This window comes from Tranquillimonas rosea (assembly GCF_900111315.1).
Classification (GTDB): Bacteria; Pseudomonadota; Alphaproteobacteria; order Rhodobacterales; family Rhodobacteraceae; genus Tranquillimonas; species Tranquillimonas rosea.
This window is the reverse complement of sequence record NZ_FOGU01000010.1, coordinates 1-111,610: the sequence shown is the minus strand read 5'-3', so window position 1 is coordinate 111,610 and position 111,610 is coordinate 1. Positions and strand designations below refer to the sequence as shown.

At 68.3% G+C, this 111,610-nt stretch carries 108 protein-coding genes (1 of these 108 cut by a window edge); 60 read left to right on the top strand and 48 right to left on the bottom strand.

Going from position 1 to position 111,610, the window contains the following annotated elements; genetic code table 11:
* Together BMZ25_RS16085 and BMZ25_RS16080 are read right to left on the bottom strand one after the other, a co-directional pair.
* Positions 1 to 357: the 5' portion of an FG-GAP repeat domain-containing protein gene (locus BMZ25_RS16085; RefSeq protein ID WP_092695452.1), read on the bottom strand. It extends 351 nt beyond the left edge of the window; 357 of the gene's 708 nt are visible here — the first part of the coding sequence; the start codon lies at positions 355 to 357; the stop codon falls past the left edge of the window.
* Positions 357 to 680: a 2Fe-2S iron-sulfur cluster-binding protein gene (locus tag BMZ25_RS16080; RefSeq protein ID WP_092695450.1), complete on the bottom strand. Its 324-nt coding sequence runs from the start codon at positions 678 to 680 to the stop codon at positions 357 to 359. The genes BMZ25_RS16085 and BMZ25_RS16080 overlap by 1 nt, the downstream gene beginning before the upstream one ends.
* A gap of 130 nt (positions 681 to 810) precedes the next feature.
* On the opposite strand from BMZ25_RS16080, the gene BMZ25_RS16075 reads away from it, so the two are divergent.
* On the top strand, positions 811 to 1,233 hold the full coding sequence (locus BMZ25_RS16075) for an OB-fold nucleic acid binding domain-containing protein (RefSeq protein ID WP_092695448.1): 423 nt from the start codon (positions 811 to 813) through the stop codon (positions 1,231 to 1,233).
* A 69-nt stretch (positions 1,234 to 1,302) separates the two neighbouring features.
* Positions 1,303 to 1,824: a peptidoglycan-binding domain-containing protein gene (locus BMZ25_RS16070; protein WP_092695446.1), complete on the top strand. Its 522-nt coding sequence runs from the start codon at positions 1,303 to 1,305 to the stop codon at positions 1,822 to 1,824.
* Between the two features lie 75 nt (positions 1,825 to 1,899).
* Here BMZ25_RS16070 and BMZ25_RS16065 read toward each other — a convergent pair whose 3' ends face one another.
* From BMZ25_RS16065 to rpiA, 6 genes are all read right to left on the bottom strand, one after another.
* Positions 1,900 to 3,333: a DegQ family serine endoprotease gene (locus tag BMZ25_RS16065; protein WP_092695443.1), complete on the bottom strand. Its 1,434-nt coding sequence runs from the start codon at positions 3,331 to 3,333 to the stop codon at positions 1,900 to 1,902.
* 223 nt (positions 3,334 to 3,556) lie between these two features.
* Complete coding sequence (locus tag BMZ25_RS16060; RefSeq protein ID WP_235859903.1) at positions 3,557 to 3,754, bottom strand: DUF2065 domain-containing protein; 198 nt, start codon at positions 3,752 to 3,754, stop codon at positions 3,557 to 3,559.
* Positions 3,751 to 4,860: an SPFH domain-containing protein gene (locus BMZ25_RS16055; RefSeq protein ID WP_092695441.1), complete on the bottom strand. Its 1,110-nt coding sequence runs from the start codon at positions 4,858 to 4,860 to the stop codon at positions 3,751 to 3,753. Before BMZ25_RS16055 ends, BMZ25_RS16060 begins: the two co-directional genes overlap by 4 nt.
* The gene (gene hflK, locus BMZ25_RS16050) at positions 4,860 to 6,065 is read right to left on the bottom strand and encodes an FtsH protease activity modulator HflK (protein WP_092695439.1); all 1,206 of its coding nucleotides are present in this window, start codon (positions 6,063 to 6,065) and stop codon (positions 4,860 to 4,862) included. The genes BMZ25_RS16055 and hflK overlap by 1 nt, the downstream gene beginning before the upstream one ends.
* 80 nt (positions 6,066 to 6,145) lie before the next feature.
* A complete protein-coding gene (locus BMZ25_RS16045; RefSeq protein WP_092695437.1) occupies positions 6,146 to 7,639 on the bottom strand; it encodes an FAD-dependent oxidoreductase in 1,494 nt (497 codons plus the stop codon).
* Positions 7,632 to 8,423: a ribose-5-phosphate isomerase RpiA gene (gene rpiA / locus BMZ25_RS16040; protein ID WP_092695435.1), complete on the bottom strand. Its 792-nt coding sequence runs from the start codon at positions 8,421 to 8,423 to the stop codon at positions 7,632 to 7,634. Before rpiA ends, BMZ25_RS16045 begins: the two co-directional genes overlap by 8 nt.
* A gap of 265 nt (positions 8,424 to 8,688) precedes the next feature.
* Between rpiA and BMZ25_RS16035 the strand changes: the two genes are divergently transcribed.
* Complete coding sequence (locus tag BMZ25_RS16035) at positions 8,689 to 10,062, top strand: L-serine ammonia-lyase (RefSeq protein ID WP_092695433.1); 1,374 nt, start codon at positions 8,689 to 8,691, stop codon at positions 10,060 to 10,062.
* Here the strand turns inward: BMZ25_RS16035 and BMZ25_RS16030 are convergent.
* Complete coding sequence (locus BMZ25_RS16030; protein WP_092695431.1) at positions 10,043 to 10,705, bottom strand: thiamine diphosphokinase; 663 nt, start codon at positions 10,703 to 10,705, stop codon at positions 10,043 to 10,045. The two genes, BMZ25_RS16035 and BMZ25_RS16030, sit on opposite strands and share 20 nt — an antisense overlap.
* Positions 10,706 to 10,855: 150 nt before the next feature.
* Between BMZ25_RS16030 and BMZ25_RS16025 the strand changes: the two genes are divergently transcribed.
* Entirely contained in the window at positions 10,856 to 12,982 is a 2,127-nt protein-coding gene (locus BMZ25_RS16025) for a hypothetical protein (RefSeq protein WP_092695430.1), read from the top strand.
* Positions 12,983 to 13,067: 85 nt separating this feature from the next.
* Here BMZ25_RS16025 and BMZ25_RS16020 read toward each other — a convergent pair whose 3' ends face one another.
* From BMZ25_RS16020 to BMZ25_RS20535, 3 genes are all read right to left on the bottom strand, one after another.
* Positions 13,068 to 13,292, bottom strand: coding sequence for a DUF2842 domain-containing protein (locus BMZ25_RS16020; RefSeq protein ID WP_092695428.1), 225 nt, complete (start codon positions 13,290 to 13,292; stop codon positions 13,068 to 13,070).
* Positions 13,289 to 14,584: an adenylosuccinate synthase gene (locus tag BMZ25_RS16015; RefSeq protein ID WP_092695426.1), complete on the bottom strand. Its 1,296-nt coding sequence runs from the start codon at positions 14,582 to 14,584 to the stop codon at positions 13,289 to 13,291. The genes BMZ25_RS16020 and BMZ25_RS16015 overlap by 4 nt, the downstream gene beginning before the upstream one ends.
* A 104-nt stretch (positions 14,585 to 14,688) precedes the next feature.
* The gene (locus BMZ25_RS20535) at positions 14,689 to 15,132 is read right to left on the bottom strand and encodes a hypothetical protein (protein ID WP_143071549.1); all 444 of its coding nucleotides are present in this window, start codon (positions 15,130 to 15,132) and stop codon (positions 14,689 to 14,691) included.
* Here BMZ25_RS20535 and secG point away from each other — a divergent pair.
* The 5 genes from secG (at position 15,106) to ppk2 (ending at position 19,881) form a co-directional block, all read left to right on the top strand.
* Positions 15,106 to 15,498 (top strand): preprotein translocase subunit SecG, encoded by a 393-nt coding sequence (gene secG, locus BMZ25_RS16005; RefSeq protein ID WP_092695422.1) that lies wholly within the window; start codon positions 15,106 to 15,108, stop codon positions 15,496 to 15,498. The two genes, BMZ25_RS20535 and secG, sit on opposite strands and share 27 nt — an antisense overlap.
* Before the next feature lie 286 nt (positions 15,499 to 15,784).
* A complete protein-coding gene (locus tag BMZ25_RS16000; RefSeq protein WP_092695420.1) occupies positions 15,785 to 17,428 on the top strand; it encodes a CTP synthase in 1,644 nt (547 codons plus the stop codon).
* 119 nt (positions 17,429 to 17,547) lie between these two features.
* Positions 17,548 to 18,228, top strand: coding sequence for a hypothetical protein (locus BMZ25_RS15995; RefSeq protein WP_092695418.1), 681 nt, complete (start codon positions 17,548 to 17,550; stop codon positions 18,226 to 18,228).
* A gap of 3 nt (positions 18,229 to 18,231) precedes the next feature.
* On the top strand, positions 18,232 to 18,879 hold the full coding sequence (locus BMZ25_RS15990) for a hypothetical protein (RefSeq protein ID WP_092695416.1): 648 nt from the start codon (positions 18,232 to 18,234) through the stop codon (positions 18,877 to 18,879).
* Between the two features lie 87 nt (positions 18,880 to 18,966).
* Positions 18,967 to 19,881: a polyphosphate kinase 2 gene (gene ppk2 / locus BMZ25_RS15985; RefSeq protein ID WP_092695414.1), complete on the top strand. Its 915-nt coding sequence runs from the start codon at positions 18,967 to 18,969 to the stop codon at positions 19,879 to 19,881.
* A gap of 42 nt (positions 19,882 to 19,923) precedes the next feature.
* Here the strand turns inward: ppk2 and BMZ25_RS15980 are convergent, their stop codons facing one another.
* On the bottom strand, positions 19,924 to 20,691 hold the full coding sequence (locus BMZ25_RS15980) for a MipA/OmpV family protein (protein WP_092695412.1): 768 nt from the start codon (positions 20,689 to 20,691) through the stop codon (positions 19,924 to 19,926).
* A gap of 101 nt (positions 20,692 to 20,792) precedes the next feature.
* Between BMZ25_RS15980 and BMZ25_RS15975 the strand changes: the two genes are divergently transcribed.
* From BMZ25_RS15975 to BMZ25_RS15925, 12 genes are all read left to right on the top strand, one after another.
* The gene (locus tag BMZ25_RS15975) at positions 20,793 to 21,233 is read left to right on the top strand and encodes a tellurite resistance TerB family protein (protein WP_092695410.1); all 441 of its coding nucleotides are present in this window, start codon (positions 20,793 to 20,795) and stop codon (positions 21,231 to 21,233) included.
* Between the two features lie 134 nt (positions 21,234 to 21,367).
* A complete protein-coding gene (locus BMZ25_RS15970; RefSeq protein ID WP_092695408.1) occupies positions 21,368 to 22,141 on the top strand; it encodes an ABC transporter ATP-binding protein in 774 nt (257 codons plus the stop codon).
* Between the two features lie 28 nt (positions 22,142 to 22,169).
* Positions 22,170 to 22,898: a transporter substrate-binding domain-containing protein gene (locus tag BMZ25_RS15965; RefSeq protein WP_092695406.1), complete on the top strand. Its 729-nt coding sequence runs from the start codon at positions 22,170 to 22,172 to the stop codon at positions 22,896 to 22,898.
* Positions 22,899 to 23,036: 138 nt separating this feature from the next.
* On the top strand, positions 23,037 to 23,921 hold the full coding sequence (locus tag BMZ25_RS15960) for an ABC transporter permease (RefSeq protein ID WP_092695404.1): 885 nt from the start codon (positions 23,037 to 23,039) through the stop codon (positions 23,919 to 23,921).
* The gene (locus BMZ25_RS21185; protein ID WP_235859902.1) at positions 23,918 to 24,745 is read left to right on the top strand and encodes an ABC transporter permease; all 828 of its coding nucleotides are present in this window, start codon (positions 23,918 to 23,920) and stop codon (positions 24,743 to 24,745) included. The genes BMZ25_RS15960 and BMZ25_RS21185 overlap by 4 nt, the downstream gene beginning before the upstream one ends.
* Positions 24,742 to 26,073 (top strand): glutamine synthetase family protein, encoded by a 1,332-nt coding sequence (locus BMZ25_RS15955; RefSeq protein ID WP_235859901.1) that lies wholly within the window; start codon positions 24,742 to 24,744, stop codon positions 26,071 to 26,073. The genes BMZ25_RS21185 and BMZ25_RS15955 overlap by 4 nt, the downstream gene beginning before the upstream one ends.
* 76 nt (positions 26,074 to 26,149) lie before the next feature.
* Positions 26,150 to 26,830, top strand: coding sequence for a type 1 glutamine amidotransferase (locus BMZ25_RS15950; RefSeq protein WP_092695400.1), 681 nt, complete (start codon positions 26,150 to 26,152; stop codon positions 26,828 to 26,830).
* On the top strand, positions 26,827 to 28,185 hold the full coding sequence (locus tag BMZ25_RS15945; RefSeq protein WP_092695398.1) for a glutamine synthetase family protein: 1,359 nt from the start codon (positions 26,827 to 26,829) through the stop codon (positions 28,183 to 28,185). Before BMZ25_RS15950 ends, BMZ25_RS15945 begins: the two co-directional genes overlap by 4 nt.
* 9 nt (positions 28,186 to 28,194) lie before the next feature.
* On the top strand, positions 28,195 to 29,499 hold the full coding sequence (locus tag BMZ25_RS15940) for an NAD(P)/FAD-dependent oxidoreductase (protein WP_092695396.1): 1,305 nt from the start codon (positions 28,195 to 28,197) through the stop codon (positions 29,497 to 29,499).
* 125 nt (positions 29,500 to 29,624) lie between these two features.
* Entirely contained in the window at positions 29,625 to 30,830 is a 1,206-nt protein-coding gene (locus BMZ25_RS15935; RefSeq protein ID WP_092695394.1) for a DegT/DnrJ/EryC1/StrS family aminotransferase, read from the top strand.
* A 55-nt stretch (positions 30,831 to 30,885) separates the two neighbouring features.
* Positions 30,886 to 31,290, top strand: a complete 405-nt coding sequence (locus tag BMZ25_RS15930; protein ID WP_092695392.1) for a GFA family protein — start codon at positions 30,886 to 30,888, stop codon at positions 31,288 to 31,290.
* Between the two features lie 47 nt (positions 31,291 to 31,337).
* The gene (locus BMZ25_RS15925; RefSeq protein WP_092695390.1) at positions 31,338 to 32,705 is read left to right on the top strand and encodes an aminotransferase; all 1,368 of its coding nucleotides are present in this window, start codon (positions 31,338 to 31,340) and stop codon (positions 32,703 to 32,705) included.
* Positions 32,706 to 32,799: 94 nt separating this feature from the next.
* On the opposite strand, the gene phaR is transcribed toward BMZ25_RS15925, so the two are convergent.
* The 3 genes from phaR to BMZ25_RS15910 form a co-directional block, all read right to left on the bottom strand.
* Positions 32,800 to 33,354: a polyhydroxyalkanoate synthesis repressor PhaR gene (gene phaR / locus BMZ25_RS15920; RefSeq protein ID WP_092695388.1), complete on the bottom strand. Its 555-nt coding sequence runs from the start codon at positions 33,352 to 33,354 to the stop codon at positions 32,800 to 32,802.
* 116 nt (positions 33,355 to 33,470) lie between these two features.
* Entirely contained in the window at positions 33,471 to 33,935 is a 465-nt protein-coding gene (locus BMZ25_RS15915) for a phasin, PhaP (protein ID WP_092695386.1), read from the bottom strand.
* 153 nt (positions 33,936 to 34,088) lie between these two features.
* Positions 34,089 to 35,894: a PHA/PHB synthase family protein gene (locus BMZ25_RS15910; protein ID WP_092695384.1), complete on the bottom strand. Its 1,806-nt coding sequence runs from the start codon at positions 35,892 to 35,894 to the stop codon at positions 34,089 to 34,091.
* A 124-nt stretch (positions 35,895 to 36,018) separates the two neighbouring features.
* Here BMZ25_RS15910 and phaZ point away from each other — a divergent pair, with 124 nt between their 5' ends.
* Positions 36,019 to 37,311 (top strand): polyhydroxyalkanoate depolymerase, encoded by a 1,293-nt coding sequence (gene phaZ, locus BMZ25_RS15905; protein WP_092695382.1) that lies wholly within the window; start codon positions 36,019 to 36,021, stop codon positions 37,309 to 37,311.
* Between the two features lie 19 nt (positions 37,312 to 37,330).
* Here the strand turns inward: phaZ and BMZ25_RS15900 are convergent, their stop codons facing one another.
* The 4 genes from BMZ25_RS15900 to BMZ25_RS15885 form a co-directional block, all read right to left on the bottom strand.
* Positions 37,331 to 38,098, bottom strand: a complete 768-nt coding sequence (locus BMZ25_RS15900; protein WP_235859900.1) for an alpha/beta fold hydrolase — start codon at positions 38,096 to 38,098, stop codon at positions 37,331 to 37,333.
* 143 nt (positions 38,099 to 38,241) lie between these two features.
* Positions 38,242 to 39,231 (bottom strand): alpha/beta hydrolase, encoded by a 990-nt coding sequence (locus BMZ25_RS15895; protein WP_092695380.1) that lies wholly within the window; start codon positions 39,229 to 39,231, stop codon positions 38,242 to 38,244.
* Entirely contained in the window at positions 39,228 to 39,989 is a 762-nt protein-coding gene (locus BMZ25_RS15890) for an alpha/beta hydrolase (protein WP_092695378.1), read from the bottom strand. Before BMZ25_RS15890 ends, BMZ25_RS15895 begins: the two co-directional genes overlap by 4 nt.
* 65 nt (positions 39,990 to 40,054) lie before the next feature.
* The gene (locus tag BMZ25_RS15885) at positions 40,055 to 41,344 is read right to left on the bottom strand and encodes an MFS transporter (protein ID WP_092695376.1); all 1,290 of its coding nucleotides are present in this window, start codon (positions 41,342 to 41,344) and stop codon (positions 40,055 to 40,057) included.
* Between the two features lie 179 nt (positions 41,345 to 41,523).
* On the opposite strand from BMZ25_RS15885, the gene thrS reads away from it, so the two are divergent.
* Together thrS and BMZ25_RS15875 are read left to right on the top strand one after the other, a co-directional pair.
* Entirely contained in the window at positions 41,524 to 43,470 is a 1,947-nt protein-coding gene (gene thrS / locus BMZ25_RS15880; RefSeq protein WP_092695374.1) for a threonine--tRNA ligase, read from the top strand.
* Between the two features lie 225 nt (positions 43,471 to 43,695).
* Positions 43,696 to 43,902 (top strand): cold-shock protein, encoded by a 207-nt coding sequence (locus tag BMZ25_RS15875; protein WP_177190492.1) that lies wholly within the window; start codon positions 43,696 to 43,698, stop codon positions 43,900 to 43,902.
* Between the two features lie 79 nt (positions 43,903 to 43,981).
* Here BMZ25_RS15875 and BMZ25_RS15870 read toward each other — a convergent pair whose 3' ends face one another.
* The 5 genes from BMZ25_RS15870 to thyX form a co-directional block, all read right to left on the bottom strand.
* Positions 43,982 to 44,380: a DUF2177 family protein gene (locus tag BMZ25_RS15870; protein ID WP_092695370.1), complete on the bottom strand. Its 399-nt coding sequence runs from the start codon at positions 44,378 to 44,380 to the stop codon at positions 43,982 to 43,984.
* 137 nt (positions 44,381 to 44,517) lie between these two features.
* Positions 44,518 to 44,847, bottom strand: a complete 330-nt coding sequence (locus BMZ25_RS15865; protein ID WP_092695368.1) for an arsenate reductase family protein — start codon at positions 44,845 to 44,847, stop codon at positions 44,518 to 44,520.
* 138 nt (positions 44,848 to 44,985) lie between these two features.
* Positions 44,986 to 45,609, bottom strand: coding sequence for a HEPN domain-containing protein (locus BMZ25_RS20530; RefSeq protein WP_143071548.1), 624 nt, complete (start codon positions 45,607 to 45,609; stop codon positions 44,986 to 44,988).
* Between the two features lie 7 nt (positions 45,610 to 45,616).
* Positions 45,617 to 46,648, bottom strand: coding sequence for a ParA family protein (locus BMZ25_RS15860; RefSeq protein ID WP_092695547.1), 1,032 nt, complete (start codon positions 46,646 to 46,648; stop codon positions 45,617 to 45,619).
* The gene (gene thyX / locus BMZ25_RS15855; RefSeq protein ID WP_092695366.1) at positions 46,641 to 47,558 is read right to left on the bottom strand and encodes an FAD-dependent thymidylate synthase; all 918 of its coding nucleotides are present in this window, start codon (positions 47,556 to 47,558) and stop codon (positions 46,641 to 46,643) included. Before thyX ends, BMZ25_RS15860 begins: the two co-directional genes overlap by 8 nt.
* A 199-nt stretch (positions 47,559 to 47,757) precedes the next feature.
* On the opposite strand from thyX, the gene BMZ25_RS15850 reads away from it, so the two are divergent.
* From BMZ25_RS15850 to BMZ25_RS15830, 5 genes are all read left to right on the top strand, one after another.
* On the top strand, positions 47,758 to 48,843 hold the full coding sequence (locus BMZ25_RS15850) for a hypothetical protein (RefSeq protein ID WP_092695364.1): 1,086 nt from the start codon (positions 47,758 to 47,760) through the stop codon (positions 48,841 to 48,843).
* Positions 48,844 to 48,875: 32 nt separating this feature from the next.
* Positions 48,876 to 50,273, top strand: coding sequence for a hypothetical protein (locus BMZ25_RS15845; RefSeq protein ID WP_092695362.1), 1,398 nt, complete (start codon positions 48,876 to 48,878; stop codon positions 50,271 to 50,273).
* Positions 50,274 to 50,334: 61 nt separating this feature from the next.
* On the top strand, positions 50,335 to 50,769 hold the full coding sequence (locus BMZ25_RS15840; RefSeq protein ID WP_092695360.1) for a VOC family protein: 435 nt from the start codon (positions 50,335 to 50,337) through the stop codon (positions 50,767 to 50,769).
* Entirely contained in the window at positions 50,736 to 51,440 is a 705-nt protein-coding gene (locus tag BMZ25_RS15835; protein ID WP_092695358.1) for a DUF1194 domain-containing protein, read from the top strand. The genes BMZ25_RS15840 and BMZ25_RS15835 overlap by 34 nt, the downstream gene beginning before the upstream one ends.
* The gene (locus tag BMZ25_RS15830) at positions 51,437 to 52,144 is read left to right on the top strand and encodes a DUF1194 domain-containing protein (RefSeq protein WP_092695356.1); all 708 of its coding nucleotides are present in this window, start codon (positions 51,437 to 51,439) and stop codon (positions 52,142 to 52,144) included. Before BMZ25_RS15835 ends, BMZ25_RS15830 begins: the two co-directional genes overlap by 4 nt.
* Here BMZ25_RS15830 and BMZ25_RS15825 read toward each other — a convergent pair.
* From BMZ25_RS15825 to BMZ25_RS15815, 3 genes are all read right to left on the bottom strand, one after another.
* Positions 52,138 to 52,638, bottom strand: a complete 501-nt coding sequence (locus BMZ25_RS15825; RefSeq protein WP_092695354.1) for a MarR family winged helix-turn-helix transcriptional regulator — start codon at positions 52,636 to 52,638, stop codon at positions 52,138 to 52,140. The two genes, BMZ25_RS15830 and BMZ25_RS15825, sit on opposite strands and share 7 nt — an antisense overlap.
* Positions 52,639 to 52,722: 84 nt before the next feature.
* Positions 52,723 to 52,995, bottom strand: coding sequence for a succinate dehydrogenase assembly factor 2 (locus tag BMZ25_RS15820; RefSeq protein ID WP_092695352.1), 273 nt, complete (start codon positions 52,993 to 52,995; stop codon positions 52,723 to 52,725).
* A complete protein-coding gene (locus BMZ25_RS15815; RefSeq protein WP_092695351.1) occupies positions 52,992 to 53,390 on the bottom strand; it encodes a helix-turn-helix domain-containing protein in 399 nt (132 codons plus the stop codon). The genes BMZ25_RS15820 and BMZ25_RS15815 overlap by 4 nt, the downstream gene beginning before the upstream one ends.
* An 87-nt stretch (positions 53,391 to 53,477) precedes the next feature.
* On the opposite strand from BMZ25_RS15815, the gene BMZ25_RS15810 reads away from it, so the two are divergent.
* The 6 genes from BMZ25_RS15810 to ggpS all read left to right on the top strand — a co-directional run bounded on the left by BMZ25_RS15810 (position 53,478) and on the right by ggpS (position 58,989).
* A complete protein-coding gene (locus BMZ25_RS15810) occupies positions 53,478 to 54,680 on the top strand; it encodes a pyridoxal phosphate-dependent aminotransferase (RefSeq protein ID WP_092695349.1) in 1,203 nt (400 codons plus the stop codon).
* 22 nt (positions 54,681 to 54,702) lie between these two features.
* Positions 54,703 to 55,113, top strand: coding sequence for a hypothetical protein (locus tag BMZ25_RS15805; RefSeq protein WP_092695347.1), 411 nt, complete (start codon positions 54,703 to 54,705; stop codon positions 55,111 to 55,113).
* Between the two features lie 101 nt (positions 55,114 to 55,214).
* Entirely contained in the window at positions 55,215 to 55,358 is a 144-nt protein-coding gene (locus tag BMZ25_RS20935; RefSeq protein WP_177190491.1) for a hypothetical protein, read from the top strand.
* A gap of 232 nt (positions 55,359 to 55,590) precedes the next feature.
* Positions 55,591 to 56,718: an NAD(P)H-dependent glycerol-3-phosphate dehydrogenase gene (locus BMZ25_RS15800; RefSeq protein WP_092695345.1), complete on the top strand. Its 1,128-nt coding sequence runs from the start codon at positions 55,591 to 55,593 to the stop codon at positions 56,716 to 56,718.
* Positions 56,715 to 57,479, top strand: a complete 765-nt coding sequence (locus tag BMZ25_RS15795) for an HAD-IIB family hydrolase (protein ID WP_092695343.1) — start codon at positions 56,715 to 56,717, stop codon at positions 57,477 to 57,479. The genes BMZ25_RS15800 and BMZ25_RS15795 overlap by 4 nt, the downstream gene beginning before the upstream one ends.
* Positions 57,480 to 57,489: 10 nt before the next feature.
* On the top strand, positions 57,490 to 58,989 hold the full coding sequence (ggpS, locus tag BMZ25_RS15790) for a glucosylglycerol-phosphate synthase (RefSeq protein ID WP_092695341.1): 1,500 nt from the start codon (positions 57,490 to 57,492) through the stop codon (positions 58,987 to 58,989).
* Between the two features lie 20 nt (positions 58,990 to 59,009).
* On the opposite strand, the gene BMZ25_RS15785 is transcribed toward ggpS, so the two are convergent.
* Positions 59,010 to 60,128 (bottom strand): polysaccharide biosynthesis/export family protein, encoded by a 1,119-nt coding sequence (locus tag BMZ25_RS15785; protein WP_092695339.1) that lies wholly within the window; start codon positions 60,126 to 60,128, stop codon positions 59,010 to 59,012.
* A gap of 160 nt (positions 60,129 to 60,288) precedes the next feature.
* On the opposite strand from BMZ25_RS15785, the gene BMZ25_RS15780 reads away from it, so the two are divergent.
* Positions 60,289 to 61,086, top strand: a complete 798-nt coding sequence (locus BMZ25_RS15780) for an NAD-dependent epimerase/dehydratase family protein (protein WP_177190490.1) — start codon at positions 60,289 to 60,291, stop codon at positions 61,084 to 61,086.
* Complete coding sequence (locus BMZ25_RS15775; RefSeq protein ID WP_092695335.1) at positions 61,083 to 61,733, top strand: sugar transferase; 651 nt, start codon at positions 61,083 to 61,085, stop codon at positions 61,731 to 61,733. Before BMZ25_RS15780 ends, BMZ25_RS15775 begins: the two co-directional genes overlap by 4 nt.
* Here the strand turns inward: BMZ25_RS15775 and BMZ25_RS15770 are convergent.
* The 3 genes from BMZ25_RS15770 to BMZ25_RS15760 all read right to left on the bottom strand — a co-directional run bounded on the left by BMZ25_RS15770 (position 61,687) and on the right by BMZ25_RS15760 (position 66,502).
* Positions 61,687 to 62,340 (bottom strand): YjbF family lipoprotein, encoded by a 654-nt coding sequence (locus BMZ25_RS15770; protein ID WP_177190489.1) that lies wholly within the window; start codon positions 62,338 to 62,340, stop codon positions 61,687 to 61,689. The two genes, BMZ25_RS15775 and BMZ25_RS15770, sit on opposite strands and share 47 nt — an antisense overlap.
* On the bottom strand, positions 62,331 to 64,460 hold the full coding sequence (locus tag BMZ25_RS15765) for a YjbH domain-containing protein (protein ID WP_092695331.1): 2,130 nt from the start codon (positions 64,458 to 64,460) through the stop codon (positions 62,331 to 62,333). The genes BMZ25_RS15770 and BMZ25_RS15765 overlap by 10 nt, the downstream gene beginning before the upstream one ends.
* Before the next feature lie 155 nt (positions 64,461 to 64,615).
* On the bottom strand, positions 64,616 to 66,502 hold the full coding sequence (locus BMZ25_RS15760) for a polysaccharide biosynthesis protein (RefSeq protein ID WP_092695329.1): 1,887 nt from the start codon (positions 66,500 to 66,502) through the stop codon (positions 64,616 to 64,618).
* A gap of 669 nt (positions 66,503 to 67,171) precedes the next feature.
* Here BMZ25_RS15760 and BMZ25_RS15755 point away from each other — a divergent pair.
* The 3 genes from BMZ25_RS15755 (at position 67,172) to BMZ25_RS15745 (ending at position 69,487) form a co-directional block, all read left to right on the top strand.
* Positions 67,172 to 67,468 carry a hypothetical protein gene (locus tag BMZ25_RS15755; protein ID WP_235859899.1) on the top strand — a complete coding sequence of 99 codons (297 nt, stop codon included), beginning with the start codon at positions 67,172 to 67,174 and terminating at the stop codon, positions 67,466 to 67,468.
* Positions 67,469 to 67,518: 50 nt separating this feature from the next.
* Positions 67,519 to 68,109, top strand: a complete 591-nt coding sequence (locus BMZ25_RS15750; protein WP_092695325.1) for a hypothetical protein — start codon at positions 67,519 to 67,521, stop codon at positions 68,107 to 68,109.
* 61 nt (positions 68,110 to 68,170) lie between these two features.
* A complete protein-coding gene (locus tag BMZ25_RS15745) occupies positions 68,171 to 69,487 on the top strand; it encodes a cytochrome-c peroxidase (RefSeq protein ID WP_092695323.1) in 1,317 nt (438 codons plus the stop codon).
* On the opposite strand, the gene BMZ25_RS15740 is transcribed toward BMZ25_RS15745, so the two are convergent.
* Entirely contained in the window at positions 69,484 to 71,016 is a 1,533-nt protein-coding gene (locus tag BMZ25_RS15740) for a CRTAC1 family protein (protein WP_092695321.1), read from the bottom strand. The genes BMZ25_RS15745 and BMZ25_RS15740 overlap by 4 nt on opposite strands.
* Positions 71,016 to 72,323 (bottom strand): ROK family protein, encoded by a 1,308-nt coding sequence (locus BMZ25_RS15735; protein WP_092695319.1) that lies wholly within the window; start codon positions 72,321 to 72,323, stop codon positions 71,016 to 71,018. The genes BMZ25_RS15740 and BMZ25_RS15735 overlap by 1 nt, the downstream gene beginning before the upstream one ends.
* Before the next feature lie 193 nt (positions 72,324 to 72,516).
* On the opposite strand from BMZ25_RS15735, the gene xylF reads away from it, so the two are divergent.
* From xylF to xylB, 4 genes are all read left to right on the top strand, one after another.
* Positions 72,517 to 73,545: a D-xylose ABC transporter substrate-binding protein gene (gene xylF, locus BMZ25_RS15730; RefSeq protein WP_092695317.1), complete on the top strand. Its 1,029-nt coding sequence runs from the start codon at positions 72,517 to 72,519 to the stop codon at positions 73,543 to 73,545.
* Between the two features lie 102 nt (positions 73,546 to 73,647).
* Positions 73,648 to 74,946: a sugar ABC transporter permease gene (locus BMZ25_RS15725; RefSeq protein ID WP_092695315.1), complete on the top strand. Its 1,299-nt coding sequence runs from the start codon at positions 73,648 to 73,650 to the stop codon at positions 74,944 to 74,946.
* A complete protein-coding gene (locus BMZ25_RS15720; RefSeq protein WP_218142553.1) occupies positions 74,946 to 75,743 on the top strand; it encodes an ATP-binding cassette domain-containing protein in 798 nt (265 codons plus the stop codon). Before BMZ25_RS15725 ends, BMZ25_RS15720 begins: the two co-directional genes overlap by 1 nt.
* Positions 75,744 to 75,858: 115 nt before the next feature.
* Positions 75,859 to 77,295 (top strand): xylulokinase, encoded by a 1,437-nt coding sequence (xylB, locus tag BMZ25_RS15715; RefSeq protein WP_092695313.1) that lies wholly within the window; start codon positions 75,859 to 75,861, stop codon positions 77,293 to 77,295.
* A gap of 107 nt (positions 77,296 to 77,402) precedes the next feature.
* On the opposite strand, the gene BMZ25_RS15710 is transcribed toward xylB, so the two are convergent.
* The 8 genes from BMZ25_RS15710 to BMZ25_RS15680 form a co-directional block, all read right to left on the bottom strand.
* Complete coding sequence (locus BMZ25_RS15710) at positions 77,403 to 78,281, bottom strand: transglutaminase family protein (protein WP_092695311.1); 879 nt, start codon at positions 78,279 to 78,281, stop codon at positions 77,403 to 77,405.
* An 11-nt stretch (positions 78,282 to 78,292) separates the two neighbouring features.
* Entirely contained in the window at positions 78,293 to 80,677 is a 2,385-nt protein-coding gene (locus tag BMZ25_RS15705) for a circularly permuted type 2 ATP-grasp protein (RefSeq protein ID WP_092695309.1), read from the bottom strand.
* 1 nt (position 80,678) lies between these two features.
* On the bottom strand, positions 80,679 to 84,020 hold the full coding sequence (locus BMZ25_RS15700; protein WP_092695307.1) for a transglutaminase family protein: 3,342 nt from the start codon (positions 84,018 to 84,020) through the stop codon (positions 80,679 to 80,681).
* Positions 84,021 to 84,148: 128 nt separating this feature from the next.
* Positions 84,149 to 84,631, bottom strand: coding sequence for a DUF6505 family protein (locus BMZ25_RS20930; RefSeq protein WP_177190488.1), 483 nt, complete (start codon positions 84,629 to 84,631; stop codon positions 84,149 to 84,151).
* A 3-nt stretch (positions 84,632 to 84,634) separates the two neighbouring features.
* Positions 84,635 to 85,330: a biotin/lipoate--protein ligase family protein gene (locus BMZ25_RS20925; protein WP_177190487.1), complete on the bottom strand. Its 696-nt coding sequence runs from the start codon at positions 85,328 to 85,330 to the stop codon at positions 84,635 to 84,637.
* On the bottom strand, positions 85,330 to 86,394 hold the full coding sequence (locus tag BMZ25_RS15690) for an Mrp/NBP35 family ATP-binding protein (protein ID WP_092695305.1): 1,065 nt from the start codon (positions 86,392 to 86,394) through the stop codon (positions 85,330 to 85,332). Before BMZ25_RS15690 ends, BMZ25_RS20925 begins: the two co-directional genes overlap by 1 nt.
* A 1-nt stretch (position 86,395) precedes the next feature.
* Positions 86,396 to 86,587, bottom strand: coding sequence for a DUF6494 family protein (locus tag BMZ25_RS15685; protein ID WP_092695303.1), 192 nt, complete (start codon positions 86,585 to 86,587; stop codon positions 86,396 to 86,398).
* A gap of 121 nt (positions 86,588 to 86,708) precedes the next feature.
* Positions 86,709 to 88,667 carry a 4Fe-4S binding protein gene (locus tag BMZ25_RS15680; RefSeq protein ID WP_092695301.1) on the bottom strand — a complete coding sequence of 653 codons (1,959 nt, stop codon included), beginning with the start codon at positions 88,665 to 88,667 and terminating at the stop codon, positions 86,709 to 86,711.
* 236 nt (positions 88,668 to 88,903) lie between these two features.
* Here BMZ25_RS15680 and BMZ25_RS15675 point away from each other — a divergent pair, with 236 nt between their 5' ends.
* The 10 genes from BMZ25_RS15675 to BMZ25_RS15635 all read left to right on the top strand — a co-directional run bounded on the left by BMZ25_RS15675 (position 88,904) and on the right by BMZ25_RS15635 (position 98,533).
* Complete coding sequence (locus BMZ25_RS15675) at positions 88,904 to 89,464, top strand: DUF3305 domain-containing protein (protein ID WP_092695299.1); 561 nt, start codon at positions 88,904 to 88,906, stop codon at positions 89,462 to 89,464.
* Positions 89,461 to 90,036 (top strand): DUF3306 domain-containing protein, encoded by a 576-nt coding sequence (locus BMZ25_RS15670; RefSeq protein WP_092695297.1) that lies wholly within the window; start codon positions 89,461 to 89,463, stop codon positions 90,034 to 90,036. Before BMZ25_RS15675 ends, BMZ25_RS15670 begins: the two co-directional genes overlap by 4 nt.
* Positions 90,033 to 90,641, top strand: coding sequence for a TorD/DmsD family molecular chaperone (locus BMZ25_RS15665; RefSeq protein WP_092695295.1), 609 nt, complete (start codon positions 90,033 to 90,035; stop codon positions 90,639 to 90,641). The genes BMZ25_RS15670 and BMZ25_RS15665 overlap by 4 nt, the downstream gene beginning before the upstream one ends.
* Positions 90,642 to 90,709: 68 nt before the next feature.
* Positions 90,710 to 90,898: a ubiquinol-cytochrome c reductase iron-sulfur subunit N-terminal domain-containing protein gene (locus BMZ25_RS15660; protein ID WP_092695293.1), complete on the top strand. Its 189-nt coding sequence runs from the start codon at positions 90,710 to 90,712 to the stop codon at positions 90,896 to 90,898.
* Between the two features lie 93 nt (positions 90,899 to 90,991).
* Complete coding sequence (locus BMZ25_RS15655; protein ID WP_092695291.1) at positions 90,992 to 93,973, top strand: formate dehydrogenase subunit alpha; 2,982 nt, start codon at positions 90,992 to 90,994, stop codon at positions 93,971 to 93,973.
* Positions 93,974 to 93,989: 16 nt separating this feature from the next.
* Entirely contained in the window at positions 93,990 to 94,583 is a 594-nt protein-coding gene (fdh3B, locus tag BMZ25_RS15650; RefSeq protein ID WP_092695289.1) for a formate dehydrogenase FDH3 subunit beta, read from the top strand.
* Between the two features lie 114 nt (positions 94,584 to 94,697).
* Positions 94,698 to 96,002, top strand: a complete 1,305-nt coding sequence (locus BMZ25_RS15645; RefSeq protein WP_235859898.1) for a formate dehydrogenase subunit gamma — start codon at positions 94,698 to 94,700, stop codon at positions 96,000 to 96,002.
* Between the two features lie 3 nt (positions 96,003 to 96,005).
* Positions 96,006 to 97,301 carry a c-type cytochrome gene (locus BMZ25_RS15640; RefSeq protein ID WP_092695287.1) on the top strand — a complete coding sequence of 432 codons (1,296 nt, stop codon included), beginning with the start codon at positions 96,006 to 96,008 and terminating at the stop codon, positions 97,299 to 97,301.
* Entirely contained in the window at positions 97,298 to 97,459 is a 162-nt protein-coding gene (locus tag BMZ25_RS20920) for a hypothetical protein (protein WP_177190486.1), read from the top strand. The genes BMZ25_RS15640 and BMZ25_RS20920 overlap by 4 nt, the downstream gene beginning before the upstream one ends.
* 93 nt (positions 97,460 to 97,552) lie before the next feature.
* Positions 97,553 to 98,533 (top strand): aldo/keto reductase, encoded by a 981-nt coding sequence (locus BMZ25_RS15635; RefSeq protein WP_092695285.1) that lies wholly within the window; start codon positions 97,553 to 97,555, stop codon positions 98,531 to 98,533.
* A gap of 73 nt (positions 98,534 to 98,606) precedes the next feature.
* Here the strand turns inward: BMZ25_RS15635 and BMZ25_RS15630 are convergent, their stop codons facing one another.
* The 6 genes from BMZ25_RS15630 to BMZ25_RS15605 all read right to left on the bottom strand — a co-directional run bounded on the left by BMZ25_RS15630 (position 98,607) and on the right by BMZ25_RS15605 (position 104,414).
* Positions 98,607 to 99,944, bottom strand: coding sequence for a TRAP transporter large permease (locus BMZ25_RS15630; protein ID WP_092695283.1), 1,338 nt, complete (start codon positions 99,942 to 99,944; stop codon positions 98,607 to 98,609).
* Positions 99,941 to 100,531, bottom strand: a complete 591-nt coding sequence (locus BMZ25_RS15625; protein WP_092695281.1) for a TRAP transporter small permease subunit — start codon at positions 100,529 to 100,531, stop codon at positions 99,941 to 99,943. The genes BMZ25_RS15630 and BMZ25_RS15625 overlap by 4 nt, the downstream gene beginning before the upstream one ends.
* Complete coding sequence (locus BMZ25_RS15620) at positions 100,528 to 101,613, bottom strand: C4-dicarboxylate TRAP transporter substrate-binding protein (RefSeq protein WP_143071547.1); 1,086 nt, start codon at positions 101,611 to 101,613, stop codon at positions 100,528 to 100,530. Before BMZ25_RS15620 ends, BMZ25_RS15625 begins: the two co-directional genes overlap by 4 nt.
* A gap of 34 nt (positions 101,614 to 101,647) precedes the next feature.
* Positions 101,648 to 102,148 carry an OsmC family protein gene (locus tag BMZ25_RS15615; protein WP_092695277.1) on the bottom strand — a complete coding sequence of 167 codons (501 nt, stop codon included), beginning with the start codon at positions 102,146 to 102,148 and terminating at the stop codon, positions 101,648 to 101,650.
* Between the two features lie 56 nt (positions 102,149 to 102,204).
* Entirely contained in the window at positions 102,205 to 103,215 is a 1,011-nt protein-coding gene (locus tag BMZ25_RS15610) for a Gfo/Idh/MocA family protein (protein ID WP_092695275.1), read from the bottom strand.
* Positions 103,216 to 103,382: 167 nt separating this feature from the next.
* Positions 103,383 to 104,414 carry a LacI family DNA-binding transcriptional regulator gene (locus BMZ25_RS15605; protein WP_177190485.1) on the bottom strand — a complete coding sequence of 344 codons (1,032 nt, stop codon included), beginning with the start codon at positions 104,412 to 104,414 and terminating at the stop codon, positions 103,383 to 103,385.
* A gap of 163 nt (positions 104,415 to 104,577) precedes the next feature.
* On the opposite strand from BMZ25_RS15605, the gene BMZ25_RS15595 reads away from it, so the two are divergent.
* From BMZ25_RS15595 to BMZ25_RS15570, 6 genes are all read left to right on the top strand, one after another.
* Positions 104,578 to 105,876 (top strand): M24 family metallopeptidase, encoded by a 1,299-nt coding sequence (locus tag BMZ25_RS15595; RefSeq protein WP_092688093.1) that lies wholly within the window; start codon positions 104,578 to 104,580, stop codon positions 105,874 to 105,876.
* 191 nt (positions 105,877 to 106,067) lie between these two features.
* Positions 106,068 to 107,072, top strand: coding sequence for a thiamine pyrophosphate-dependent dehydrogenase E1 component subunit alpha (locus BMZ25_RS15590; protein ID WP_092688096.1), 1,005 nt, complete (start codon positions 106,068 to 106,070; stop codon positions 107,070 to 107,072).
* Positions 107,073 to 107,082: 10 nt separating this feature from the next.
* Entirely contained in the window at positions 107,083 to 108,081 is a 999-nt protein-coding gene (locus tag BMZ25_RS15585) for an alpha-ketoacid dehydrogenase subunit beta (RefSeq protein WP_092688099.1), read from the top strand.
* On the top strand, positions 108,071 to 109,456 hold the full coding sequence (locus BMZ25_RS15580; RefSeq protein ID WP_092688102.1) for a biotin/lipoyl-containing protein: 1,386 nt from the start codon (positions 108,071 to 108,073) through the stop codon (positions 109,454 to 109,456). The genes BMZ25_RS15585 and BMZ25_RS15580 overlap by 11 nt, the downstream gene beginning before the upstream one ends.
* 17 nt (positions 109,457 to 109,473) lie before the next feature.
* Positions 109,474 to 110,925: an NAD-dependent succinate-semialdehyde dehydrogenase gene (locus BMZ25_RS15575; protein ID WP_092688105.1), complete on the top strand. Its 1,452-nt coding sequence runs from the start codon at positions 109,474 to 109,476 to the stop codon at positions 110,923 to 110,925.
* Between the two features lie 2 nt (positions 110,926 to 110,927).
* A partial coding sequence (locus BMZ25_RS15570) for a 2-oxo acid dehydrogenase subunit E2 (RefSeq protein WP_092688108.1) occupies positions 110,928 to 111,610 on the top strand: 683 nt, incomplete at its 3' end.

The window sequence follows — 111,610 nt, the reverse complement described above, 5'->3', positions numbered from 1 at the left end:
GCCGATGAAGGGCGTGGCGGCGACGAGACCGGCGGCATCGTAGACCGACAGGCGCGCGCCCCGGTCGAGATCGGTCTCGACCACGAACACCTCGTCGTCCCCGTCTCCGTCGATGTCCGCGCGGCGGGGCGCGAGATCCTCGAACACGCGGGTCCGCGGCAGGGTGAGCGTGAGACGGCGACCGGTTTCGGTGACGATTTCGAGCGCGCCCCACTCGATCGCGTCGCCGAGGACGGCGTGATCGTAACGGTCGGTGGGCGCGGCGAAGCGGGCGGCGGCCACGCCCTCGGCCGCGGCCGGCGGGGCGGCGAGGAGGACGAGCGCCGCAGCGGCGCCCCGTACCGCCCCCCCGCGCATCAGATCTGCTTTTCGGGCATCTGCACCACGAGCCCGTCCAGCGCGTCGGAGACCTTGAGCTGGCAGGTCAGGCGCGAGCGGGTCTCGTCCGGCTCGTAGGCGAAGTCGAGCATGTCCTCTTCCATCGCCTCGCGCTCGGGCAGCTTGTCGATCCAGTCGGGGTGGACGTAGACGTGGCAGGTGGAGCAGGCGCAGGCGCCGCCGCAATCGGCCTCGATCCCCGGGATGCCGTTGTCGCGCGCGCCCTCCATCACCGTGAGTCCGGTCGGAACCTCCACCACGTGTTCGGTCCCGTCATGTTCGACATAGGTGATCTTGGCCATGGATGTCCCCGAATTGCCTGAGCCTGGCCGCGCGAGCGTCTCGTCGGCCTTTGCCCCCTTTTAGGGGAAGGCGGGCGGCAAGTGAAAGCCGTCTCTTGCCGGTGTACCCCATATGTTCTAACTCTGTTCCATGACCGATTTCGGCACACCGCCCGCGGAATGGCCGCGTCCGCCCGCCTGCCTGCCCCATGCCCGGCTGGACGAGCCGCCGAAGGGGGCGCGGGTGGCCGTCGCGGGGCTGGTGCTGGTGCGCCAGCGGCCGGGCACGGCGAAGGGCGTGATCTTCATCACGCTCGAGGACGAGACTGGCATCTGCAACGTGATCGTCTGGCGGTCGCTGTACGAACGCTACCGCCGGGCGGTGATCGCCGGGCGCTGCCTGCGGGTAACCGGGCGGCTGCAGCGCGAGGGCGCCGTGGTGCACGTGGTGGCGGACGTGATCGAGGACATCTCGTGGATGCTCGACGACCTCCTGCGCCCCGACGCCGCGCCGCAGGAGGCCGACCCGGCCACCGCCGTGCATCTGCCCGCCCGCGCCGCAGACCAGCCCTGAGCGGGCTTTCCCGACGCGGAGCGGGCGGCTAGGATGCCGGGCAGACGCCCAGCAAGAGGCCCGAGCAGCATGATCCGATCCCTGGCGCTGGTCGCGCCCCTGGTTCTCGTCGCATGTGCCGATGGCGGTCCGCGCGTGTCGCGCTTCCTCGAAGCGGACCTGTCGGCGCGGGACGCCCCGCCCGACGCGGCGCCGGGCACCTGCTGGGCGCGGGAGACGACGCCGGCGCTGATCGAGACAGTGACCGAGCAGGTGCAGGTGGCCCCGGCGGGGCGTGCCGCGCCCGCGACCTATCGCACCGAGACACGGCAGGCGATCCTGCGCGACCGCGACGACATCTGGTTCGAGACCCCCTGCCCCGAGATGGTGACGCCGGCCTTCGTGGCCTCTCTGCAGCGGGCGCTCAGGGCGCGGGGGTATCACCGGGGCCCGGTGACCGGCGAAGTCGACGACGCCACGCGACGGGCCATCCGCCGCTATCAGGCGGCGCAATCGCTGCACAGCGACGCGCTGAGTCTCGCCGCGGCCAAGCGGCTGGGCCTTGTGGCCTACGAGCGGGACGAGGCCCTCGCGGCCCCCTCCGGCGACTGACCAAGCCCCATTGGCGCACGAAAAAGGGCGCCCCGCGGGGGGCGCCCTACCATCTGTCGTGCGGTGGCGCCGGTGTCAGCCCTGGTCGATCGACAGGGCCACGAAGCGCGGCTCACCTTCGCGGCGCACGAGGAGGAGCAGCGACTTGCGGCCCGCCTCGCGGGCGCTGTCGATCCGCTCCTGCAGATCGCCGGGGCTCTCCACCTGCTGCTGGCCGGCCTCGGCGATCAGGTCGCCCGCGCGCAGGCCCTTCTCGTAGGCCTCGCTCTCGACGGCGACGTCGGTGACGACCACGCCCTCGGCATTGTCCGGCAGGGCGAGCTCCTCGCGAAGCTCGGCGGTCATGTCCGACAGGGTCAGGCCGAGAACCTCTTCCTCGGACGGCGTCTCCTGGTCGGCAGGGGCCGAGGCGGGCACGGCGTCCTGCGCGTCCTCGCGGCGGCCCAACGTCACGCGGAGCGTCTCGGTCGCGCCCTCACGGAAGACGGTGACGCGCACGGTCTTGCCGACGGCGGTGTTGCCCACGGTGCGGACAAGGCCACGCGTGTCCTCGACCTCGTTCCCGTCGAACGACAGGATCACGTCGCCCGATTCCATGCCCGCCTCCTGCGCGGGGCCCTCGGGCACGTCGGTGACCAGCGCGCCGCGGACCTCTTCGAGGCCGATGCTTTCGGCGATGTCGTCGGTCACGTCCTGGATGCGGACGCCCAGCCAGCCGCGGCGCGTCTCGCCGAATTCCTGGAGCTGGTCGACGACATTGGTGACGACGTTGGAGGACATGGCGAAGCCGATGCCGATCGACCCGCCGGTCGGCGAGAGGATGGCGGTGTTCACGCCGATCACGTCGCCGTCCATGTTGAACAGCGGCCCGCCCGAGTTGCCGCGGTTGATGGCCGCGTCGGTCTGGATGTAGTCGTCATAGCTGCCGCTGAGCGCCCGGCCGCGGGCCGACACGATGCCGGCCGAGACGGAAAAGCCCTGGCCCAGCGGGTTGCCCATCGCCATGACCCAGTCGCCGACATTGGCCTCGTCGCTGTTGCCGAACTCGACATAGGACAGGGCCTCGTCGGGCTCGACTTTGAGCAGGGCGATGTCGGTGTTGGGGTCGGTGCCCACGACCTCGGCCTGCAATTCGTTACCCGAGAAGAACTCGACGATGATCTCGTCGGCGCCCTCGATCACGTGGTTGTTGGTGACGACGAAGCCGTCCTCGGAGATCACGAAGCCCGAGCCGAGCGCCTGGCTGCGGCGCGGACGCTGGGGCTGCTGACCGTTCGGGCCGTTGCGGTCCATGAAGTCACGGAAGAAATCCTCGAAGGGCGAGCCCTCGGGAACCATCGGCTGACCTTCACCAGACCGCGACGCAACGGTGGTCGACGTGGTGATGTTGACGACGGACGGGCTGACCTCGTCGGCAAGCTCGGAGAAGCTCGTCGGCCGTGTCTGGGCGTTGGCCACTTGGCCGACCGTCAGGGCGAGGCCGACGAGGAGGACCCAGAACAGGCGCATCACCTGCGTCTGTGGGGTCGCGGTTAGGGTCTTGGCCTGGGATGTCACTCCAAACTCCTTGGATCATAGATTGGGGACGCGACGCCCGCACCGTCTCCGGCCCGGGCTGATGCCGTCACCTTGCAGATAGGTCCCGAACCCTGCAACCGAAAGGCCACACTCGCTGAATAAAACGCGCGTGAAAGCGCCGTGACATCTTGCGAAGGGAACGAACGGGCCGTGCTCAGGCCCCGAGCGCCCGTCCCAGCGCCACCAGCGCGACACCGGCAGCCAGCACCGCGAGCCCGATGATGCGCCGTGCCTCGGGGCCCAGGTCGCGCAGGGCCTCGAGCGCCTGTTCGATACGAAAAGGGGCCAGTGCAAAGACCAGCCCCTCGAAGCAGAATGCAAGGCCGATGGCCATGACCACGATGGCGGTCACTGCGTCTCGACCTCGTCCGCGCTGTCAGCCTCGGCCACCGGAAGCGAGCTGTTGTCGCTGCCGCTGTCCTCGTCCGCCGACGCCTCGGATTGCTCCGGCTCACCCTGAGCCTCGGCCTCGGGGGCGGAGGCCTCGGTCTGCGCGGCGCCGTCGCCCTCTTCCGTGTTCGCGCCGGACTGGTCGGCGCCCTCGGCGCCGTCCTGCGGGACCGGCGTCAGGGCGCGGTTCACCTCCCGCGGCTGGTCCGTCTTGAGATAGTCGAAGAACTCGCTGTCGGGCGTCAGGACGAGGGTCGAGTTCTCGCCACGGAGCGACCGGGTGTAGGCCGTGAGCGAGCGGTAGAACTCGAAGAACTCGGGATTCGCACCGAAAGCCTCGGCAAAGATGCGGTTCCGCTCGGCATCCGCCTGACCGCGGGTGATCTCCGCCTCGCGTTCGGCGTCAGAGACCAGTTCGACGACGGTCCTGTCGGCCAGCGCGCGCACCCGCTGCGCCGCCTCTTCACCACGCGCGATCTCGTCCGCGGCCTCACGCTCACGCTCGGCCCGCATCCGGGCGAAGGTGGCGTCGAGGTTCTGGGTCGGCAGGTTCGTCTGCTTGAGCCTCACATCGATGACATAAAGCCCCAGCGCCTCGGCCCGGCTGCGCGATTCCTCGGTGATCCGCTCCATCAGCTGGCTGCGATCCTCGGACAGGATAGTGTTCGAGGTCACGCCGTCCGAACCGAGCACGGCGCGGATCTGGGCGTTGAGGATGTCGCCAAGGCGATTCTCGGCGGCCAGCAGACCGCCCACGCCGATCGCCTCGCGGAACTGCACGACGTCGTCGATGCGGTAGCGCGCGAAGGCGTCCACCACGAGGCGCCGGTCGTCCGCAGGGGTCACCTCGGTCGCCTCGGTGTCGAGCGAGAGGATGCGGTCGTCGTAGCGCACGACGTCCTGGATCAGCGGCACCTTGAACCCGAGGCCCGGCTCTTCCTTGACCTGCTTGATCTGGCCGAACTGCAGGACCAGCACGTTCTCGCGCTCGTCGACGATGAAGATCGACGAAAGCAGCCCGATGGCAGCGACGACGACGATGGGAATTAGGATCGTTGCCTTACGCATCAGTTGCTGCTCCCGCTGCTCGAGTTCGACTGCTGGGCCTGCCCCGACCCGGTGGTGCCGCGGAGTTCATTCAGCGGAAGATACGGCACGACGCCTTGGCCGCCGCCACTACCGCCGCCGCCGATCTGTTCGTCCAGGATGATCTTGTCGACGTCACCGAGAACCTGCTCCATCGTTTCGAGATAGAGGCGTTTGCGCGTCACTTCGGGGGCATTGGAGTATTCCGACAGGACCGAGGTGAAGCGGCTCGCCTCACCCTGCGCCTCGTTGACGACGCGGGCGCGATAGCCCTCGGCCTCCTCCAAGGTCTGCGCCGCCTCGCCTCGGGCGCCGGCCAGCACGCGGTTCGCATAGGCGTCGGCCTGGCGGGTCAGACGCTCGCGCTCCTGCTCGGCGGCCTGCACCTCGCGGAAGGCGTCGATCACCTCTTCCGGCGGCTCGGCGCCGTTCAGGTTGACGCGGACGATGTTGATGCCGCTGTCGTAGCTGTTGAGCGTCGACTGGATGCGCTCTTCGGCACCGGCGGCGATCTCTTCACGGCTGACGTTGAGGATCGGCGCAAGTTGCGACTGCGCGATGATCTCGCGCATCGCCGCCTCGCTGACGGCGCGCACGGTTTCCTGCGGATCGCGCAGGTTGAACAGGAAGAGCGACGGGTCGGACACGTTCCAGACGACCTGGAAGTCGATGTCGACGATGTTCTCGTCCGTGGTCAGCATCAGGCCGCCGTCCGAGCGGCTGTCGCGCGAGCGCATGCCGATGTCCTCGGTCCGCTCGGTGGTGACCGGAATCACCTCGGCGGTGACAAGAGGCCACGGCGCGAAGTGCAGGCCGTCATCCGTGGTGCGACGGAAATCGCCGAGGAACAGCTCGACGCCCTGCTCTTCGGGCTGAACGGTGTAGAGCGAGTTGAAGACCCAGAGCCCGGCCAGGACGACGATGGCGATCACCACCGTCGCGCGGTTCGCGCTGGGGCCGCCCGAGCCGCCGCTCGGCCCGTTGGACCGGCCGCCACGGCCGCCCATCAGGACGCGCAGATGCTCTTGGCCCTTCTTCATGATCTCGTCGATTTCAGGGATCGGGCGCCCTTCTCCGGGACGCTGGCCGCCGGGGCGGCGATCGTCGCCCCCGCCGCTGCCGCTGCCGCCGCTACCATTGGTGCCGCGCGGGCCGCCGCCCCAAGGTCCGCCTTTGTTGCTGGCCATCTAGGTTCTGGTCTCCCTTGTCGGTCGTGCCCCGTCGGACACGATCAGTATCAATGTACCTGTGCACGCGACAGGTGAATTCAAGCTGTTCTCAGAGGCGTGCGCATGGTCACGAGTTCTTCCGAAATGGTCGGGTGCACGGCGCAGACCCGGTCGAAATCCTCCTTCGTCGCGCCCATCTTGATAGCGATTCCAGCCATCTGGATCATCTCGCCCGCGTGGTCTGCGACGATATGACAGCCAAGCACCTTGCGACTGTCGCGGCCCACGATCAACTTCATGAGCGCACGGTCGCTCCGACCTGCGAAGGCCTGCTGCATGGGCCGGAACGAAGCACAGTAGACCTCGATCGGCTCGATGTCCCGCGCCGCTTCTTCGGTCAGGCCGATGGTGCCCATCTCGGGCTGAGTAAAGACGGCCGAGGGGATCAGCTCGTGATCCACGGGCGTCGGCGTGTCGCCGAACACCGTCTCGGTAAACGCCATGCCCTCGCGGATCGCCACCGGCGTCAGCGCGACGCGGTCGGTCACGTCCCCGATCGCGTAGATCGACGGGACGCTCGACTGCGAGTACTCGTTCACGATCACCTCGCCTCGGCGGCCCAGCTCGACGCCGATCTCCTCGAGGCCCAGCCCCTCGGTGTTCGGCGACCGGCCGGTCGCGAACAGCACGTGGTCGAATCGCTTTTCGTGCCCGTTCGTGCCCTTGACCCACATCGGGCAGCCGGCCTCGTAGCGGGTGTCGCTCTTGGGGTTGGCGGCCAGCACGTCCGAGCCGACCTCGCGCTCTTCCACCGGCGCGCCCATCGCGGCATCGCTGTTGGCGGGAACCGGGCGGCGGGCCTCTTCGTGCTCGGCCCAAGGCTCCATCTCGACGATGTTGGTGCCGACATGCAGATCGATGCCACGCTCGCACATCGCCTCGGCGATCAGGCCGCGCGCCTCGTCGTCGAAGCCCCGCAGGATCTGCGCGCCGCGATAGTACTGCGTCACCTCGACGCCCAGCCCGTGCAGGATGCAGGCGAACTCGCAAGCGATGTAGCCGCCGCCGACGATCAGCACCGACTCGGGCAGCTCTTCCATCAGGAAGATGTCGTTCGAGACCAGCCCGAGATCGGCGTTCTGCATCTCGGGCCGCACGGGGCTGCCGCCGGTGGCGATCAGGATGTGCTTGGCGCGCTTCGTGGTGCCGTCGGCCAGGCGGACGGTGTGGGCATCGTCCAGCGTGGCGCGCTGGTCGAACACCTCGACATCCGAGCCGGACAACAGGCCGCGATAGATCTCTTCAAGGCGGTCCAGCTCGGCGTGCAGGCCCTTGCGGAAGGCCGGCCAATCGAAATCGTCGACCTTCACCGACCAGCCGTAGCGTTCGGCGTCGGCGAAGGTCTGGCGGTACTCCGAGGCGAAGACCATCAACTTCTTCGGCACGCAGCCGCGGATGACGCAGGTGCCGCCCATGCGGCTTTCCTCGGCCAGCGCGACGCGGGCCCCCTTGGCCGAGGACGTGCGGGCAGCGCGGACGCCCCCCGAGCCGCCGCCTATGACGAACAGGTCGTAGTCGAACGCGTCAGTCATTGCCGATATCCCGAAACATATTCTCGCTCTCGACGAAATCGATGCGGTCTTCCTCTTGCGCGCCGGTGTTGATGTCACGCAACTCGACCCGGCCGTCGGCATGACCCGTCACCAGCACATCGCAGATGTCGATGAAGAGCCCGTTCTCGACCACGCCGGGTATCTGGTTGAGCACCAGCGCCAGCTGACGGGCATTTCCGATCCGCCCCAGATGCAGATCGACGATATGGTTCCCCTCGTCCGTGACGTAGGGCTGGTCGCCGTTCATCCGCAGCTCGGTCCGGTCGCCCAGCACGTCGAGCGCGGCGATCGTCTCCTGCAGGAGCGCCTGCGTCGTCTGCCAGCCGAAGGGAACAACCTCGACCGGCAGCGGAAACGCCCCAAGCTGCGCGACAACCTTCGAGGGATCGGCGATCACCACCATGCGGTCGCTGGCCGTCGCGACGATCTTCTCTTGCAGCAGCGCGCCGCCGCCGCCCTTGATCAGGTTGAGCTCGCCGTCGCACTCGTCGGCCCCGTCGATGCAGATGTCGAGCCAGCGCGCCTCGTCCAGGCCTAAGACGTGGATGCCCATCTCGCGCGCCAGCGCCGCGGTCCGGGCCGAGGTCGGCACGCCGGTGATCCGCAGCCCGTCCTCGCGCACCATTTCGCCCAGGCAGCGCACCATCCAGGCCGAGGTCGACCCTGTGCCGAGCCCCACGCGCATCCCGTCCTCGACGAGATCGCAGGCGCGCCGGGCGGCGACGAACTTGGCGGTGTCGATCGGCGACAATTGACCTGACATCAGGCTTCTCCCTCGGGCGTCTCCGGGGCTTATAGGCAAGATCACGCGCGGGTGCGAGGGGGTTCGGCCGCGGCATCCGCGCCCGGCGGGGTGTCGGGCCGGCCCGCCCGCGACGTCGGACCGTGCCGCTGCCGCCGGCGCGGGGCGGCGGACGACACCGCTTCGTCGCACGGAGACGCCATGAAGAGCCGTTCCGTCGCAATCACGCTGGGGCGCCCCGGCACGCCGTGCTATCGCGGCCCAAAGTCGCAACGGAGCGCTCCCAATGTTCCTGTCGGTCTTCGAGATGTTCAAGGTCGGTATCGGCCCGTCGTCCTCGCACACGATGGGGCCGATGGTCGCCGCCGCGCGGTTCCTCGACCGCCTGCGCGCCCAGCCCTTCACGGCGCACGGCCTTGCCGCCTCCCTCCACGGCTCGCTCGCCTTCACAGGTGTCGGCCACGCAACCGACCGCGCGGTCATTCTCGGGCTCGCCGGCTTCGCGCCCGAGACCTACGACCGCGACGAGGCGGACGCCGCGATGGCCCGCATCCGAGAGACGGGCCGCGTCGCCCCCTCCGGCCTGCCCGAGCTGGTCTTCCGCCCGGACACCGACCTGGTGTTCGACCGCCGCCACGCCCTGCCCGGCCATGCCAACGGCATGATCCTCTACGCGCTCGACGCGCAGGACGACGTCATCACGCAGGAAACCTATTACAGCGTCGGGGGCGGGTTCGTCCTGACCGAAGCCGAACTGGCCGAGGGAGCGGATAGCGACGACGGACCGCCGGTGCCGTTCCCGTTCAAGTCGGCGGACGAGATGCTCGACATGTGCCGGACCTCGGGCAAGACGATCGCCGAGCTCAAGCGCGCCAACGAGCTGACCCGCCGCAGTCCCGGCGCGCTCGATCGCGGCATGGGCACGATCTGGCAGACCATGTCAGACTGCATCGACCGGGGACTCGCCACCGACGGCACCCTTCCCGGCGGTCTGTCCGTCCAGCGGCGGGCACACGCCATTCACGAATCCCTCCTGGCCGAACGGGGCCGCAACCTGGTGCCGCCGCACACGATCAATGACTGGCTCGGCGCCTACGCGATGGCGGTGAACGAAGAGAACGCCGCCGGCGGCAAGGTCGTGACCGCCCCCACCAACGGCGCGGCGGGCGTGATCCCCGCCACGATCCGCTACTGGCTGGACCATGTCCCCGGCGCCAGCCGGCGTCGCGTGCCCGAGTTCCTGCTGACAGCGGCGGCGATCGGCGGGCTGGTCAAGCACAACGCCTCGATCTCGGGCGCCGAATGCGGCTGCCAGGCCGAGGTCGGTTCGGCCGCCGCGATGGCTGCCGCGGGCTTCTGCGCGGTGATGGGCGGCAGCCCCGAGCACATCGAGAACGCCGCGGAGATCGCGCTCGAGCATCACCTGGGCATGACCTGCGACCCGGTGCGGGGACTCGTCCAGGTGCCCTGCATCGAGCGCAACGGCATGGGCGCCATCAAGGCGGTCGCGGCGGCCTCGCTGAGCCTGCGGGGCACCGGAGCGCATCTCGTCCCGCTGGACTCCGCGATCGAGACGATGCGTCAGACCGGCGCCGACATGAGCGAGAAGTACAAGGAGACCTCGCTCGGGGGGCTCGCCGTCAATATTCCGAACTGCTGAGCGCGGCGACGGCCGCGTCGAGCGCCGTCCGCGGCAAGAGCACCAGCAGCCCCGGCCCGTCGACGGCGATGCGCACGCGCGACGCCACGACCTCGTTCGAGGTGCCGATCTGCCCGTCGGGGCTCATCCGCAACCCGTCGATCGGCCAGCGCAGGCCCTCGGACACGCCGGTCACGGGCGCCATCGGGAACAGCGATACGCGGCAGCCGACGGGAAGGTCCAGGTTCAGCCGCGCGGGCGCGTTGAACACCACATCCTCGCTGCCGAGAAGCAGGCAGGGCGCGGCGTGCCGCCGTACCAGCACAGACAGCGCCGCCAGGTGGTGATCGACCCGCGCGCCGAGAAACCCCACCCCTAGCACGAGGGGCGCTCGGACGTTGCGCAGGCACTTGTCGAAATCGGTGCTGTCCTGCTCCGCGATCGGATGCTGCCGCTCGGCCGGAATCCGACCGCGCGCCGCCTCGGAGATCGAATCGAAATCCCCGATCACCGCTGCCGGCACATGCCCCGCCGCGATCGCGACATCCGCCCCGCCGTCGGCGCAGATCAGCGTCGGCGCGATGTCCAGCGCGGCCTCCAGGTCGCCCGGCGCGATGGGCGCCCCGCCAAGCAGCGTCACGGGGGTGGCCGAGTCGACGATCATCTCACGCCACCCTGGCCGACGCATCCTGTCGAACCGCAGCCACATTCTCGCCCTGAAATGACACGATCAAGAACTACCTTCTGTTCAGATTTCCGAAGCAATCGATGGTAAACAGGGTGTGGATCGATTGAGAAGCAGGGCGAAGTGGCGATGACCGGATCGAACAAGATACTCACGGTTTCCTACGGGACATTCTCCTGCACGCTGGAGGGGTTCGACCAGCCCTTCTCCACGATGCAATCGATCGCAGAGTACTTCCGGGATCTTGCGGCGCAAGACCGCTATTTCGGCGCCGAACCGCCGCAGCCCGATGCCGAGATGCTCCACCGTATCGCCGAGCGCGAGGTCCAGCGCCGCGTCGAGGCGCACGTCGACGACGGCAACGTGACCCTGCGCCAGATGGCGCCCGACAGCTCGGCGCCCGAACGGGCCGAGGCTCCGTCGCGCCCCGCGCCCGCCGCGCCGCTGCCCGAGGCCGAGGCCGAGGACGTCGATCCCGCCGACGACAGCGTCGCCGCCAAGCTCAGCCGCATCCGCGCCGTCGTGGCCCGCGCCCGCGCCGAACGCGACGCCGAGCCGGCGATCTACGAAGAGGACGAACCGACGGAACCGGTTCTCGGCGCCTCGCAGCTCGACACGGCTCTGCGGGGGGCCGATCTCGGCGCCGCGCCGGATGAGCCCGATTTCGGGACCGAGCTCGCGCCGGGCGACGAGTCCGAATCCCGGATCACCGCCGCCGAATCGCTGGACCTCGACGCCACTGCAGACCCGGCACCGGTGCCCACCCCCGAGGACGATGCGCTCGATACCGCCGACGACACCGATACGCTGAACGACACGCCTGTCGAAGTCCGAGACGAGGACAACGCCCTGGCCGACACGCTCGCCGCCATCGTGGCCGATTCGGCGAACGAGGACGCACCGGCTCCGCTGCAACGCGACGACGCGGCGATGGTCCCCGAAGCCGACGATCCGGAGGACTTGGACGAGCCCGACACCGTGGACGCCGAAGCGCCACCGTCTTTCGCTGCGGAAGACGCCCCCGACACCGACACGCCCGTTGCCGCGCCCGAGGACGATGACACGCCCGACACCAACATCGCGGGGGACGGCTTCGAATTGTCGGACGAGGTCGGCAACACGCCCCTCGCCTCCGACCCGACCGAGGCGGACGCGCTGCGCGGCGCCCATGGCGAAACCGACGACGCGGACGACGAGGAGATCGAGATCGAGACGGTCGACGACACGCCCGGCGCCGGCCCCCAGGCCCGCGTGATCAAGCTCAAGCGCTACGAGTTCGAAGCGGCCCTCGCCGCCGGCGAACTCGAGGAGATCGAGGACGAGGAGACCGCCCCCGATATCGCGGTCGCCGGCACCGCGTCCGACCGGACCGCCGCGGACGAGGACACCCTGACCGCCGACATCCGCGACCTGATCGGCGACAGCTCCCTGAACGCCGACGACGAGGCGGAGCTGCTTGAGGAGCTGGCCGAGGTCGAGCGCGAGGCCGCCGCCGCCTCCGAACGCGAAGCCCGTGAGCAGCGCGAGGCCGAAGAGGCGCGCGACGCCGACGACCAGGCCTTCGACCGCCTGCTGCAGGAAACCAACGCCAAGCTCGACGACACCGAGGGCAGCCGCCGCCGCTCCGCCATCGCCCATCTCAAGGCCGCCGTCGCGGCAACCAAGGCGGACCGCCTGCTGGGTGGCGCGCAGCGCGACGCGCAGGAAAACGCGCGCCTCGAGAAGTACCGCGACGATCTCGCCCAGGTCGTCCGCCCGCGCCGCCCCGCCGAGGACCGCGACGGCCCGGCCCAGCGCCCTGCCGATCCGCTCGCCAGCCGTCCCGCGCCGCTGATGCTGCTCTCGGACTACCGAGTCGACCAGGAAAGCGCGTCGCAATCGCGCCAGCCCTCGGGCTTGGTCCGGCCCCGCAGAATCCGCGCGACGCCGCCCGCGGACGACCATGCGCGGTCGATGGCGGCCTCGCTCAGCTTCTCCGACTTCGCCGCGCGGGTCGGCGCCACCGAGTTGCCCGACATCCTCGAGGCCGCCGCCGCCTATGCTGCCTATGTCGAGGGTCAGCCCAGGGTGACGCGCCCCGAATTGCTGCGCCGCGCCGCCAGCCTGCACCCAGAGGCCGGCATCACGCGTGAGCAGGGGCTCAAGAGCTTCGGCCAGCTGCTGCGCTCGGGCCGCATCCGCAAGCTCGGCCAGGGCAACTTCGCCGTCGCCGAGACCACGCGCTTCGCCGCCCCGGCCCGCGCCGCGGGGGAATGACGCCGCTTCTTCTGTCCAGAAGTATCCCGGGGGAGTCGCCGCAGGCGACGGGGGCAGAGCCCCCGCCAGGACGGTCAGGCGCCGCTCATTCGTCGTCGGCGTCGGGGTCCGCGCGGCCCACGCCCAGGAACACCCGCCGCAGCGGCAGCGCCCAGACGATGCCGAGGATCACGTAGATCGCCAGTTCCAGCAGGATCGGCGGGCGCTCGAACAGCCCGACGATCGTCGTCGCCACGACGATGTAGAGCGGGATGCCGACGATCAGGATCAGCAGCGACAGGCGCTTCTTGGTCTTGTGGCTCAGGCTCATCGGTCGGCGAAGGGATCTGTGACCAGGATCGTGTCCTCGCGCTCGGGCGAGGTCGACAGCAGCGCCACCGGGCACTCGATCAGTTCCTCGATACGGCGGACATACTTGATCGCGTTGGCGGGCAGGTCCGCCCAGCGGCGGGCGCCCTCGGTCGACTCCGACCAGCCCGGCAGCGTCTCGTAGACCGGGGTGCAGCGCGCCTGCCGGTCGGCGGCGATGGGCAGGTGATCGTAGTGCTCGCCGTCCAGTTCATAGCCGACGCAGATCTTCAGTTCGTCGAATCCGTCCAGCACGTCCAACTTGGTCAACGCGATGCCGGTGACGCCCGAGGTTGCGCAGGTCTGGCGCACGAGTACGGCGTCGAACCAGCCGCAGCGGCGCTTGCGCCCGGTCACGGTCCCGAACTCGCGTCCACGCTCGCCCAGCCGCTGGCCGTCGGCGTCGTCCAGTTCCGCTGGGAACGGGCCCTCGCCCACGCGGGTGGTGTAGGCCTTGACGATCCCCAGCACGAAGTCGATCGCGCCGGGGCCGACACCGGTGCCGGCGGCGGCCTGGCCGGCGATCGTGTTCGACGAGGTCACGAAGGGATAGGTGCCGAAGTCGATGTCCAAGAGCGCGCCCTGCGCACCCTCGAAGAGGATGCGCTTGTTGTCGCGGCGGGCCTCGGCCAGCGTCTTCCAGACCGGCCCGGCATAGGGCAGCACCTTCTCGGCGATCCCCCGCAGGTCCGTCATCAGCCGCTCGCGGTCCACGGGGTCGAGCCCCAGCCCCCGCCGCAGCGCGTCGTGGTGCACCAGCGCCCGGTCGACGCGCAGCTCCAGCGTGGCGGTATCGGCAAGGTCCGCGACCCGGACCGAGCGGCGCCCCACCTTGTCCTCGTAGGCCGGGCCGATGCCGCGCCCGGTCGTGCCGATCTTGGCCACGCTCGCCTGTGCCTCACGCGCCCGGTCCAGTTCACCGTGGATCGGCAGGATCAGCGGCGTGTTCTCGGCGATCATCAGCGTCTCGGGCGTGATCGTCACGCCCTGCCCGCGCAGCTTCTCGATCTCTTCGGCCAGGTGCCAGGGGTCCAGCACGACCCCGTTGCCGATGACGCTCAGCTTGCCCGAGCGGACGATGCCCGACGGCAGCAGGCTCAGCTTGTAGGTGGTCCCGTCGATGACCAGCGTGTGCCCCGCGTTGTGACCGCCCTGGAACCGGGCGATCAGATCGGCGCGCTCGCTCAGCCAATCGACGATCTTGCCCTTCCCCTCGTCACCCCACTGGGCGCCGACGACGACGACATTGGCCATGACTTCCCTCTTCGCTCGGCTCAAACCCGCGCACCTATAGCGCGCCCGCACGGCAGGGAAAACCGCGAACTGGCGCGGCCCCGGTCGGGGGGCCGCGGGCCGTCTCAGCGGTCGGAGGACCGCATCACGTTGCCGTGCCAGTCGGGCGCGGTGCCGGACGGGCCGGCGTCGCCACCCGCGAAAAGCGAGACCGCAATCCCTGCGGCAAGGGTCAGGGCCAGGAGCCCCGCCACCCGTGCCACGTCACGCATCGCGGGCGAGACATGCCGTCCCGCCGCCGCTGCCGGATCGATATTGAACGTCGTCATCTGTCGTCTCCTACGGATCATGCGGCCGCCATCGGCCAAGAGATCCAGATAGAGACTCGGCTGAAATTTATAAAACGAATGTTTGATGCTCATCGCATCACGTTTCGTGATATATGGGTCCGCCAACGCGTCCGGCGCTGCGAAGACGGCGGGTTGCGGGTGTGTGCCGAATTGAATAGACAGCCGCTTGATCGCCAGCCGGAGCAGGAGCTCATGGAAAACGTCGTCCTCATCATCCACCTGATCCTTGCCCTGTCCCTGATCGGCGTGGTGCTGCTTCAACGCTCCGAAGGGGGCGGCCTCGGCATGGGCGGCGGCGGTGGCGGCGGCGTGATGTCGTCGCGCGGTGCAGCGACGGCGCTCGGCAAGCTGACCTGGGCCTTCGCGATCGCGTTCATCGCGACCTCGCTGACTCTGACGATCTTCGCGGCACAGGATTCGACCGGGTCCTCGGTCGTCGACCGCCTGGGCGTGCCCGCCCCGGCGGCCGAGGACGGCGCCGAGACCGGCGGTCAGCAGGCCCCGGCGGACGACCTTCTCCCGCCCGGCAGCGGCGGCGGCGAAGGCGGCTCGGACGCGCCCCTGGCCCCGCCCCGCGCGGACTGATCGCAACCGGCATCGCGCCGCCCCCCGGCGCGACCCCGATCACCGTTACCAATTCCGCCCCTCTCGGGAGATGAACACCTGCGGCTTTCGCGACGCCTCAATGGGCGCCGGCATGCCGCGCATGACACAACTGCTGGGAAGACGGGGCGGAAACGCACCCCTTATCTTGCGGTCCGGTTGCCTCCCTTCGGGTGCGCAGGTATAGGTCAAATCCCGTGATGGCGCGGATTCGGCCTCCGGATCGCACCCCTTACCAGGCATCCGTTTCAGCGGGAGAGCAGCCCGAATGGCACGTTATATTTTCATCACCGGCGGTGTGGTCTCGTCGCTGGGCAAGGGCCTTGCCTCTGCCGCACTCGGCGCGCTCCTGCAGGCGCGCGGGTTCACCGTCAGGTTGCGCAAGCTGGACCCTTACCTGAACGTCGATCCCGGCACGATGTCCCCGTTCGAGCACGGCGAGGTCTTCGTCACCGACGACGGCGCAGAGACGGACCTGGACCTGGGCCATTACGAGCGGTTCACTGGGGTCGCGGCGCGGGCGACGGATTCGGTCAGTTCGGGGCGCATCTATTCCAACGTGCTCGAGAAGGAGCGCCGCGGGGACTACCTCGGCAAGACGATCCAGGTAATTCCGCACGTCACCAACGAGATCAAGGACTTCCTCGCCATCGGCGACGACGAGGTCGACTTCCAGCTCTGCGAGATCGGCGGCACCGTCGGCGACATCGAGGGCCTGCCCTTCTTCGAGGCGATCCGCCAGTTCGGCCAGGAACGCCCGCGCGGCAACTGCATCTACATGCACCTCACCCTCCTGCCGTGGATCGCGGCCAGCGGCGAGCTCAAGACCAAGCCGACCCAGCACTCGGTGAAAGAGCTTCGCTCGATCGGGATCGCGCCGGACGTGCTGGTCTGCCGCTCAGAGCGCCCGATTCCCGAGAAGGAGCGCGAAAAGCTGGCGCTGTTCTGCAACGTGCGTCCGGACAGCGTGATCGCCGCCTACGACCTCAAGTCGATCTACGAGGCGCCGCTGGCCTATCACCGCGAGGGGCTGGACCAGGCGGTGCTCGACGCGTTCCAGATCAATCCCGCGCCCAAGCCGAACCTGTCGCGGTGGGAGGATGTGGCCGACCGCATCTTCAACGCCGAAGGCGAGGTCCGCGTCGCCATCGTCGGCAAGTACACGCAGCTCGAGGACGCCTACAAGTCCATCGCCGAGGCGCTGACCCACGGCGGCATGGCGAACCGGGTCAAGGTCAAGGCCGAGTGGATCGACGCCGAAATCTTCGAACGCGAGGATCCCTCGCCCTATCTCTCGAACTACCACGCCATCCTCGTGCCCGGCGGCTTCGGCGAACGCGGCACCGAGGGCAAGATCAAGGCCGCCCAGTTCGCCCGTGAACGGAAGATTCCCTATCTCGGCATCTGCCTCGGGATGCAGATGGCGGTGATCGAGGCGGCAAGGAACCTCGCCGGCATGGAGACCGCCGGCAGCCAGGAGTTCGACCACGAGGCGGGCAAGAAGCGGTTCGAACCGGTGATCTTCCACCTCAAGGAATGGGTGAAGGATAACGAGAAGATCGCCCGCTCGGTGCTGGACGACAAGGGCGGCACGATGAGGCTCGGCAGCTACCACGCGTCGCTCAAGGACGGCTCGGCCGTGGCCCGCGTCTATGGCCGCGCCGAGATCGAGGAACGGCACCGCCACCGCTACGAGGTCGACATCCGCTACCGCGAGGCGCTGGAAGAGAAGGGCCTGTGCTTTTCCGGTCTGTCGCCGGATGGCCGCCTGCCCGAGATCGTGGAGGTCGCGGACCACCCGTGGTTCATCGGCGTGCAGTTCCACCCCGAGCTGAAGTCGAAACCCTTCGCGCCGCATCCGCTGTTCCGGGATTTCATCCGCGCCGCGAAAGAGGTCTCGCGCCTGGTGTGACGGGACGCAGCGGGCCTGCGCGCAACGACGTGACAGTTTTGTAAGGCGCGCCTTGCAGGACCGACGAAGACGCCACAAATTCTTCGTCATTCTGCAAGGATCGCGTTAGCTCCTACGTCATGTCGTTCCGAACCGCATACAACGCACTGGCGACGCCGTTCGTCCTGGGAAAACTGGCCCTGCGCGGCCGGCGCCGGGATCGTGCGGCCGCGCTGACGCATGGCGTCGAGGGCCCGCGTTACTGCGAGCGGATCTGGGTGCGGCTGGACGAGGTTCGCGAGGAATCGCTGACGCGCGGCGCGAAGACCGCCGTGGTCATGGGCGGCGACTGGTACAAGAATGCCCGCCCGCTGACCGACAATCCCAAGATCGCCTATTGCCTGCGGCACTGGCGCGACGGACTGACCTGGGACGAGACTGGCGCGATCGACTACACGATGGGCCAGATCTCGGACAACGTGGTCTACGATCACCTTACCACCAAGGCGCAGGTGCTTCGCCGGTTCGCGACGCTGGACCGCATCTTCGAGCAGGTCCGCCGCGAGAACCGCATCCGCCCCGTGCGCGAGTACCGGTTCCTGCGCTATCGCGAACAGGGCGGACTGATGTTCCATATCGGCCCAGACGGGCGCCCCATGTTCGCGGGCGGCGGTCATCATCGGGTCGGCATGGCGCTGGCGCTGGGGCTGCGCGAGGTCCCGGCGATGGTGCTACTCGCGCATCCGAACGGGCTCTGGGCGCTGCCCCGCCTGCGCCAACCCGTCGGCACCGAGGCGGCGCCACTCATCCAGGAAAGCTGACAGATGGCCCGCATCGCCCCTCCGATCACCCCCACCGATGTCAGCGCCTATCTGCGCGCGGCGCTCAAGGCCGCCCGTCGCGACGACCGCTCCGGCGCGGCCACCTCTCCGCGGTATGGCGAGCGGATCTGGGTGCCGCTCGAACGGTGCCAGCACCAGTCCCTCGCACGATTGTCGCCGCGGCAGAGCGGCCTGGTTTTGCCGGGGGACTGGGATCAGCAGGTGCAGCCGCTGACCGACAACCCCAAGATCGCCTATTGCCTGCGGCACTGGCGCGACGGCCAGACCTGGGAAGAGGCCGGCGCGGTCGACTACATGATGGAGAAGATCGCGGCGAACGTCGTGCATGATCATCTGACGACCCGCGGACAGGTGCTGCGGCGCTTCGCCGAGCTCGACCGGATCTTCGAGCAGGTCCGCGCCGAGGGCTGTCTGCGCCCGATGAAGCAGGCCCGGTGGCTGGTATTCCGCGAATATGGCGGGCCGCTGTTCCATATCGGGTCGACCGGGCAACCGATCTTCGGGCCGGCGGGGCACCATCGGCTCGGCATGGCGCTGGCGCTGGGGCACAAGACGATGCCAGCGCAGCTGGGCGTGATCCACCCGGCCGCCCTGTCGACGCTGCCCGCGCTCAGGACGCGCCCGGCCTGAGCGGCCGGGGCCGCGTTGCCCCTTGGCACGAAACCGTCACATGGTGGCGATATACGCTTCGGAACGCAGTCTGCAGAAGGAGCCGCCATGGCGGAGGACCAAAGCGAGTCGGAAGACTGGCTCGAAGCCGAACTCAGGGATACGATCGACGAAGACTACGAGCTGGAGCTCGAGGATGCTGCCCTGTCGTTGGAGATCCGCAAAATCTACCAGCGCAAGCAGGGCCCCTCGATGCCGCGGGCGGAGTATTTCCGGAACCTGCTGCGGCTTCAGGCGGAACTCATCAAGCTGCAGGACTGGGTGGCCCATACCGGCGAGAAGGTGGTCGTCATCTTCGAGGGCCGCGACTCTGCCGGCAAGGGCGGAGTCATCAAGCGGATCACCCAGCGGCTGAACCCCCGCATCGTCCGGGTCGTCGCCCTGCCCGCCCCGTCGGACCGGGAAAAGACGCAATGGTACTTCCAGCGTTACGTGCCGCACCTGCCGGCCGGGGGCGAGATCGTGCTCTTCGACCGCTCCTGGTACAATCGCGCGGGGGTCGAGCGGGTGATGGGCTTTGCCTCGGAAGACCAGGTGCAGCAGTTCTTCCACGACGTGCCCGAGTTCGAGCGCATGCTGGTTCGCTCGGGGATTCGTCTGGTGAAGTACTGGTTCTCGATCACGGACGAGGAACAGCAGATGCGCTTCCTCATCCGCATCCACGACCCTCTCAAGCAGTGGAAGCTGTCGCCGATGGACCTGGAATCCCGCAAGAGGTGGGAGCAGTACACCAAGGCGAAGGAGGACATGTTCGAACGCACGAACATCCCCGAGGCGCCGTGGTACATCGTGCCGGGCAACGACAAGAAGCGCGCGCGCCTCAACTGCATCGACCACCTGCTGACGCTGGTGCCCTACGAAGAGGTGCCGCAGGAAGAGATCACGCTGCCCGAGCGGGTGTTCAACCCGGACTACGAGCGCGACGTGCTTCCGCCCGAGCTGTACGTGCCGTCGAAATACTAGAAACGTCCTGCCGTCGCGCCCGCGAGGCGCGGCGGCGCGCCCTCAGAAGTCGAGCGTGATCCGCCGGGTGACGCCGATCCGCACGCCGTACTGGTCGCGCTCGCCGGCTTCGACGATGGGCGAGTCGGCGGCATCGTTCTGCAGCCGGTCCCAGGTCACCGCGCCCTCGACGGCCCAGTTGTCGTTCACCTCGTATGTCGCGCCCAACTCGATCCCGGTGGACATGATGCCACCTTCCGCATCGTAGGCGCCGAATGTGCTCTGCGCGGCCTCTGACGCCGAGACGCCGAAATAGGTCGAGGCATAGTCGTCCGACCCGATCAGCACCCGCGGCCCAGCGGTCAGCGTCAGCCGGTCGTTCGGGCGGGCGACGAGGTCGGCGCCCAGTTCGCCGACCAGGCTCTCGTGCCCGATGACGCCATAGCGCACGTCCGCGAATGCCTTGAAGTTCTGCGTGGTGTAGCCAAGCCCGAGGCCCAATTCGACCGCCGCGTCCACATCGTCCAGCCCTTCCAGTTCGGGGCTGTCATCCTCGCTGCGCTCGCCGATGTAGCGGAACGATCCCCGCAGGCCGAAGCCGCGCGGCTCGAAATCGGGATCGGGCGACCCGAACTCGCGTCCGCCGAGACGGAGATACCCGAAGCGCAGCGCAACGTCCGGACCCAGCGAATAATCGGACGAGCCGAAGTAATCCGGCTGCACCGAGGCCCCGCCGCGAAGCGAGAAGATCAGGTCGGGATTGCCGTCCGCACCCTGCGCCAGGGCAGGCAGAGGGCATGCGGCGATGGCGAGGATGAGAGGCAGGCGCATCTGGAGTCTTTCCGTCGGGGATATCACGTCATTTGGAGCATGGCCCCGCACGGTCAAGCAAGCTCTTTCCGCCCGATACGCTGCGGCCTATATGCACGGCCATGTTTGGTGATCTCCTGAAGCGTCTGACCGATCCGGACCCCGCCCCGCTGCCCGATCCGGATGCGCGGCGCGCCCTCACCGCCCTTCTGGTGCGCATCGCGCGCTCCGACGGCGATTACTCCGATGACGAGGCCGGCCGCATCGACCGCATCGTCGCCACGCGGTTCGGCCTGTCGCCGTTCGAGGCCACCGCCCTGCGCGGCGAGGCCGAGACGCTCGAGACCGAGGCGCCGGATACCGTCCGCTTCACGCGGGCGCTGAAGGACGCCGTGCCATACGAGGACCGCACCGGCATCCTCGAGGCACTGTGGGAAGTCGTCCTGGTCGACGGCAAGCGGGACGAGGAAGAGGACGCGTTGCTGCGCCTCGTCGCACCAATGCTGGGCGTGAACGATCGGGACAGCGCACTGGCCCGGCAGCGCGTCGAAAACCGGACCTGACCGGCAGGACTGCCCGACAGGCGGGCATCTGCCCGGAAATCCGGCGATGACCCAGCGTCATTCGGCAGTGCGGCGTTGCAATTCGGGCGCTTTTCATTCCTAGTCTGTCCGACGCTCGCAACCCAGGCCGACCCTTGCCAGACGAAACGCCCGTCATCGAAATCCGTGACCTGCACAAGTCCTACGGCGACCTGGAGGTGCTCAAGGGGGTCGACCTCGTGGCTCCGAAGGGGCATGTCATCTCGCTCATCGGCTCGTCGGGTTCTGGGAAATCGACGCTTCTGCGCTGCGTGAACCTGCTGGAGGACAGCCAGCAGGGCGAGATATTCTTCGAGGGCGAGCCGATCACGTGGCGGGGCCGCGGCGCCTCGCGCCACCCGGCCGATCGCAAGCAGGTGACGCGGATACGCACGAACCTGTCGATGGTGTTCCAGCAGTTCAATCTGTGGGCGCACATGACGATCCTCCAGAACGTCATGGAGGCGCCGGTGACCGTGCTCAAGCGCGATCCCGCCTCGGTCGAAACGGCGGCGCGCGAATACCTCGCCAAGGTGGGCATCGGCGACAAGTGCGAGATGTACCCTGCCCAGCTGTCGGGCGGCCAGCAGCAGCGGGCCGCGATCGCCCGAGCGCTGTGCATGGAGCCTCGCGCGCTGCTCTTCGACGAGCCGACTTCGGCACTGGACCCCGAGCTGGAGCAGGAGGTCGTCCGCGTCATCAAGGCGCTGGCCGAAGAGGGGCGGACGATGATCCTGGTGACGCACGACATGGACATGGCGCGCGACAGCTCGGACCATGTGATCTTCCTTCACCAGGGCAGGATCGAGGAACAGGGGCCGCCGGACCGCGTGTTCGGGGCGCCTGAAACAGCGCGGCTGCGGCAGTTCCTGTCGGCAACGGCCGCCTGAACAATAAGACCACTCAAGGGAGCTAAAGATGAAGAAACTGATTCTGACCACGACAGCTGCGGCGATGCTGACCGCAGGCGCGGCGACCGCACAGGATGTCGTCCGCCTCGGCACCGAGGGCGCCTACCCTCCGTACAACTTCATCAACGACAACGGCGAGGTCGACGGCTTCGAGCGTGACCTTGGCGACGAGCTGTGCAGCCGTGCCGAGCGCGAGTGCGAGTGGGTCACGAACGACTGGGATTCGATCATCCCCAACCTCGTCTCGGGCAACTACGACACGATCATCGCCGGCATGTCGATCACCGACGAGCGCGACGAGGTCGTCGACTTTTCCGAGAACTACCTGCCGCCCGCGCCGTCGGCCTATGCCGCGATGACCGATAGCCTCGATCTCGGGAACGCGGTCGTCGCCGCGCAGACCGGCACGATCCAGGCGAACCACGTGGTCGACACCGGCGCGACGCTGCTGGAATTCCCGAGCCCGGACGAGATCGTCGCCGCCGTGCGCAACGGCGAAGCCGATGCCGCCTTCGCCGACAAGGACTTCCTCGCCGACGTGGTCGAACAGGACAGCCAGCTGATGTTCGTGGGCGAGGACGTGTCGCTGGGCCAGGGCATGGGCATGGCCTTCCGCGAAAGCGACCCCGAGCTGCGCGAGACCTTCAGCGAGGCGATCGTCGCGATGAAGGAGGACGGCAGCCTGAACGAAATGATCACCGAATGGTTCGGCGACGGCGCCCCCACATTCGAGTGACCGGAACAGGCGGCGCCCCCCGTGGCGCCGCCACCCCGCACAAGCATGATCCAGGTGTCCGAGCCCTCAGACCGACACGGTCCCATCCGCCGCGACAACTCGCGGACCGGCCTCGTGCGCCCCGCGGGAGGCTGAGGGATGTTCCAGGCCTGCACCGATCCGGACACGCTCGACGGCCTTGCCTGGCTGGCGTGCTACCTGACCAACGGCAAGCACATCGCGTTCTACGGCTCGTTCCTGACCGTGCTCTCGCTGCTGGCGATCACCGCACCTGTGGCGCTGGCCTTCGGCTTTGGCGGCGCCGTCGCCGCCCGGTCGCGCATCGCGCCCCTGCGGTGGTTCGGACAGGCCTATACCGCGATCGTGCGGGGCGTGCCGGACATCGTGTTCTTCCTGTTCTTCGTCATCGCCCTCGACCAGGGTTTCGAATGGCTGCGCCACAAGGTGAAATGCCCCGGCTGGGATCAACCGATCCGCCAGGGGAGCGATTTCATCGTCTGCGCCGAGGCCAAGCTGCCGCTGTCCTCCTCACCGCAATGGGTGCACGAGGGCTATGGCTTCGGCCTGGCGGTGCTGACATTCGCCATCGTGTTCGGCGCCTTTGCCGCCAATGTCCTGTCCGGCGCCATGCGCGCCGTCCCGCGGGCGCAGGTCGAGACCGGCGAGGCGTATGGCATGACCCATCGCCAGACATTCTGGCGCATCCTCGTGCCGCAGATGTGGGTCTATGCCCTGCCCGGCCTGTCGAACCTCTGGATGATCCTGGTCAAGGCGACGCCGCTGCTGTTCCTGCTGGGCGTCGAGGACATCGTCTACTGGGCGCGCGAGCTTGGCGGGGCCAAGACCAACATCTACGCCTATCCTCATCCCGACTGGCGGCTGTGGTACTTCCTCGGGCTTCTGGTGTTCTATCTCGGGCTGACCAAGGTCTCGGAGATCGTGCTGGCGCGCATCAACGACCGCCTCTCGCTGGGCCAGGCGACGGCGGCCGGTGAGGCCCGGCGGCGGAGGGCGGCGGCATGAGCTGCGCGCAGTCGATCCAGGACTACGCGCTGCGTTCGCTCGGCATCGGAGAGCGGCTTCTGCCGCGGAACGACTTCACGCTTTGCGAACAGGTGGTCCTGATCGGCTCGGGGCTGATCTGGAACGTCTATTTCGGCGTCCTGGCGCTGAGCTTCGGCTTCCTGCTGGCCACCGCCGTCGCGCTTGGCAAGGCCGCCGACAGCCCCTGGCTGCGCAAGCCCTCGGAATGGTTCATCTTCGTGTTCCGGGGCTCGCCGCTCTTCATCCAGTTCTTCCTCGCCTACGAGGCCTTCGTCCTGCTGCCCCGCAACGGGATCGAGCTCCTCGGCATCACCGCCGAGACCGGCTGGCTGACACGGGCCTGGGCGGGGGCGCTGATCGTGCTGTTCCTGAACACCGCGGCCTATTCGGGCGAGATCTTCTACGGTGCCCTGCGATCGGTCCCGAAGGGCGACCTGGAAGCGGCGGACGCCTACGGCTTCACCGGCTGGCACAAGTTCCGCAAGATCACCTGGCCCACGATGCTGCGGCTGGCGTGGCCGGCCTACACGAACGAGGCGATTTTCCTGTTCCACGCCACCACGCTCGTCTACTTCTCGGGCTTCCCGGCTTGGCAGCAGAAGGGCGACGCGCTGTATTACGCCAACTACTTCGCGGACAAGACGTTCAACCCCTTCGTCCCCTACCCGATCGTCGCGGTCTATTTCATCCTGCTGACCCTGTGCCTGATCGCGCTGTTCGGCTGGGCGAACCGGCGGCTCAACCGGCACCTTCCGCAGACGCAGCGCAGGCGCATCCGCTTTCGCCCGCAGGTGATCCGGTGAGCTTTCTCGTCGATCACCCCGAGATCCGGACGATCCGCGTCGCGGCCGCCGACCTGAACGGCCAGGCGCGCGGCAAGCGGGTGCCTGCCCGCTTCGCCGACAAGATGGCCGAGAACGGCACGCGGTTTCCGCTGTCGGTGATGAACCTGGATATCTGGGGCGAGGACATCGACGACAGCCCGCTCGTCTTTGCCAGCGGCGATCCCGACGGTGTGCTGCTGCCGACCGAGAGGGGCTTTGTCCCGATGCCGTGGCTCGAGGCGCCGACGGCGCTCTTGCCGCTCTGGATGCACCACGAGGACGGACGCCCCTTCGACGGCGATCCGCGGCACGCGCTGGCGCGGGTCATGCGCCGGTATGCCGAGCGTGGCCTGACGCCCGTGGTGGCGACCGAGCTCGAGTTCTACCTGATCGACGATTCCGGCAAAACGCTGCGCGTGCCCCCCTCGCCCCGCTCGGGCAAGCGCCGTGCGGGGGCCGAGATCCTGTCGCTCAGGGCGCTCGACGCGTGGGACGTGTTCTTCACCGACCTCTACGACGCGTGCGAGGCGATGGACATCCCCGCCGAGACGGCGATCTCCGAGGGCGGGCTGGGCCAGTTCGAGGTCAATCTCAGCCACCAGCCGGACGCGCTGAAGGCCGCCGACGACGCATGGCTGTTCAAGCTGCTGGTGCGCGGCATGGCCCGGCGCCACGGCTGCGCGGCGTCGTTCATGGCCAAGCCGTACGAGGATTATCCCGGCAACGGGATGCACGTCCATTTCTCGGTGCTGGATGCCGAGGGGCGCAACATCTTCGACGACGGCGGCCCGAGGGGCACCGACACGCTGCGCCATGCAGTCGCCGGCTGCCTCGCCGCGATGCCGGGCTCGGCGCTGATCTTTGCGCCGCACGGCAATTCCTACGAGCGCATGGTGCCCGGCGCGCACGCGCCCACCGGCGTCTCGTGGGCCTACGAGAATCGCACCTCGGCGATCCGCATCCCCGCCGGCGCCACGGCCGCCCGCCGGATCGAGCATCGCGTCGCGGGCGGCGACGTGAACCCCTACCTCCTGCTGGCGGCGATCCTCGGCGCCGCGCTCGACGGGATCGAGGACGCGGCCGAGCCTCCGGCACCGATCACCGGCAACGCCTACGATCAGGACCTGCCGCACATGCCGACCGACTGGGCCGGCGCGATCGACGCCTTCGAGAGCGCCCCCGAGGTCGCCCGCATCTTTCCCGCCGCCCTGATCCGCAACCTCGTGCTGACCAAACGGCAGGAGCTGCGCTATCTTGCCGACCTGTCGCCGCAGGAACGGGTCGATCTCTACCTCGACACGGTGTGACGCCACCGCGCGGCCACCGCTTGCAGGAGCGCCCCGGCGCGAATACCTCTGAGAAACATCAACTCACCGGTGACCCATGCATATCGGCATCCTTCAGACTGGCCACGCCCCGCAGGCGGTGCTGGAGCGTGACGGCGACTACGACGCGATGTTCGCGCGTCTTTTCCGCGGCCACGACTTCGACTTCACGACTTGGAACGTCGTCGACATGGAGTTTCCCGAGGGCCCCTCGGACGCCGAGGGCTGGCTGATCACCGGCTCGCGCCACGGCGCCTACGAAGACCACCCCTGGATTCCGCCGCTGGAAGAGCTGATCCGCGCGATCCACCGCTCGGACCGGCCGCTCGTCGGGATCTGCTTCGGCCACCAGATCATCGCGCAGGCGCTCGGCGGCACGGTCGAGAAGTTCGGCGGCGGCTGGTCCGTGGGGCGCCGCGACTATCACTGGAACGGCGACACCGTGCATCTCAACGCCTGGCATCAGGACCAGGTGATCGCTCCACCGCCCGAGGCCGTGACGCTGGCCCACAACGACAGCTGCGCCCATGCCGCCTTTGCGATCGGGGACCGGATCATGACCGTGCAAGCGCATCCCGAGTTCACCGACTCCACCGTCGATACGCTGATCGAGCATCGGGGACCGGGCGTGGTGCCCGACGACCGGTTGGCGACGGCACGGGCGGGCCTTGGCGCGGGCGTCGACAGCGCCGCCATCGCCGACAGGCTGGCGGCCGTCCTGAAGGGCGCCCGGCCGTGAGAGAGCTGATCGAACGCCTGCCCCCCGCCGCGCAGACCTATCTCGACGGGCGCACCCTGGACGAGGTCGAGTGCATCGTGTCGGACCTGCCCGGCATCGCGCGCGGCAAGGCGATGCCGGCAGCCAAGTTCGCCAAGCAGCCGCGCTTCTACCTGCCGAACTCGATCTTCTTCCAGACGATCACCGGAGACTGGGCCGACGCCGCCACCGATGACGGCTTTACCGAGCCGGACATGATCCTGACGCCCGACTTCTCCACCGCGACCGCGGCGCCATGGACCGGCGACTGGACCATCCAGGTGATCCACGACATGTCGCTGCAATCCGGCGCGCCGGTCCCGGTTGCGCCACGCAACGTGCTCAAGCGGGTGGTCGGCCTCTACGAGGCGCGCGGCTGGAAGCCGGTCGTCGCGCCCGAAATGGAGTTCTACCTCGTCGCGCGGAATACCGATCCGGCACGCGACATAGAGCCGATGATGGGCCGCTCGGGGCGCCCCGCGGCCGCGCGGCAGGCCTATTCGGTCACCGCGGTCGACGAATACGGCCCCGTCATCGACGACATCTACGATTTCGCCGAGGCGCAGGGGCTCGAAATCGACGGCATCACGCAGGAGGGCGGCGCGGGACAGGTCGAGATCAACCTGCGCCACGGCAACCCGGTAAAACTGGCCGACGAGATCTTCTACTTCAAGCGGCTGATCCGCGAGGCCGCGCTGCGCCATGGCTGCTTCGCCACCTTCATGGCCAAGCCGATCGAGGGCGAGCCCGGCAGCGCCATGCACATCCACCATTCCGTGCTGGACATCGACACCGGCGCGAACCTGTTCTCGGACGCCACCGGCGCCGAAACCGAGGCGTTCGGCCATTTCATCGCCGGCCTGCAGACCTACCTGCCCTCCGCGATTGCGCTGCTGGCACCCTACGTCAATTCCTACCGCCGCTACGTCAAGGACCACGCCGCGCCCATCAACCTGCAATGGGGCCGCGACAACCGCACCACCGGGCTGCGCGTGCCGGTCTCGGACCCGGATGCCCGACGCGTCGAGAACCGGCTCGCCGGCATGGACTGCAATCCGTATCTCGGCATCGCGGCCTCGCTTGCCTGCGGCTATATCGGCCTGACCGAGGGCCGCGCGCCCAGCCCGCAATACATCGGCGACGCCTATGCCGCGCCAGAAGGCATCCCCAAGGGCCTTGCCGGGGCGATCGAGCTGCTGCGGGCCTGCGAGCCTCTGAAAGAGGTGCTCGGCCCCGCCTTCACCCATGTCTACAGCGCCGTGAAAGACGCCGAATACGCCGAGTTCCTGCAGGTCATCAGCCCGTGGGAGCGCGAGCACCTGCTGCTGAACGTGTGACGGCGGTGGATGGGCCTGCTTGACGCAAATGGCAGCCTCGGCACCCACGCCGACAGCTGGTACGCCGCCACCGCCACGGCGCCCGAGCCGTCCGCGCCGCTGCGGGGCGCGCATCGCGCCGATGTCTGCGTGATCGGCGGCGGCTATACCGGCCTGTCCGCCGCGCTGCATATGGCCGAGGCAGGCCGCGACGTCGTCCTGCTCGAGGCGCACCGCGTCGGATGGGGCGCCTCTGGGCGCAACGGCGGGCAGATCGGCTCTGGCCAACGGCAGGACCAGGCCTGGCTCGAGGCGCGGATGGGCCGCGACGACGCCCGCGCACTCTGGCGGCTGTCGGAAGAGGCCAAGCACCTGCTCGTCGCGCTGATCGCGCGGCACCGGATCGACGCCGCGTGGCGGCCGGGGCTGATATCGGCCGAACGCTTTCCCTCGGGCGTGGCCGCCGCCCACCGCATCGCCGAGCGGATGGCCCGCGACTACGGCTACCACCGCCTGCAGCCGCTGGACCGCGACGCCCTGCGCGCGATCGTCCGGACCGACGCCTTCGCCGGCGGCCTGCTGGATCACGGTGCGGGGCACCTGCACCCCTTGCGCCTGGCCTTCGGCCTTGCCCGTGCCGCCACAGCGGCCGGCGTGCACATGTTCGAAACCAGCCGCGCCACCGCCGTTTCGGACGACGCCCCCCACCGGGTCGAGACGACCGAGGGCCACATCATCGCCGACCAGGTCATCCTCGCCACGAACGGCTATCACGACGGCCTCGACCGCCGCCTCGCGCCACGGGTCATGCCGATCAACAACTTCGTAGCGGTGACAGAGCCCCTGGGCCCCCGCGCCACCGAGGTGCTGACGCAGGACGTCGGCGTGGCGGACGATCGGTTCGTGGTCAACTACTGGCGCCTGACCGAGGACCGCCGCCTGCTGTTCGGCGGCGGCGAGAGCTATCGCGACCGGTTCCCCGCCGACATCGCCGGGCTCGTCCGGCGCAAGATGGCCGGCATCTATCCACAGCTGCGCGACATCCCCCTGACCCATGCCTGGGGCGGCACGCTCGGCATCACGGCCAGCCGGATGCCGCATCTCGCCCGGCTGGCACCCACCATGCTGACCTCGGGCGGCTATTCCGGCCACGGCGTCGCGATGGCGTGCCTCGGCGGGCAGCTCGCGGCCCGCGCGCTGCAAGGGCAGTCGGACGGGTTCGACCTGATGGCCCGCGTCCCGACCCCTGGCTTCCCCGGTTCGGACGCGCTCCGCCCCGCCCTGCTGACGCTGGCGATGACGTGGTTCGGATTGCGCGACCGGCTGGGGCTCTGACGCGCCCCATCGGCAACGTTGCGCCGCGCTGACGGGTCAATCGGACGCATCGCGTGGATTGTCCTCGCCTCAACTGACCCGGTCAGTTACACAAAAGCCGAAACAGACTTTTGGGAAAGCGAAAGATGCGCGACCACTGCGAGCCCGCCCTGCCCTCGGTCCACGATGCCGATCCGATCCCCGAGACGGCCCGCGCCGAGGTCGAGCGGCTGATGCAGAGCGGGGACCTGTTTCGCTACACCGCCGCCTCCGACGCCCCCGTCACCCTGCTCGAACGCGACTTCGCCGCGATGATGGGCAGCCGCTACGCGCTCGCTGTCGCCTCGTGCTCGGCCGCGCTCTTCCTCTCGCTCAAGGCGCTCGACCTGCCCGAAGGCGCCCGCGTCCTGATCCCCGCCTTCACCTTTGCTGCGGTGCCCTCGGCCGTTGTCCATGCCGGCTGCACGCCCGTGCTCGTCGAGTGCGGCGCCGACTACCGCATCGACCTGGGCGATTTCGCCGCCCGCCTGCCGGAGTGCGATGCCGTGCTGGTCAGCCACATGCGCGGCCACACCTCGGACATGGACGCGATCATGGCGCAGGCCGAGGCCGCTGGCCTGCCGGTGATTGAGGACGCCGCACATTCCCTCGGCACGCTCTGGAACGGCCGGAAGATCGGCACGCTCGGCCGGGTGGGCTGTTTCTCGTTCCAGTCCTACAAGCTGCTCAACGGCGGCGAGGGCGGCATCATGGTCACCGACGACGCCGACCTGATCGCCCGCGCCGTCATCATGTCCGGCGCCTACGAGCACAACTGGGCCAAGCATGACGGCGACGCCGCGCTCGAGGCCGCGTTCGCCCGGTGGCAGAACAGGCTGCCGCTCTACAACACGCGGCTGTCGAACCTCGCCGCGGCAGTGGTGCGTCCCCAGCTCGCCGAGGTGCCGCAGCGGGTCGCCGCGGGCCGGCGCAACCACGACCGCGTCGCGGCGCGGCTGGCGACCTCGCCCCATTTCCACGTGCCCGCGCCGCTCCCGCCGGAACAGCGCGCCCCCGACTCGATCCAGTTCAACCTGAGGGACCTGGGCGCCGAACAGGTCCAGACCTTCACCGCCGCCGCCAAGGCCCGCGGGATCAAGGTCCAGGTCTTCGGCCTCTCCGCCGACAACGCCCGCGCCTTCTGGAACTGGGATTTCCTGGGCCCGCGGCCCGATCTGCCGCAGACCCGCGCGATGCTGATGCACGCCTGCGACGTGCGGCTGCCGGTCCGCCTGACGGTCGCGCAATGCGACCTGGTGGCGGACACGCTTCTGGCCGCATTGGACGACGCGCTGGGGCGAGACGCGGCTTGAACCTGCCGGAGCGGCGCGGCATCCTCCCCGAAACGCCACAAGGCCCGAGTTCCGGATGACGTCCCGCCACGGCGGCTGCCTCTGCGGCCGCACCCGATATGTCTACGACCCCGCCGGCATAGGCTGGTGCGCGCATTGCCATTGCGACAGCTGCCGCCGGGCCACCGGGGCGCCGATGGTCACGTTCTTCGCAATCCGCACCACGGCCCTGCGCTGGCTCGGCTCCCGCCCGTCCACCCGTGACAGCTCGCCGGGCGTGACGCGCGGCTTCTGCCCGGAATGCGGCACCCCGATGACCTATGCGCGCCAGTCCGATCCTGACGAGGTTCACGTCCTCGCCGGGACACTGGACGATCCGGCCGAGGTCACCCCCACCCGGCACGACTTCTGGGACGAGAAGCTGCCCTGGCTCGAGCTCGCCGACGACCTCGAGCGGCACCGCGGGTCCGACCCCGACTGAACATTTCCCGGCATCCCTTGCCCACGCCCATAGCCCGGAGTCCCGCGATGTCCGACCATGCCACCGACAGCTGGGAAGCCCGCGCCGCCGCGCACAGCTTCTACGGCTTCACCGACATGCCGACGATCCACGATCGCGGCACGATCGTGGTGACCCACGGCGAGGGACCCTATGTCGTCGATACGAACGGCCGCCGCTACCTCGACGCCAATTCCGGGCTCTGGAACATGGTCGCGGGATTCGACCACCCGACCCTGATCGAGGCCGCCAAGGCGCAATACGACCGCTTCCCCGGTTACCACGCCTTCTTCGGCCGGATGTCCGACCAGACGGTGATGCTGTCCGAGCGGCTGGCCGACCTCGCCCCGTTCGACGGCGCGCGGGTATTCTACACGAACTCGGGCTCCGAGGCGAACGACACGCTGGTGAAGATGCTGTGGTTCCTCGCCGGCGCCGAGCGGAACCCCGGCCGGCGCAAGATCCTCACCCGCTGGGGCGGCTATCACGGGGTGACCGCCGTCTCCGCTTCGATGACCGGCAAGCCCTACAATTCGATCTTCGGCCTGCCGCTGTCCGGCTTCCTCCATCTCACCTGCCCGCATTACTGGCGCGAAGGACGCGAAGGCGAATCCGAGGCCGACTTCACCGCCCGCCTCGCGCAGGAGCTCGAAGACACGATCGCCCGCGAAGGGGCCGACACCATCGCCGCCTTCGTGGCCGAGCCCGTGATCGGCGCCGGCGGCGTGATCCCCCCGCCCGAAGGATATTTCCAGGCGGTCGAGCCGATCCTGCGCCGGCACGGCATCCCGCTCGTCTCGGACGAGGTCATCTGCGGCTTCGGCCGCACCGGCGCCGTCTGGGGCGCCGAGACCTACGGCTTCATGCCCGATGCGATCATCTCGTCCAAGGCACTGACCGCCGGCTTCTTCCCGATGGGCGCGGTGATCCTCGGCCCCGACCTCGCCGACCGCCTCGGCCGCGCCGTCGAGGAGATCGAGGAATTCCCCCACGGCTTCACCGCCAGCGGTCACCCGGTGGGCTGCGCGGTGGCCCTCGCAGCGATCGACCTGATCGCCGACGGCGGCCTGCTCGACAATGTCCGCCGCCAGACCCCGCGGTTCGAGGCCGGCCTTGCCGCCCTGGCGGAGCATCGCAATATCGGCGAATGGCGCGGCAAGGGCCTGATGGGAGCGCTCGAGGCGGTGCAGAACAAGGCCACGCGCACCCCCTTCGCGTCCGACCTTTCCGTCAGCGAGCGCATCGCCAACACCTGTACCGATCACGGGCTGATCTGCCGCCCGCTGGGCCAGTCCATCGTTCTCTGTCCGCCCTTCACAATGACGGATGCGCAGATGGACGAGATGTTCGACAAGCTCTCCACCGCCCTCGACACCGTCTTCGCCGAGGTCGCCTGACACGCCCCTTCACCTGTCGGGAAATATCCCGGGGGAGCCGCCGCAGGCGCCGCCGGACATCGCATGCGCCGCAGGCGCTCCGTCCGGTGGGCCGCTACTCGTTCATCTTCGAGAGCTTGGCTTGCAGGTCGGCGAGCTGGCGCTTGATCTCGTCGATCTCACGCTGGTCGTCGTCGGGCGCCTCGGTCTCCTCCGGAGAGGGGCCGGACCACTGGCCGCCCATGCCGCCGGTCATCGCCTTGAAGAAAGCCTCCTGCTGGGCCTTCATCGTCTCGTAACCGGGCATCCCCACCATCGGGTTCATCGCCGATTCGAGCATCTTCGACTGACCCTGCCGCAGCATGTCGAAGCTCGCCGCCAAGAATTCCGGCACGACGGACTGAGCCTGGGTGGTATAGCTGCGCACGAGGTCGGTCAGCACCGCCAGCGGCAGGACGTTCTCGCCGCGCGATTCGTGTTCGGCCACGATCTGCAGCAGGTACTGGCGCGTCAGGTCGTCGCCGGATTTCAGGTCGATGATCTGGACCTCGCGGCCCTCGCGGATAAAGCCCGCGATGTCCTCGAGCGTGACGTAGTCGCTCGTCTCGGTGTTGTAGAGACGGCGGCTGGCATATCGCTTGATCAGCAGGGGCTTTTGCTCTTCGGCCATGACCGCCTCCCATTGGCGTTGCAGTGCAGCACGAGGCTATGTCACGGGCGCAGAAAAAGAAAGGGCGAGCACGAGGCCCGCCCTTCGATCGCTTCCGTCCGGTCGCTCCGGCAGGATTACTTCGAGTTCGCCGCCGCGGTCGACGTGGCCTTCTTGGTCATCGACGTGACGTCGGCCGAGGCTTTCTTCATGGCCGAGGTCGCGTCCTCGCTCATGTCCTTGCCGGCAGCCAGCATCAGCTCGACGGTCTCCATCTGGACCTTCTTGGCGACTTCGGCGTAGGCGGCCATCGTCTCGGCGCCCATCTCGGCCTGGGCCGAGGCAAAGTCGGTGACGGCCTTCGAGTAGGCCTGCGGATCTTCCTTGACCGTGGTCACGTCGCCCAGCTTGGACAGCGTGTCCTTGGTGTATTTGGACGAAATCTCGGTGGATTTGTCGGCCGCCTCGAGCGCGACTTTCGACATCTTCTCGCCGAAGGCCGCATAGCTCTTGAAGCTGTCCTGCATGGCCGAAAGGTCGACCGGGAACATGCCCATCATGTCGTTCATCATCTTGCTGTAGTCTTGCGTCTTGGTCGCCATCGTAAACGCTCCATTCTCTCTCGGTGTGTGCCGGCCGGTTGGCGCCCTCGCCGCCTCCTGCCGCGTCGTTCTGAGAGGAATATGCATGCTGCACCGCAGCATTTCAAGGGTGATTTCTGCGGTGCAGCAAAAAAGCTCCCGCGGCGTAACCCGTCAGATCTCGGGCTCTTCCACCACGTATGTCCCAGGCGCGGGGGCAAGGATCTCGACATCGCCCTCGCCCGGCACGCGGGCGTCCACCTGCCGCCCCGAGCGCTTCTTCAGCCAGTCCAGCCAGAACGGCCACCAGGACCCTTCGTGGAAGTCGGCGGCCACGCGCCAGTCCTCGGGCGTGCCGCTCCAGTCGCCGTTGGTATAGTGGCCGTATTTCTTCTTCGACGGCGGATTCACGATGCCGGCGATGTGGCCCGACTCCGACAGTACGAAGGTCTTGGACCGGCTGCCCATCTTCTGGATGCCGTGGTAGGAGTTCGCCCAGTTGGCGATGTGGTCGGTCTCGCAGGCGACGGCCAGCAGCGGCACACGCACGTCCCGGATGTGCAACCGCTCGCCCAGAAGCTCGATCCCCTCTTCGGCAAAGGCGTTCTGCTGGCACAGGCGCCGGAGATACTCGAGCGTCATGCGCGCCGGCAGGTTGGTCGAGTCACCGTTCCAGAACAACAGGTCGAAGGCGGGCGGTGACTCGCCCATCATGTAGCTCTTGATCGCCGGCTGGTAGATCAGGTCGTTCGCCCGCAGGAAGCTGAACGTCCGGCTCATGAAGAACGAGTCCAGCACCCCCTTTTCGTGGACCTCGGCCTCGATCCCGTCCACGAAATCGTTGTCGAGGAACACGCTGAACTCACCCTGGTCGGTGAAGTCCGTCAGCGTGGTGAAGAAGGTCGCCGACTTGATCGACTTGTCGCCCCGCTTGTGCATCAGCGCCAGCGTCAGGGACAGCGCGGTGCCGGCGATGCAATAGCCGACGGCATTGACCTGATCCTCTCCGGTGATCTCCTTCACCTTCGAGATCGCGTCGAGGTAGCCCTGCTCGATGTAGTCGCCCAGCCCGATCTCGGCGAAGCTGCGGTCGGGGTTGCGCCAGCTCACGACGAACAGCGTATAGCCCTGCTCGACGATGTGGCGGATCAGACTGTTCTTGGGCTTCAGGTCGAGGATGTAGAACTTGTTGATCCAGGGCGGGAAGATCAGCAGCGGAGTCTTGTGCTGCGTCTCGGTCTCGGGAGAATACTGGATCAGCTCGAACAGCTTGTTGCGATAGACGACCGACCCCTCGGTGGTGGCGAGGTTCTCGCCGACCTTGAACGCCTCTCGGTCCGCAAGCGTCACAAGGATCTCGCCCTCGCCCGCCTCGATGTCGCGCACCAGGTTCTCCAGCCCGTCGACCAGGCTCTGCCCGTCGGTCTCGACGGCCTTGGCCAGGGCGTCGGGATTGGTGGGCAGGAAGTTCGTCGGGCTCATCAGGTCGACGATCTGGCGGCTGAAATACGCGATGCGCCGCCGCTCGCGTTCGGGAAGACCGTCGAGATCCTCGACGGCGTTGGTGATGGCCTCGGCCGAGAACAGGTACTGCTGCTTGATGTAGTTGAAGTACGGGTTCGTGTCCCAAAGCGGGTTCGAGAACCGCTTGTCCGACGGCCCGTGGTCCGATGGCGGGGCAATCCGGCCCTGGGCCAGCGTGTGCTGCGCCTCGAGGTAGTGGCGCATCGCCTTGCTCCAGTAGGCGACCTGGTGCTCGAAGATCTTCGAGGGATTCGCGATCATCTCGGCGGTATAGGCCGTGGCCGCCTTCATGAAGACCTCGTTGCCCGGCCCTTGCAGCGCCGGGCGCACGTGCCGCTTGTGGGCGAGCGCCGCGACGAGCCGTTCCGACAACTCCTCGACCCGGGCGAGATTCTGGTTCAGAGTTTCGAGATCATTCGGGGCGATAGCGGGGCCGTCGGATTCCTCGGTTGTCATGTGCACCTTTCAGGCCTACTTTGCTGCGGGGCAGCATCGTCACGCGATGTATCCAGTCTAACGTCGCCTCATGGACGGGCATAGGGGCGATTTGCCCGGGACGCCCGGAAGAGGAGCTCAACCCATGCGGTACATGGCGACGTACGACCTGATGGAAACGATCCGGAACACCAACCAGTGGCTCGGCGCCACGGCGCAGGCATTCGGCTCCTATCCGGCAACCGGTCTCTTTCCGTCGCCCCTCTTCCAGATGCTCGCCGCATGGGGCGAGGTGACCGAGCGCTCCTTTGCGCGGATGGTCGCCAAGCCCGACTGGAACATCGACACGATCGTCGGCGACGATGGCCGCGACCACGTCGTGTCGGTCGACGTCGACAAGGCCGGAGATTTCGGCGATCTCATCCGCTTTCGCGTGAACGGACGGCCCGAGAAACAACGCCGCATCCTGCTGATCGCGCCGATGTCGGGGCACTATGCCACGCTGCTGCGCTCGACCGTCAAGTCGCTGCTGCCCGACGCCGAGGTCTGGGTGACCGACTGGCACAACGCACGCGACATCCCCGTCAGTGCGGGCAAGTTCGATGTCGACGACTACACCCTCTACATCGCCGACTACATGCAGGAGCTCGGCCCCGACATCCACGCCATCGCGATCTGCCAGCCCGCCCCGCTTGCCCTGGCCGCCGCGGCCTACCTGGCCGAGCGCGAGCCCGACCGGCAGCCCGCCTCGCTGACCCTGATCGGCGGCCCGATCGACCCGGATGCCGCCGCGACCGACGTGACCGATTTCGGCCGCAGGGTGACCATGGGCCAGCTCGAGGAGCTCGTGATCCAGCGCGTCGGCTTCAAGTATGCCGGCGCCGGGAGGATGGTCTATCCGGGGCTGCTGCAGCTCACCTCGTTCGTCTCGATGAACGCCGAGCGCCACACCCAGGCCTTCCGGGATCAGGTCCTGGCCGTCGCCAAGGGCGAGGCGAGCGACAACGACCGGCACAACAAGTTCTACGACGAATACCTCGCCGTGATGGACATGACGGCCGAGTTCTACCTTTCGACCGTCGAGCGGATCTTCAAGGACCGCGACGTGGCGCGGAACGTCTTCACGGTGAACGGCGAACCCGTCGACATCGGCAAGATCACCGACATCGCGGTCAAGGTCGTGGAAGGCGAAAATGACGACATCTCGGCCCCCGGACAATGTCTGGCCGCCCTGCCCCTGCTGACCGGGCTACCCGACTCGAAGAAGGCGGCACACCTTGAGCCGGGCGCGGGCCATTACGGCATCTTCGCCGGCCGGTCGTGGCGCAACAACATCCGCCCGCTCGTGCTGGACTTCATCGACGGAAACACGCGCGCCGTGCGCAAGCGCGGCCCGCGGGCCGTCAACGAGGATGCCGGAGGCCCAACGCCGGTCTGAGCGCCGGCGCCGGCCGGGATCAGCGCAGCAGCTGCTTCTCGGCGGTGCGGTTCAGCCAGGCGCGCAGCGCTTCGGTCACGCGGTCAGGCGCTTCGAGCGTCGGAAGGTGGCCGGCCTCCGCGATCTTCACCAACTCCGATTTCTGCATCATCTCGGCGACGAAGTCGTGCCGGCGCGGCAGGGTGATCGTGTCGTGCTCGCCGCACAGGACCAGCGCGGGCACCCGCACCTGGTGCAGCGTCCGTTTCTGGTCCGGCCGGCGCTGCATCGCGCGGGCTTGACGCAGGTAGACCTCCTGCCCCAGCGCCATCGCCATCTCCGCCATGAACTCGGCCAGCGGATGCCGAAGCTCGCCCGGCGCCAGCGCCTCGGGCGGCAGATCCTCGGCCAGGACTTCGGCCAGTCGACCGCCCTTGGCGCGGGCGATCCGCGTTTCGCGCTCGGCGGAGATCGGCGGCGTCTCGGCCAGGCAGTTTGCCGAGATCAGCGCGATCCGCGTGACCCGCTCGGGCGCGCGGCGCATCACCTCCAGCGCCACCGCGGCCCCCAGCGACATCCCGGCCACCGCGAAACGCTCCGGCGCGGTGTCGAGTACGGCCTGGGCCATGTCCTCGACGCTCTCGTCCCGGGTCAGCGGCAGCAGAAGGATCGTATGATCAGGCGACAGCGCCTCGATCTGCGGGCCCCAGACGCGGGCGTCGCACATGAAGCCGGGAAGCAGGACCAGAGGTTCGGGGGCCGGGGCGCCCGGACCATCCGAGCGCATGTCTGCCGAAATCGCGTTCATGCAAATGCCTCTTTTCGGCGCGATTGCCGTGCGCCGTCAGGTGACGCTACGCCAGCGTGGAAAGGCGCGCAAGCGACCGGCCGACGCGGCGGCGCGATCCCGCGGAACGTCGGAGCGGCGGGGCTTGCCGCGGCGCGGGACGCCTAGAGATTCCGCGCCCAGCCCACGATCTGCTCCAGCACGATGGGGGTCATGTCGGGGCTCAGGATGTCGCCCGCGATGACGTGGTTCATCGGGTCGTTGCCCTCCGGCACCTGCTGCGGCGCCAGGATGGCGGGCCCGCCCCATTCCGAGGCGACGTCGCGCGTGGCCCGGTGGTCAACCACCTGGTCGGCGTCCGAGAACATGAACAGGGCCGGCGTCTCGACGGTGCCGAAATTCATGCCCTTCACCTCGTCCACGAGATGCGCCATCGGGAACAGCGCCTCGCTCGGGTAGCGCTCGGTCCAGTAGTCGGCGTGGGCGTCGTTCTGCGGAGTGAAGCCTCGTACGCGGCCCGCGAAGACCGGCAGCAGATACTCGGCCCCCGGCACGGTCAGGAGCCGCGCGGCGCGGGACTTGAGCCGGAAGTTCGGCGACAGAAATACGAGGCCGGCCACGTCCTCCATCATCGCACGGTCGGTCGCGGCGGCGGCCGCGATGGTGCCGCCGGTCGAGGTCGAGATAACCAGCACCCGCTCGCCGATCCGGCGGCCGATCGCCATCGCCTCGGCATAGTCGTTCATCCAGTCGCCGGCGTCGGGCTCGGCCATCGCGTCGCCGTCTCGGCCGTGACCGGCAAGCCGGGTGTAATAGATGTTCGCCTCCAGCGCGTCGGCGACGTCCTCGGGCACGGGCCGGATCTCTTCCGAACTGGCCGAGAAGCCGTGGACGTAGACGACCGCCCAATCCGTCCGCTCGCCCTCGTCATCCTCCCATTCGACGCGCTTGCGCACGCCGTCGACGAGATCGTCGTACTGCGCCTCCCGCTCTTCGAGATAGGCATCGATGTCGTCGCCGATCTGCGCGGGGTCGAAATCGACCGTCAGGGCGACCTCTTCGCGGGGCGCGAAGATCCACAGCGCCACCAGCGCGATGACGGCCAGGACGAACAGACGGATCGCCCACCGGATCACGGCGCGAATCAACCTCATGCGCCCGTCTCCACCAGCAATTCGGCAATCGCGCCCTCGATCAGCGCCAGACATTCGGGCGAGGAAAAGCGGTGGTCGGCGCCCTTGACCAGCGTGAGCCGCACGTCGGGGCTTTCGACGTGGTCCAGCAGCCGCAGCGCGACCGACCGGTCCACCTCCGCATCCGCCGTGCCCTGCAGCAACCGCACCGGCCCCGGCACGGACAGCGGATCGCGCAGGACGAGATGACGACGCCCGTCCTCGATCAGGCGGCGGGTGATGACGTTCGGCGCGTCGGAATACTCGGACGCCTGTTCGACGCGGCCCTCTTCCTCGAGCGCGACGCGTTCCTCACGGGTCATGCCCGCCCACATCGCATCCTCGGTAAAGTCAGGCGCCGCGGCGATGCCCACCATGCCCGCCACACGCTCGGGCACGGCGCGGGACACGAGCAGCGCGATCCAGCCGCCCATCGACGAGCCGACGAGGATCTGCGGCCCCGTGGTGAGTGCCGAGATCGCCGACACGGCGTCCTCGGCCCAGTCCCCGATCGCTCCCTCCTCGAACGTGCCGGACGAGGCGCCGTGGCCGGAATAATCGAACCGCAGGAAGGCCCGGCCCCGCGCCCTGGCCCATTGGGACAGGTGGGCTGCCTTGGTGCCGGCCATGTCGGACCGGAAGCCGCCGAGAAAGACGATGCCGGGGCCCTCGCCGGGCACACGCTCGTAGGCGAGACTGCGCCCCTGGGGGGATTCGAAGCGCTCGAAGCTGTCGGTCATGTCGCCTTTCCGTTCTGCCCGGGCCATCGGGGCGGAGATTAGGCCGCGCGGCCGGGGCGATGCAATCAGGCTTCCACCTCGGCCAGCCGCGTCGCCACCACCGCCGCGGCTAGGCTCATCCCGGCAAAGACGCACAGCGTCGCGTTTGGCCCCATCAGCGAGGCCAGAGCACCGAACGCGCCCGACGCCAGAAGAAGGACGCCGATCACCGTGTTCGACACGGCCGTATAGGACGCGCGCGCCTCCGGTGGCGCCATGTCGACGAGATACGTCGATCGCCCCTGCCGCACCCCGTGATAGGCGACCATCAGGACGAACAGCACCGCCGGCAAAGCCCAGACCGTGCCGATCTGTCCCAGCAGGTCCAGGACCACGGCGCCGCCCATCGCCACTGCGCCGGCCACACCCGCCAGCCGCAGCACATTCCGGCTCGACCGGTCGGCCAGCCGGCCCCAGACATAGGACGAGATCAGAGAGGCCACCGCAGAGGCCAGCACCAGCGCCCCGAGCCGGCCGAACGCCTGGCCGCCATCCTCCTGCCCCAGCAGCACCAGGTAGGGCGGCGCCAGCGCGGTCGAGACGAGCAGCCCGCGGGCGACGATGAGGACGACGAGCTGACGGTCCTCGCTGAGCAGTTTCAGCTGCCGCAGGGGATTGCCGCCCGATCCCGCCGCGCCCGGAGACCGCATCTCGCGCAGCGTCGAGAACACCGCGCCCGCGGCCAGCCACAGCCCGGCCGCAAGGGTCAGCGCGCCGATCACCAGGACCATGCGCTCGGCCACGCCGGACAACAGCAGCAGCGCGAACACCACGACCCCCACCGACGCGAACGAGCTTGCCAGACCGGTCACCGAGCCGCGCCGCGTCTTGCCCACGGTCTTGCCCAGAACGTCCTTGAAACTGGCCGAACAGATCGACCGCGACACAGCGAGGAGCGCCACGAGCAGACAGATGACCGCACCGGCCGCATTGCCGTCCAGCGTCAGACCCGCCAGCACGATCCCCGCCGTCGCAAGCCCCTGCCCCAGGCTGCCCGCGGCCCAGAACCACTTGCGCCGCGGCATCGCGCGGATGCGGTCGGCCACGAACAGTTGCGGCAGCAGCGCCCCGGCCTCGCGGATCGGTACCAGCAGCCCCACGAACAGGGCCGACGCGCCGAGGCTGCTCAGCAGCCACGACAGGACGAGCTTGGGATCGATCAGGCCGTCGGCCACCTTGCTGGCCGTCAGGGACATCGCGTGCCGCAGGAAATTGCCCGGTTCGACCGCCTGCGCGTCCTCGTCCAGCCCGCCGGGGCTGTCGGAATCGTCGGTCAGGGTTTCGAACAGGGTCTCCTCGAAGCTCGTGTCGCTCATCTCGTCTCCGCTGGCTGCTTTCGCTGACTGGCCCGCGAGACATACGGCGACCGCCGGGAAAGTCACGGGCCAGTGCGGCGCGACCGCTTGACGCCACCGCGCCGGCGCGGCATGACCCGTCTCACGACATACCCGCAACCGGGCGTTCCGTGGGCGCCAAACCGACGAGGAGCAGGCCAATGAGCCAGATTTCCCTGACATTGCCCGACGGCACCGCACGCGATTTCGACGCTGGCACGACGCCCGCGGACGTCGCCTCGGCGATCTCGACCTCGCTTGGGAAGAAGGCGATCTCGGCCACGGTGAACGGCACCCACTGGGACCTTCAGTGGCCGATCGAAGCCGACGCCCGCATCGACATCCACACGATGAAGGACGACGCCCCGGCGCTGGAGCTGATCCGCCACGACCTGGCGCACATCATGGCCCGCGCCGTGCAGGAGATCTGGCCGGAAGTGAAGGTCACCATCGGTCCCGTCATCAACAACGGCTGGTACTACGACTTCGACCGGGCCGAGCCCTTCACCCCCGAAGACCTGGGCCTGATCGAACAGAAAATGAAAGAGATCATCGCCAAGCGCGATCCCGTCACGACCGAGGTGTGGAAGCGCGACCGCGCGATCGCGCATTACCGGGACACCGGCGAGCAGTACAAGGTCGAGTTGGTCGAGGCGATCCCCGGCGACCAGCCGATCCGCATGTACTGGCACGGCGACTGGCAGGACCTCTGCCGGGGCCCGCACCTGCAGCACACCGGCCAGGTCCCCGCGGACGCGTTCAAGCTGATGAACGTGGCCGGCGCCTATTGGCGCGGCGACAGCTCGCGGCCGATGCTCCAGCGGATTTACGGCGTCGCCTTCAAGACCAAGCAGGACCTCAAGGCACACCTGACGATGCTGGAGGAGGCCGCCAAGCGCGACCACCGCAAGCTCGGCCGTGAGATGGAGCTGTTCCACTTCCAGGAAGAGGCGCCCGGCATGGTGTTCTGGCACCCCAACGGCTGGACCGTCTACCGCGCGCTCGAAGACTACATGCGGCGCAAGCTGACCAAGGCCGGTTACCGCGAGATCCGCACGCCGCAGGTCGTCGACCGCAAGCTGTGGGAAGCCTCCGGCCACTGGGACAAGTACCGTGAGAACATGTACATCACGGAAATCGACGAGGAGCATGCGAACGAGAAGCGGGTGAATGCTCTGAAGCCGATGAACTGTCCGTGTCACGTGCAGGTCTACAATACCGGCATTAAGTCTTACCGGGATCTGCCGTTGCGTCTGGCGGAGTTCGGGTCGTGCCACCGCTACGAATCCCATGGCGCGCTGCACGGGCTGATGCGGGTGCGGGGCTTTACCCAGGACGACGCGCACATCTTCTGCACCGAGGACCAGATCGAGGACGAGTGTGCCCGCTTCATCGACCTGCTGGCCGGCATCTACCGCGACACCGGGTTTGCCAAGTTCGACATCAAGCTGTCGACCCGGCCCGAGGTGCGCGTGGGCTCGGACGAGGTCTGGGACAAGGCCGAGGCGGCGCTGGAAAAGGCGATCCTTTCGGTGCGCAACGACTACGAGCTCGACCCCGGCGAGGGCGCGTTCTACGGCCCCAAGCTGGACTTCAAGCTGACCGACGCGATCGGCCGCGAATGGCAGTGCGGCACGTTCCAGGCGGACTTCAACCTGCCAGAGCGGCTCGACGCGACCTATATCGGCCAGGACGGGGAAAAGCACCGGCCGGTCATGCTGCACCGCGCGGTCCTGGGGTCTTTCGAGCGGTTCCTGGGCATCCTGATCGAGAACTATTCCGGCAAGATGCCGATGTGGCTGGCGCCGCGTCAGGTGGTCGTCGCGTCGATCGTCTCGGACGCCGATCCTTACGTCGACGAGGTGGTCAACCTCCTGAATTCCAAGGGAATCCGCGCCGAGAGCGACATCCGCAACGAGAAGATCAACTACAAGGTGCGGGAACATTCCGTCGGCAAGGTGCCGGTGATCCTGGCCATCGGCGCGCGCGAGGTCGCGGAGCGCACGGTCACGGTCCGCCGGCTGGGCGAAAAGCAGACCGCGTCGATGCCGCTGGACGAGTTCGTCGGCCAGATCACGTCCGAGGCGTTGCCGCCCGACCTGGCGTAAGGTCTGCACACAGGCTGGGCAGTGCGGGCGGCGCGATGCCGCCTGCACACGCGTTACACGAGTTTTACTTGCGTTTTTCACCGTCCTTGGCACGCTGAGTCGCGTGACAACGGACTTTCCATGACGACGGCTCCTGATTGAGGGGCAGCCGGACGGCGCGAAAGACTCTGGCTGCACCACCCCGCCGCAGTTCCGCGGGCGGGTTACGACAAAGGGAGACGCGGCATGCCCACCGGCACCGTAAAGTGGTTCAACACGACCAAGGGCTACGGCTTCATTGCACCCGACGGGGGCGGCAAGGACATTTTCGTCCACATCTCGGCGGTGGAACGCGCCGGGCTGACCGGCCTCGCCGACAATCAGAAAGTGCGCTTCGAATTGATCGAAGGGCGCGACGGCCGCACGTCGGCCGGAGAGCTAGAGGCGCTCTGACACTTCGCCGCGCCCTGACACGGGGCGCGGCCCAATCCCGCCGGACGCGGGACATTATCCCTTAGAAATCAACGCCCTGTCAGCCAACGGCGCGGGCGATCATCACCCCGGCCCAGGCCGACACGCCGGTCAGGGCGGTGCCCCACAGACCGTCGATCACCACCTGTTTCCACGACCAGTCGCGCATCACGGCGAACGAGGTGAACTCGTACGTGCCATAGGCCAGAGCGCCCAGCAGCGCCCCGTTCAGCAGCGCCTGCATGGGCGCGTCGGCGCGCAGGGCGGGCCACGAGACCAGCCACAGAAGCCCCGCGACGTAGAACATGTAGAACACGGCCGCAGGGGCCATGCGGGGGCTGTCGAGCACCGCGTCCCCCAGCTGCGCCTCGAACAGCGGCTTCATCACGGTGCGCAGCATCACCGCGTCGGCGGCGAGAAAGACGACGGCGGTGGAAATGTAGAGAACGATAACCTGCATCGGGCGGCCCCTTAACGACTGACCCCCCGGATACGCACGACAGGGCGATTCGGATCCCGCGTCAGCCGGTCACGGGGATATGCACGGGGCGTGCACCGCACGTGCACAGGGCGTGCACAACGCGGCATACGTTTTGCTCACAGCAGCGCGGCCTGCACGTCCTTGCTCCACCCCAGGTAGAGTTCGCCCTCCCGCCGGATCACGGGGCGTTTCATCGCCGTGGGCTGGGCGGCGAGGATGTCCTCGGGCGCGGACTCCTTCACCGTGTCGTCGAGTTTGCGGAAACTGGGGGAGGCGCGGTTGACGATCTTCGGGCCCAGGGCGGCGGCGAACTCGGCCCGCTCGGCCGGCGACAGGGGCTCGGCCCGGACATCGCGGAAGGCCACCTCATGCCCCGCCCCTTCCAGCGCCTTCCGCGCCTTGCGGCAGGTGTCGCAGGTGGGGATGCCGTAGAGGGTGAGGGTCATGGGGACGCCGTCCTGTGTCTGGTGGTCGGGGGGCGCTTGCGTCTTGAGAGCGGCAGAAGAGATGTCCGCCTTGCCTAGATAGCCAAGGAAGCAGGGTAAGCGCCTAGTCTTATTGGCATGCCTGAACATAGAAGAACACTATTTTACATGTCTTGCTATATAAGTGATCGCGGCTCCAATCTGGGACTCGATTGCGTCAACAACGCTGGCAACAAAGTCCACTGTCCGCCTACACTCAGAGAGAGTGAGAGGAAACTTATCACCACTTATTGGATCAATGTCGCACTCATGAGCAATACCGTTTCGCCTCTGAACAATAAGGTTAAGTTGCGAAATGGCAGTATCACGACTTAAACTAATCTCGTCAGCGATAAGCTTCCATTTGTTGGGCGCCGCCGAGACAAGCGCCAATGCGGCAGAAATAGAGTCTGGAGACTGGAATGATTGATATCCCGTTTTATTCTTAATGAAATCAGAGAACACCTGCTCTGCGGAATCTACTTGGCCGGCTACGAACAAGAAGTCACGAACCGAAATTTTTTCATTTAGCAACGCCGAAGTTGCCGCGCTTTTCCCATGAAATGCGTTCATTACGCCCAATTGAACAATATTATGAACGTACGTGTCTAGCGCACTAATAATGTTTACCACCTGCGCTCGAAGAATGTCGGAGTACTCAATTGGAACCGTGACGGTCGCGTCAAGATACTCAAATACCGCGCAGCGCTCGCGACATTCTTCAATACGCTTTCGAAACTCCACTATTGGCTCAGACATATTCAGCTAACCGCAGCACCTCTCCCGTCAAACTAGAGAAAGACTCTTTGAACTTGTCTCGGTTTTTCACCATCCCCTCAAGCACCGGTCCAGTTTCACCGATTTCATCATCAGAAATCTTGAAAACGGGCACGCCAACTCCGAGTGATTTCGGCAACAAGCCCTGAAAGTCTGGGATCTCGCTCAGACAATAACCGTTGCCAACAAGCGCCTCACCATAATCCTCACGCGCAAGGGCCATTTCATATTTCCCGAGCGTCGGAACGAGCTCATCTGTGATCGCCGCCTGGATCTCTGCTATATTATCTCGATACGGCTTTGCAGCTACCCCATTTCTAACATTAAACCTTTGAATAAGCGCCCCAAAGAATTTTGGCGCACCCGAGGGCAATTTGTACGTTGCCTCTGAGAACAACTCCTCGTTTGTTTTCTTCCAGTTAACCCACCGTGGGAGAACTTTCGTTAACGTTTGAATTGCCATTATTGAAAATGGATCTGGATTGGTCGGAAGCATGAACCCATGAGAAAGAAGGAAAAGATCCTGATTAATCGGGCTGAGCCCAGGATTCATATCAATGATTGTATAGTCAATATTGTGCTCTTCTTCGATTGCATCCAAAAGTGCCGAAAATGCACCAGGTAAGTTTTGAAGGGCTGCAAGGGAACTTGTACTCGTGAATGCAAGTGTGAGTGAAGCATCAAATTCTGAGAGATCCGCATGACCGGGCAGAAGGAAGAGATTACCCTCTCTTTCAGGACTCGGGCAATCGAAACTGACGATCGGTGTAGGCGTCCCTCGAAAAGCGGGACTGACGCCGTCCTTGATGTTGTTCTTTTTGGTGTCATTATTAAGGTAGTATTCCTCGAATCTCTCTCCCAAAACAAGACTAGTAAGATTGCACTGAGGATCACCATCGACAAGCAAGATTCGATGCTTCTCCGCCATAGCCCAACCGATATTATAGGCGGAAGTCGTCTTGCTGACACCGCCTTTATGATTGAAAATCACGATCCTCTTAGACATCTGCCCCATCCAAAATATTCACAAACTCCCGCCATTCCCCCTTGGACATGCCGGAAGTCTCCTGCGTCACGTCCTCACCCTTGAGCATCCGCCTAATGCACTCAACCCCCTTCGCACTCAGGTTGGCGCCGCCGAGGCGGTAATCCTCGAAGGCCTTGTGGGCGAGCGGCACCCATTTGGCGACGAGGTCCGAGATCAGCTCGGCATAGACGCGGATTTCGTACTGGGCGTGGGAATCGGCCCTGAGCCGCAGGAAATGGAAGAGGTTGTGCAGGTCGGTCTTCCAGTACCACTGGGTGTAGATGTTGGCGGGCAGGTTCATCCGGGCGAGTTCCCGCGCGAGGCCCTGCTGGCCGTCCTGCGACAGCATCTCTTCGTAATGGTCGTAGGCGCGGGTGGAATCCTCGCGCAGGTAGCGCAGCACGCGCTCGGCCTCCTCCCCTTGCAGCACGTCTCCGCGGCCCTGGTTGTTGGTCGTCGACTGCGCGGCGAGCGCGTCGGGGGCGGGCACGTAGAACTCGCGGTCGAGGATCGAGTAGCGGGCGGAGTATTCGTTCACGTTCGCCGTCCGGTGGCGGATCCATTGCCGCGCGACGAAGACCGGCAGCTTCACGTGGAGCTTGATCTCGCACATCTCGAACGGGGTGGAGTGCCAGTGCCGCATCAGGTAGCGGATCAGCCCCTCGTCGTTCGAGACGTGCCGCGTGCCCGCGCCGTAGGACACCCGCGCCGCCTGCACGATGGCGCTGTCGTCGCCCATGTAGTCGACCACCCGCACGAAGCCGTGGTCGAGCACCTCGTGCGCGGTGAAGAGTTCCTCCTCGAGCCCCGGCGCGGTGGCCCGGCGGGTCTGTTGCGTGGCGGCGCGGGCGGCGTCGATGTCGGCCTGTTGGTCGGGCGAGAGGGGCATCGGCTGCATCCTGTGTGGGCGTGAGTCGGCGCACACTATATCTGGGCTGAGGGGGACCGGGAACCGCCAGATCGGGTGTGTTGCCGGGGTGCATCTGCGCGTGGCCCATCCGCACCGCCCGAAGGCGCCGCGCTTGACCGGGACGGGCGCCGGGGGCTCAGGTGCCCGAAAACGCAGAACACTTTCGGGCAGACCATAGATGACCAGGCTTACCGCGTCGCTCCTCGTCCTGTCGCTGCTCGCCGCGTGCAGCAGCGGCGACGGCTCGAACCCGATCACCGGGGGGCCGGAGCAGGACCAGACGGATACGGACACGGACGATTCCGGCGATGACGGGACCGACGGCGACCCCACCGGCGACGACACCGACGACGGCGACGGGATCGACAGCGACGGCTCTCTGCCGCCGGGCACGCCGAACCCGACGCCCAACGACGGGATCGCCCGGTCCGAGCCGGTGGGCGAGGGATCGGGCACCGCGACGGACGTGCGCTACGATTCCGCGACCGACCGGTTCTTCGTCGACGGGCTCGCCTTCGACACGGCCAACGCCTATACCCGCGGCGAGGCCGTCGGCAGCCTCGGCCCCTTCGCCGTGTACGAGAACAACACCCCGCTGGTGGACAATTTCAACGGCGAGCCCGTGGGCCAATTCACCCACCGGGCGATCTACGGCGTTTCCACGAGCGGCGAGACCGAGTTCGCCATCGTCCGCACCGGCGCCTATGCGGGCTATGGCTTCGGCGGCTTCGTCTACGAGCGCGAGAACGGCGTCGACATCCCCACCAGCGGCCAGGGCAGCTATGCCGGCGACTACGCGGGGCTGCGGGACTTCGACGGGCGCTCGGGGCTGGAGTATGTCCAAGCCGACGCGGCGATGCAGATCGACTTCGAGGACTTCAACGACGGCGGTGGCGTGCGGGCCGAGATCTTCAACCGCCGGATCTTCGACCTGGCCGGGCGCGACATCACCGCGGACGTGGTGGACGGCCTGAACGCCGAGTTCGACTCGAACATCGGCACGTTGCCGGTGATCCAGTTCACCATCTCGCCCGGCGTGCAGACCGCCAACGGCGAGCTTCTGGGCGAGGCCTATACCGTGATCGGCACGCCGGACGGGGCCGAGACCGAGTCCGAAGGCCAGTTCTACGCGGTGATGTCCGGCGAGGACGCCCGCGAGATCACCGGGATCGTCGTGCTCGAGGGGCCGGACCGGTTCGAGGACGTCACCTACCGCGAAACCGGCGGGTTCATCGTCTACCGCGATCCCGCCGACCGGCCCTGACGGCCGTGGCGGGCGCGACGAGGCGGCTCTGGTTGCCGCTGCTGGCAGCGCTGGCGCTGTCGGCCGGCGGCACGGCGGCGCAGGAGGTGCTGACCCCAGACGAGATGCGGTCCGCCGCGCTGGGGGCCACGGCGGCGGGAGCGCCCGAGACGGCGCTGACGCTGTCCGACGCGCTGCTTGCGCGCGATCCCGACGATGCCACGGCGCTGCTGCTGCGCGCGCGGGCGCTGCGCGACCTGGGCCGGGCCGATGCGGCGCGGCGGGCGGCGGCCGAGGCGTGGGCGGCGGCCGAGAGCGACGCGGAGCGCTATCGCGCGGCGATGGTCCGTGCGCAGGCGCTGGCCACCGACGGCGCGTGGACCCGGGCGCAGATCTGGCTGCGGCGAGCGGCACAGCTGGCCCCCGACGCACGCAGCCGCAAGGTCGCCGAGCGTGACTATGGCTATGTCCGCGCCCGGAACCCGCTGGGCGTGCAACTGACCTTCGACGTGGCGCCCACCAACAACGTCAATGGCGGTTCGAGCGAGAGCGAAGCCGTGCTGCGCGTGTTCGGCGACGATTTCCGCGTCGGCCTGCGGGGCGCGTCGCGGGCGATCTCGGGGATGCGCTATGGCGCCGGCGCCAACCTGACCTATCGCCTGGACAGCGACGCGCGCAGCCGCACCAACGTGGCCCTGTCGGTCTATCACGAGACCTACACGATCTCGGAGGACTCGAAGGAGCGACTGCGCGAGGATGCCCGCGACCTGCAATTCGACGACGACGCCCTGCCGCCAGAGATCGTCGAGGGATCCGACTTCGCCTATAGCGTGCTGACGGCGGGGATCGAGCGGCGGTTCTTCCTGCGCGAGGGCGGCGGGCTCTACGAGACCGGCCTGACGCTGGGACAGAACTGGTACGGCGGCGATCCCCTGTCGCGGTTCGTCCGCCTGCGCGGGGGAAAGACCTTTCAGCTGGACGGTACGGCACGGGCGTCGGTCGGGGTGACGCTGGAATACCAGGACCGGCAGGACGTGGACGACGCCACGCCGCTGCGGCTCGGGGTCGAATTGCAGCGCCGGGCGCCGGTGCGGGGCGGCGGCGCGATCACGCTGGGCGCGGACCTGCGGCGCAGCCTGTCGGATCGGGCGAGCTTCGACTATGTCGAGGCGGCGCTGAGCGCGGACTGGCGGCTGGGCGAGCCGGTGATGGGCAGCGTGGTAACGCTGAGTTCCGAGGGGCGGCTGCGCGAATTCGACAGTTCGCCCTATCGCGCCGGCGGCCGCAGCGACACGAGCCTGACGCTGGGGGCCGAGCTGTTCTTTCCCGACATCGACGCCTACGGCTTTGCCCCGCTGGTCGAGGTGGAGGCGCTGAAGCGCGAGTCGAACATCGACCTCTACGACACCGAGACGGTGAACCTTCGGCTGGGCTTCCGGTCGGTCTTCTGAGATGTCTTTCCGGGCCCCGTCCGGGGCCTAGATGGCAGCCCGACGCAGAAGGAGGACGCAGATGGATATCAAGTACCTGCACACCATGGTCCGCGTGAAGGACCTGGAGAAATCGATGAAGTTCTACGAGATGCTGGGCCTCAAGGAGCGCCGCCGCTCGGAGAACGAGAAGGGCCGGTTCACGCTCGTCTTCATGTGCCCGCCGGGCCAGGAGGACGGGCACAACGACGTGGAACTGACGTACAACTGGGACGGCGACGACGCGCTGCCCGACGACAGCCGCCATTTCGGCCACCTCGCCTATTCCGTCGGCAACATCTACGAGATGTGCCAGTATCTCATGGATAATGGCGTGACCATCAACCGCCCGCCGCGCGACGGGCACATGGCGTTCGTCCGCTCGCCCGACAACGTCTCGGTCGAGCTTCTGCAGCAGGGCGACGCGCTGGAGCCGGCGGAACCGTGGAAGAGCATGGAAAACACCGGCCACTGGTAAGGCTCTGGCTGGCGGTGGCGGCGCTGTGCCTGGCGCCGCTACCGGCCGCGGCCTGCCGGCTGGCGCTGCTTCTGGCGCTGGACGTGTCGTCGTCCGTCGATCCGGCGGAGGACGCGCTTCAGCGGCAGGGGCTGGCCCGCGCGCTGCGCTCGGAGGCGGTGCGCGAGGCGATGTTCGCCCTGCCCGCCGAGCCGGTGGCGCTGGCCGCGTTCGAGTGGTCGGGCCGCGACCAGCAGGCGATGCTGCTGACCTGGCGGATGATCGCGACGCCCGCCGATCTCGAGGCCGCAGCGGCGGTGATCGGCGACTCGCGGCGGCGCTATACCCAGTTCCCCACCGCGCTCGGCTATGCGATGGGCCATGCCGCGCGGGTGATGGAGCGGGCGCCGGCCTGCCTGTTCCACACCATCGACGTTTCGGGCGACGGGGTGAACAACGACGGCTTTCCGCCGCGGCTGGCCTATGCCAACTTTCCCTATGACGGCGTTCTGGTGAACGGGCTGGCGATCGCCGGGCACGACGCGGGCGTCGAGACCTATTATGCCGAACAGGTGATCCGCGGCCCCGGCGCCTTCGTCGAGCGGGCGGACGGGTTCGAGGATTTCGAGCGGGCGATGCGGCGCAAGCTGGTCCGCGAGCTGGGTGTGCGGATCGTCGGGGAGGCGCGATGATCGTCCGGGCCGCCGTGCTGGCCGCGCTGGTGCTGGCCGGTCCGGCGCAGGGGGCGTGCCGGCTGGCGCTGACGCTGGGGCTGGATGTCTCGGGCTCGGTCGATGCGGCGGAATACCGGCAGCAGCTGGACGGTCTGGCCGACGCGCTGGGGCGGCCGGCGGTGCGCGAGGCGCTGCTGGCGATGCCGGACGCGCCGGTGGCGCTGAGCGTGTTCGAATGGAGCGGGCCCTCGGTGCAGCGGCTGCTGCTGGACTGGCGGCGGCTGGAGGGGCCACAGGACATCGACGCGACGACCGGCCGACTGCGGGCGGTCGGGCGGCGTACCGCGCCGCCCGAGACGGGGCTGGGCGCGGCGATGGCACACGGGGCGGCGCTGCTGGCGCGGGGGCCGGCCTGCTGGCGGCGGGTGCTGGACCTCTCGGGCGACGGCATGGCCAATGCGGGACCGCGGCCCGAAGAGGTGCGCGATGGGGCGGCGCTGTCGGACGTGACCGTCAACGTGCTGGTCGTGGGCCGGCGCCGGGCCGGGCGGGCCGGCGGGGCGCCGGACCTGGACGCGCTGGAGGCGTATTTCCGGGCACGGGTGATCCGCGGCCCCCGCGCCTTCGTCGAGCCGGCCGAGGGCTATGACGGGTATGCCGACGCGATGGCGCGCAAGCTGCTGCGCGAGATCGAGGTCGTCGCGGTGGGCGCCGCTCAGTAGATGTAGCGGATCTGATCGGTCCAGAACCGTTCGACCCGGCGGAGGGTGAAGTTGATCTGGCCGATCGTCCCGTCGTCGAGCACGCCGCGCGCCCGCAGCCCGTCGGCATGGCGGGCAAAGAGGCCCGACACCAACTCGTGGATGCGCTGGCCCTTTTTCGTCAGGCGGACCCGCACCGCGCGTCGGTCGATCTCGCACCGCTTGTGGTGCATGTAGCCCAGCTCGACCAGCTTCTTGAGATTGTACGAGACGTTGGACCCCTGGTAGTAGCCGCGCGATTTGAGCTCGCCGGCCGTCACCTCGGCGTCGCCCACGTTGAACAGGAGCAGCGCCTGGACGGGGTTCACCTCGATCACGCCGAGACGCTCGAACTCGTCCTTCAGGACATCGAGCAGGAGACGATGCAGGCGCTCGACGAGTGCGAGGCTTTCGAGATACTCGGCAACATGGTCCGGCGCCCCGGCGGGCGACGCGACGGCGTTCTGCAAACTCATGACACTGCCTCCGGGCTGTTGGGTGCGGGGGCAGATTGGCCGCAGAAAACCTAACTTTTCGTCAAAACAAGGCCGTAGTCGTGCTCAGGCGCGGGTGCCGTGCTGGACGATGTCCTCGATCATCGGCTCGAAATGCTCGGGCGGCGTCTCCTGCCCCGATACCCAGCGGTAGAGATCCTGGTCGTTCTCCTCGAGCAGGGCGTCATAGCGGTCGAGCGCCTCGTGCCCCAGCTGGTGCAGGCGCGCATCGGCATAGGCGGCGAGGATCAGGTCCATCTCCTTGATGCCCCGGCGCATCGACCGCATCCGCAGGCGCTTCAACCGGGTCTCGTGCGGCTCGCGCGTCGCCTCGGTCATGTCGCGGTCTCGGTCATCGCGGTCTTGAGCCGCTTTTCCAGCCGTCCGAGCCGGTCGGACATCCGCACCAGCTCCGACTGAAGCTGCCGCATCTCGGTCATGATCGTCGCCACGTCGCCGGGCAGCGGGGTCGCCTCGTCGGGATGCGCGAGCCCGTCGCCCTCGCCCGTGAGCAGCCAGCGCAGCGACACGTTCAGCAGGCCGGCCAGCATGCTGAGCCGGTTGGCGCGCGGCTCGGCGATGTCGTTTTCCCATTTCTGCAGCGTGGTCAGCTTGACCCCGAGGCGGCGGGCCAGCTCTTCCTGCGTCATCCCGACGGCCTGCCGCGCGTCGGCCAGGCGGTCGCCGAAGGTTGCGTTCGCCTCGGAATACCAGTCGCTTTCTGCGTCCTGCATCGGTGTCGTACCTCCCCGGCGATGACTTGATGGCGATATGCGGGAAGCCTAAGACACGCGAACCCATACGTCCATCGGGAGACGACCATGCCTTTGCTGTCCGCGACTCTTGCGCGTGTAAAACCCTCGCCGACAGTGGCGATGTCGTCGCTGGCCGCGGACCTCAGGGCGCAAGGCCGCGATATCATACCGCTTTCCGCTGGCGAGCCGGATTTCGACACACCGCAGAACGTCAAGGATGCGGCCAAAGCGGCGATCGACGCGGGCCACACGAAGTACACCCAGGTCGACGGCCTGCCCGAGCTGAAGCGCGCGATCTGCGACAAGTTCCGGCGGGACAACGGGCTGGACTTCGCGCCCGGTCAGATCTCGGTGGGCACGGGCGGCAAGCAGATGCTCTACAACGCGCTGATGGCCACGCTCGACCCCGGCGACGAGGTCATCATTCCGGCGCCCTACTGGGTCAGCTATCCCGACATGGTCCTTCTGGGCGGCGGCACCCCGGTCACCGTGCCCTGCCGTATCGAGGACGGCTTCAAGCTGACGCCCGAGGCGCTGGAGGCGTCGATCACGCCGCGTACCAAGTGGCTCATGTTCAACTCGCCCTCGAACCCCACCGGCGCGGCCTATACCCGTGCCGAGGTGGAGGCCCTGTGCGCGGTGTTCAGACGCCATCCGCATGTCTGGATCCTGTCCGACGACATCTACGAGCACCTTGTCTTCGGCGATTTCGAGTTCACGACGCCGGCGCAGGTCGCACCCGACCTGTACGACCGCACGCTCACGGTGAACGGCGTCTCCAAGGCCTACGCGATGACCGGCTGGCGGATCGGCTTTGCCGCCGGTCCGGCGGAGCTGATCGGCGGGATGCGCAAGATCCAGTCGCAGTCGACGTCGAATCCCTGCTCGATCAGCCAGCACGCCGCGATCGAGGCACTGACCGGCCCGCAGGATTTCCTGGCCGAGAACCGCGCCCTGTTCGAGCGGCGGCGCGACCTGGTCGTGAGCCTGCTGAACGAGGCGCCCGGTCTGTCGTGCCCGGTGCCGGACGGCGCGTTCTACGTCTATCCCTCGATTGCCGGGTGTCTGGGCAAGACCAGCAAGGGCGGCGCGACGATCGACACCGACGAGGCCTTCGCGACAGCCCTGCTGGAAGAGACGGGGGTGGCGCTGGTCTTTGGCGCGGCGTTCGGCGTATCGCCGAACATCCGCATCAGCTATGCCGCATCGGACGATGCCCTGCGTGACGCGTGCGAGCGGATCGCGTCGTTCTGCGCCGGGCTACGCTGACCAGCGCGGGGAAAGGAGCAACATGGCCGGGGACCTGCCCGACTACTACTTCCGGGTGCGCGACAACGGTGCCTTCGTCTTTCGCGTCGACAGCGAGAACCGGCAGCGCCGGATCGAGCTGGACCAGATCGCCACCGTCAACATCCGTAACGGCGAGATCAAGCCGCACGGCGACCGCGCCCTCACCGAAGAAGACCTCGCCGAGGTCCGGTCCTGGATGGCCGAGCGTCGGGACGTCCTCGCCCGGCGCGACATCGACGATATCCACCGCACCGTGGATCACCTGAATCAGACGGCCCACTGGGCGCAGACCCGCGCGACGGACGCGCAGCTGGACCAGGTGACCGACGCGCTCCTTCTCGCCATGCACGACCTGCGGACCGTGCTGGTCCGCAAGCGGGGCGACCGCCTCATACGCGGGGACGACAGCTGAGGAGCATTGCCGTCACACGTCATATTCTCGCCCGGATTGCGGCCACATGGCGCCGCACTGGTTGGATGATCTGACGCCCGGTGGGACCGAGTGGGGGTGACATGCCGGACCTGAGCTTTGACACGATCGCGATCGCCGTGATGGCCCTGATCCTCTTGCGTGAGGGCGCGCTGATCGTGGGCGGCCGGCTGCGCCGGGCCGCGCGGAACGAGGTCCGCCTGACGGAATCGGCCCGGCACCGCTGACCTGCGCCGTCGGGCCCTGACCCAGGCCGCGACGATGGTGCGTCTCGACAGGCGCGCCGCTTTGGGGCAGTGTCGGGGCGCTTCAGAGGACGGCCCGTCGTCCGGCATGCGGCGTGAATTCCGCGGTCACGGCCATAAAATCCCGTCACCGCGCGCAACTCTGCGGCCGTGACGGACGTTGTCCTGGCGAAGTTGTTCCGCCGGGCTGCGCCCGGACCGCAAGGATTGTCAGATGAGCGTTTCCGGGATCCCGTCGTCCTCTTTCCCTGCCCATGCCCATCCCTACGACCGTATCGCCGTCATCGGCGCCGGCTCATGGGGGACGGCCCTGGCCACCGTCGCGCGCCGCGCCGGCCGCGAGGTGACGGTCTGGGGCCGCGACGCCGCGACGATGTCCGCCCTGAGCGAGCAGCGCGAGAACCCGCGCTACCTGCCGGGCGTCGAGTTGCCGCCGGGTCTGAAGGGCACCACCGACATCGCCGAGGCGCTGGGAAGCTGCCGCGCGGTGATGATCGTCACGCCCTCCAAGACGCTGCGCAATGTCTGCCGCCAGATGCGCGAGCACCTGCCGCAGGACACCCCCATCGCGATCTGCGCCAAGGGGATCGAGGCCAAGACGGGTTACCTGCTGACCGAGGTCGCCGCCGAAGAGCTGCCGGGCCACCCGGTCGGCGCCATCTCCGGCCCGACCTTCGCCAAGGAGACGGTGCTGGGCTATCCGACCGCCGCGACGGTGGCGTTCCCGTTCACCTACAAGAACCGGCTGGAGCCGCAGGACAGCCCCGCCGCGCGGTTCGCCATCTCGCTCAGCTCCGAGCTGTTCCGCCCGTATATCTCGGATGACGTCGTCGGCGTCGAGATCGGCGGCGCGGTCAAGAACGTCATCGCCATCGCCTGCGGCATGATGATGGGCGCGGGCTTTGCCGAGAACACCCGCGCGGCGCTGATCGCCCGCGGCATGGACGAGATGAAGACCCTGGCCGAGGTTCTGGGCGGCCGGCGGGAAACCGTCACCGGCCTGTCCGGCGCGGGCGACCTGACGCTGACCTGCTCGTCCGAGACGTCGCGCAACATGTCGCTCGGCGTGCAGCTGGGCCGCGGGCTGGACCGGTCGGAGTGCTTCGAGGGCAAGAACGTGGTCGTCGAGGGCGAAGTCAACGCGATCTCGGTCATCGACCTGGCCGCGCGGATCGGGGTGAGCCTGCCGATCTGCGAATCCGTGCATGCGGTCCTGCACCGCGACGCCGACCTCAAGCAGACATTCCGCGATCTGTGGTCGCGACCGATCGAATCCGAGCCGAAGGCGCTGGAAATCTCGCTCAACCATCCCTTCGGACAGACAACGGGACCCGCCGAATGAAAGACGACAGCCTCGCCTCGCTGGCCGGCAAGCACTTCATCCTCGCCACCGATCTCGACGGCACGTTCCTGGGAGGCAGCGACGAGGACCGCCGGGCGCTCTATGACTGGATCGAGGAGAACCGCCACAGCATCGGGCTGATCTTCGTCACCGGCCGCGACCCGCAGTTCATCCGGGGCCTGTGCGACGGCGGCGTACCGTGGCCGCAATTCGTCATCGGCGACGTGGGCACAACCATCGCCGAGGTCACCGCGGACAAGAATATCGAGCCGATCGCGGACCTCGAGCACGAGATCGCGAGCCTCTGGAACGACAGCGGCGAGAAGGTGCGCGCGGCGCTCGACGGGCATCCGGGGCTGACGCTGCAGCCGACCGACTTCCGCTATCGCGTCAGCTACGACCTCGATCCCGGCGCGTTCGACCGCGCGGCGATCGACACGGTCGACGAGATGGGGCTCGACCACCTGATCTCGGACAACCGCTATTTCGATGTCCTGCCGCGCGGCGTCAGCAAGGGACCGTCGCTGAAGCGCTTCGTCAGCTACATGGGCGTCTCGCCGCAGCGGGTGCTTGCTGCGGGCGACACGCTGAACGACCTGTCGATGATCGAGTGCGGCCTGCCCGCCGTCGTCGTCGGCGGCGCCGAACAGGCCCTGATCGACCGTGTGTCGACCCTGCCCAATGTCCATACCGCCGATGCCGTCGGCGCCGCGGGTATCCTGGAGGCGGTCCGCGCCTTCGACCTGCACGAAACCCCCTAGGAGGTCCCCCATGTCCAGCGAACTGGTCATCGTCTATCACCGCCAGCCCTACGAAGAGGTCGAGGTCGACGGGAAGATCGAGTTCCGCGAGAACAAGAGCCCCAACGGCATCGTGCCGACGCTCAAGGGCTTCTTCGGACGCGTCGAAAAGGGCGCCTGGGTCGCCTGGAAAGAGGCCGAGGACACCTCGAACCCCGACTTCGAGCGCGTGGTCGAGATCGAAGATTCCTACGGCAAGTACTCTGTCAGCCGGCTGCCGCTGACCGCCGACCAGGTGAAGAGCTTCTATCACGTCACCTCGAAAGAGGCGTTCTGGCCGATCCTCCATTCCTTCAAGGAAAAGTACAATTACGACCCCGTCGACTGGCCGACCTTCCGGCAGGTGAACTGGGCCTTCGCCGAGGCCGCCGCCGCCGAGGCTGCGAAGGAGGCCGTGGTCTGGGTGCACGACTACAACCTCTGGCTCGTGCCGGGATACCTGCGGCAGCTGCGGCCCGACGTGCGGATCAGCTTCTTCCACCACACGCCCTTCCCCTCGGCCGACATGTTCAACGTGCTGCCGTGGCGCCGCGAGATCGTCGAGAGCCTGCTGGCCGCCGACGTGATCGGCTTTCACATCCCGCGCTATGCCGCGAACTTCGTGGGCGTGGCCGAAAGCCTGTTCGACGTCGAGACCGGCCCGCGTGAGCCGGCGAACCCCGATTTCGTCACCGACGGCGCGCTGGCCGAGCGGCGCTATGCCCGCCAGGTCACCTACAAGGACCACAAGGTCGCCATCAGCGCCTCGCCGGTCGGCGTCGACATCGACTATATCCAGAGCCTCTCCGACACCGAAGAGACCCGCGCCGAGGCGAACGAGGTGCGGCAGGGGCTGGACGATTCCAAGCTGATCCTGTCGGTCGGGCGCACCGACTACACCAAGGGCGGCGCCGACCAGCTAGCCAGCTTCGAGCGGCTTCTGGACGACAACCCGGACCTGCGCGGCCGGGTGCGCCTGATGCACGTCTCGGTCAGCGCGAACCGCAACATGACCGTCTACGAGGAAATCCAGAACGAGATCGAACAGGTCGCGGGCCGCATCAACGGCCGCTTCGGCACCTTCGAGTGGCAGCCCATCACGCTGATCAGCCGGGCGATCCCGTTCACCGAGCTCGTGGCATATTACCGCGCCGCCGATGTCGCCTGGATAACGCCGCTGGCCGACGGGATGAACCTCGTCGCGAAGGAGTTCGTCGCCTGCCGCACCGACGGGGACGGCGTGCTGGTGCTGTCCGAGTTCGCCGGCGCCGCGATCGAGCTTCACTCGGCGATCCTGGCCAACCCGTTCTCGCACCGCTCGATGGACAGCGCGATCCGGCAGGCGCTGGAGATGTCAGACGACGAGCGCCGCGGGCGGATGGCCGAGATGCAGAAGACGATCAGGACCTACGACATCCAGGCATGGGCCGAGGATCAGATGAACAGCTTCGTCGATGCCGGCGGCGCCCTGAAGGACCTGACGGCCGCCTGAGGCGGCCGTCGCCGGCATTCCTAGCCGTCGACCCGGTTCACCAGGCCAAAGCCCGTGCCGATCAGGTCCACCACCGTGCGGGCCAGCGTCACGGGGCTTTCGGTCGCCAGCACGACGTCCTGAGGCTGGATCTCGAAGTTCTTGGCGCTGAACAGGCCGTCCGCGTCGGTCAGATCGATCGAGAACACGACCCGCTCCTCGCGCGGCCCGCGGACGCCGGCGGCCAGCGACGACCGCGGGTATTCCCGCAGGATCAGCACGCCCTCGGGATCGGCGCGGGTGTCGGTGATGCCGCCGATGGTCGAGATCGCATCCAGCGCCGTCATCGTGTCCTTGGTGAAATAGACGATCTCTTCCTTGCCGGCAGCGCCGAGCGACAGGAAATAGCGGCTGTCCTCTTCCACGATCACCTGGTCGCCCCCCCGCAGCACCGTGTCATAGCGCGGCTCGGAATAGAGGCGGCCCACGGTGGTCATGTAGGTCTCGGCGCCACGTTGCAGGCGGACGCGCGGGTTACGCAGCGACGGCGGCACACCACCGCCGCGCGACAGCAGCGACAGGACGGAATAGTTGCGGTCCGGCAGGGGATAGCTGCCCGGGCTCTGCACGCCGCTGACGAGATCCACGGTATTCGACCGGCCCGGCTGCACCGTCAGCACCACCTGCGCCGACGGCGAAATCGATTCGAGCTGGTTCTGGATCGCCTCGCGCGCCCGCTCGGGGCCCATCCCGGCAATCCGCACGTCGCCGACATAGGGCACGAAGATGCGGCCCGAGGGCGAGACCGTCAGATCGGTGAGCGGGACCGAGCGCTGTTCCAGCGAGGTCAGCAGCGAGTTGTCCGAGCTGTCCCAGATCTGCAGGTTCACCATGTCGCCTGCCGCGATGATCGAGCCCGACGCGCCCTGCGGCTGGATCGGCCATTGCGCATGCTCGGCATTTGGCTCGGGCCAGCTGTCGACGGCGGGCAGCAGATCCCGGGTGACTCGGTAGAAGGCGAAGCCGGGATTCTGGGAATCCGACGGGCGCGTGATCTCCGACTCGATCGCCGCGCCACGCGGCAGCTTGGCGCAGCCCGCAGCGACGAGCGTGGCAGCCATCATCGACGACAGGACGGCGCGGGTGGCGAACGGGCCCATGGCGCTCCTTCTGTTTTTGTGCAAATCCATCTCGGAAGCCCCCTGGGCGCACACATTACCCAAGCACTCTGGCGATGCAATCAGCATGGGTCTACGTAGGCAAAATCACAGTGATCCGTCCGGCCCCGTGATCCTGGGAGGCGGCGGGCTTGTCGGGCGTATGCTGCGACGGGCCTGGCCGCAAGGGGCCGCACCGCCCCTGTGGCACGACCGGCGCGCGGGGCCGCTGGCGTGGGACATGCTGGCCGAGGCCCCGCCGGACCTGCCCGAGGCGCCGGCGACGGTCGTCTGCCTGGCGGGCGTGACGCCGAAAAGCCGCTCCGGCACGCTGGACGAGAACACCGCGCTGGCGCTGGCCGCGCACAAGGCGGCGAGCCTGTGGGGCGCGCGGCACCTGTTCGTGGCCTCGACCTCGGCGGTCTATGGCACCGGCGCCGGTCCGCTGCACGAGGACACGCCGCTGGACCCGCAGCCCGGCTACGGCGCGGCGAAGGCGCGGATGGAGGAGAGCCTGCTCTCGCTCGCCGACAGCGGCGGACCGGCGGTCACGGTCCTGCGGATCGGCAACGTCGCCGGCGCGGGAGAGCCCTTCGCCAGCGCCGAGCGCGCCCGGCGCGGCGGCGTGCCGCTGCAACTCGACCGCTTCGCCGACGGCGGCGGGCCGTCTCGCAACTTCATCGGGCCGGGCACGCTGGCGCGGGTGCTGGCCGCGCTGTGCGACCATGCGGTGAGGGGAACGCCCCTGCCCCGCGTGCTGAACGTCGGCGGCCGCCGCCCGCAGGAGATGGCCGACATCCTCGACGCACTGGCCTGCCCGTGGGAGTGGCGCCCCGCGCCCGAGACGGCTATCCAGCGGCTCCACCTCGACACGACCCGGCTTGCCGCGCTTTTCGACCTGCCGGCCCAGAGCGCGACGGACGTGGTGCGCGATGCCGCCGCCGCGACGGTGACGACATGACCCCGCAGAAGCGCGCGCTCGACCTCTTGCTGGTTTTCCTGCTGTCGGTGGTGCTGGTGCCCGTCCTTCTGGTGCTGATGGCAGTCTGCTGGATCAAGCAGGGGCGGCCGATCTTTTACGGGGCCGAGCGGATGCGGACGCCGACCGAAGGCTTCACGCTCTGGAAGTTCCGGACGATGACAGTGTCGTCCGGCGACAGCGGCGTCTCGGGGGGGGACAAGCGGCACCGCATCACCCCGCTTGGGCGCAAGCTGCGGCATTGCCGCGCCGACGAGCTGCCGCAATTGTGGAACGTGCTGCGCGGCGACATTTCGTTCGTCGGGCCGCGCCCGCCGCTCCGGCAATATGTCGAGCGCTGCCCCGCGCTTTATGCCGAGGTGCTGAAGTCGCGACCGGGCATCACCGGGCTCGCCAGCCTGCGCTATCACCGGCACGAGGAATTGCTGCTGGCCGCCTGCGGCAACGCCCGCCAGACCGACCGCGTCTATGTCCGCCGCTGTGTGCCGCGCAAGGCGCGGCTCGACCTGATCTACCAGGCGCGCCAGAGCCTATGCCTGGACCTTGCGTTGATCTGGGAAACGGCGCGCCGGGGGCTGGGGCTCAGTTCTGGACGTCGACCACGCCAATCGTTCCTACCGCGTCGCTGACATACTGCTCGACCTTCTGCATCGCGCCGCTCGGCTTGAACCAGTAGGTGTTGCGGAAGCTGCCGTCCTCGCCCTCGCAATCCTCGTAGACGATGTCCGCGGGATAGGTCCGGTCCAGCACCTGCACGCGGGTGCTGCCGCCCGAAGTCAGCGTACAGAAATAGCGCGACCGCGCCGTCTGCTCGTCGCCCCTGAGGTAGTAATGGTCGCGCACCACCCGGCCGCGGGCATCCGCCGTGATCTCGGGCAGGTCGGCCGACATCAGGTCCTCGCCGAAGCCACGCGTGGCTGCGAGCTGACCGTTGCGGATGGTGATCGTGCGTTCGTCCGACGATTCCCACGTCGTGCTGCGGCCGTTCGTGGCAACCAGACCGACGAGCGCCGAGCCATCGACCCGGTTCAGCTCCAGCAGCAGCACCGGCGATTCGAAGTTGCGCAGGACCTCGGGCGGCGTGGTGACTCGCGGCGGCGCGTCGGGGCCCGAGATGGCGCCACGCACCGCGTCGCCGGCTTCGCCCAGAAGCGACTGATCGTCGCCCGAGCCGCAGGCCGTCAGGGTCGCGACGGCCGCCAGGGCGCCGACCAGACGCATCGTTGTCATCGCCATACCCGCCCCCATTGTCCGGCCAGTTCGCCGCGGTGATAGTCGCGCACCTGATCGTAGAGCCGGCCGCTGACCGACAGGCGGGCGCCGCCGTCGCGCTGGATCGGGCGGATCGTGGTGCTTGCCGTGTTGCGCGTCGGTTCGCCCAGGAACCACGAGAACGGGATCGAGACGCGGATGCCCTTGTCGAACGAGCCTTCGCCGAATTCCTCGGCCGAGACGTCCGTGAAGGTCGCGAAGGCCCCGACGCTCCACCCGTTGTTGAACTCGCGGTCGAGCGCGATCGTCGCACCGTAATCCCCAGCAAGGTAGCGCCCCACATCGAGCTGCGCGTGATAGCCGGCGCCGATGTCGTAATAGGCCGAGACATGGCCCGTCGCCACGTCGTAGTCGCGGAACCCGAAGCCGCCGTCGTAGTCGCGCTTCTTGACGTAGTTCAGCTCGGCGCCCAACCCTAGGCGACTGTCGACCGGCTTCCAAAGCAGCTCGGTCGAGACGCCGCCGAACATCTTTTCCAGGTAGCCCGCGGTCACGCGACCATAGAGACTCGGGCCCGCATCGAAGTAATACGCCGCCTGAAGCCGGTCGATCGAGGGGTCGCCCTCTCTGGCATAGCGCACGCTGTCTGTACGCACTGCGGGCAGCTGCGTGTCCGTATCAGGGTCCGCCTCGTCGATATTGCCGACGACGCTCTTGCTGACGGCGCCCGAGAATACGAGCCCCGGCGCGGCCTCGTAGCTGGCTGACAGCTTGGCGCCGATCTCGGCGCGGACCGGGCTTTCCGGGTCGAAATAGCTTTCCGAGACATAGGGGCCGAGGTTCCAGGTGAACCGCGGCAGCAGCTCATCGTTGCGGACGGCCACGGACGAGGCCCGGCCGGCGTCCTGCAGACCGGTCACGGCAAGCAGCTGATCCGCTCCGTCGGGCGCGGTCTCCAGCGCCTCGACGTCCGAGCGGCGCAGCACGACGGCCGAGGCCGGGATGCCGTTCACGACGGGGACGATGCGGAACGTCTCGACCGAGGCAGGCATCGTGCGGGTCAGCGCGCGGGCCGTCCGCCCGATCGCCTGCGCCTCGGCGTCATAGCGCTGGTTGCGGATCCGGATCTCGGCGACCTCGGCCTCGGCGGCGAGCGATTGCACCCGGATTCCCTGCGGCTCGAGCTGCTCACGCGTGGCGACGAGCAGCGCCGGAACCGCCTCGGCACTGGTGGTCCAGGCAGTGTCGTACGCTTCGGGCGCGGCGCTGCGCTGCGGGCGCGGCTGCACCGGCGTCGGCGCCGGGCCCCGGCTGCCGAGAAGCGGCGGGTTCTGCGGATCGGCGCTGAAGCTGACGCGCACGCCCAGCTCCGAGCCATAGAGATAGTAGGCCCCGAGATCGACATTCTCTGACCAGCGATAGGCCAGCCCGAGGTTCACCGACGAGCGCCGCTCGATCACCTGCGAGGACGGCAGCCTTGCCTGCCCGCGCTCCAGGTCGTAGGCGTCCGACGAGTATTCCGCCATCAGGGTCAGATCGTCGGTCGCCTGCCACGAGATGCCGGCGAAGGGCGCGGCGGGACCGCGGAAGAACTGGTCGACGTTCGGCTCGCCCCCCTGCTCCACGTCGAGTGGATCGCGCTCGCCGAACGGAGATCCAAAGGAATTGGCGCTGCCGAACCGGCCCCAGCCGACACCGGCAGTGACCTTGACGTCCGGGCCGAACGTCTTGGTCGCGGCGACGTATTCGGCCGCCGACACGCCTGTTCCGGCAAAGTCCTGGAACCCGACCTTGAGCGCGGGAAGATAGGCGCTTTCCTTCAGCAGTTGGAAGGTCAGGTCGAAACTGCGGTCGAAATAGTCGTCGAACCCCTCGTAATCGAGGTCCTGGAAGCCGCTGTAGCGGAAGCTGGCCGAGATGCGCGGCGCCACCTGGAAGCTCAGCGTCGTGCGGGACAGGCCGCCGAAATAGGACACGGTGGTCGAGAGACGGCCATCGGGCTGTGTCTCGCCGGTCGGCATGTCGATCAGCCCGGTGACGCCGTAGAAGTTCAGATGCGGCCGGTCGGCATCCTGCGCGACGGCGGGAAGGGCCGCGCCGGACAGAGCGAGCGTGGTGGCGATCAGGCGGCTGGAGCGTGGCACGTGACGACTGTCCTCTTTCGCTCGGCGCCCCGCGGACCGGGACACCCTGTCTCATCTACCAGCATTCCGGTCCGGACATTATCCGCACCGCGTCACCGGGCACCAGACCGCGCCGCGAGTGTGGCGTGTTTCCCACGCCGCGGGCATCGCTGGGGTCAGGCGCCGCGGCTGTCGGCCACCTCGGGCGCGACATAACCGTCGACCCACCGGGTGACGAGCGCGCGGGCGGCGGCCTCGTTGCCGCTGGCCACGGCCTCGCGCAGGGCACGGATCGCTGCGGCGACCTCGAGCTCGGACAGGCAATCCTCGCGGGCGGCGAAGATCTTCTCGTGCGCGGTGGTGAGATGCCCCTCTCCGATCAGGAGCTCTTCGTGCAGCTTCTCGCCGGGGCGCAGGCCGGTGACGTGAATGTCAATGTCGCCCTCGGGGTGTTCGTCGTCGCGCACCGCGTAACCGGCGTCCGAGATCACCTGCCGGGCGAGGTCGACGATCTTCATGGGCTTGCCCATGTCCAGCACGAAAACCTCGCCGCCCTCTGCAAAGGACCCGGCCAGCAGGACGAGGCTCACCGCCTCTTTCTGGGTCATGAAGAACCGCGTCACCTCGGGATGCGTGATGGTGACGGGTCCGCCGTTTGCGATCTGCTCCTGGAACAGCGGGATGACCGAACCGGACGAGCCCAGCACGTTGCCGAAGCGGACCATCGCGAACACGGTGTGCTCGGCCCGCTTTGCGAGATCCTGGACCACCATCTCGGCCAGCCGCTTGGAGGCGCCCATGATGTTGGTCGGCCGCACCGCCTTGTCCGACGACACGAGGATGAACCGGCCGACGCCGGCGGCCTCGGATTCACGGGCCAGCGTCCATGTACCCAGCACGTTGTTGGCAAGGCCGACCAGCGGGTTCTGCTCGACCATCGGCACGTGCTTGTAGGCGGCCGCGTGCAGAACGACCTCGACGCCGTGCTCGGCCAGGACGTGCCGGACGAGACGCGGTTCGGTGACCGAGCCCAGGATGCTCACAATCTCGGTCCCGGCTTCGCGCGCCAGTGGCGCGAGCGCCTTTTCGGCCTCGTATAGAGCGAATTCGCTGATCTCGAAGATGACCAGCTTGCGCGGCTTGCAGCTGAGCACCTGCCGGCAGAGTTCCAGCCCGATGGAGCCACCGCCGCCGGTGACCAGCACGGAGTGGCGCGCGAATTTCTTCGCGCTCGCCTTGAGGCTGGGATCGACCGCCGCGCGGCCCAGCAGACGTGCCGGCGGGATCGGCATCATCTTGTCGATCAACGCCTCTTCCCCGATCAGCTGGGCGAAGGACGGCAGGGCCTGCACCTCGAGCCCATTCCGCTCGAGCCGGCGGGCGATCTGGGTCTGCTTCGGCAGCGACAGCGACGGCATCGCCAGAAGGACGCGATCGACCTGAAGCTCGGCCACGATATGCGGAAGGTCCACGGGCCGCAGCACCTTGAGCCCCGCCACCCGCAGCCCCTGCAGCGCCGAGTTGTCGTCGACGAAGGCCACCGGCTCGATCGAGCGGTCGGCGGCCAGGGCGCGGACAAGCTGCATCCCCGTCGTCCCGGCCCCGTAGATCAGGACGCGGCGCCGTTTGTCGGTCCGCCGGTAGATCGCCAGCACCAGTTCCAGCATCACGACGCGGCTCGCCGCCAGCAGCAGGAAGTAGACGATCCCGAAAACGACATGCGTGCCGATCGCCGCCATCACGGCCGCGTTCGCGTGCAGCGCCATCGAACAGGCCGCCACGAGGATCGCCAGAACCCCGAGCCGCCCCATGCAGCGCAGGTCGTAGTTGTTCAGTCGGATGTCAGGAATGCGCAGGAACCGCGACAGCGCCGCGGTCAGCACCATCAGCAGGAGCAGCATCACGCCGCGCTGCGGCATCATCAGGTCGAAAACCGCCGCGTTGGGCTGGACCGCAAGGGTCACGAGGTAGGCGACCGGCACCAGCAGAACATCGACGCAAAGGAAGGCGAGACATTTCTGCGCCCGCGACATACTCAGAAAAAGCGAACTGATCAGGGACATTCAGGACCGTTCTTTACGCGACCCCGACGGATGCAACGGGCACCCGATCGACGACATTGTGATTTGAGATCGCTGTGAGGATGAGACGCTCGGCGGGATCGGTTGTGTGAGTACCTTTTCAGCTAAAGCACAGACGTTAAAGGGGTGGAACCCTTTCTTGACGCTATGCGGAAACTTGCCGAAGCCGTGACATAAGACACACCATCGCGGCAGTGCAGCACGGGAAAACTGCAGGAATCGTGCATTTCCGGAGCATCCCGCACCGGGGCCTGAGAGCCACCTGGGAGACGGCGGATGGCGTGCGTGGACCCTTTGCGAGCCCGTGAGCGAATCACCGTCGGTAGCGGCGACGCTTGTCAACAATGCATACTTTGATGACAGGACGTGGATTGCCGCGTGCGCCCGGGCAAAAAATACGCCTCGGTAACATCACGTCACCGAGGCGCCTGATTGAAAAATATTTCTGTCGAGACGACACCACTCACGGAAAGATCGCTCTCGAGGCAACCAATGGACAGAGTTTCGCCGTAGCGCAGCATTTTGTCAAGTTGACAATTTCATTGACCGTTCGCTTCCGCGGTGTTTTTTTGATATACGATATTTAGATGTGATTTTACATGACGAGTTGCGTAGATGCCTGATCTCGATGCAGTTTATGAGCTTCGCAAAATGCTTCGCGAGATGGAACGGGACATCGGGATCGACACGCTCAGCGAGACAGAGCGGGACGTTTTCCTGGCGGCGCGGAACCTTTCGGACAGCCCGGGCGATTTCGTCGAATCCGACGCCATCCGGAACCACGACCTCGTGCGGTCGACGGCGCAGGCGACCTTTCATAGGACCCTCCGTGCGCTCATCGATCTCGGGCTGCTGAAACGCGCGAAGGGCTTCAAGACGAAGCGCTACGTCGTCCGGAGCGACCTTGTTGCCGCAGCGTCACGCGGACAGGGTGACGGCACGGGTTGAGCACGCCCGGCCTGTGCGGCCCCGACGCCGCGCGCTAGGGTCGCGCTCCGATGACCACCCTTACCGCCATCCGCCCGCGCCTTGCGCCCTTCGCCGTGATCACCGGGGCCTACGTCCTGTGTCACGGCCTGGTCGCCCTGCTCGTGACGCCATTGCAGACTCGCCTTTTGGGAGATGTCACCGCCTTTGCCAGCCTTCTCTACCTACCGCATGGCGTTCGCGTGCTCGCGACATGGTACTGGGGCTGGCTGGCCGCCCTGCCCCTGTGCCTTGGCGCGTTCTTGGCCGAGCTTCTCTTCTCGTCCACGCCGATCGGGACGATTACGCACCCGGTCCTGCTCGGCTCGATCCTCATGGGCGCCGTCTCGGCCCCGCTCACCTTCGAGCTCTTCCGCAGGTTCAACACCCCGCTGGGACGTCACGGCAGCCGGCAGGTGCGCTGGACGGGCCTGATCGCGGCCGGTGCGGTGTCCTCAGTGATCAACTCGGTCGGGCAGACGCTGATCTTCGGCGGGCTGATCCTGTCGGAGCAGTTCCTCTCTGTGCTCGTGCTCTACGCCCTCGGCGACCTGATCGGGCTGGTGGTCTGCATGGTCTTCATGATGCTCGTCTTCCGGCACTTGCGGACCCGCGGCATCTAACGCCGATTGCCGATTGCATTGGCGGTCTGGCGCGATCACCCTTTGCCGCGGGAGGATCACCATGCGCCTGACGAGCCTTGTCGCCATCTGCGCCGCGACCGCCGCGACGGCGGGCGAGCTGCCGCCGCCCGTGTCGGACGCGGCCTTCCCCGAGGTGTCGAGCGCCGAGGCCGAGCTGGGCCGCGCGCTGTTCTACGATCCGATCCTGTCGGGCAACCGCAACATATCGTGCGCGACATGCCATCACCCGCGCTTCGCCACCGCGGACGGCCTGCCGCTGGGGATCGGCGAGGGGGGCATCGGGCTGGGCCCCGAGCGGCATGTCGACCCCGAGAACCCGCCCGAAGAGCGCATCCCGCGCAACGCGCCCGCCCTCTTCAATCTCGGCGCCGCCGAGTTCACCCGGATGTTCCACGACGGCCGTGTCGAGGTCGACGCGACCCGCCCCTCGGGCATGCGTACCCCGATGGAAGACGAGATGCTAATCGGCTTCTCGGGCGTGCTGTCGGCGCAGACGATGTTCCCCGTGCTCAGTCAGGACGAGATGGCCGGCCATTACTCGGAGAACGACGTGTCGCAGGCCGTCCGCATGGGCCGGATCACCGGCGAGGGTGGCGCCTGGGACCTGCTGTCGGACCGCGTCGCGGCGATCGACGCCTATGGCGCGATGTTCCGCGCGGCCTACCCCGACATCGCCGCCCGGCGCGACATCGCCTTCACCGACATTTCCAACGCGATTGCCTCCTTCATCGCCGTCGAATGGCGCAGCGACGACTCTCCCTTCGACGCCCACCTGCGGGTCAAGGCGCCGCTGGAGGGAGCGGCGGCGCGGGGCATGGAGCTGTTTTACGGGCCAGCGGGCTGCGCCGACTGCCATTCCGGCCCGTTCCAGACCGACCACGGGTTCCACGCGATGGGCGTGCCGCAATTCGGCCCCGGCAAGGCCGCCCGGTTCGAGCGTCACCAGAAGGATATCGGGCGCATGCGCGTCACCGGGGATCCGGCAGATGCGTACCGTTTCCGCACACCATCGCTGCGCAACGTCGCCAAAACCGGCCCCTACGGCCATTCCGGCGCCTTCCCGACCCTCGCCGGCTTCCTGCGCCACCATATCGACCCGAGGGCCGGCGAGGCCGCCTATGAGCCGCTGGTCGACCTGCCCGACGGGATCGGCCACGGCGATGCCTTCGCCCCGCTCGCCAATGCCGAGGAACGGGCGGCTATCCGTGCTGCGGTGGAACTGGCTCCCATCCCCTTGAGCGACACCGAGCTTGCCGAGATCGAGGCGTTTCTGAACAGCCTGACCGATCCCGTCGCGCTGCGGGGGCGGATGGGCGTGCCGGAGAGCGTCCCGAGCGGCCTGCCGCTCGACCGTTAGTCCGCGGGTGTCAGCGACAGGTTGTCGGGGCCCAGCACCGCCTCAAGGCGCTGCCCTGCCTCGACCTGCACCCACTCCGTCGCGCGACCGTCAGGCTGGATGATCCGCAGGTCCACCTCCTCCGCCGCGCCGAGACCGAAGTGGTGCGGCCCCGCCTGACCGCCGCCATGTCCGCCACCGACGGTGACCTCACGGGCCTGAACGCTCCCGTCCGGCAGACGCAGCTCGATCCACGCGCCCACGGCACGCGTGTTGGGCGGCGGCGCGGACAGCGAGAGTTGCAGCCAGCCGCCCGCGGCGCCGGCATTGCGATACAGCTCCATCGGCGCCCGGCGGTTGACGACGACCAGGTCCAGGCGCCCGTCCCGGTCGAAATCGGCAAGCGCGGCGCCCCGCGCCCGCTCGGTCGCCGCCACGCCGGCCTCTGCCGCTGCCTCGACGAAGGTGCCGTCGGCCCCCTGGATCAGCAGGTTGTTGGGGTCGCGGGCCGCGTTCGAGGGCATCTGGTCGACATTGCCCTTGGCGATGAACAGGTCCGACCGGCCGTCGTTGTTCACGTCGCCCCACTCGGCGTGCCACCCGGTCGAGGGCCGTCCATCGTCGCCGACGAAGGGGCGCTGCGCATAGGTGCCGATCTCGTAGGGCGCCGCCGTGTACGTGCCGCCCGGCTCGGCGATCTGAAGCAGTTGGTCCCCCATCGAGGTCAGCATCACCTCGGGCCGGCCGTCGCCGGTGATGTCGCGGCTGGCAATGCCCATTCCCCAGATTGAGACCTTGTCCCATCCGCTCTCGTCGCCCAGCTCGCGCATCTCGTCCAGCCGCCACATCTGCTCGTAACCGCCCGAGACGTAATAGTGCCGGTCGTTCGAGATTCGCAGGTCGCGCCGCCCCGTCCGCGCCCAGTCCGAGATCAGCATCGACAGCGCGCAATAGCCCGGCGACAGGATCTCGGGCGCCTCATAGCGCGCGCCGTCGCCGCGATAGAGCAAATTGTCGTCGCAGGTGCCGAACGGACCCTCGGGATCGTCCCGGTCGACGTAGTTTCCGATGGCCAGCGTCGGCAGCTCGCGCCCCTCTTCCCACGTCGCGGCAAAGGCGGTCGACCAGTCGTCCCGCGGGGCCAGACCGAAACGGTCCGTCGCGTCCTCGAAGTGGCAGTCGCCGGTGCCGCGCAGGATCACGTTCGGCCCGGCGCGCAACACCACGAGGTCGAGCGGCCCGTCCCCGTCCAGGTCGATCGGCCACGCGCCGGTCACGCCGGTCAGCTCCGGGATCTCGGCCGTCTCGAAGGCGAGCGTGCCCTGCTCCGAGATGTTCCTGAAAAGCTGCGCGGGTGCCGCGCCGCCAGCGGCAAAGATCTCGGGCCGGCCATCGCCCGAGCAGTCGAACACCGCGACGCCCCCGCCGACGAAATGCTCCCACCCGCCGGAATAGACGTGGTGCGGCAGGACGGCCGAGGCATCCTCGAAGACCGGCCCCCCAGCCAGCGCGGGTCCGGCGGTCAGAAGCAGGACGGCGACCCCACGCATCATGTCTCCGACAGCGCCCCCGACGCGCCCAGCCGTTCCGAGGTGACATAGCTCAGCGCGAGCGCCGCCGCGCCGCGAGCCCAGATCAGGTCGCCCCAGGCATGGATCTCGACCCGCGGGGCCGGACGGTCGACACGGATCGCGATCGCCTCCATCTCTCCGAGAACTTCGTCCGCGTACAGGAAATCGTATTCCAGCCGCTCCCCGGACAGGATGATCATCTCGGGGTCGAACAGGTTCACGACATTGGCCAGCCCCACGGCCAGGTATCGCCCCGCCCGCCGGAAGATCGACCTCGCGGCGACGTTCCCGGCCTTTGCCCGGTCATAGAGCCGCGCCAGCAGCACGTTCGACGGCACGCCCGCGGTCGCCTGCCAGTCCAGCGCCGTCGACGCCTCGCGGACGAGCGCATAGTCGGCAACGTAGGCTTCCAGACAGCCCCGCTGCCCGCACCGGCACAGCGCGCCGTCGAGCTGCACCTTGGTGTGCCCCAGCTCGGTGCCCAGCCCCCGCGCGCCCCGGTAAAGCCGATTGTTCAACACCAGCCCCATGCCGACGCCATGCTCGATCGTCACGACCGCAAAGTTCGACACCGCCCGCCCGTCGCCGAACCACAGCTCGGCCAGGGTCAGGAGGTTGGCATCGTTGTCGATGATGACCGGGACCCCCAGGCGCTCGGCCACGCAGTCGCGCAAGTTCAGGTCCGCCCCCTCGATCAGCGGCGACCAGAGCGCGATCCCGGCCTCGCCGTCGATGAAGCCCGGCACACCCAGCCCGACGGCCAGGATGTCCGAGCGCGACAGCCCCGCATTCGCGAGCACGCCGTCCAGCATCAGCGCGACCTGCTCCAGCACCTCCGCCTCGCTCAGCCGGCGTCCGGACCACGGCACCGCGTGATCGGCGATCTGTCCGCCCGCGAAGTCCTGCAGCACGGCGGAATGACCGGCCGACGAGATCTTGATTCCGGCGACGACCCCGGCGCCCGGCCGCACGGCCAGCGCCACGGGGGGCCGGCCGCGGGGCGCCTCGGAATCGCGCGGCGGCGCGGCGACCTCTTCGAGATAGCCGGTCGCGATCAGCTCGGTCGTGGCCGCCGTCACCGAGCCGGGGCTGACGCCCAGGTTCCGCGCCGCCTCGACGCGGCTCATCGTGCCTTCGGCGCGCACGGCCTCGAAGATCTGCTGCCGCAGCGGCACCGCGCCGTCCTCGCCGCCCGGCCGCACGGGCCGCAGGGGTCCGCAACCGGGCCGGGCCCCGCCGCCCCAGTCGGAGCCGCCATCGCGCGTGCAAATTATTTCGTCGGCCATAGTAAATACCGGCCCTCATACACGCGGCGCTGCTTTGAGCGGCGTCACTGCGGAAGCTTTCAGGTCATGCTAGGAAAATCCCGGCGCGATTCAAACTATTTATTTTGACAGATGAAATTAATGGAGCCATGCTCCTTGGCGCATGATGCAACTGACTGCCGCATAGACGGCGGCAGTATTATGGGAGGATACAATGCGTCTTACACTCATGGCAGCCGCCGCGCTGTCCACGTCGCTTACGTCGGTCGCGTTCGCGCAGGACGACATGACCGTCGGCGTAAGCTGGTCGAACTTCCAGGAAGAGCGGTGGAAGACCGACGAGGCCGCGATCGTCTCGGCGCTCGACGAGGCCGGTGCCGAATATGTCTCGTCCGACGCGCAGTCGTCCTCTGCAAAGCAGCTCTCGGACATCGAATCGCTCATCGCACAGGGCGTCGACGCGCTGATCATCCTGGCGCAGGACGCCCAGGCGATCCAGCCGGCGGTCACCGCCGCCGCCGACGAGGGCATCCCGGTCATCGCCTATGACCGCCTGATCGAGGACGACCGCGCCTTCTACCTGACCTTCGACAACATCGAGGTCGGCCGGATGCAGGCCCGCGCCATCCTCGAGGCGCAGCCCGAGGGCAACTACGTGATGATCAAGGGCTCGCCCACCGACCCCAACGCGGATTTCCTGCGCGGCGGCCAGCAGGAAGTGCTGCAGGAAGCGATCGACGCCGGTGACATCACCATCGTCGGCGAAGCCTACACCGACGGCTGGCTGCCCGCGAACGCGCAGCGCAACATGGAGCAGATACTGACCGCCGAGGGCAACGCGGTCGACGCCGTCGTCGCTTCGAACGACGGCACCGCCGGTGGCGCCGTCGCCGCGCTGCGGGCCCAGGGCATGCAGGGCATCCCGGTCTCGGGCCAGGACGCCGACCACGCCGCGCTGAACCGTATCGCGCAGGGCACCCAGACCGTCAGCGTCTGGAAGGACAGCCGCGACCTGGGCAAGCGGGCCGCCGAAATCGCCATCGAACTGGCCGGCGGCACCGAGATGAGCGAAGTCGAGGGCGCCGAAGAGTGGACCTCGCCGGCGGGCACGACGCTGTGGGCCGAGTTCCTCGAGCCGGTGCCGATCACGCAGGACAACCTGGACGTCATCGTCGACGCCGGCTGGATCAGCCAGGAAGCGCTGTGCCAGGGCGTCGAGAACGGCCCCGCGCCCTGCAACTGATCGCCTGATACCGCATCATCGCGGCGGCCCCGGACGACGGGGCCGCCGCAGCAGCCAGCGCCGCCGCCCGTCTCCGGCGCGTCTCCCTCCGGAGTTCCCCCAATGACCGATACAGCCTCTCAGGCGACCACATCCCCGAAGAAGCGCGGCTTCATCGAGACGCTCGAGCTCGATACGCGGCTTCTGGGCATGATCGGCGCCTTCATCCTGGTCTGCATCGCCTTCAACATCGTCACCGATGGGCGTTTCCTGACCGCACGCAACATATTCAATCTGACGATCCAGACCGTCAGCGTGGCGATCATGGCCACGGGCATGGTCTTCATCATCGTCACCCGCCACATCGATCTTTCGGTCGGCTCGCTGCTGGCCACCTGCTCGGCCACGATGGCCATGATGCAGACGGCCGTCCTTCCCGGCTGGCTCGGGCTCGAGCTGGGCAGCCCGCTGATCGCACCGATCACCATTGTCGTCGGACTGCTCGTCGGTGCGCTGATCGGGTCGTTCCACGGCTATCTGGTGGGGTACCTCGGGATCCCCGCCTTCATCGTCACGCTCGGCGGCCTGCTCGTCTGGCGCAACGTCGCCTGGTACCTCACCAACGGCCAGACCATCGGCCCGCTCGACGAGACCTATGTTGACCTGGGCGGGATCAGCGGCACGCTGGGCGAGACGGGAAGCTGGATTCTCGGACTCATCGCCGTGCTCGGCGCGCTCTACGCGATCTGGAACGGTCGGCGCGCGAAGATCGCGCACAAGTTCCCGGTCAAGCCGATCTGGGCCGAGATGCTCGTCGCCACGGTGATCATCGCCGTGATCCTGGGCTTCGTGTGGATCCTGAACTCGTACCAGATTCCCGGACCGCGGCTGGAGCGCCAGTTCGAGGCGCGCGGCGAGACGATGCCCGACGGCTATACCGCCGCCTACGGCGTGCCCTACTCGGTCCTGCTGCTGATCGGCGTCGCCGTGGTGATGACCGTCGTGGCCCGCCGCACGCGGCTGGGGCGCTACATCTTCGCCACCGGCGGCAACCCGGACGCGGCCGAGCTGTCGGGGATCAACACCCGCCTGCTGACCGTCAAGGTCTTCGCCATCATGGGTGCGCTCTGCGCGCTGGCCGGCATGGTCGCCTCGGCGCGCCTGTCCTTCCACTCCAACGACATCGGCACGCTGGACGAGCTGCGGGTTATCGCCGCGGCGGTCATCGGCGGCACGGCCCTGTCCGGCGGCATCGGCACGATCTATGGCGCCATCCTGGGCGCGCTGATCATGCAGTCGCTGCAATCGGGCATGGCGATGGTCGGCGTCGACGCGCCCCTGCAAAACATCGTGGTCGGCGCCGTGCTGGTCTTTGCCGTGCTGATCGACATCATCTACCGCAAGCGTACGGGAGCCGTCTGATGACCGTCACCGAAACCAACGCGCCGCCGCCGACGGGCACCTCGCCCGGCACCACCCCGCTGGTCGAGATGCGCGACATCTGCGTCAGCTTCGGCGGCATCCATGCCGTCGACCACGTCAGCGTCGATCTCTATCCCGGCGAGGTCGTCGGCCTGCTGGGCCATAACGGCGCGGGCAAGTCGACGCTGATCAAGGTCCTGTCCGGCGCGATCAAGGCCGATTCCGGCGAGATCCTCGTCGAGGGCGAGAAGGTCGAGATCACCAATCCGCGGGACGCCCGCGCCCACAACATCGAGACGATCTACCAGACGCTCGCTCTGGCCGACAATCTCGACGCCGCCTCGAACCTCTTTCTCGGTCGTGAGCTGACGACGCCGATGGGCTTCGTTGACGACGCGGCGATGGAGGCCGAGACGCGAAAGATCATGGGCCGACTGAACTCGAACTTCAAAAAGTTCGCCGACCCGGTGAAGGCGCTCTCCGGCGGCCAGCGGCAGTCGGTCGCCATCGCCCGCGCGGTCTATTTCAACGCCAAGATCCTGATCATGGACGAGCCCACGGCGGCTCTCGGCCCGCAGGAGACCAAGATGGTCGCCGAACTGGTGCAGGAGCTGAAGAAGCAGGGCATCGGCATCTTCCTGATCAGCCACGACATCCATGACGTGATGGATCTATGCGACCGGGTCAGCGTGATGAAGAACGGCCAGCTCGTCGGCACCGAGCGGGTCGAGGATGTCACCGACGACGACATCCTCGGCATGATCATCCTGGGCAAGCAGCCCGAGAAGGCCGCCTGAGCGCGGCGGCCGACCGTGGCCGGGCCCCTTGGGTTCCGGCGCGATCTGGACAATGGTGCGGCGGGCGGTGATCGTCCGCCGCACGACGTTTTAGGCAACAGGGATACGCGCCGCCATGCATCTCGGACTCGACCTCGGAACCTCGTCCCTCAAGGCCCTGCTGATCGACGACGACCAGCAGCTCGTCGCCGAGGCGAGCGCGCCCCTCTCCGTCTCGCGCCCCCATCCCGGCTGGTCCGAACAGGATCCCGCCGACTGGATCGCCGCAGCCGAGACGGTGCTGGACAAGCTGGCCGCCGACGGGCGCCTGTCGGGGCTCGCCTCGATCGGGCTGTCGGGGCACATGCACGGCGCCACGGTGATGGATTCGGGCGACGAGGTGCTGCGGCCCTGCATCCTGTGGAACGACACGCGCAGCCACGCCCAGGCGGCGGCGATGGATTCCGAGCCCGCCTGGCGGGCGACGACCGGCAACATCGTCTTTCCGGGTTTCACCGCGCCCAAGCTGGCCTGGATGCGCGAGCACGAGCCCGACCTGTTCGCGAAGGCGGCAAAGGTCCTGCTGCCGAAGGATTACCTGCGGCTCTGGCTGACGGGCGAGCACGCGGCCGAGATGTCGGACGCCGCCGGCACCGCCTGGCTCGACACCGGGGCGCGGGACTGGTCCGAGGAGCTGCTGTCGCGCACCGGCCTGACGCGCGACCACATGCCCCGCCTGGTCGAGGGCAGCGAGGTCTCGGGCCGTCTGCGGGCAAAGCTGGCCGAGCGCTGGGGCGCACCCGGCGGCGTCGTCGTGGCGGGCGGCGGCGGAGACAACGCCGCCTCTGCCATCGGCGCGGGCGTGGTGGCGGACGGCACGGCGTTCCTGTCGCTCGGGACATCGGGTGTCCTTCTGGTGGCGAACGATGGCTACCGCCCGGCGCCCGACACCGCCGTGCACACCTTCTGCCACTCCCTGCCCGGCACCTGGCACCAGATGGGCGTGATCCTGGCGGCCTCGGACGCGCTGGAATGGCTGGGCAAGCTGACCGGCGACGCCCCGGCCACGCTGACCGGCGACCTGGGCGACCTGCAGGCCCCCGGCCGCACGCTGTTCCTGCCCTATCTCGGCGGCGAGCGGACACCGCACAACGACGCCTCGGTGCGGGGCGCGTTCCTGGGACTGGAGCACGCGACCGACCGCCCCGCGGCGACCCGGGCGGTGATGGAGGGCGTGGCCTTCGCCTTCCGCGACAGCCGCGACGCGCTCGCGGCAACCGGCACGAAGCTGGAACGCGCCCTCGCGCTCGGCGGCGGCGCGCGGTCGCAATACTGGCTGTCCTGCCTGGCGACGGCGCTGCAAATCCCGTTGGATGTCCCGCAGTCGGGCGATTTCGGCGCGGCCTTCGGCGCGGCGCGGCTTGGGCTGATGGCGGCCACGGGCGCCGGGCCCGAGATCGCGGCCACGCCGCCCATCGCCCGGACCGTCGAGCCGGACCCGTCGCTGGCCGGGGCGTTCGACGAGGGGCACGCGCGCTACCGCGAGGCCTATGGAGCGGTGCGCGGATTCTGAGAGACCGGTCGAGCGGCGCGCCAGCGGCGCACATCATCTTACAGGGGGCTCTGCCCCCGTCGCCTGGCGGCGACTCCCCCGGGATATTTGGGGACAGAAGAAGGGGATCAGGGGCGCGGGACGACGTCGACGGCCTGGGTGCCCTTCTGGCGGCCGGACAGGCGCAGGATGCCGCGGACCGGGGCGACGTCGCCGTAATCCCGGCCGTAGCCGACGACGATGTGGTCGGTGCCGGCGAGGCAGTCGTTCGTCGGGTCGAACTCGATCCAGCCGGTCTCGATCCCGGTCCAGGCGCGGATCCACGCATGCATGGCATCAGCGCCCTCGAGGCGCTCCTGTCCCGGCGGCGGCAGCGTGCGCAGGAAGCCCGACACGTAGGCGGCGGGCACGCCCAGGCCGCGCAGCGCCGCGATCATCACGTGGGCGAAATCCTGGCAGACGCCATGGCGGGCCTCGAACGCCTCGATCGGCAGGGTCTCGACCGTGGTGGCCGACGGGTCGAAGCTCATGTCGCGGTGCAGCGCGGCGCCAAGGGCGCGCACCGTCTCGAGCGTGGTCGACGCGCCTGCCGTGACCTCGCGGGCATAGCGGGTGATCGCGGGGAGCGGCGCGACGCGGTCGGAGGCGGCGAGGAAGTGGTGCGGCGCGTCCGCGGCGAGGCTCGGCCTCTCGTCCAGCTCGGCCGCGAGGCGGGGGAGCGGCGGCGAGAGGTCCAGCGTCACCGGCTGCGCCAGCCGCTCGACCGTGGCCCGGAGCGAGAAGGTCAGCGCGTCGAGCCCCGCGAGATAGGCACATTCGGTCACGGCGTTGCCGAAGAAGTCGGTCCGGTCGAGGCGTTCGTCGGGCGGCGGATCGGCGCGGACCTCTCCCGCGATCAGCCGCTGGGTGCCGGGGATCGACAGCGGTTCGAGCCGCACCACGTGGCGGCCCGCGCCGGCGGCGGGGATGTAGCTTGTCGTGATCCGCGCGGTGATGTCGTAGATCATCGCCCTCCCCCTCAGCGCAGGTAATCCCGCCCCAGCAGTTCCGACAGGCCCGCGATCTCGCGGCGCAGGTCGGTCAGGACCGGGGTGTCGATGTCGGCCGGCATCCGCACCGCCAGCCCGGTATGGGCGCGGAGCACCGCCCGGCTCAGGTCCGACATCTGGCCCTCGACCTCGGCCCCCGGAAGGCAGCCGACCTGTTCGCGGATGCGGCCGAGCTGGTGGAGGATCGCGCGCGGGTTCAGCGTGTCGAGCGCGAGCAGGTCGACGACCGTGGCGCGGTTCGTCTCGACCGCGTAGCGGCGGCGGTGCGACATCACGCTGTCGGCCGCCTCGACCGCGACGTCGAGCGACCCCGCCGGCGCACCGGGATCGGCGAAGTCCGCCAGCACCGCCGCCATCCGGTCGGCCCGCTCCAGCGCCCGGCCGATGGTGAGGAACCGCCAGCCGGTGAAGCGGAACATGTTGTCCTGCACGAGGCCGGTGAAGCCGGCGATCTGGCGCAGCAGCTCGCCCAGGGTGCGCGCGGTCTCGTCCCCCGGCGCCAAGCGGTCGGTGCTGTCGCGGGCCGCGCGGGCCAGCCCGGTCAGCGCGGTCCAGCCGTCGACGGAAAAGCGGTCGCGCACCTTTCCGGCGCTGGCCTGCGCTGCGTCCAGGGTGGCGCAGACGCCCGCCGGGATCGGTTCCGTGCGCGGGTCGAGGCCGTATTGCGCCAGGTACCCCGCGATCCGGTCGAGGATCGGCGCGGGACGCTCGCCGCTTTCGGCGAGGCGCAGGTGGTAGCAGCGCAGCATGCGGATCGCGCTTTCGGCGCGGTCGACGTAGCGGCCGAGCCAGTAGAGGTTATCGGCCGCCCGCGACGGAAGCACGCCGCGCCGCGCGCGGGTAAAGGTGGCGGGGCCGGCGATCATGCTTTCGGGGGAGACGGATTCGTCCGCGCGGACCCAGACGTCGGCCACCGAGCCTCCGGCCTGCATGCCGATCGCCGTGGGGTCGTCGCCCAGGCCGATCCGGGCATAGCCGCCGGGCATCATCCGCCAGCCTTCGGCCCCTCGCGCAAGGAACACCCGCAGCGTCATCGGGCGGGGACGCAGGCGTCCGTCAACAAAGGCGGGCGTGGTCGACAGGGTAACCGCCTCCTGCCCGACCACGTGGGCGCCCTCGCGGTCGAGCCAGTCGTCCACGGCCTGCCGCGCGCTGTCCCGGGCCCAGGCGCCGAGGGCCGTCGTCTCCTCGTCCTCGAAGGGCAGGCGCTGGGACATCGCCGGGCCGATCATCACGCGGTGGGCGTTGGCCTTGGTGTAGTCGCGCTCGGCCGTCTGGCCGCACCACCAGGTCGCGATGTTGGGCATCTTCAGCGGCTCGCCCAGGAGCGCGCGGCAGATGCGCGGCAGGAAGGCGAGAAAGGCGCGGGTCTCGAGTACGCCGGAGCCGAGCGCGTTGACCATCGTCAGGTTGCCCGACCGGATCGCCCCGACCATGCCGGGCGTGCCGATCGCCGATGCCTGGTCAAGCTCCAGCGGGTCCGCGAAGCGGGAATCGAGGCGCCGCCAGAGCACGTCGACCGGCTGCGGACCGGCCACCGTGCGCACCATCACCCGGCCGTCGCGGACGATCAGGTCCTCGCCCTCGAGCAGCATGAAGCCGAGGTAGCGGGCGATGTAGGCGTGTTCGAAATAGGTGTCGTTCAGCGGGCCGGGCGACAGGATGCCGATCCGTTCGGCCTCGGCGCCCTTGAGGTCGTTCAGGCCATCGCGGAACCGCCGGAAGAAGCCCGCGAGCCGGTGGATATCGCCGCGCGCGTAGAAGTCGGGAAAGACGCGCGAGGTCGCCAGCCGGTTCTCGACCGCGAAGCCGGCGCCCGACGGGGCCTGTGTCCGGTCACCCAGCACGAACCAGGTGCCGTCGGGGCTGCGGCCCAGCTCAAACGCCAGGAAATGCAGGAAGTGGCCGCCGCGTGGCGTCAGGCCGACGAGGGGCCGGAGCCATTCGGGATTCTGAGCCACGAGACGGGCGGGTAGCTGTCCGTTCCGCACGAGGCTGCCCGCGCCGTAGAGGTCGGCCATCACCCGTTCCAGAAGCTCGGCGCGCTGGACGAGCCCCTCTTCGATCGCCCCGTGATCCTGTCGGCCCAGTATCATCGGGATGTGCGAGAGCGGCCAGGCGCGCTCGGTCGCGTCCGGGTCGCCGTACTGCCGGAAGAAAACGCCCGCGTCGCGGAGATACTGGTCGCCCAGCGCGAAGCGTCGGGACAGCTCGTCGCGGTCGAGCCGGCTGAGATGGGCGTGGAACGCGGCCCAGGCGGGGCGGATGCTGCCGTCGGCCGTCATCAGCTCGTCCGGCACGCCAGGCTGGGGCGCGTAGCCGCCGGACCAGTCCTGTTCGCCGTCCCCCGTCATCTCACACCCCTGGAGGCCGCCGCAGATCGAGGGTCATGGGCGCCTCGGGATGCGGGGTCTCGGCCGGAGGATCGTAGCGGCCGGGCCGGTGGCCGTGGGCCTCGAACCGTGCCAGCCGGCGGGCCTCGGCCTCGTTGCCGTTGACCGGGAAAGTCTCGTAGTTGCGGCCTCCCGGATGGGCGACGTGATAGGTGCAGCCGCCGACGGCCCGGCCTGTCCAGCGGTCATAGATGTCGAAGGTCAGCGGCGCATCGACGGGCAGTGTCGGATGCAGGGCCAGCGCGGGCTGCCACGCCTTGAACCGCACGCCCCCGACCGCCGACCCCGCCTCGAGCCCCGGCCGGAGGGGCACGATGCGGCCGTTGCACGTGACCGTGTAGCGGTCGGGATCGGCGCCGCTCAGCTTGACCTGCAGGCGTTCGACCGAGCTGTCGGTGTAGCGCACGGTGCCGCCGATCGCGCCGGTCTCGCCCAGCACGTGCCACGGCTCGAGCGCCTGGCGGAGTTCCAGCGTCGCGCCCTCGTAGGTGACCTCGCCGCAGAACGGAAAGCGGAACTCGGCCAGCGCCCGGAACCAGTCCTCGGACATCTCGAAACCATGGTCGCGCAGGTCGGCGAGGACCTCTCGGAAGTCGGCCCAGATGTGTTCGGGTAGCATGAACCGGTCGTGCAGCGAGGTTCCCCAGCGCACCGGCGCGCCCTTGAGCGGACTCTGCCAGAAGCGGGCGATCAGCGCGCGCATCAGAAGCTGCTGGGCCAGGCTCATACGGGCGTTGGGCGGCATCTCGAAGCCGCGGAATTCCACCAGTCCCAGCCGGCCCGTCGGACCGTCGGGAGAATAGAGCTTGTCGATGCAGATCTCGGCCCGGTGGGTGTTGCCGGTGACGTCGATCAGAATGTTCCGCAGCAGCCGGTCCACGAGCCAGGGCTGCGGCGGCGGTCCATCGCCCGGGTCGGGGATCTGCGCCAAAGCGATTTCCAGCTCGTAAAGGCTGTCGTGCCGCGCCTCGTCGATCCGCGGCGCCTGCGATGTCGGGCCGATGAAGAGCCCGGCGAAGAGGTAGGAGAGAGAGGGATGCCGGTTCCAGTGCAGGATCAGCGACCGCAGCATGTCAGGCCGGCGCAGGAACGGGCTGTCGTTCGGGGTGGCCCCGCCAACGACGACGTGGTTGCCGCCCCCGGTGCCGGTGTGGCGCCCGTCGATCATGAACTTGTCGGCGCCAAGGCGGGATTGCCGCGCCTCCTCGTAGATCGCCTCGGTCGTGGCGACGCAGTCCTGCCAGGTGTCGGCGGGGTGGATGTTGACCTCGATCACGCCGGGATCGGGCGCGACACGGATCACGTTCATCCGCGGATCGTGCGGGGGCGCGTAGCCCTCGATATGCACCGGCAGCTTCATGGCCGCGGCGGTGTCCTCGGCCGCGGCGACAAGGTCGAGATACCCCTCCAGGCTTTCGCAGGGCGGCATGAACACGCAGAGACGGCCGTCGCGCGGTTCGACCGACAGCGCGGTGCGCACCGGCTCGCCCTCCGGCGCGATCTCCTGCCGGATGACGTCCTGCACCGGCGCCGCGGCGGTGACGTGGCTGGTCCGTTGGGCGGGACCGGTCGTGCCGTTGCCGTGCCGGGAGGCGTGGTCGGGCAAGGGACCGCGCGGGACGGTCGGGTCGACGATATACGTATAGGGATAGTTGGCCGGTGGCACGTAGGGCAGCGCGTTCAGCGGGATGCGATACCCGACGGGACTGTCGCCGGGCACGAGAAAGACATGGCCCCGGCGCAGCGTCCACCGCTCGGTCCGCCAGCGCCGGCCCGAGGCGCGCGCTTGCTGTTCCTGGATCGGCAGGACATAGCCGCTGGGCGTCGTCAGGCCGCGGTTGAAGACGGTCGCGATCCTGTGCCGTTCCTCGGGGTCTTTCAGGCGCGCGTTCTCGGGCGTGACGTTTTCGGGCAGGTTCTGTTCCCTGACCAGCCACTCGGCGGGATCCTCGTAGGCCGGCAGCGTCATGGCGGGATCGACGCCCAGCCGCTCGGCCATCCCTTCCAGGAAGGCCCGGGCGGTTTCGGGCGCGGCGCCGGTCTGCGCGGTCTCACCGGCGATCAGCACCGGGTCGCGCCAGATCGGTCTGCCGTCCTTTCGCCAATACAGCGAGAAGGTCCAGCGCGGCAGGGTTTCGCCCGGATACCACTTGCCCTGGCCGTAATGCAGGAAGCCGCCGGGTGCGAAACGCTGGCGCAGACGGCGGATCAGGTCGTCGGCCAGCGCGCGCTTCGTGGGGCCGACGGCCTCGGTGTTCCATTCCGGCGCCTCGAAATCGTCGATCGAGACGAAGGTCGGCTCGCCGCCCATCGTCAGGCGCACGTCCCCCTCGGCCAGCGCGGCGTCGACCCTTTGCCCCAGGGCATTCAGCGCGTCCCAGCTTTCGTCCGAGAACGGCTTGGTTATGCGCGGATGCTCGGCCGTGCGGATCACCGTCATGTCGAAGTTGAACTCGACCTCGGGCTGGCCCGCTGCGGTGAAACCGCCGGCGATCGGGGCCGCGGTGCGATAGTGCGGCGTCGCCGCCAGCGGGATGTGGCTTTCGCCCGCCAGCAGGCCCGATGTCGGATCGAGACCGATCCAGCCCGCACCCGGCAGATAGACCTCGACCCAGGCGTGCAGATCGGTGAAGTCGTGCTCGGTGCCCGAAGGGCCATCCAGCGCCTTCAGGTCGGGCTTGAGCTGGATCAGATAGCCCGAGACAAAGCGCGCCGCGAGGCCGAGGTTGCGCAGCACCTGCACCAGCAACCACGAGCTGTCGCGGCACGAGCCTGTGCTCCGCTCGAAGGTCTGCTCGGGCGTCTGCACCCCCGGCTCCATGCGGATGACATAACCGACCGTTTCGGCGATCCGGCTGTTGAGGCCGACGACGAAATCGACGGTGCGTTGCTCGTCTCGCGGAATCGTGTCGAGGAAGGCCCGCAGATGCGGACCCACCGGCTCGGTCCGCAGATAGACGGCCAGGTCGTCCCGGATGTCAGACGGATACTCGAACGGCCACGCCTCGGCGCTTTCCTCGACGAAGAAGTCGAACGGGTTGTAGACGGACATGTCGGCGGTCAGGTCGACCTCGATCTTCAGTTCGCGCACCGGCTCGGGGAAAACGAACCGCGCCAGCCAGTTGCCGTAGACATCCTGCTGATGGTTCACGAAGTGCGTGCGCGGCGTCACCTGAAGGGAATGGGAGATCACGCGCGTCCGGCTGTGCGGCGCGGGCCGCAGGCGAATGATCTGGGGGGCCAGCGTGACGAGACGGTCGTAGCGATACTGCGTCAGGTGGTGGATCGAGGCGGTGATCGACATGGGCATCCTTCGGGCGGCGGGCTCGCGGGATCGTTCCACAGCCCGCCGGTCCTTAGAAGAACGTATGCACTCGCCGGGGGCGAAATCCCCGCGAGTGCAGCAAAATTACGCGAAGCGAAGAGCTTCGGTCAGCCGTCGTCCTGATCGACGTGGATCGCGAATTGCTCCAGCCCCGCCGCCTCGGCCGCGATGACGCGATAGCTTTCGCGCACGCCGGTGTCGGTCAGCTCGCGAGCGACTGTCAGCAGGGTGTTCTGATCGTGCTCGTCGCAAAGTTCGGACATCTGCGCAATCTCGTCCCGCGCGACGGGCAGCGCGGCATCGATCGAGGGCGCGCCGTAGAAATGCACGAAGTGGTTCGCGAGGGACCTTGCCAAGGTCTCGACCTCGGCGGGCTCGACCTTGGTGACGGCGACAAAGGTGACGCGGCCGAAGGTCTCGAGCCCCAGCCAACCGTTCGAGAAGGCCTGCCGGGCCTTTCCGCTCAGGTCGCCCTCGGTCCAGTTCGAGAATTCGAACCCGCCCGAGACGCACCATTCGCCGGTCCGCGCCGGCGAATGGAACACGTTGCGGTCGCTCTCGTCGAAATGGATCGCGCGGGCGAGGTTCATCGCTCAGACCTCCTTGAGCAGCCGTGTCAGAGGGATCAGCCGGGTTTCCTCGTCCGACTTGATGAGCAGGCCGAGCCCCTCGTCGACGCCGACGAACGTGCCCTCGTCGCCCTCGACCGTGATCGGGCCACCCTGCCCGTGCACCAGCTGCGACCACTCGGCGTGGACAGGCTTCACGCCCTCTTCCAGCCAGGTGTTGATCCACGTGAGCGTGTGGCGCACCCAAGCCTCGAGCAGCCGCGGCGGATCGATGTCGCCGCAGCCCTCGTCGTAGAGCGAGGTGCGGTCCGGCTCGGCGCCGGGATCGTCGCTCCGCGGCATCAGGTCGAGTTCCAGCCCCACGACCAGCCAGTCCGGCTCGGCCTCGGGATCGGACCTGTCCGCCGTCATCTGGAGCCGCCCGGCCAGTGCGCCGTTGATCCGCACGCCGCCGTCCCAGTCGAGATGCACGGCCACGTTCGGCGGTGACAGCGCGCCGAAGGCATTCTGGAATCCTACGCCGCACACGGGCAGCGCAGTGACCGCCTGTTTCAGCGGCAGCGCGGGAACGAAGGCGATCGCGGCGCGCAGCGTGTCGGCCTGGATGTCGTGGCAGACCAGGCCAGGCTCGGATCCGCCGCGGGCGGCCTCGACCGCCGCGTGGAACGGATCGCGCGTGGCATGCGGGCGGAACAGCGGGGGGAAGCTCAGATCGTCCATCACGCCTGCCCCGCCGCCACCAGGTCGCGCGCCACGGTGCGGAACGCCTGGGCCTGCGCGCTTTCGGGCTGCGTCATCACGATCGGCGCCCCGCCGTCCGAGGCCAGCCGGATCTGCAGATCCAGCGGCACCTCCGCCAGCAGCGGCACGCCCAGCTTCTCGGCCTCGGTCGCGACGCCGCCGTGGCCGAAGACGTGCTCTTCGTGGCCGCAGTTCGAGCAGATATGCGTGCTCATGTTCTCGATCATGCCGAGGATCGGCACGTTCAGCTGCTGGAACATGTCGATGCCCTTGCGGGCGTCCAGCAGCGCCACGTCCTGCGGCGTCGACACGATGATCGCGCCCGAGACGTCGGCCTTCTGCGCCAGCGTCATCGCCACGTCGCCTGTGCCCGGCGGCAGGTCGACGAGCAGCACGTCGAGCGCGCCCCACTGCACCTGGTTCAGCATCTGCTGCAGGGCGCCCATCAGCATCGGCCCGCGCCAGACGACGGCCTGACCTTCATTCGTCATCAGCCCGATCGACATCATCGTGACGCCGTGGTTCCGCATCGGCAGGATGGTCTTGCCGTCCGGGCTGGCCGGCCGCCCAGAGACACCCAGCATCCGCGGCTGCGACGGCCCGTAGACATCCGCATCCAGCAGACCGACGCGGCGCCCCTCGGCCGCCAGTGCACAGGCGAGGTTGGCCGACACCGTGGACTTGCCCACGCCGCCCTTGCCGCTGGCGATCGCGATGATCCGGTCGATACCGGGGATCTTCTGCGGCCCCTCCGGCTCGGCCTTGCGCTGAGGCTTCAGGTCCGGCGGCGCTTCCTTGCTGTGGGCCGTCATCACCGCCGAGACGGTGGTCACGCCGCGCAGCCCCTTGAGCTTGGCCTCGGCCTCAGCGCGCACGGGCTCGTAGTCTTCGGCCCTGGCGGGATCGACCTCGAGCACGAAGCGCACCGCTCCGCCTTCGACGTTGAGCGCCCGGACCAGTCCGGCGGCGACGATGTCGCTGCCGCCGACCGGATCGGTCACCTTCTTGAGAAGATCGAGAACTTCGTCACGGGTCACCGACACGTCAGGCCTGCCCCTTGATCTCGCCCTCGACCTCGTGGGTCAGGTCCAGATCCTCGCAGGTCAGAACGACCTTCACCGGAAAGCTCTTGCCCGCGGTGTCCTTGCCGCGCATCGCCTCCTCGATGGCCTGCTGCGAGGTCACGCCGACCTGCTTGAGGAACTTGCGCATCGACATGTTGAAGTCTTCGTCCATCCTCGGTCTCCCCGATATCTCTTGGCCGGTCATGCCGGATCACAGCCTGTGTGCACCCACGCGGCGGGCGCCGACAAGCGGATAACGCGCCGGGCCGCCCCTTGGTGCCAGGGCCCGCCGGTCAGTGATCCTTGCGGCCGGAATAATAGTCGTCGGTGGTCCGCGGCTTGGGCCGGTCCCCGGCGGCGAACGGGTTGTTCTGCGAGTGGTACTGCGCGTTCACGCGGCAATCGTCGCACATCTGGATCATCCGCGCCGCCTGCGGATTGGCGAACATCGCGTGCTTGCCGGCGAGCTTCTCGGTGATCTTCTCCACCGTCGACTTCACCCCGAAGAGCGCGCCGCACTCGATGCAGGCGAATGGCTCTTCCTCGTGCAGCACGCGCTGCGACAGGGCGTCGTCGCTCAGGTCGAAGCGCGTTTCGAGCGCGATCGCATCCTCGGGGCAGACATTGGCGCAGATGCCGCATTGCAGGCAGGCCTCCTCCTGGAACAGCAGCTGCGGCTTGTCGGGATTGTCGCCCAGCGCGCCCGAGGGGCACAGGCCGACGCAGCTGAGGCAGAGGGTGCAGGCGTCGGTATCGACCAGCACCGCGCCATAGGGGGCGCCATCGGGCAGCGGCAGGGGCTGATCGACCTCTCCGACGACGCTCTTGGCGGCGGTGCGCGCCACCTGGCGGCGCGAGCCCATCGGCAGGATCGGCGTTCCGATCGGAGCATCCGCCCCGGCACCGTAAAGCTGGTCGGACAGCGCGTCGGGCTCGGCCGGCTCCAGCAGGCGGACCGACGCCTCGCCGGCCACGGCGCGCGTCAGACCGGTCTCGCGCTCGGGCGCCTCGCGCTCGGTCGTCGGCGACAGGAGAAGGTCGATCCGGGCGAAGCCGCAGGCCAGCGCGGCCAGCATCTCGGCATGGCCGAAGCCCGCCAGCGCCGTCACCTCCAAGGGTATCACATCCGCCGGCAGACCGCGCCCGAACCGCGCCGCCAGGCCGATCATCTCGCGCCCGAAGGTCTGGTCGTGCACCAGAAGCCGCGGCGCCGCGCCGCCGGCCTTGCGATACGTGCGGCCCAGCGTCTCGAGCCGGCGGAACAGGTGATCGGCCGGCGGATCGTCATAGCTGATCGCCCCGGACGGGCACAGCGCGGCGCAGGCGCCGCAGCCGGCGCAGATCATCGGATCGACCGCGACGTGATCGCCGTCCGGCGTGATCGCCCCGGTCGGGCACGCGTCGAGGCAGCGGGTGCAACCCGTCTGCTGCGCGCGGGAATGGGCGCAGAGCGACTCCGTGAGGCGGACATAGAGCGGCTTCTCGAACGTGCCGATCAGCTGCCCGGCCGCCAGGATCGCCGCCGTCATGCCGCTGGGGTCCCGCGGGTCGGCACGGACGTAGCCCTCGCGCTTGTCGGGGGCCGTGACCCTGGAGATGTCACCGGTCAGGTCCATCAGCACGTCGCACTGCGAGTTCGCCCCGTCGCGCGGCGCGGTGAAGTCGAACGCACCGCGGCCGCCGGGGATCAGCTCCTGGAACGCGTCGATCCGGACCGAGAAATCCCCCAGCGCGCCGGTCACGCGCGACAACCTGCCGCGCACCACGTCGAACCGCCGGTCGAGCGGGACCTCGCCGTCGTCGGTGATCAGGACGGTCACCGAGAGGATGTCGGCAAGCTGCCCGGCCGCCTGCACCGCCGCCTCGGCCGGGCCGGCGATCAGGCACAGGCCCTCGGACGTGACGTCGACGCTTCGGGTCGAGGGCACCGCCAGATCGGCCTCGGCGGCGAGCGCCGCCTGTTTCGGCCCGGCGTCTGCCCCCTCGTCGGACCAGCCGGCCCGGTCGCGAATGTCGACAAATGCGGGGGCCTCGCGGCCCAGTTCCTCGGCCAGCGCCTCGAACGTCGCGCGTTCCTGCTGGCAGGCGATCACCGCCTCGCCGCTTTCGATCGCGGCCTCGGCCTTGTCGAGGTCGCGGGTGCAAAGGGCGGTGTGCAGCCTGGAGCAGCTGAGTCCGGTGGCGGCTTCGATCGCCGCCGTGTCCACGTTCTGCGAGTGCTCGCAATCGCAGACATAAAGGGTTTTGGGCATTGATCCCTCTCGATCACGGAGCCGGTGCGGCGGGGGACGCGCAAGGAAGTCACACTTCCCGTGGAACGTAAAGCCGCACCGCGCGGAACGGTGGAACGTGACACGGCGCGTGACAAGAGGGGACAGATAGGATTGTGTACATACGTGGAAAAAATTCTTTGGACTCCGGAGGTGCGCCGCCGCAAACTGGAGCCGGGAGGAAATGCGGCACCGCACCGCGTGCCGCGCGGAGGACAATGACCGACACGACCGCCAGACACGTTGCCATTCCGCTGGGCGTGATCGTCCGCCGGAGCCCAGGCGTGACCCGTTGGGCAGCCTGGAACTGGCGTGCAGTGGGCGTGCTACCGGGCGCCGCGCCGGCCGAGTGGCAGGAGCTGCGCCGCGACGGCGACGTCACCGAATTCCACGCCCGCACCCTGACGCTGGACCTCTGGCGCACGGACACCGAGGCGTATCTGACCACCCTGTCGTCGCGCACGCCCAGCGTGGCGGTGATCATGCGCCCGACAGGGCGGCGCGCGCGTCCGCTCGACGTCTTCAAGGTCACCGCCTCGGCCTATGAGTCGCAGGATTATCAGGATAGCGGCGAAGAGGTGGTCGAGCTCGTGCCGATGCCCGAGGGGCTCGTCGCCCTGGTGGCCGAGTTCTGCGATGTGCATCACCGAGACGAGGCCTTCGTGAAGCGCCGCCGCGACCGCGCCCGCATGGAGGGCGCCGGAACCGGCAAGGGCGACCCGCGGGTGCGGCAGTTGTCCGACGTCTACCGCGCCCCGAGCCGGGAGCGGATGCCATGAGCGCCGACTTCTGGTCCCGACGGCGCGCCCGCGTCGCCGAGGAAGAGGCCGCCGAGGCTGCGGCCAGGGCCCGGTCCGAGGACGCGGCGCGGGAGGCCGATCTCGAGGAGAAGACCGACGAGGAACTGCTCGAGCAGTTCGGCCTGCCCGAGCCGGAGACGCTCTCCAAGGGCGACGACTTCTCCGCGTTCATGGCCCGTGAGATCCCCGAGCGTCTGCGCCGCCGCGCCCTGCGCCGGCTGTGGCGGTCGGACCCGGTCCTGGCCTGCGTCGACGGGCTGAACGACTACGACGACGACTATACCGGTGGCGGCGTCGCCACCGGGACGCTCAAGACCGCCTATCGCGTCGGCGAAGGGCTGGCGCGACGGCTGACCGCGCCTCGGGAACCGGACGCCGCGGAAGAGCCGCCGGTCCCCGCCGCCGCTGAGGAGCCGGACGTCGCCGTGGCGGCGGCGCCCGAAGAGACGGACACACCGGACGAAGCGCCCGAATCCGCCGAACCGCCCGCACCGCGCCGGCGCATGCGCTTTGCCTTCGACGACAGCAGCAATTCGGGACAGAACGGATGACCATGACCGCGACCCCCACGGACATCCCCGAAGAGGATCGTCTGCGCGCGCAGCTCTACGATTTTCTCGCGCTCATGCTGGCGCATCCGCCGCAGGCCGATCTTCTGCGCCACGCCGCCGCGCTCACCGGCGACGAGAGCGCGCTGGGTCAGGCAATGGACTCGCTGTCGCGCGTGGCCAAGGTGACCAGTGAAAGCGCGGTGAAGACCGAGTTCAACAAGCTCTTCATCGGCCTCGGCCGGGGCGAGCTTCTGCCCTATGCGAGCTACTACCTGACCGGCTTCCTGAACGAAAAGCCGCTCGCGATACTGCGCAGCGACATGGCGGCGCAACGCATCAGCCGCGCCCCCAACGTCTTCGAACCCGAGGACAACATCGCCTCTCTGATGGAGATGATGGCGGGCCTGATCCTGGGCCGCTTCGGCGTCCCCGCGGACCTCGAGACGCAGAAGGTCTTCTGGAACCGTCATATCGGCCCCTGGGCCGAGCACTTCTTTTCCGACCTCGAGGCCGCCAAGGCCTCGGTCTTTTACGCCTCGATCGGCACCGCCGGACGGGTGTTCATGGAAATCGAACGTGAGGGGTTCCGCATGACCGCGGCATAAGCGGTCGGCACATATCAGGCCAGCCCATGCGGGCCACGGCCACATTCAAGCGAAAGGGAGGATACCCGATGAGCCAGAACGACAAAGCCGCGAGCCGCCGCGACTTCCTGAAACTTGCATCCGTTTCGGCCCCGGCCGCGGCGGCCGCCATCGCGGTTCCCGGCGCGAAGGCCGAAGCGCAGGCAGCCGCGGTCGACGACGGCAAGATGCAGGACACGGCCCACACGCGCGCGTTCTACGAAACCGCCCGTTTCTGAGCCCTTTCCCGCCATTCGTCCGGCCGGCGCCGCGAACGCCGGCATCTGCCAAGCCCCGGCCAACGGGGGTGCGGCAAGAACAGGAGTCATTCCATGCTTAAGAAGAAGTCCAACAGGGTGGCCACACGTCCGCAGCGCGGCGGGCCTGTAGCAACTCATAGCGAAACGGGACTGGACCGCCGCGGGTTCCTGCGCGGTTCCGGTCTTGCCATCGGCGGTCTCGCCACGATCGGCGCGGTCGGCGGCACCGTCACCCAGGCCAGTGCGCAAGAGGCCGTCGACGGCAGCATCGAAACCATCAAATCGGTCTGCACGCACTGCTCGGTCGGCTGCACAGTGATCGCCGAGGTGTCGAACGGCGTCTGGGTCGGGCAGGAGCCCGGCTGGGACAGCCCGTTCAACATGGGCGCGCATTGCGCCAAGGGCGCGTCGGTCCGCGAGCATGCCCATGGCGAGCGCCGCCTGAAATATCCGATGAAGAAGGAAGGCGGCGAGTGGGTCAAGATCAGCTGGGAGCAGGCGATCAACGAGATCGGCGACCAGATGCTCGCGATCCGCGAGGAAAGCGGCCCTGACAGCGTCTACTGGCTCGGCTCGGCCAAGCACAACAACGAGCAGGCCTATCTCTTCCGCAAGTTCGCGGCCTACTGGGGCACGAACAACGTCGATCACCAGGCACGCATCTGCCACTCGACGACGGTTGCGGGGGTCGCGAATACATGGGGCTACGGCGCCATGACGAACTCCTACAACGACATCCACAATTCCCGCGCGATCTTCATCATCGGCGGCAACCCGGCCGAGGCGCACCCCGTCTCGCTGCTGCACGTGCTCAAGGCGAAGGAGCAGAATAACGCGCCGCTGATCGTCTGCGACCCGCGTTTCACCCGCACCGCTGCCCATGCCGACGAATTCGTCCGGTTCCGGCCGGGCAGCGACGTGGCGCTGGTCTGGGGGATCCTCTGGCACATCTTCGAGAACGGGTGGGAGGATCAGGAATTCATCCGCACCCGCGTCTGGGGGATGGACCAGATCCGCGAGGAGGTGGCGCAATGGACCCCCGAAGAGGTCGAGCGTGTTACCGGCGCGCCGGGCTCGCAACTCGAGCGGGTCGCGCGGACGCTGGCCAACAACCGGCCGGGCACGGTCATCTGGTGCATGGGCGGCACGCAGCACACCAATGGCAACAACAACACCCGCGCCTACTGCATCCTGCAGCTCGCCCTGGGCAACATGGGCACCGCGGGCGGCGGCACGAACATCTTCCGCGGCCATGACAACGTGCAGGGCGCGACCGACCTCGGCGTGCTGGCCGACACCCTGCCCGGATATTACGGCCTGTCCGACGGCGCCTGGGGGCACTGGGCCCGCGTCTGGGAAGAGGACGAGGAGTGGCTGCGCGGCCGCTTCGCCGTGATGGAGGGGTCGAACCCCGACGGCTCGGACCGCATGATGATCAACGAGACCGGGATTCCCGTCTCTCGCTGGATCGACGGCGTGCTCGAGGATGCCGAGAACCTGGACCAGCCGGCGAACACGCGGGCGATGGTTCTCTGGGGACACGCGCCGAACTCGCAGACCCGCCTGCCCGAGATGAAGACGGCGATGGAACAGCTCGACCTCATGGTCGTGGTGGACCCCTATCCCACCGTCTCGGCGGTGATGCAGGACCGGACCGACGGCGTCTACCTGCTGCCGGCGGCCACCCAGTTCGAGACCTACGGCTCGGTCACTGCGTCGAACCGGTCGCTGCAATGGCGCGAGCGGGTCGTCGATCCGCTGTTCGAAGCCAAGACCGACCACACCATCATGAAACTGTTCGCGGACAAGTTCGGCTTCTCGGACCGGCTCTTCCGCAACATCGAGGTGAACGGCGACGAGCCGCTGATCGAGGACATTACCCGCGAGTTCAACCGCGGCATGTGGACCATCGGTTATACCGGGCAGAGTCCCGAGCGAATGCGCACCCACATGCAGAACCAGCACACGTTCGACCGCACCACGCTGCGGGCGCTCGGCGGGCCGGCCGACGGCGATTTCTACGGCCTGCCCTGGCCGAGCTGGGGCACGCCCGAGATGAAGCATCCGGGCTCGGCCAACCTCTATGACGTGTCGCTGCCGGTGGCAGAGGGCGGCATGGGCTTCCGCGCCCGCTTCGGTGTCGAGCACGAGGGGGACAACCTCCTGGCCGAGGGCGTCGCGCCCGTCGGGTCCGAGATCGAGGACGGCTACCCCGAGTTCACGATGCAGATGCTGATCGACATGGGCTGGGACGGCGATCTCACGCCCTACGAGCGGCGGATGATCGAATGGGTCTCGGGCTTTACCGACACGCGGCCGAACCAGGAAGAGGTCGGCGAGACCTCGCAACAGGGCGACCGTCCCTCGGACTATTCCGACCAGGTCGGCGGCGTGAACTGGAAGACCGACCTCTCGGGTGGCATCCAGCGGGTCGCCATCGCCCATGGCTGCGCGCCCTACGGCAATGCCAAGGCCCGCGCGGTCGTCTGGACCTTCCCCGACCCGGTGCCGCTGCACCGCGAGCCGCTCTACTCGAACCGGCGCGACCTCGTGGCGGACTATCCGACCTACCAGGACAAGAAGTTCTGGCGCGTCCCGACCATGTACGCCTCGATCCAGGAGCAGGATTTCTCCGAGGAGTTTCCGATCATCCTGACCTCGGGCCGTCTGGTCGAATACGAGGGCGGCGGCGACGAGACGCGGTCGAACCCGTGGCTGGCCGAGCTGCAGCAGGACATGTTCGTCGAGATCAACCCACGCGACGCCAACAATATCGGCGTCCGGGACGGCAACATGGTCTGGGTCGAAAGCCCCGAGGGCGGCCGGGTCAAGGTGATGGCGATGGTCACCCCGCGGGTCAACGCGGGCGTCGTGTTCATGCCGTTCCACTTCGGCGGCATGTGGCAGGGCGAGAACCTGCGCGACAAGTACCCCGAGGGCGCCGACCCCTATGTGCTGGGTGAGTCGTCCAACACCGCGCAGACCTATGGCTATGACAGCGTGACACAGATGCAGGAGACGAAGGCGACTCTCTGCAGGATCAGCGTCGCGTAAGGGAGGATTACGAAAAATGGCACGAGCGAAGTTTCTCTGCGACGCCGAACGCTGCATCGAATGCAACGCCTGCGTCACCGCGTGCAAGAACGAGCACGAGGTTCCTTGGGGCATCAACCGCCGGCGCGTCGTGACGATCAACGACGGCAGTCCCGGCGAGCGGTCGATCTCGGTCGCCTGCATGCACTGCTCGGACGCGCCCTGCATGGCGGTCTGCCCGGTGGACTGCTTCTACCAGAACGAGGAAGGCATCGTCCTGCACTCGAAGGACCTGTGCATCGGCTGCGGCTACTGCTTCTACGCCTGCCCGTTCGGCGCGCCGCAATACCCGCAGGCCGGCAACTTCGGCAGCCGCGGCAAGATGGACAAGTGCACCTTCTGCGCCGGCGGCCCGGAAGAGACCAACTCCACCGCCGAGTTCCAGAAGTACGGCCGGAACCGGATCGCCGAGGGCAAGCTGCCGATCTGCGCCGAGATGTGCTCGACCAAGGCGCTGCTCGCCGGTGATGGCGACACCGTCTCGGACATCTACCGCGAGCGCGTGGTCGCCCGCGGCTTCGGCTCGGGCGCCTGGGGGTGGGGAACCGCCTACGACCAGAAGGCCAACTGACCCAGCAGGGGGCGGCGGCGCGGGACGTCGCCGCCCCGTCTCTGGTTTCACCAGGGCAGGATCGCCTGCCCTGCTGCGACAAGAGCACATTTAGTCAGTCCGAGGATCGTCGCGATGCGTCTCAGCGCCCTACTGCCGCTTCTGCTGTCCCTCCTGCTGGCGATGCCCCTCGCCGCGCAGGACAACGTGCGCCCGCCGGAAAGCGCGGTCGGCGGTGGCTTCGACAGCGGCGAGACGGTGCGCCCTCCGTCCGACTCGGTGCCCCAGGGCGCGCCGCCCGCGGTCGAGGCCCGGCCGGAAACCGGCGGGGCGCAGACGCTCGAGGACATCCTGCGCCGCCAGAACGGCGAAGAGCTCGACGACAGCTTCCGCCGCGAGGCGACGGGCCGCAACGACGGCGACGCGCCCACGGCGGGTCAGCTGGGCACCCTCGGCGGCGCCTCGGACCCCGAGATCTGGCGACAGCTGCGGTATGACACCGCGCAGGTCCAGGCCAGCGCGCGGGGCCCGGCCGCGGACGTGCTGATCCAGGACGGCGGCATGCGCTGGCTGCAGTTCCGCGAGGGACCGCTAGCCACCTATGGCGGCTATCTGCTGCTGGGCGTTCTGGCCATCCTCGCCCTGTTCTACCTGATCCGCGGCCGCATCCGGATCGACGGCGCGATCACGGGGCGGCGCATCCTGCGCTTCCAGTCGATCGAGCGCTTCGGGCACTGGCTGCTGGCGGGCTCGTTCATCGTCCTCGCGCTGTCCGGGCTCTTCCTGCTGTTCGGGCGGCTCGGACTGATCGAGCTGATCGGCAAGGACTTCTACGCCGACATCGCGGCCGTCGCGATCTGGTCCCACAACAACATCTCGTGGGCCTTCATGCTGGGGCTCGTGCTGGTGACGGTGATGTGGATCGCCGACAACATCCCGAACAAGACGGACCTGAAATGGCTCGCCGTCGGCGGCGGGATCTTCTCGCGCAACGTCCACCCGCCGGCCTACAAGTTCAACGCCGGACAGAAGCTGATCTTCTGGGCGGTTGTTCTTCTGGGCGCGTCGATCTCGCTTTCGGGGCTGTCACTGCTGTTCCCGTTCGAGATGCCGCTCTTCGCCAAGACCTTCGAGGTCATCAACGGCATGGGCATCCCCGGATGGTTCGGCTACGGCCCGCTGCCCACCGACCTTGCGCCGCACGAGGAAATGCAGCTGTCGCAGGTCTGGCACGCCATCGTCGCCTTCCTGTTCATGGCGGTGATCCTGGGCCACATCTACATCGGCACGGTCGGGATGGAGGGCGCCTTCGATGCCATGGGGTCCGGCCGGGTCGAAGAGCAGTGGGCGAAAGAGCACCACGGCCTCTGGGTCGAGCAGATGAAGCGCAAGAAACGCGGCGCCCCGGCACGCGGCCGGCCGGCCCACCCGGCGGAATAGCCGATGCGCCTCGCCGCGCTGTGCCTGGCCCTCGCGCCGGCCGCGCCCGTCGCGGCCGGAGAGTTCCATACACTCGAAGGGCATGGCGGGCCGGTGATGGACATTGCCGTCTCACCCAATGACGGCCGCATCGCAACCGCGAGCTTCGACAACGCCCTCGGACTGTGGACCGACCGGAGCCCGCGGTGGCTCGACGGACACGCGGCGGCGGTCAACACCGTGACCTTCACCGATGACGGCGTGATCTCGGGCGGCGACGATTTCGACGTGCTGGTCTGGACGGCGGGCACCCCCGCCCGGCGCGACGGGCACGAGGGCAAGGTGATGGACATCGCCGTGGCACCAGACGGCAGCATCGCCGCCTCGGCCAGCTGGGACGGCAGCGTCGGCCTCTGGCCCCTGCCCGACGGGCCCGCGCGGTTCCTGACCGGGCACGACGCGGCGGTGAACGCGGTGGCCTTCTCGGCCGACGGCAGCCGCCTGTTCTCGGCCGGGGCGGACGGCACGATCCGGGTATGGGACGTCGCCACGGGCACCGAGCGGCGGCAGCTCGTGCGGCACGGCTTCGGCATCAATCGGATCGTCCTGGACGAGGACGCTGGATGGCTCGCCTACGGCGCGGTCGACGGTGTCACCCGCGTGACCGACGTCGAGAGCGGCGCGGCCATCGTGGACCTGTCTCTCGACCGCCGGCCGATCCTGGCCCTCGCGGCCGATCCGCAAGGCACGCAGCTGGCCATCGGCGACGGCGAGGGGTTCATCACCGTGGTCGACACGACCGACTGGAGCATCCGGCGGGATTTCCGGGCCGCCGAGCGCGGCCCGATCTGGGCCCTGGCCTTTTCGCCGGACGGGACGAACATCCTGGCCGGCGGGCTGGACCCGAAGGTCTATTCCTGGCCGATCGCCACGATGGACACCTACCAGGCCATGGCCTCGGGCGACGAGAGCTTCCTGCGGGCGCCCGAGACGATGGAGAACGGTGAGCGGCAATTCGTCCGCAAGTGCTCGATCTGTCACAGCCTGACGCCAGGCAGCGCGCGGCGGGCGGGGCCGACGCTTTACGGCCTGTTCGGCCGCCCGGCGGGCAGCGTCGGCGACTACGCCTATTCCGAAGCCCTCATCCACACCGACATCGTCTGGGACGACACGACGATCGACGCGCTGTTCGATCTCGGTCCCGACCACTACATTCCCGGCAGCAAGATGCCGATGCAGCGGATCACCGGTTCCGACGACCGCTCCGACCTGATCGCCTATCTGCGCCGCGCCACGGCACCCGAGGAGAGACGAGAATGAAAGCCATGTATGTTGCCTTTGCCGCCATCGTCCTGATCGCGTTCGGCGCCAATTTCGGGCTGAATAACATCGGGTTCTCGTCGGCGGAACGTCAGGCCAGCGACACCACCCGCCTTCCCTCGGACACTGGCGACGGCGAGGCCGCGATCGACGAGTGACTGCGCCCGGCGGGGTTGCCAAGAACTGCTCGCGCAACATCTGACGGCCCGACCGCGCTCTGCACCGGAGCGCCGCAACGCGACGAGGCCAAGATGACAGACGCACATGCCGCCCCGCCCGGCCCGCTCGGGTTCGGGGGCGCACCGCTCGGCAACATGTTCGATACCGTCGACGAAGACACCGCCCGCGCCACGCTTGAGGCCGCGTGGGACGAGGGCGTCCGTTACTTCGACACGGCGCCGCATTACGGCGCGGGCCTGTCCGAACACCGCTTCGGCGAGGTGCTGCGGACGAAACCGCGCGACGCGTTCACCCTGTCGACCAAGGTCGGCCGGCTGCTGTCGCCCGATCCCGACGGCGGAAACGACGGGCCGTTCAAGTCGGGCCTGCCGTTCGAACAGCGCATGGATTACGGCTATGACGCCACGATGCGGTCGCTCGACGACAGCTTCCAGCGTCTCGGCCTGGCCCGCATCGACTTCGTGTATATCCACGACCTTGCCCCCGATCATTTGGGCGACGAGTGGCACGAGCAGTTCGAGATCGCCCGCGATGGCGCGATGATGGCGCTGACCCGTCTGCGGGACGAGGGCACGATCCGGGGCTGGGGCCTTGGCGTGAACAACGTCGAGCCCTGCGAACGCGCCCTGGCCGAGGCAGACCCGGACGTCTTCCTGCTTGCCGGCCGCTATTCCCTGCTGAACCAGCCTGCGCTCGAGCGGCTCTTCCCGAATTGCGTCGACCGGGGCGTGAACGTCGTGGTGGGCGGTCCCTACAACTCGGGGCTGCTCGCGGGTCGGTCGACCTATGACTACGCCGAGGCGCCGCAAGAGATGGTCGACCGCCGCGACAGGCTGGACGCGATCTGCCGGCGGCACGACGTGGACCTGCGCGCCGCGGCGCTGCAGTTCTGCGCGGCGCACCCGGCGGTCGCCTCGGTGATCCCCGGCGCGAAGGGGCCGGACCGCGTGCACGCGAATGTCGACCTGATGCGGGCCACCATTCCGTCCGGGCTGTGGGACGAGATGAAGGCCGAGGGCCTGCTGCCGCAGGACGTGCCGGTTCCGGGCTGACGGCCCGGTTCTGAAAAGGACGGGTGCCGTGAAACCACGGCACCCGTCAGGGATCACGCCACCGGTTGGCCGTTCAGAACCACTGGTTGATGTAGACTAGGTGCGGCCAGACCGAGATCAGGATCAGCACGAACACCATCATCAGCGCAAAGGGCAGCGCCCCGAGGAACACGTCGACCAGCGTGATCCTCTTGTCATCCAGGCATCCCTTGACGACGAAACAGGCCAGCCCCAGCGGCGGCGTCAGCAACCCGACCTCGACCCCGATGACCGACAGGATGCCGAACCAGACCGGGTCGGCGCCAAAGGCCTCGACCACGGGCAGGAAGATCGGGACCATGATCAGCAGGATCGACACCGAATCCAGGATCGTGCCCAGCAGCAGCAGCGCGATGATGTAGATCAGCAGCACCATCCCGAATTGGGCATCCAGCGCGTTGACCGCCTGGGCGATGTCCATCGGCATGCCCGCAAGCGCGAGGGAGCGGCTGTACATGGTCGCCGCGATGATCAGGAAGCAGACCGACGCGGTGATGCGCCCGGTCTCGAGCATGGTGTTCCAGAACGAACGCAGCGTGATCCGCCGCCGGGCAATGGCGATGACCAGGGCGCCGAGCGCGCCGACGGCCCCGGCCTCGGTCGGGGTCATCACGCCGCCATAGATGCCGCCCAGAACGACGAAGATCAGCGCGAGCAGTGGCACCATCTTGATGGCGACCTCGGTCCAGGTGAGCTCTCGCCCGCTGTCCTGGGGCACGTGCAGGTCCGCGAACCGGTTCTTCAGGTCATAGACATAGCCGGGCATCAGGAAGGCCATCCCGACGATGCCGATGCAGTAGACCGCCGTCAGCAGCAGGCCCGGCCCGATTCCGGCAAAGAACATCTGGCCGATCGATTGCTCGGTCAGGATGCCGTAAATGATCAGCAGGATCGACGGCGGGATCAGCATGCCCAGGACCGAACTGCCGGCGACCGCCCCCACGGCGAAGCGTGGGTTGTAGCCATAGCGCAGCATCTCGGGCACGGCGACCTTGGTGAACACGGCAGCCGAAGCGATCGAGACGCCGGTGACCGCGGCGAACACCGCGTTCGCGCCGATCGTGGCCAGGCCCAGCCCGCCGCGGATCCGGCGCAGGAAGAAATCCCCGACCTCGAACGAATCCCGCCCGACATCGGCGTCGCTCATTATCAGCCCCATCAGCACGAAGAGCGGGATCACCGCGAATGTCTGGTTCGCGATGCCGTCAACGGCGGCCAGCGTCAGCAGCTTCGTGGCCAGGCCGAAGCTGCTTTTCTGCAGCACGACCGAGACGAAGGAAACGAGGCTCAGCGCGATGCCGACATGCATGCCGGCATAGATCAGCGCGACGATCGCGAGGACCGAGATAAGGCCGATTTCCAGTCCCGTCATGACGACTCCGTGGCCCGACCGCGGGGCGTCAGGTTGCGAATGTTTGAGATGGCGAGGCCGAGGAATTGCAGACTCGCGAAGATCGAGCCGATCAGGATGATCGTGTCCAGCGGCCAGACCGGTGCGGTGAACACGCCGACATTCCCCTTGAAGTAGCCCCCGTTATAGGACGCGATCAGGCGCGGAAACTGTCCGTAGGCGATGATCGCGAAAACGGCGGTGCCAGAGAGGTTGAACGCCGCCCGCAGGACGAATCCGATCCGATCGCGCCCGGTCCGCGCCAGGAAGGACAGCAGCGTATCCGCACGTGTGAGACGTCCCTTCCGGATCGTCAGCGCGATCTGGAGATACACCATCGCGACGATGCCCATCTCGCTCAGCTCGACCGTGCCCTGGAACGGGGCGTTGAACAGCCAGCGTCCGAAGACGTCGAGATTGACGACGATCATCATGCCCAGCACGACCAGAGCGCCGAGGATGTCCATCCCGACCACGGTGGTGCCGAAGCCGCGGGACAGCGGGCCAAGGTCGGGACGGGAGATCTCTCCCCCGTCCGTCTCGTTGGTATCGCGGTTCTGGTCCGTCACTCGTCCCAGTCCCGCACGGCCGGGGCACCGGCGTCGCGCATTGCCTGCATGTAGTCGTCGAGGATCGCCTCGGCCGGGATGCCTTGCTCTTCGAGCCGTCCGGCCCACTCGCCGGCGATATCGGGGAGCGTCTCGGCCCAGGCCTCGCGCTCTTCGTCGGTGATCTCGGTGACCTGGCCACCGTTCTCCTTGACGATCTCGCGGGCCTTGGCGCCCATCTCGTGCGAGAACTCACCGATCGCCACGCCGAACTCCTGCGCGGCGGTGGTCATCGCCTGCTGCACTTCCTCGGGATAGCTGTCCCAGGCCTGCTGGTTGACCGAGATGACATAGGCGTTGGCGCCGCCAAGGCGCGCGTCGTAGTAGTTCGAGCAGACCTCGTAGTATTTCAGCGACACGACCGCCTCGCCCCAGACCAGCATGGCATCCGCCACGCCCGTCTCGACGAGCTGGTAGAAGTCTCCGAGCGACCCGTTCACGCCCGCGGCGCCCATCGGCTGCACCCAGCGGAGGTTCGGGCCGATGCCGGTCACCTTCAGTCCGTCGATGTCGTCGGTGGACTCGATCGGCTCACGCGAGCACAGGATGTAGTTGTCGCCGATCCCGCTGACCGACAGGGGCACCTGGTTGAACGGCTCCCAGGATTCACGGAAGGCGGGGTATTCCTCTGTCAGGTCGTCCATAACCTCGTGGATCAGCACGAGATCCGTCGTCGTGAAGGGCGTCACGTAGCCGATGCTGTAGAGCGGCAGCTTGTCCGAGTGGATCGCCGTCACGATGGCCCCCACATCCGCCAGCCCGGTCTCGACGGCCTCGAGCTCACCGCCCGGCTTTGCGAGCGTGCCGGAAAAGGCCTCCTGCCACTCGACCTGATAGTTGTTGCCGTTCTCGGCGAGAATCTCGTTGGTGCGGGGCATGAAGACTTCTTGCATGATCTTCACGACCGCCACCGAGGGCGAGAACCCCGACACGATCGACGCCTGAACCGTTTCCTGCGCCGTCGCGGCGCCGCCGGCGCCCAATCCCGCGGCGAGCACCGCTGCGACCGGCGTGGCCCTCAAGAGTTCGAACCTCTTCGTCATGCTTTCCTCCCTATCCAGCATTCAAGTGTTCAGATCAGGCGCTGGCGGACGTCTCCCCGACGACGTCGATGCTGTGTTCTATGGTGTTGGCCTGCGCCAGCGTCGCTTCGACGAAGCATCCCCGGCGCGCGGCGCCGACGAGTTCCTCGATCCGCGCGCGTCCCTCGGGGGTCTCCACGCGCACGTTGATTTGAAATCCCTCGGGGCGGCCCTGATACGGTCCGACCTCGTCCTTGTGGGCGGACCAATGCGCCTGGCACGTGACCTCCAGATCGTCGATCTGGACCTTCATGCGCTTGGCGAAGACGCGGATTTGCGTCATCAGGCAGCCCACCAGCCCTGTCAGGAAGTATTCAAGCGGCGTCGGCGCCGTTTCCTCGCCGCCCTGAAAGGCGCCCTCGTCCGTCGCGAGCATGTTGGTCGTCTGGAACGGCTGACGGGCGACAAGCGTGACCTCGTTCCGCATCTTGCCGACAGCCTTGCCAGCTGCGTCGAACTTTACCTCGAAGATGGGCTTAGCCGTCTGATCGGCCATTGAGTGTCCTCCGGATTGCGTTTCGGGTCGGCAGGCGCGTGGCGCCGGCGCGGTGTTCAGGCATGGGCGCCACCGGCCAGCTCGGATATCGCGACGGGCGCCCCTCTTTCGGCGGAAAGGGTGATCGCCTCGAGCACGTCGATGTTTCCGACCAGCTCTTCCTCGGTGAACCTGTAGCTGTCCTGGCCGAAGGCGGCGCGCGCCCAGGCCTCGATGTTCATGCGGACCGTCTCGGCACTGTCGAGCGCGGTCTCGTCCCGGTCGCCATCCGCGGTGCGGACGGTCAGGATCGCGGGCTCGTCGACGTCGACGTTGGAATAGTCGCGCAATTCGGCCCAGGCATGCTCGCCCATCACGGTGATCCGTCCATAGAATGGAACCGTGGACAGGCAGGTGAACGTGGCGGTCAGCCCCGAGTGGAAGCCCAGAACGACCGAAAGGGAATCCTCCAGCGGCGGCTCGAACACCCGCCGGGCCGAGCGCGCATAGACCGTCTCGACCGGACCGGCGAGCGAGATGAACAGGTCGGTCAGATGGATGCCGAGCGCGGTCATGTTCCCGGCCGGCGCGTCCGCCTTCCGCAGTCGCCAGTTGTCGCGATCCATCGCCTTGAACTTGTCGTGGCTGAAATTCGCATCCATCGACACGATCGTGCCGAGTGTACCGTCGGCCGCCATCCGGGCGATCCGCTCCAGCCCCGGCTCATAGCGGCGCTCGTGCCCGACGCCGAGCGTCACGCCGTTCTCCCGGCAGGCCGCAAGCGAGGCGCGGGCGCCCTGCGCGGTAAGGCTCAGAGGCTTTTCGCAGAACACGTGCTTACCCGCCGCGGCGGCCGCCTTGACCTGTGCGTCGTGCAGGCTGTGCGGCGTGGCCAGGACGATGCCGTCGACATTCGGATCCGCCAGCAACTCGTCGAAGGTCTCGACCAGCCGCACGTCGATCCCCGCGCCGGATAGTTCGACCTGCGGATCGTGGGCCGCGACGACCCGCACGACATCGCTGTCGGCCAGCGCGGCGCAGATCTGTCGTCCCCACCACCCAAGGCCGGCTACGGCGACATGCATCATCGACAACTCCTCCCGCGGCGCGCATCGCAAGCTTCCGTGCGACCATAGCGCAAACGTTTGCGTATCGTGCGAGACAGACAGCGCACCTGTCAACCGCGAAAGTCGCGGGGCGATTCCCGCCCGACCAAGGCGAAAAACGGCAGCGGGGTCGCAGGTTTAGGAAGGATCTACGGTCTGGCGGGCCCGGTGGAGCGGCGCACGAGCAGCTCGACGGGCAGGATCGAATGCGCCCCGCGCACCGGTCCGGGCGACTCGATCTGGTCCAGCAGGGTCCGCGCGGCCATCGCCCCCATCTCCTGTTTTGGCACCCTCACCGTGGTCAGCGGGGGCTCCAGCAGGTCGACGTTGAGCGAATCGTTGAACCCCGTGATCGAGATCCGGTCGGGGCACGCAATCCGGCGCACCTTCATCTCGCGCAGGGCGCCGATCGCGAGCCGATCGTTGCAGCAGACGATGGCCGTGGGATCGAAGTCGGTGCCAAGGATAGCGGCCGCCCCGCGGGCGCCTTCGTCCTCCTGCCAGCTGCGCGCGCTGACGACCGCCTCGCCTGGCGGCGTGACGCCCAGCTCGGCCATCGTCTCGAAACATGCCTTCGCGCGCCCCTGTCCCGTCGAGCGGTTCTGGGGCCCGCAGATGAGGCCGATGCGGCGATGTCCGAGGCCGTACAAGTGTTTGACGACGGCGGACATTCCCTCTTCCTGGTCGCTCACGACGCTGGACACCGCCTCACCTTCGAGGCGGCGGTTGAAGGTGACGATCGGCAACCCGTTCTCGACGGCGGACAGCGTCGGCGAATCGCCGAAATAGACGGCGCCGTTCAGGATACCGTCCACGCCGCGCTCGCCCAGGACCTCGATCAGCTTGCAGGCGCGCACCGGGTCGTCATCGGTGTTCACGATCAGGGAATTGTAGCCGAGCGGCTCCATCACGCTTTCGATTCCGCGCAGAATCCGGGGATAGAGCGGGTCGGCGATGTCGGTCACCATGACCCCGATCAGCATGCTCCGACTGGTCCGCAGACCCGATGCCAGGCGGTTCGGCCGGTAGCCCATCGTCTCGGCGGCGGCGAGGATGCGGTCGACCACGTCCTGCGACGGCGGGGTCTTGGAATCCTTCTTCAGCGCCCGCGACACGGTGGAGGGATGGACGCCGACCTCTCTGGCGATGTCCTTGATCGTGATCACTCTTCTGTTGGACATCCTGTCGGTCGGCTCCCTGGCATCCTTGGGCCGCACCCCACCTCGCGTCAGGCGCTCTCGCGGCGGCCCATACCTTCCCTCCGAACACCGCGCTTGACAATCCGCGATTGTCCGCAAACGATTGCGTACGTTTCGCGTCGACCGTGCCAGAGGAGGATCATAGATGCAGAATGCGTTGAACCCGCGGATATTGCAGCCTGGCGACATGGATCCGCACTGGCGGTGGGACAAGCATCTGCCGGCGTGGGGTCATTCGTCGGTGGATTTCGAGCGTCGTGTGGACCACGACCGGTTGCGGCGGTACCGGCTGAGCCGGGCGAAGGACGCGCTGGCGCAGAGCGGGTGCGGCTCGCTTCTGATGTTCGACGTGAACAACATCCGCTACGTGTCGGGCACGAAGATCGGCGAGTGGGAGCGCGACAAGCTGTGCCGGTTCTGCCTGCTGACCGGCGACGAGGAGCCGTATGTGTGGGATTTCGGCTCGGCGGCGATGCACCACAAGGAGTATTGCGACTGGCTCGACCCCGACAAGTGCCTTGCGGGGGTGACGGGGATGCGGGGGACGATCCCGCCGTCCTTCGGTCTGATGAAGAAGTACGCCGAGGAGATCGCCGCGCTGATCCGCAAGGCGGGGATGGCGGACATGCCGGTGGGCGTGGACTATGCCGAGACGGCGATGTTCTTCGCGCTGCAGGAGGCGGGTCTGAACGTGGTCGACGGCCAGCAGGTGATGCTGGGGGCGCGCGAGATCAAGAACTGGGACGAGATCCAGCTGCTGACCCAGGCGGCGTCGATGGTGGACGGGGTCTACCACATGATCTGGCAGGAGCTGCGGCCGGGGATCCGCGAGAACGACATCGTCGCGATGTCCAACAAGATGCTCTACGAGATGGGCTCGGACGACGTCGAGGCGATCAACGCGATCGCGGGCGAGCGCTGCAACCCGCATCCGCACAACTTCACCGACCGCTACTTCCGGCCCGGCGACCAGGCGTTCTTCGACATCCTGCAGAGCTACCAGGGCTACCGGACCTGCTATTACCGGACCTTCAACATCGGCCGGGCGACGCCGGCGCAGCACGACGCCTACGTCAAGTGCCGCGAATGGCTGGACGCCTCGATCGAGCTGATCAAGCCGGGGGTGACGACCGACACCGTGGCCAAGGTCTGGCCGACGGCGGAATCGCTGGGCTTTCCCAACGAGCTCGCCGCCTTCGGGCTGCAGTTCGGCCACGGGCTGGGGCTGGCGCTGCACGAGCGGCCGATCATCAGCCGCGCGGTGTCGCTCGAGCATCCGATGGAGATCGAGACCGGCATGGTCTTCGCGCTGGAGACCTACTGCCCCGCCGCCGACGGCTATTCCGCGGCGCGGATCGAGGAGGAGGTGGTGGTGACCGACACCGGCTGCGAGGTGATCTCGCTGTTCCCGGCCGAGGACCTGCCGATCTCGCACCGCTACTGACGCGACGCCGCCCGGGGGGCGCTGGGGCGCGCGGGCTGCGTGCCCGCCGTCCCCCGGGTCCCGGGCGGGCGGCCCGCCTCCGGCGGGAGTATTTGGACGAAGATGAAGGGGCGCGGCGCCCCGCCGGGATGTCCCCCGCGCCCGCGAACGCGGCGCGGCGGGGGTCCGGCCGACCAGGGAGGAGTTCTGTCATGGCGAGGGCCACGGCGAAGACCAACACCGAGGACTACATCCGGATGTACACCCAGATGGTGCGCATCCGCGCCTTCGAGGACAACGCCAACCAGCTGTACCTCGCGGCCAAGATGCCGGGGCTGACCCACATGTATTCCGGCCAGGAGGCGGTCGCGGTGGGGATCTGCGAGGCGCTGGAGGACGACGACAGGATCACCTCCACCCATCGCGGCCACGGCCATTGCGTCGCCAAGGGGGCCGAGTTCAAGCAGATGTTCTGCGAGCTGCTGGGCAAGGCCGAGGGCTATTGCCGCGGCAAGGGCGGCTCGATGCACATCGCCGACACCAGCCACGGCAATCTCGGCGCCAACGCCATCGTCGGCGGCTCGATGGGCATCGCCACCGGCGCGGCGCTGAGCGCCAAGCTGCAGAAGACCGGCCGCATCGCGGTCTGCTTCTTCGGCGACGGCGCCACCGCCCAGGGGCTGTGGTACGAGGTGATGAACATGGCCGCGCTGTGGAAGCTGCCGGTGATCTATGCCTGCGAGAACAACGGCTATTCCGAGTACACCCGCACCGACGAGATCGCCGCCGGATCGATCACCGCCCGCGCCGAGGCCTTCGGCATCGAGAGCTTCGAGGTCGACGGCCAGGACGTGCTGGCGGTCAACGAGCTGGCGCGCGGCCTGGTCGAGCGCTGCCGCAAGGGCGAGGGGCCGTTCTTCGTCAACCTCGCCACCTACCGCTACCACGGCCACCATGTCGGCGACATCAACCGCGACTACTACCGCTCGAAGGACGAGGAGAGCGAGTGGAAGCAGCACCGCGACCCGATCACCAACTTCGGCAAGTGGCTGGAGGCGCAGAACATCGCCTCGGCCGAGGAGCTCGTCGGCATCAACGACGCCGTCCGCCGCGAGGCCGAGGCGGCCGTCGCCCATGCCGAGGCCGCGGCCTATCCCGACGTCTCGGAGGTCGACATGCACGTCCATGCCGGCATCCCCCATGCCCTGAGCGCCTGAGGAGGCCGCGATGACCAGAGAACTCACCCTCTCGAAGGCCGTCAACGAGGCGATCGCGGAGGAGATGCGGCGCGATCCCACCGTCTTTGTCATCGGCGAGGACGTCGCCGAGGCCGGCACCCCGTTCAAGGTGCTCGCCGGGCTCGTCGACGAGTTCGGCACCGAGCGCGTGATCGACACGCCGATCTCCGAGCCGGGCTTCACCGGCCTCGCCGTCGGCGCCGCGATGACCGGATCGCGCCCCATCGTCGACCTGATGTTCGGCGACTTCCTGTTCCTGGTGATGGACCAGCTGTGCAACCAGGCCGCCAAGATCCACTACATGTCCGGCGGCACGATGACGGTGCCGATGGTGCTGCGCACCAATCTCGGCGCCACCCGCCGCTCGGCCGCCCAGCACAGCCAGAGCCTGCACGCGCTGGTCGCGCATATCCCGGGACTGAAGGTGGCGATGCCCTCCTCGGCCTACGAGGCCAAGGGCCTGCTGAAGACCGCGATCCGGGACGACAACCCGGTGGTGATCTTCGAGGACAAGCTGATGTACCAGGACAAGGCCCCGGTCCCCGAAGAGGAGTACCTCATCCCCTTCGGCCAGGCCAACGTCCTGCGCGAGGGACGCGACATCACCCTCGTGGCCACCTCCTCGATGGTCCAGGTCTGCAGCAAGGCCGCCGAGACCCTCGCCGCCGAGGGCATCTCCGCCGAGGTGATCGACCCGCGCACCATCGTCCCCCTCGACGAGGCCACCATCGTCGCCTCGGTCAGGAAGACCTCGCGCGCGCTGGTCGTCGACGAGGGCCACCAATCCTACGGCGTCACCGCCGAGATCGCCGCCCGGATCGCCGAGCGCGCCTTCTACCATCTCGACGCCCCCGTCGGCCGGATCGGCGCGATGGATGTCCCCGTGCCGTTCTCGCCGGCCCTCGAGGACCTCACCGTCCCCACGCCCGATGCCGTCGCCGACCGCGCCCGCGCGCTGTGCAAGGGAGGATGGGCCGATGCCGCATGAGGTGATCATGCCCGCCCTCGGCATGGCCCAGGACACCGGGCAGATCGTCGCCTGGCTCAAGGCCGAGGGCGACGCCGTCAAGGCCGGCGACCCGATCATGGAGGTCGAGACCGACAAGGCCACGATGGAGGTCGAGGCCGCCCATGACGGCTTCCTCGTCGGCCTCCGCGCCGCCGCGGGCGACAACGTCCCCGTCGGACAGGTCGTCGCCACCATCGCCGAGACCGCCGACGCCCCCGTGCCCGACGCCCCGGCCGGGGATGCCGCGAAGGACACCGGGGACGCCGCCGGGACCGCCGACGACACGGCCGCCGCGGACGACGGCGCCGCCGCGCCCGAGGCGGCCCCCGAGGGCGCCCCGGTGATCATGCCCGCCCTCGGCATGGCCCAGGACAGCGGCACCATCGTCGCCTGGCTCAAGGCCCCCGGCGACGCCGTCGCCGCCGGCGACCCGCTCTTGGAGGTCGAGACCGACAAGGCCACGATGGAGATCGAGGCCGGCCATGACGGCTATGTCGCCGAGCTGGTCGGCGAGGCCGGAGAGGCGATCCCCGTGGGCGAGGTGATCGCCCGCATCACCCCCGAGGCGCCCGCCGCACCGCGCCACCGCGCCCGCGGCGCCACGCCCGCGCCCGATACAGCCTCCGGCACAGCCCCCGCGCCGGAGGCCGCAGCGGACGCGCCCGCACCTGAGCCCGCGGTCGACGCCACGACCGACGCCCCGGCGCCGGAGCCCGGCGGCCGCATCCTGGCCTCGCCCAAGGCAAGGCGCCTCGCCGCCGAGCGCGGCCTCGACCTCGCCCGCCTGGCCGAGGCCGGCCATCCCCAGCCCTACCACGCCGCCGATATCGAGACCCTCGCCGCCCTGCCGGACACCGCCGCCGGCACCGCGCCCGGCGCGGCCGCCGGCCCCGCAGCGGCGCCGGCGCTGCGGCTCACCGCCCGCGTGCCCGCCGCCGCCTTCGACGGCTTCCGCGCCCGCGTCGCCGAGCGCCTCGGCGCGCCGCCCCCCGCCGACGCCTTCCTCGCCCTCGCCGCCGCCGGCGCGCTGCGCGACATCGCCGGCGACACCGGCGCCATCGCCGTCGACACCGAGGCGGGGCCGCTCACCGATCCCGACCTCACCGGGCTCGGCGCGCTCGACACCGGCGGCACCGCCGCCCCCGGCCTCGCCGTGCGCGACCTCTCCGCCACCCGCCTCGCCAGCCTCGACACCGGCGCCGGCCCGACGCCCCGCCTGACCCTCACCCGCCGCGACGACACGCTCGAGATCGCCCTCGCCGCAGCCCCCGGCGCGATCGCCGAGGACGACGCCATCGCCCTTCTCGCCGGCACCGCCGAGCGCATCGAAGACCCGCTGCGCCAATTGCTCTGACAGCCCCCGGAGGCCCCATGACGCAGACCGCCACGCCCCATCTCGAGACCGACCTCTATATCGACGGCGCCTGGCGCCCCGCCACGGGCGGCGCCCGCTTCGACGTCCTCAACCCCGCCGACGAGACCGTCATCGCCTCGGTCGCCGCCGCCGATATCGACGACGCCGACGCCGCCCTCGACGCCGCCGCAGCCGCGATGCCCGACTGGGCCGCCCGCCCCCCGCGCGAGCGCGCCGAGATCCTCCGCCGCGCCTTCGAGCTGATGCACGCCCACAAGGAGGACATCGCCCGCCTCATCACCCTCGAGAACGGCAAGGCCCGCGCCGACGCCATGGGCGAGACCCTCTATGCCGCAGAGTTCTTCCGATGGTTCGCCGAGGAGGCCGTCCGCGCCGACGGCATGCTCACACCCGCCCCCGCCAGCGGCGCCCGCATCATGGTCCAGCACCGCCCCGCCGGCATCGCCGCCCTCGTCACGCCCTGGAACTATCCCGCCGCCATGGGCACCCGCAAGATCGCACCCGCCCTCGCCGCCGGATGTCCCGTCATCATCAAGCCCGCCGCCGAGACCCCCCTCACCATGCTCGCCCTGATGCCCCTCCTCGAGGAGGCCGGCGTGCCCAGGGGCCTCGTCAACGTGCTGCCCACCCGCGCCTCGGGGCCCCTCGTCGACCACATCATGCACGACCCCCGCGTCCGCGTGATCTCGTTCACCGGCTCCACCGGCGTCGGCCGCACCCTGCTCAGGACCGCCGCAGACCAGGTCCTCAAGCCCGCCATGGAGCTCGGTGGCAACGCCCCCGTCGTCGTCTTCGACGACGCCGATCTCGACACCGCCGTCACCGGCACCATGCTCGCAAAGATGCGCAACCTCGGCGAGGCCTGCACCGCCGCCAACCGCATCTACGTCCACCGCGACATCGCCGAGGACTTCACCCGCCGCCTCACCGACGCCATGGCCGCCCTCACCCTGGGCAACGGCCTCGAGGACGGCGTCGATGTCGGGCCCCTCGTCAACGCCGCAACCCGCGACAAGGTCGCCGAGCTGGTCGAGGACGCCCTCGCCCGCGGCGCCACCCTCCGCCTCGGCGGTGCCGTCCCCGACGGCAAGGGCTTCTTCTATCCCCCCACCGTCCTCGCCGAAGTGCCCCCCGACGCCCTCTGCCAACGCGAGGAGATCTTCGGCCCCGTCGCCGCGATCCAGACCTTCTCGGACACCGACGACGTCGTCGCCCGCGCCAACGACACCGAGTACGGCCTCGTCGCCTATGTCTTCTCCGGCGACTTCCGCCGCGGCCTGCAGGTCTGCGAGCGCCTCGACTACGGCATGGTCGGTCTCAACCGCGGCCTCGTCAGCGACCCCGCCGCCCCCTTCGGCGGCATGAAGCAGTCCGGCCTCGGCCGCGAGGGCGGACACGAGGGCATGCTCGAGTTCATGGAAACGCAGTACATCTCCGCGGAGTGGTGACGATGGACGACCTCAAGACCTCCCCCGCAACCCGCGCCTATGCCGCCCGCAACGGCGTCGACCTCCAGGCCCTCGCCGCCGAGACCGGCCGCACCACAATCGGCCGCGAGGACGTCGACGCCAAGATCGGCGGCGCAAACAAAGGCGACGCCAGGATCGGCGGCGCAAACAACGGTGACGCCAGGATCGGCGGCGCGGCCCAACGCGACGATCCCGCCGCCTACTGGGACGTCGACCACGCCCGGTACGGCCCCGTCGAGCACGAGCCCGTCTCCCGCCTCGCCCGCGTCGCCGCCAAGAACCTCGCCGCCGCACAGGCGATGATCCCAGCCGTCACCCATCACGACCGCGCCGACACCACCGCCCTCGACGCCTTCCGCGCCCGGCTCGCCCCCGACGCCGCCGCCCGCGGCCTCCGGCTCACCGCCCTCGCCTTTCATGTCCGCGCCCTCGCCCGGACCCTCAGGCGCCATCCCCGCTTCAACGCCTCCCTCTCGCCCGACGGCGAGACCCTGATCCTCAAGCGCTACGTCCATGTCGGCATCGCCGTCGACACACCCCACGGCCTCATGGTCCCCGTGATCCGCGACGCCGACCGCAAGGGCCTCTGGCGCATCGCCGCCGAGATCGACGCCCTCGCCGCAAAGGCCCGCGACCGCAAGCTCCGCCCCGACGAGATGGGCGG

What these genes read in the sequence shown, in the direction of transcription:
- BMZ25_RS16080 (WP_092695450.1), bottom strand. Translation starts at nt 680, where the DNA reads ATGGCCAAGATCACCTATGTCGAACATGACGGGACCGAACACGTGGTG.
- BMZ25_RS16075 (WP_092695448.1), top strand. Translation starts at nt 811, where the DNA reads ATGACCGATTTCGGCACACCGCCCGCGGAATGGCCGCGTCCGCCCGCC.
- BMZ25_RS16070 (WP_092695446.1), top strand. Translation starts at nt 1,303, where the DNA reads ATGATCCGATCCCTGGCGCTGGTCGCGCCCCTGGTTCTCGTCGCATGT.
- BMZ25_RS16065 (WP_092695443.1), bottom strand. Translation starts at nt 3,333, where the DNA reads ATGCGCCTGTTCTGGGTCCTCCTCGTCGGCCTCGCCCTGACGGTCGGC.
- BMZ25_RS16055 (WP_092695441.1), bottom strand. Translation starts at nt 4,860, where the DNA reads ATGCGTAAGGCAACGATCCTAATTCCCATCGTCGTCGTCGCTGCCATC.
- hflK (WP_092695439.1), bottom strand. Translation starts at nt 6,065, where the DNA reads ATGGCCAGCAACAAAGGCGGACCTTGGGGCGGCGGCCCGCGCGGCACC.
- BMZ25_RS16045 (WP_092695437.1), bottom strand. Translation starts at nt 7,639, where the DNA reads ATGACTGACGCGTTCGACTACGACCTGTTCGTCATAGGCGGCGGCTCG.
- rpiA (WP_092695435.1), bottom strand. Translation starts at nt 8,423, where the DNA reads ATGTCAGGTCAATTGTCGCCGATCGACACCGCCAAGTTCGTCGCCGCC.
- BMZ25_RS16035 (WP_092695433.1), top strand. Translation starts at nt 8,689, where the DNA reads ATGTTCCTGTCGGTCTTCGAGATGTTCAAGGTCGGTATCGGCCCGTCG.
- BMZ25_RS16030 (WP_092695431.1), bottom strand. Translation starts at nt 10,705, where the DNA reads ATGATCGTCGACTCGGCCACCCCCGTGACGCTGCTTGGCGGGGCGCCC.
- BMZ25_RS16025 (WP_092695430.1), top strand. Translation starts at nt 10,856, where the DNA reads ATGACCGGATCGAACAAGATACTCACGGTTTCCTACGGGACATTCTCC.
- BMZ25_RS16020 (WP_092695428.1), bottom strand. Translation starts at nt 13,292, where the DNA reads ATGAGCCTGAGCCACAAGACCAAGAAGCGCCTGTCGCTGCTGATCCTG.
- BMZ25_RS16015 (WP_092695426.1), bottom strand. Translation starts at nt 14,584, where the DNA reads ATGGCCAATGTCGTCGTCGTCGGCGCCCAGTGGGGTGACGAGGGGAAG.
- secG (WP_092695422.1), top strand. Translation starts at nt 15,106, where the DNA reads ATGGAAAACGTCGTCCTCATCATCCACCTGATCCTTGCCCTGTCCCTG.
- BMZ25_RS16000 (WP_092695420.1), top strand. Translation starts at nt 15,785, where the DNA reads ATGGCACGTTATATTTTCATCACCGGCGGTGTGGTCTCGTCGCTGGGC.
- BMZ25_RS15995 (WP_092695418.1), top strand. Translation starts at nt 17,548, where the DNA reads ATGTCGTTCCGAACCGCATACAACGCACTGGCGACGCCGTTCGTCCTG.
- BMZ25_RS15990 (WP_092695416.1), top strand. Translation starts at nt 18,232, where the DNA reads ATGGCCCGCATCGCCCCTCCGATCACCCCCACCGATGTCAGCGCCTAT.
- ppk2 (WP_092695414.1), top strand. Translation starts at nt 18,967, where the DNA reads ATGGCGGAGGACCAAAGCGAGTCGGAAGACTGGCTCGAAGCCGAACTC.
- BMZ25_RS15980 (WP_092695412.1), bottom strand. Translation starts at nt 20,691, where the DNA reads ATGCGCCTGCCTCTCATCCTCGCCATCGCCGCATGCCCTCTGCCTGCC.
- BMZ25_RS15975 (WP_092695410.1), top strand. Translation starts at nt 20,793, where the DNA reads ATGTTTGGTGATCTCCTGAAGCGTCTGACCGATCCGGACCCCGCCCCG.
- BMZ25_RS15965 (WP_092695406.1), top strand. Translation starts at nt 22,170, where the DNA reads ATGAAGAAACTGATTCTGACCACGACAGCTGCGGCGATGCTGACCGCA.
- BMZ25_RS15960 (WP_092695404.1), top strand. Translation starts at nt 23,037, where the DNA reads ATGTTCCAGGCCTGCACCGATCCGGACACGCTCGACGGCCTTGCCTGG.
- BMZ25_RS21185 (WP_235859902.1), top strand. Translation starts at nt 23,918, where the DNA reads ATGAGCTGCGCGCAGTCGATCCAGGACTACGCGCTGCGTTCGCTCGGC.
- BMZ25_RS15950 (WP_092695400.1), top strand. Translation starts at nt 26,150, where the DNA reads ATGCATATCGGCATCCTTCAGACTGGCCACGCCCCGCAGGCGGTGCTG.
- BMZ25_RS15940 (WP_092695396.1), top strand. Translation starts at nt 28,195, where the DNA reads ATGGGCCTGCTTGACGCAAATGGCAGCCTCGGCACCCACGCCGACAGC.
- BMZ25_RS15935 (WP_092695394.1), top strand. Translation starts at nt 29,625, where the DNA reads ATGCGCGACCACTGCGAGCCCGCCCTGCCCTCGGTCCACGATGCCGAT.
- BMZ25_RS15930 (WP_092695392.1), top strand. Translation starts at nt 30,886, where the DNA reads ATGACGTCCCGCCACGGCGGCTGCCTCTGCGGCCGCACCCGATATGTC.
- BMZ25_RS15925 (WP_092695390.1), top strand. Translation starts at nt 31,338, where the DNA reads ATGTCCGACCATGCCACCGACAGCTGGGAAGCCCGCGCCGCCGCGCAC.
- phaR (WP_092695388.1), bottom strand. Translation starts at nt 33,354, where the DNA reads ATGGCCGAAGAGCAAAAGCCCCTGCTGATCAAGCGATATGCCAGCCGC.
- BMZ25_RS15915 (WP_092695386.1), bottom strand. Translation starts at nt 33,935, where the DNA reads ATGGCGACCAAGACGCAAGACTACAGCAAGATGATGAACGACATGATG.
- BMZ25_RS15910 (WP_092695384.1), bottom strand. Translation starts at nt 35,894, where the DNA reads ATGACAACCGAGGAATCCGACGGCCCCGCTATCGCCCCGAATGATCTC.
- phaZ (WP_092695382.1), top strand. Translation starts at nt 36,019, where the DNA reads ATGCGGTACATGGCGACGTACGACCTGATGGAAACGATCCGGAACACC.
- BMZ25_RS15900 (WP_235859900.1), bottom strand. Translation starts at nt 38,098, where the DNA reads ATGAACGCGATTTCGGCAGACATGCGCTCGGATGGTCCGGGCGCCCCG.
- BMZ25_RS15895 (WP_092695380.1), bottom strand. Translation starts at nt 39,231, where the DNA reads ATGAGGTTGATTCGCGCCGTGATCCGGTGGGCGATCCGTCTGTTCGTC.
- BMZ25_RS15890 (WP_092695378.1), bottom strand. Translation starts at nt 39,989, where the DNA reads ATGACCGACAGCTTCGAGCGCTTCGAATCCCCCCAGGGGCGCAGTCTC.
- BMZ25_RS15885 (WP_092695376.1), bottom strand. Translation starts at nt 41,344, where the DNA reads ATGAGCGACACGAGCTTCGAGGAGACCCTGTTCGAAACCCTGACCGAC.
- thrS (WP_092695374.1), top strand. Translation starts at nt 41,524, where the DNA reads ATGAGCCAGATTTCCCTGACATTGCCCGACGGCACCGCACGCGATTTC.
- BMZ25_RS15875 (WP_177190492.1), top strand. Translation starts at nt 43,696, where the DNA reads ATGCCCACCGGCACCGTAAAGTGGTTCAACACGACCAAGGGCTACGGC.
- BMZ25_RS15870 (WP_092695370.1), bottom strand. Translation starts at nt 44,380, where the DNA reads ATGCAGGTTATCGTTCTCTACATTTCCACCGCCGTCGTCTTTCTCGCC.
- BMZ25_RS15865 (WP_092695368.1), bottom strand. Translation starts at nt 44,847, where the DNA reads ATGACCCTCACCCTCTACGGCATCCCCACCTGCGACACCTGCCGCAAG.
- BMZ25_RS15860 (WP_092695547.1), bottom strand. Translation starts at nt 46,648, where the DNA reads ATGTCTAAGAGGATCGTGATTTTCAATCATAAAGGCGGTGTCAGCAAG.
- thyX (WP_092695366.1), bottom strand. Translation starts at nt 47,558, where the DNA reads ATGCCCCTCTCGCCCGACCAACAGGCCGACATCGACGCCGCCCGCGCC.
- BMZ25_RS15850 (WP_092695364.1), top strand. Translation starts at nt 47,758, where the DNA reads ATGACCAGGCTTACCGCGTCGCTCCTCGTCCTGTCGCTGCTCGCCGCG.
- BMZ25_RS15840 (WP_092695360.1), top strand. Translation starts at nt 50,335, where the DNA reads ATGGATATCAAGTACCTGCACACCATGGTCCGCGTGAAGGACCTGGAG.
- BMZ25_RS15830 (WP_092695356.1), top strand. Translation starts at nt 51,437, where the DNA reads ATGATCGTCCGGGCCGCCGTGCTGGCCGCGCTGGTGCTGGCCGGTCCG.
- BMZ25_RS15825 (WP_092695354.1), bottom strand. Translation starts at nt 52,638, where the DNA reads ATGAGTTTGCAGAACGCCGTCGCGTCGCCCGCCGGGGCGCCGGACCAT.
- BMZ25_RS15820 (WP_092695352.1), bottom strand. Translation starts at nt 52,995, where the DNA reads ATGACCGAGGCGACGCGCGAGCCGCACGAGACCCGGTTGAAGCGCCTG.
- BMZ25_RS15815 (WP_092695351.1), bottom strand. Translation starts at nt 53,390, where the DNA reads ATGCAGGACGCAGAAAGCGACTGGTATTCCGAGGCGAACGCAACCTTC.
- BMZ25_RS15810 (WP_092695349.1), top strand. Translation starts at nt 53,478, where the DNA reads ATGCCTTTGCTGTCCGCGACTCTTGCGCGTGTAAAACCCTCGCCGACA.
- BMZ25_RS15805 (WP_092695347.1), top strand. Translation starts at nt 54,703, where the DNA reads ATGGCCGGGGACCTGCCCGACTACTACTTCCGGGTGCGCGACAACGGT.
- BMZ25_RS20935 (WP_177190491.1), top strand. Translation starts at nt 55,215, where the DNA reads ATGCCGGACCTGAGCTTTGACACGATCGCGATCGCCGTGATGGCCCTG.
- BMZ25_RS15800 (WP_092695345.1), top strand. Translation starts at nt 55,591, where the DNA reads ATGAGCGTTTCCGGGATCCCGTCGTCCTCTTTCCCTGCCCATGCCCAT.
- BMZ25_RS15795 (WP_092695343.1), top strand. Translation starts at nt 56,715, where the DNA reads ATGAAAGACGACAGCCTCGCCTCGCTGGCCGGCAAGCACTTCATCCTC.
- ggpS (WP_092695341.1), top strand. Translation starts at nt 57,490, where the DNA reads ATGTCCAGCGAACTGGTCATCGTCTATCACCGCCAGCCCTACGAAGAG.
- BMZ25_RS15785 (WP_092695339.1), bottom strand. Translation starts at nt 60,128, where the DNA reads ATGGGCCCGTTCGCCACCCGCGCCGTCCTGTCGTCGATGATGGCTGCC.
- BMZ25_RS15780 (WP_177190490.1), top strand. Translation starts at nt 60,289, where the DNA reads ATGCTGCGACGGGCCTGGCCGCAAGGGGCCGCACCGCCCCTGTGGCAC.
- BMZ25_RS15775 (WP_092695335.1), top strand. Translation starts at nt 61,083, where the DNA reads ATGACCCCGCAGAAGCGCGCGCTCGACCTCTTGCTGGTTTTCCTGCTG.
- BMZ25_RS15770 (WP_177190489.1), bottom strand. Translation starts at nt 62,340, where the DNA reads ATGGCGATGACAACGATGCGTCTGGTCGGCGCCCTGGCGGCCGTCGCG.
- BMZ25_RS15760 (WP_092695329.1), bottom strand. Translation starts at nt 66,502, where the DNA reads ATGTCCCTGATCAGTTCGCTTTTTCTGAGTATGTCGCGGGCGCAGAAA.
- BMZ25_RS15755 (WP_235859899.1), top strand. Translation starts at nt 67,172, where the DNA reads ATGCTTCGCGAGATGGAACGGGACATCGGGATCGACACGCTCAGCGAG.
- BMZ25_RS15750 (WP_092695325.1), top strand. Translation starts at nt 67,519, where the DNA reads ATGACCACCCTTACCGCCATCCGCCCGCGCCTTGCGCCCTTCGCCGTG.
- BMZ25_RS15745 (WP_092695323.1), top strand. Translation starts at nt 68,171, where the DNA reads ATGCGCCTGACGAGCCTTGTCGCCATCTGCGCCGCGACCGCCGCGACG.
- BMZ25_RS15740 (WP_092695321.1), bottom strand. Translation starts at nt 71,016, where the DNA reads ATGCGTGGGGTCGCCGTCCTGCTTCTGACCGCCGGACCCGCGCTGGCT.
- BMZ25_RS15735 (WP_092695319.1), bottom strand. Translation starts at nt 72,323, where the DNA reads ATGGCCGACGAAATAATTTGCACGCGCGATGGCGGCTCCGACTGGGGC.
- xylF (WP_092695317.1), top strand. Translation starts at nt 72,517, where the DNA reads ATGCGTCTTACACTCATGGCAGCCGCCGCGCTGTCCACGTCGCTTACG.
- BMZ25_RS15725 (WP_092695315.1), top strand. Translation starts at nt 73,648, where the DNA reads ATGACCGATACAGCCTCTCAGGCGACCACATCCCCGAAGAAGCGCGGC.
- BMZ25_RS15720 (WP_218142553.1), top strand. Translation starts at nt 74,946, where the DNA reads ATGACCGTCACCGAAACCAACGCGCCGCCGCCGACGGGCACCTCGCCC.
- xylB (WP_092695313.1), top strand. Translation starts at nt 75,859, where the DNA reads ATGCATCTCGGACTCGACCTCGGAACCTCGTCCCTCAAGGCCCTGCTG.
- BMZ25_RS15710 (WP_092695311.1), bottom strand. Translation starts at nt 78,281, where the DNA reads ATGATCTACGACATCACCGCGCGGATCACGACAAGCTACATCCCCGCC.
- BMZ25_RS15705 (WP_092695309.1), bottom strand. Translation starts at nt 80,677, where the DNA reads ATGACGGGGGACGGCGAACAGGACTGGTCCGGCGGCTACGCGCCCCAG.
- BMZ25_RS15700 (WP_092695307.1), bottom strand. Translation starts at nt 84,020, where the DNA reads ATGTCGATCACCGCCTCGATCCACCACCTGACGCAGTATCGCTACGAC.
- BMZ25_RS20930 (WP_177190488.1), bottom strand. Translation starts at nt 84,631, where the DNA reads ATGAACCTCGCCCGCGCGATCCATTTCGACGAGAGCGACCGCAACGTG.
- BMZ25_RS20925 (WP_177190487.1), bottom strand. Translation starts at nt 85,330, where the DNA reads ATGGACGATCTGAGCTTCCCCCCGCTGTTCCGCCCGCATGCCACGCGC.
- BMZ25_RS15685 (WP_092695303.1), bottom strand. Translation starts at nt 86,587, where the DNA reads ATGGACGAAGACTTCAACATGTCGATGCGCAAGTTCCTCAAGCAGGTC.
- BMZ25_RS15680 (WP_092695301.1), bottom strand. Translation starts at nt 88,667, where the DNA reads ATGCCCAAAACCCTTTATGTCTGCGATTGCGAGCACTCGCAGAACGTG.
- BMZ25_RS15675 (WP_092695299.1), top strand. Translation starts at nt 88,904, where the DNA reads ATGACCGACACGACCGCCAGACACGTTGCCATTCCGCTGGGCGTGATC.
- BMZ25_RS15670 (WP_092695297.1), top strand. Translation starts at nt 89,461, where the DNA reads ATGAGCGCCGACTTCTGGTCCCGACGGCGCGCCCGCGTCGCCGAGGAA.
- BMZ25_RS15665 (WP_092695295.1), top strand. Translation starts at nt 90,033, where the DNA reads ATGACCATGACCGCGACCCCCACGGACATCCCCGAAGAGGATCGTCTG.
- BMZ25_RS15660 (WP_092695293.1), top strand. Translation starts at nt 90,710, where the DNA reads ATGAGCCAGAACGACAAAGCCGCGAGCCGCCGCGACTTCCTGAAACTT.
- BMZ25_RS15655 (WP_092695291.1), top strand. Translation starts at nt 90,992, where the DNA reads ATGCTTAAGAAGAAGTCCAACAGGGTGGCCACACGTCCGCAGCGCGGC.
- fdh3B (WP_092695289.1), top strand. Translation starts at nt 93,990, where the DNA reads ATGGCACGAGCGAAGTTTCTCTGCGACGCCGAACGCTGCATCGAATGC.
- BMZ25_RS15645 (WP_235859898.1), top strand. Translation starts at nt 94,698, where the DNA reads ATGCGTCTCAGCGCCCTACTGCCGCTTCTGCTGTCCCTCCTGCTGGCG.
- BMZ25_RS15640 (WP_092695287.1), top strand. Translation starts at nt 96,006, where the DNA reads ATGCGCCTCGCCGCGCTGTGCCTGGCCCTCGCGCCGGCCGCGCCCGTC.
- BMZ25_RS20920 (WP_177190486.1), top strand. Translation starts at nt 97,298, where the DNA reads ATGAAAGCCATGTATGTTGCCTTTGCCGCCATCGTCCTGATCGCGTTC.
- BMZ25_RS15635 (WP_092695285.1), top strand. Translation starts at nt 97,553, where the DNA reads ATGACAGACGCACATGCCGCCCCGCCCGGCCCGCTCGGGTTCGGGGGC.
- BMZ25_RS15630 (WP_092695283.1), bottom strand. Translation starts at nt 99,944, where the DNA reads ATGACGGGACTGGAAATCGGCCTTATCTCGGTCCTCGCGATCGTCGCG.
- BMZ25_RS15620 (WP_143071547.1), bottom strand. Translation starts at nt 101,613, where the DNA reads ATGACGAAGAGGTTCGAACTCTTGAGGGCCACGCCGGTCGCAGCGGTG.
- BMZ25_RS15615 (WP_092695277.1), bottom strand. Translation starts at nt 102,148, where the DNA reads ATGGCCGATCAGACGGCTAAGCCCATCTTCGAGGTAAAGTTCGACGCA.
- BMZ25_RS15610 (WP_092695275.1), bottom strand. Translation starts at nt 103,215, where the DNA reads ATGATGCATGTCGCCGTAGCCGGCCTTGGGTGGTGGGGACGACAGATC.
- BMZ25_RS15605 (WP_177190485.1), bottom strand. Translation starts at nt 104,414, where the DNA reads ATGTCCAACAGAAGAGTGATCACGATCAAGGACATCGCCAGAGAGGTC.
- BMZ25_RS15595 (WP_092688093.1), top strand. Translation starts at nt 104,578, where the DNA reads ATGCAGAATGCGTTGAACCCGCGGATATTGCAGCCTGGCGACATGGAT.
- BMZ25_RS15590 (WP_092688096.1), top strand. Translation starts at nt 106,068, where the DNA reads ATGGCGAGGGCCACGGCGAAGACCAACACCGAGGACTACATCCGGATG.
- BMZ25_RS15585 (WP_092688099.1), top strand. Translation starts at nt 107,083, where the DNA reads ATGACCAGAGAACTCACCCTCTCGAAGGCCGTCAACGAGGCGATCGCG.
- BMZ25_RS15580 (WP_092688102.1), top strand. Translation starts at nt 108,071, where the DNA reads ATGCCGCATGAGGTGATCATGCCCGCCCTCGGCATGGCCCAGGACACC.
- BMZ25_RS15575 (WP_092688105.1), top strand. Translation starts at nt 109,474, where the DNA reads ATGACGCAGACCGCCACGCCCCATCTCGAGACCGACCTCTATATCGAC.